The following is a 111,839-nucleotide window of genomic DNA, read 5'->3' as shown; positions in this document are numbered from 1 at the left end:
CTGCGCGATTTCCTCGTGCGCATGGGCTTCGTACAGAGCCCCACGGTGATGGAGCCGGGCGACTATGCGGTGCGCGGGGGGATTATCGACATCTACCCGCCCGGCGATCTTGGCCCCGTGCGGCTCGATCTCTTTGGCGATGTGCTCGACGGCGCGCGGCGCTTTGATCCGGCGACGCAGCGCACCACCGAAAAGCTTGATCTGGTGGAACTGGCCCCGGTCAGCGAAGTGATCTTGGACGAGGCTGCGATCACCCGTTTTCGCCAGAACTACCGGATCGAATTCGGCGCGGCGGGCACCGATGACCCGCTTTACGAGGCGATCAGCGCAGGCCGCAAGCATCAGGGCGCGGAGCATTGGCTGTCGTTCTTTCAGGACGATCTGGAAACACTGTTTGACTACCTGCCGGAGGCCACCGTCACGCTGGATGATCAGCTGACCCCGATGCGGCTGGCGCGGTGGGACACGATTGCCGACCAATATGAAACCCGCCAACTGGCGATGAAGACCCGCTCCAAGATGGACAGCGTCTATAAACCCGCGCCGCCCGAAGGGCTCTATCTGACCGACGACGCTTGGCAGCAGGCGCTGCTGGGCCGCCGGGTGATCCAGTTCAACCCGCTGCCCCAGCCCACCGGGCCGGGGGTGCTGGACGCGGGCGCCCGGATCGGACGCAATTTCGCGCCGGAGCGACAGCAGGAATCTGTCAGCCTTTTCGAGGCTTTGGCGGCGCATATTAAAGCAAAGCTTGAAGTGGGCCCGGTGCTGATTGCCAGCTACTCCGAGGGCGCGCGGGAACGTCTTACGGGGCTGATCGAAGACGAGGGTCTGGCCGAAGCGATCCCGGTGAGGGACGCCACCCGGATCGGCAAACGCGGGCTACACCTTGCTGTCTGGGCGCTGGAGCATGGGTTCGAGGCACCGGGGATGACGGTAATCTCTGAGCAGGACGTGCTGGGCGACCGGTTGATCCGCGCGCCAAAACGCAAGCGCCGGGCGGAGAATTTCCTGACCGAGGCGCAGAGCCTCAGCCCCGGCGATCTGGTGGTGCATGTGGACCACGGCATTGGGCGCTATCACGGCATGGAAGTGGTGACGGCGGCGGGGGCGGCGCATGAATGTCTTGTGCTGGAATATGCCGAACAGTCAAAGCTTTACCTCCCGGTCGAGAATATCGAACTGCTCTCGCGCTACGGCCATGAGGAAGGGCTGCTCGACAAGCTTGGCGGCGGTGCCTGGCAGTCGAAAAAGGCCAAGCTGAAAGAACGCATTCGCGAAATGGCGGATAAGCTCATCCGCATCGCCGCCGAACGCGCCCTGCGCAAGGCCCCCGTGCTCGACCCGCCCGAGGGCATGTGGGACGCTTTCTCGGCGCGGTTCCCCTATAGCGAGACCGACGACCAGCTGCGTGCCATTGGCGATGTGATTGATGATTTGACCAGCGGCAACCCGATGGACCGGCTGGTCTGCGGGGATGTGGGCTTTGGCAAGACCGAAGTCGCCATGCGCGCGGCCTTTGTCGCGGCGATGTCCGGGGTGCAGGTCGCCGTGATCGCGCCGACGACGCTGCTGGCACGACAGCATTACAAGAGCTTCGCCGAACGCTTCCGCGGCTTCCCGGTCGAGGTGCGCCAACTAAGCCGCTTCGTCTCTTCCAAGGAGGCGGCGGCAACGCGGGAAGGGATGGCGAAGGGCACCGTCGATATCGTCATCGGCACCCATGCGCTGCTGGCCAAGGGCATCCGGTTCAAAGACCTCGGCCTGCTGGTCATTGACGAAGAACAGCATTTTGGTGTGGGTCACAAGGAGCGCCTCAAGGCGTTGCGCACCGATATTCACGTGCTGACGCTGACGGCGACACCCATCCCGCGCACGTTGCAACTGTCACTCACCGGGGTGCGCGATCTGTCGGTCATCGGCACGCCGCCCGTGGACCGTCTGTCGATCCGCACCTATGTGAGCGAGTTTGACGCGGTGACAATCCGCGAGGCGCTGCTGCGCGAGCATTACCGCGGCGGGCAGAGCTTCTATGTGGTGCCGCGCCTCAGTGATCTGCGCGAGATCGAAGAGTTCTTACAGGCGCAACTGCCGGAGCTGACCTATGTGGTCGCCCATGGGCAGATGGCACCGGGCGAGTTGGATGACCGGATGAATGCCTTCTACGATGGCAAGTTCGACATTCTGCTGGCGACCACGATTGTCGAATCCGGGCTCGACATTCCCACCGCCAATACGATGGTGGTGCACCGGGCGGATATGTTTGGTCTGGCGCAGCTCTACCAAATCCGGGGCCGGGTGGGGCGCTCGAAGACGCGGGCCTATGCCTATCTGACCACGAAACCCCGCGCCAAGCTGACCGATACGGCGCAGAAGCGTCTGCGAGTCTTGGGTAGTCTCGACACGCTCGGCGCGGGCTTTACGCTGGCGTCCCAAGACCTCGACATTCGCGGCGCCGGCAACCTGCTGGGCGAAGAGCAATCCGGCCAGATGCGCGATGTAGGCTTTGAGCTTTACCAGTCGATGCTGGAGGAGGCGATTGCCAAGATCCGCGCCGGCGAGATGGAGGGGTTGAGCGAGGCCGATGAGCAATGGGCACCGCAGATCAACCTCGGCGTGCCGGTGCTGATCCCCGAAGATTACGTGCCAGACCTCGACGTGCGTTTGGGCCTCTACCGCCGCCTCAGTGAGCTGTCGACCAAAGTCGAGCTTGAGGGCTTTGCCGCCGAGCTCATTGACCGTTTCGGCAAGCTGCCGAAAGAGGTCAACACGCTGATGCTGGTGGTGCGGATCAAGGCGATGTGCAAACGCGCCGGGATTGCCAAGCTCGACGGCGGGCCAAAGGGCGCGACGATCCAGTTCCACAACGACAAATTCGCCTCCCCCGAGGGGCTGGTGAAGTTCATTCAGGACCAGCGCGGCCTGGCCAAGGTCAAGGACAACAAGATCGTCGTGCGCCGCGACTGGAAGACGGATGCCGATAAGATCAAAGGCGCCTTTGCCATTGCCCGCGATCTGGCGGAACATGTGGTGGCCAAGCAGAAGAAGGCGAAGAAAGCCAAAAAGGCGAAGGCCGAGGGCTAGGCCCGGCGCCCGCGGTGGTTATTCCGCCGCCGCCGCCAGCCGGTTTTCGACCTGGCCCATATAGAGCATCAGCGCAAAGCCAGCCGCCGCCATGACCAGCATCGCCAGCGCCAGCGGTTTGGTGGTGCCATCGAACATCAGCCCCACGGGCGAGGCGATCAGCGCGGCCAGCACCGTCGAAATCGCCCCGACAACAGAGGCCGCCATGCCCGCGATATGGCCCATCGGCTCCATCGCGATGGCATTGAGATTGCCCAGCGTCAGACCGGCTTGGAAGAACAGGCAGGTCTGGAAGAACACGAAGGCGGCAAAGCCGTAGGGGTCGGGCAGCGCGCCGAGATTGAACGCATACATCGCGCCCGAGAGGAAAATCTGCGCCCCGAGAGCGATGGTCACCAGTCGCCGCATGCCGTAGCGGACCACCAGCAGGGCGTTGATCAGGCTGGCGCTGGCGGCGACCACCGCGATGCCACCGAACCACAGCGGAAAGCTGTCGCCCCGGCCATAAACGCTGTCATAGATCGGCTGGACGAGCATCAGCATGGAGAACAGCATTGCCATCGCCAGCGACTGCACGAGGATCGACAGGCGGACCGAGGGGTGCATCAGCAATTCGCGCACCGCGCCCATGATCAGCCGCGCGCGCAGCGGGCGGCGGTTCTCGGCGGGGTGGGTTTCGGGCAGGCGCAGCCCCATCCAGATTACCGTCAGCAGCGAGAAGGCGACGAAGGCCACGAAGATCGCGCGCCAACCGGCGGCAAGGATAATGCCGGCGCCCAGCATCGGCGCCAGCGCGGGCACCAACGCAAAGACCATCATCACCACCGACATGATCCGCGCCATCTCGCGCCCGGCATAGAGGTCACGAATGATCGCCACCGCCACCACGCGCGGCCCCGAGGCGCCGAGCCCCTGAAACAGCCGGGCGACCAGCATGACTTCCAGCGAATTGCTCATCCAGGCGACAAAGGCCGAGAGCGCATAGAGCGCCGCGCCACCAAAGACCACATTGCGCCGCCCGTAAGCATCCGACAGCGGCCCGCTAAAGAATGTCCCCAGCCCCATGCCCAGCACAAAGGCCGTCAGGATCAGCGGCGCGCGATGGGCCATCTCGGGCGAGAGTTCGGCGGCGATCTCGGGCAGGGCGGGCAGCATGGCGTCGATCGAAAAGGCGATCGTGGCGAACATCATCGCGATGAGGCCGATAAACTCGATCCGGCCCATCTTGAATTCAGGAATCTGATTGGTCATGCCGCGCTCCGACAGTGCTCCGCACGGAAAAACCGCAGGGGAAAGGCTTCAGTAGTAACTATTGAGTGCCCTCTCGATAATCGAGGGCGCTTAACTTGGCAAGGATCGCGGCGCTGTTTAGCTCTGTTGCGCGGCCAGATCGGCTATAACCTGCGCCCATAGCTCGGGCGGCTGCGCCCCGGGAACCGCATGGGCATTGGCGATGATAAAGGTCGGCACCGAGTTCACGCCCATCTTGCGGCTATGCGCATCGCGGTCGCGGATGTCTTGGGCGTCGACATCTGACTTGAGCAGCCGCGTCACGACGGCGGCGTCCATCTCGATACTGTCGGCGATATCGGCCAGCACTTCTGCATCGCCAATGTCGCGGGCCTCGACGAAATAGGCATTGAAGAGGGCTGAGACCGCAGCTGTCTGGCGGCCTTCGATCCCGGCCCAATGGATCAGACGGTGGGCGTCCAGCGTATTGGGGGTGCGCTGCATGGCTTCAAAGTTGATCTTCAGCCCGGCTTTCTCGGCATGTTCCACCACCGGGGCATAGGCTTTCACCGCAGCTTCCTTGCCGCCGAACTTGGCCTCAAGATAGGCGCGGCGGTCCATCCCGTCGCGCGGCATCTCGGGGTTGAGCTGGAAGGGGTGCCATTCGATGGCGAAAGGATGATTAGGGTGATCTTGCAGGGCGCGGTCGAGATGCGCCTTGCCGATGTAGCACCAGGGGCAGATCGGGTCTGACATGATATCGAGTTTGATCGCTTCGGCCATGTCGTCCTCATCCATTGGGCTGCGCGTTTGGGCATAACGCCCCTGCGGGCGCACCGCAAGCCGGGGGGCGCTGCATGGGCGGGGGCGTTGCATGGGCGGGGGCGTTGCATGGGGCTAAGGGCAGGGCTATAGCACATCCATGACAGATAAAGCGCCCCGTTCCCTGATCCAGATTGCCCGTGAGAGCGGCGCGAGCGAGATCGCGCCGCCGGTCGATCTGGGCGCGCGGGTGCGCGAGTTGCGCAAGGCCCGCAACTGGACGCTGGAACAGGCGGCAAGGCAGGCGGGGCTGGCACGCTCCACCCTGAGCAAGATCGAGAACGGGCTGATGTCGCCCACCTATGACGCGCTAAAGAAACTCGCCGTGGGGCTGGAGATCACCGTGCCGCAGCTTTTCACCCCGCCGGCGGGGGAGAAGATCACCGGCCGTATGGCCGTGACCCGCGCCGACGAAGGGGCGGCCAAGGCCACTGGCACCTACGAACACGTCCTGCTGGCCGATGCGCTGCGCAAGAAACAGATGCTGCCCTACCGCGCCCGCATCCGCGCGCGCCGGATGGAGGAGTTCGACGGTTGGGTGCGCCATGACGGGGAAGAGTTTCTCTATGTGCTGACCGGCATGGTGCGGCTTTTTACCGAGTTCTATGAGCCGGTCGACATGCGCCGGGGCGACAGCGCCTATTACGACGCGACCATGGGGCACAATGTGGTCTCGCTCAGCGATGAGGATGCGACGATCCTTTGGGTCACATCGCTGACCTGAGGCTCAGCTTGCCGGGTCGTCCAGCAGCGCTTTCAGCGCGACATGAGCAATCAGCACCGCCGCCAATTGCGCGAGGACAAAGGCCGGGATATGCGCCGGGCTGATGCCCGCGAATGTGTCGGAAAACCCGCGTGCGATGGTCACCGCCGGATTGGCAAAGCTGGTCGAGGCGGTGAACCAATAGGCGCCGGTGATATAGAGCGCGACCAAGGTCGGCACCGCTTCTGCCCGTGCCCGCAGCCCGCCGAAGATCACCAAGAGCAGACCAAAGGTCGCGACCATTTCGGAGAACCACTGCGCGCCGCCGGTGCGATGAAGCGTCGTGGACCATTGCCAGAGCGGCAGGTCGAACATCAGATGCGTGGCCCAGACCCCCAGCAGCCCGCCCAAGACCTGCGCGGTGACATAGCCGGGCAGGTCAGACCACGGCAGCGCGCCGCGCAGGGCGAAGGCAAGGCTCACCGCCGGATTGAAATGCGCGCCCGAGATCGGGCCAAGCACGGTGATGATGACATAGAGCATACAGCCCGTGGCAATCGCATTGGCCAGCAGCGTGATGGCGACATTGCCCTGCGCCAGCGCCGCCCCCATGACGCCGGAGCCGATGACCGAGACCAGCAGAAGACCGGTGCCAAGGGCTTCGGCGGCGAGACGGCGGCTCATGCGAGCATTCCGATCTGGCTGAGATGCGCTTGCAGGGCAGCGCGGTCCATCTCGGTGACAGGGGCGGCGACGAAGGCTTCGGCGCGGCGGCGCAGGATGGCGTAGGCATCTGCAAAGGCGGTGGCCTGCGTTTCTGGCGATGCGGCGGCGGGGTCTTCGACACCCCAATGGCCGCGCAGAGGCGTGCCGGGCCAGAGCGGACAGGTCTCGGCCGCCGCGGAGCCGCAGACGGTGATGACCAGATCCATCCGGGGGGCCTCGGGGGCGGCGAATTCATCCCAGCTTTTGGAGCGGAAGCCGTGGGTGTCATGCCCGTGCTCGGCCAAGATCCTCAGCGCGCCCGGGTGCACTTGCCCGGCTGGCTGGCTGCCGGCGGAGAATACGGTCAGCCGGCCCGCGCCCAGATCGCGCAGCAGCGCCTCGAGCAGGATGGAGCGGGCAGAATTGCCGGTGCAGAGGACGAGGATATTCATGGGGCTGGCTTTCAGATATTGCGCGGGCAGGGATAGAAAGCGCCCCGCCCGACGACAAGTGAAAGTTTTATGACAGTTGGCGTCTGCCTACTCGGCGGGCTGCCACCACCAGACCTCGGGCATGAAATTCGGCCCGTCGCCATAGAGCGGGATTTTGTCGGGATAGGCCATGCGCGCGTCATGGGCGATCAGCCCCTCGTCGAATTGCCAAAACGGCACGACATAGCGCCCGGCTGTGAGGATACGGTCCAGCGCGCGGGTGGCGGCGACGAACTCAGAGGTCTCCCGGGCCTGCAGCATGCGGTCGATCATCGCGTCCACCGCAGGGGATTTGACGCCCATCAGGTTGCGCGTGCCGGGCAGGTCGGCGGCCTCGGACCCCCAGTAGAACCGCTGTTCGGTGCCGGGGCTGAGCGACAGGGCGCGGCGGAAATAGGTCATGTCGAAATCATAGGCATTCTGCCGCGCGACGAATTGCGCGTCATCCACCGTTTCGATCAGCGCCGTGATCCCCAGCCGCTTTAAAGCTTGGCTATAAAGCTCTGCAATCGCGAGGTTTTCCCGGCTGCCCTTGGACAGCAGAATGGTAAAGGTGAGCGGTTCGCCATTCGCCCGCCGCATGATGCCGCCGTCGGCTTCATAGCCCGCGGCCTCAAGCTGCTGCAATGCGGCGCGGATGCCCGCGCGGTTGCGGGCCGAGCCATCGGCCACCGGCAGCGCATAGCCATCAATCGTGCCGGGGGGCAGCGTGTCGGCATAGTCGCTCAGCAGATCAAACACCTGACCCGAGGCCGGGCCATCGCGCATCGCAAGGTCGGAGTTCGAAAAATATGAGGTGATGCGGGGCAAGGCGCCGCCGGTCAGCGTCTCATTAATATATTCAAAGTTGAACGCCGAGATCATCGCGTCCCGCACCCGCCAATCGTCGAAAGGCGCGCGGCGGGTGTTCATCACGAAACCGGTCATGCCGGATGGTTTGCTATGGGGGAAGGTCGATTTGACGATCTCGCCCCGGGCGATGGCGGGAAAGTCGTACTGCGTGGCCCAGGTCTCGGCGTTGAACTCGCGCACGGCGGAAATCTGGCCCGCCTTGAAAGCCTCGAACAGCACATTGGCGTCGCCGTAGAAGTCGATCTTGATCTCCTCGTAATTATGCGTGCCTTGGCGAAACGGCACCTCGGCCCCCCAATAGTCCGGATTGCGCGTCAGGGTGACATAGCGGCCCGCCTGATAGTCGCTGATCACATAGGGGCCACTGCCCAGCGGAATCTCAGCCAAGGGCGCATTGGCGAAATCTGCGCCCTCCCATTGCGCGCGGCTCAGGATCGGGCGCATCCCGGCCAGAAGCGCCAGTTCGCGGTTGTCGCTGTTAAACGTCATGCGCAGGCTGCGCGGGCCGGTCTGTTCGATGCTCTCGATCTGTTTGCGCAACCCGTGGTAGCGCGGGTGGCCTTCCGAGCCCAGCAGATCGAAGGAGAAGATCACATCATCGACCGTGACCGGGCTGCCATCGGAAAACCGCGCCTCTTCCCGCAGGGTGAATTCGACCCAGGACCGGTCTTCGGGCACCTCGATCGATTCGGCCAACAGCCCATAGAGCGCGAAAGGTTCGTCCCAGGACCTTCCCATCAGGGTTTCATGGGTGAAATGCGGCAGCTGCCAAGGCGCGGTGCCCTTGCGCACAAAGGGGTTCAGACTGTCGAATCCCCCGGTATTGCCCAGAACGATCTCGCCGCCCTTGGGGGCCTCGGGGTTCACATAGGGCAGAGCGGTGAAATCGGGCGGCAATTGGGGCGCGCCATACATGGCGATTCCATGCTGCGGCTCGGCAAAAGCGGCGCTGGCGGTCAGAATCAGTGAAGAAAGCGCCGCAACGCCCCGTGCTTTCGAGAAAAAATCCCAGCTCATTTTCGCAACAATCCCGTTCTGCCCTTATTTTCTTGATTTTATGCTTACCTGCGGATTCTCGCCTTATCAAACTTTTAGCTTGGATTGTGACGGTAGATTGCGTATACAGAGGTCACTGCTCGATAGGTTTCTTGCCTGTATGAAACCTGCCTCAATAACTTACGCCCGCTTCGCGCGGGCGTTTTTTTTGGCCGGTGATCCGCATTACGGCCCTTTGTAGCCCTTTCCCTTTGTCTCCACCGCGGTACATGATGCAATCGCAGCATGAACAAGGAGACGCGCCATGGCTTTCACCATCGATCTGTCCGGCAAGACCGCCGTCATCACGGGATCAAACTCAGGAATCGGTCTGGGAATCGCCTGGGAATTGGCGCGGGCCGGGGCCGATATTGTGCTGAACTCATTCACCGATGATGACGCCGACCATGCGCTGGCCCGGCAGATGGCGGAGAAATGCAATGTAAACGCCCGCTACATCAAGGCCGATATGTCGAAAGGGGCCGAGTGTCGGCGCTTGATTGCCGATGCGGGCAAGTGTGACATTCTGGTGAACAATGCGGGCATTCAGCATGTGGCGCCGATCCCGGAATTTCCGGCGGAGAAATGGGATGCCATCATCGCGATCAACCTGTCCTCGGCCTTTCACACCACGGCCGAAGCCCTGCCGATGATGCGCCAAGCGGGCTGGGGCCGGGTGATCAACATCGCCTCTGCCCATGGTCTGACCGCCTCGCCCTATAAATCTGCCTATATCGCCGCGAAACATGGGATTGTGGGCCTCAGCAAGACCACGGCGTTGGAGACGGCGAAGGAGCCGATCACCTGCAACGCCATCTGCCCTGGCTATGTGCTGACGCCGATTGTCGAAAAGCAGATCCCCGACACGATGAAAGAATATGACATGTCCCGCGAAGAGGTGATCGAGCAGGTCATGCTGACCCGCCAGCCGAGCCGCGAATTTGCCACTGTCGAGCAGATGGGCGGCACCGCGACCTTCCTTTGTTCAGAGGCTGCGGCGCAGATCACCGGCACCACGATCAGCGTCGATGGCGGCTGGACCGCGTTGTAAATGGCCGCGCGCAAACGCATCAACCTCGCACTTCAGGGCGGCGGCGCGCATGGCGCTTTCACTTGGGGTGTGCTGGACCGGCTGCTCCAGCAGGATGATCTGGAAATCTGTGGCATATCAGGGACTTCGGCGGGAGCTTTAAACGGGGCCGCGCTGAAGTCCGGCCTGATCGCCGGCGGGCGCGCGGGCGCGCGGGAGAACCTTGCCTGGCTTTGGGGTCAGGTCTCGGGCATCTCGGACCTGCGCCTGTCGCATTGGCTGGCGCCCTTCGGGTTGGACAAGCTGAGTCAGGCGATGGAATATTCCTTGCCCGTCGCGATCTCGGATTCAATGACGCGGGTGGTCTCGCCCTATGCCTATGGGCCGTTCTACCGCAACCCGCTGGAGGAGGTGGTGAAACGTTTCGACTATGGCAAGGTCGGGGCGAATAAGCCGCCCTTTTTCTTTGTCTGCGCGACGCGGGTGCGCAATGGCAAGATCCGGGTGTTTCAGGGGGAGGAGATCGGCCCCGATGCGCTTCTGGCCTCGGCCTGTCTGCCAACGCTCTTCAAAGCGGTGGAAATTGACGACGCCCAGACCGGCCAGCGCGAAGCCTTTTGGGACGGGGGCTATACCGGCAACCCGGCGCTTTTCCCGCTGTTCCGCGCGGATCTGCCAGAGGATATCGTGGTGGTGAACATCAACCCGCTGGAACGGCCAGACCTGCCAAAGACACCGCAGCAGATTCAGAACCGGATCAATGAGATCAGCTTTAATTCCAGCCTGTTACGAGAGATGCGCGCGATTGACTTCGTGCAACGTCTGATCGCCGACGGCACGTTGCCAGAGGGGCGGATGAAGCGGGTCCATATGCATATGATCGCCGATGACGCCTTGATGGCGCAGCTGTCGGTGGCGACGAAGCTGATGCCCAATCCGGCGGTGATCAAAGCGCTGCGCGAGGCGGGCGCTGCGGCGGCGGAACGCTTTCTGACGGATCATTTCGATGACCTCAACCAGCGCAGCAGCGTCGATCTGCCCGAGATGTTTGGCTGATCACTCGGGTTCCGACAATTCCAGCACCTCGGGCAGGTCAGCGCCGGGCCGGGGCGGATAGACAAGACCGGCAGAGATCACCAGTTTCGCGGCATCCTCGACGCTCATGTCCAGCTCGATCACATCCTCGCGCGGGACAAAGAGCAGGAACCCCGAAGTCGGGTTCGGCGTGGTGGGCAGAAAGACCGACATCATCTCGCCATTGCCGCCGGTCCGGGCCAGCACCTCGCCCTTGGCCTCGGTCGAGATGAAGCCAAGCGCCCAGATGCCGCGCCGGGGGTATTCGATCAGGCAAGCGGTCTCGAAACTGCGTTCGGATTGCGCGAAGATCGTTTCGGAAATCTGTTTGATGCCGGAATAGATCGTTCGCACCACGGGGGTGCGTTCCACCAGACTTTCGGCAAAGCGGATCAGCGAGCGGCCGATCAGCCCTTTCGCCATCCAGCCCACCATGGTGGTGAAGATCAGAAAGATCACCACGCCCAGACCGCGCACGTTGAACTGCATCGACGGGTCAAGGCCGAGGAAGTCCTGAAGCAGGCGGTCAGGGTGATAGGCTTTGGGGACCAGAGGCAGCACGAAACCGTCGATCCAGCCGATCACGCTCCAGATCAGCCAGATGGTCAGCCCGACCGGTGCGATCACCACCAACCCGGTCAGGAAGGACGCGCGCAGCCGGGCCACAAGGCTGCGGCGGACCTGCAGAGGGTCGGGGTCGAAAGGTGTGTTCATCAGGTCGTTTCCGCCGCGTTATTCGTCCCATAGCTAAGACGAATACCCCCCTCCGGCAATGGCGCGACCGTGTTTTTCACCAATCAGCGCGGCAGTTTGGACAGCTGCGTTGCAATTTGTGCACCGAGCCGCGCGTTGTGGCGCACCAATGCGATATTGGCAGTGAGCGAGCGGCCTTCGGTCAGTTCAAAAATGCGCTGCAAGAGAAAGGGGGTCACGCCCTTGCCATGCACGCCCTGCGCATCGGCTTCGCTTTGTGCCTGCGCGATGATGGGGGCCAGTTCGTCAGCCGGGATCTCTTCGTCTGCCGGGATCGGGTTGGCGACCAATTGCCCGCCGGGCAGGCCCATCGCGACGCGGGTGCGCTGTGCTTTGGCGATCAGGGCCGGGTCATCCAGCCGCAGCGGCGATTGCAGCGGCGAGCCTGCGCTCCAGAAGGCCGGGAAGCTGTCTTGGCCCAGGGTGATGACCGGCACGCCTTGGGTTTCCAGCACCTCCAGCGTTTTCGGCACATCAAGGATCGCTTTCGCGCCCGCTGCGATGACGGTGACGGGGGTCTGCGAAAGCTCCATCAGGTCGGCGGAGATGTCAAAGCTGTCTTCCGCGCCTTTGTGGACGCCGCCGATGCCGCCGGTGGCGAAAACTTCGATGCCCGCCAGATGGGCCGCGATCATGGTCGCCGCCACGGTGGTGGCCCCGGTGCCGCCCGAGGCGATGCAGACCGCCATATCCGCGCGCGAGAGTTTCGCCACGTCCTTGGCCTGCGCCAAGTCGCTCAGCGTATCATCGTCGAGACCGATGTGCAGCGCGCCATCGATCACCGCGATGGTGGCCGGCACGGCGCCCGCCTCCCGAATGTCCTGCTCGACCTGCCGCGCGACCTCAAGGTTCTGCGGATAGGGCATGCCATGGGTGATGATGGTGCTTTCCAGCGCCACGATCGGCGCCCCGCTGTCGCGGGCTTTGGCGACTTCGGCGCTAAAGGTCAGGGGCAGGGCGGGGGATGCGGATGTCATATCTTGGTCTCTCCTGAAACATAGAGTGCGGCCGCGTCGAGCGCGGCCTTGAGGGCGGGTTGGGCCTTTGCGCCGCCGAGTTCGGCGGCCACATGGGCCGCCATGAAAGTGTCGCCCGCCCCGGTGACCCGCGCCACATGGACTTTGGGCGGGGTCAGGGTGGTGATCTCATCGCCCTCGCCGACCGTGGCCGGGTTGCCGCCATCGGTCACCACGGCCCGCAGGGCACCCCGCGCCAAAAGCGCGCGGGCGGCGGTTGGGGAATCGTCAAAGCTGGTCTGGCAAAGTAACCCGGCTTCTTCGAGGTTCACATAGAAGGTGCCCCGCCCGGCCTTCAAGAAAGGGGCCAGCCGCAGCGCTTTGCCCGGCGAGGCGGGGGCCAGCCGCAGATCGGCCTCGGCCAGAAGCGGGCTTTGCGCCATACGCGCCAGCAGTTCGACGGTAAGGTTCCCATCCAGCGCCACGGCGCCGCGGTAGGGGGCGGGCAGGCTGCCATCTTCCAGCGGTCGCAGGATTTTATCGCCCGCGGCCTCCAGCGAATGGGCATCGGCAATCGCGGCGATCAGCCCGTTGGAGCCTTCGACGGCCATGTAACGGTCGGTCGGCAGATCATCGGAGCGGTAAACGTAATCGGTGATCAACCCGCGCAGCGCGCAGGCGGCGATCAACTCGTCGCCCTCCGCATCGCGCCCCACGGCCGAAAGCAGCGCCGGGGTCAGGCCAAAGCGCGCCAGCGCCATGCCGATATTAAGCGCCACACCGCCCGGCAGGCGGGTAATGCGCCCCGGCATGTCAGAGCCTTGACGCATGGCGTTCTCGGAGCGGCCGATCACGTCCCAAAGGACGGAACCGATGCAAAGGATGTTTGCTGTGTTCTTCATCCCGCGCTTCTAGCCGCCAAGCCTTACCGCACGCAAGCCGCCTATTGCGGCACGCGGAAAGTCAGCGCGGCCCAGAGCGTTTCCCAGACGGGGTTATTCGCATCGACCGCCGCGCCCGTGCCAGCACCGGGGGCAGGGCGCAGCACCACCGCGTCGAAGAGATAGGCATGGCCCGGCGTCACCGGAACCGAGGCTTGGCCCGCGTCGTCGGTGCGGTGCATGGTGATCGTGACCTCCCCCCCGGGTGCGCGGTCAAAGACTTCGATCTGAGCATCGGCGCGCGGCTGGCCTTGGTAAAGCAGGGTCACCTCCATCTGCCCCCCGAAATCGGCGCTATAGGGATTGCTGCGCGCGACAAATTCGGTCGCCATGCCGGTCGGCTGATCTTGCCCCGCGCCACTCCCCACGGCGATCAGGGTCTTGGCGTGGCGGGTGTAGCTTTCCTTGAACCGGTCCTGTGGCCAGCGGTTGGCGATATGATCGGCCTCGGCCTGCGGGAAATCCTTATGCGCGGCGAAGGCGAGGAACTTTTCCCAATCCTTATAGGTCACCGTCGAAGCCGCGGCCTCCATGATCGCGACCAGCAGCACGTCCTGCGCGGGCGGCTCCAGTTGCAAAGCCGGCAGGTCGCCGGCGCGGGCCGCAACGGGCTGGGCAACGCCATTCACGAAAACCTCAAAGCGCGAGACGCGGTTGGGCAGGTAGGAATAGGGCGCGCCCTTGAATTCCTCGCCATTGCGAAAATCGGCCTCGATCTTTTCACCATTTTCAACTTGATAGTTCCGCGGCGACAGCCAGTATTCATGCCCAAGCACCGGGCCAAGCGGCAGGGCGCAGAAGAAAAGCAAACTCAGGCGGGACAAAGACATGCGGGCAACTTTCCTATTGGTCAGCGCAAAGCTGACGCATCTCTTGGCCTTGTCAATGCTTTTGCTGCTACTGACCCCCGGCCTGCGCGCGCATGAGGTGCAGCCGACGGTGGCCGATCTGGCGGTGGTGGAGGGTCAGCTTGTGCTTGATCTGCGCGTCAATCTTGAGGCGCTGCTCGCCGGGATTGACCTTGATAGTGTTGCGGATACCGACAACGCCGAGAATGCCGGGGATTACGACGATCTGCGCAGCCTGCCCGCCGCGCGGATTGCCGACCGGGCGCCGGAACTTCTGGCCGGTTGGAACGCTCTGCCCTTGCTCAGCGTCGATGGGGCGGCTGTGGCGCTGGACAGTGCTGCGATCACGGTGCCAAAGGATGTCGACCCCGAACTGCCCCGCGCCAGCGCCTGGCGTCTGGTGGCGGACCTGCCGGGACGGGCGTCGCAGGTGCAGGTGACATGGCCCGAAGGGGCAGGCGCTTTGGTGCTGCGGCAGCAAGGCGTGGCCGAGCCCTATACCGGCTATCTGGCTGGCGGGGGAACCAGCCCCGAGATCACGGTCTCGGGCGGGGATGCGCAGAATGGTTTGGCGACCTTCGTGGGCTATGTGCCGGTGGGCTTCGATCACATTCTGCCCAAGGGGCTGGATCACATCCTCTTTGTGCTGGGGCTGTTCTTTCTTTCGACCCGGCTGCGCCCGCTGGTCTGGCAGGTGTCGGCTTTCACGCTGGCCCATACGGTGACATTGGCGCTTGGCGCTCTGGGCTGGGTCAATGTGCCGGGCGCGATTGTCGAGCCGCTGATCGCGGCCTCGATCGTCTATGTCGCGGTTGAGAATATCTTTCATTCCGGGCTGAACCGCTGGCGGCCTTTGGTGATCTTTGGCTTCGGTCTGCTGCACGGTTTGGGCTTTGCCTCGGTGCTGGGGGAGTTCGGCCTGCCTGCAGGGCAGTTCGTACCGGCGTTGATCGGTTTCAACATCGGGGTGGAACTGGGCCAGCTCACGGTGATCGCCATTGCCTTTGTGCTGGTCGGTTGGGTGATGAAGCGCGACTGGTATCGGCGCGCCATCGCCGTGCCGGCGTCCTGCGTGATCGCGGCGGTCGGCGCCTATTGGTTTGTCGAACGGGTGTTTTTGTAAGGCAGCCCAGTTTCGGGCTGCCCGACCGCTGTCTTAGCCCTGCATCGCGGCAATCAAGCTTGCCAGTTCCGCGACCGGGTCATCCTTGTCCCAGATCTCGGTGCCGATGCCGAAGAAATCGGTCGAGGGCGCCAGCGTTCGGATCATATTGATGTCGAGCGCGCCTTCGGCAACCACGGGCACTTCGATCACCTCGGACCACCATTGGAACAGATCGGCCTCGGCAAAGCTGCCATCGCCAAGTGCGCTCGCCTGCGTGGGGCCAAAGCTGATGTAATCCGCGCCGGCTTCGCCTGCGGCCATGCCTTCGTGGCGCGAGGTGCCGCAGAAACTGCCGACGATCGCGTCCTCGCCCAGTTCTTTGCGCGCATGGCGCACGCTGCGGGCGGCGTCGCTGAGGTGCACCCCGTCGAGGCCGAGTTTTTCCACCATCAGCAGATGATCCGAGATCACCAGCGCCACGTCCCGGGCATGGGTCACTTCGCGCAGCGCATCGCCCGCGCGGGAAAGCCGGTCTTCGTCCCGGGTCGACAGTGCCAGACGGACGCAGGCCACCGGATGCGCGTCGAGCACGGCGGCGAGCTGCGCCGGGAAACGGCTGAGTTCAACTTCGGGCGGGGTGATAAGGTAAATCTGCGGCTGTTCTGGCGCGTCCATGGTCACTGTCCTTGCTCGGGTCTGGGGGTCTGACTAGCGCAAGGCGTTGCAAAAGAAAACGCATATGCGCCTGTCGCGCGGGCTTTCTTGCGGTGCTGCGGCGCAGGGTCTATGAGGCGCGCATGACAGAGACATCCTCCTCCCCCGTTCTTTCGGCCCCGATTCCGGCCATCGTGCTCGTGCGCCCCCAGATGGGCGAGAATATCGGCGCCGCGGCGCGGGCGATGTGGAATTTCGGCCTCGATCACATGCGGGTCGTGGCACCGCGCGATGGCTGGCCAAGCCAGTCCGCGGTGGCGATGGCCTCGGGCGCCGGGCGGCTTTTGGATGAGGCGCAGCATTGCGCTGATCTGCCCGGCGCGCTTGCCGATTGCGATTTCACCTTTGCCACCACGGCGCGGGGGCGGGATTTGACCAAACCGGTCTATAGTCCCGAGGCCGCGATGCGGCTGGCGGCGGAAAAGATCGCCGCGGGGCAACGGGTTGCGGTCTTGTTCGGGCCAGAGCGGGCCGGGCTGGAGAATGAGGATATCGCGCAGGCCAATGCGATTGTGTCGGTGCCGGTGAACCCGAAGTTTGCCTCGCTGAACCTCGCGCAATGTGTGCTGCTGATGTCCTACGAATGGATGCGGGCGCAGGGCGAGGTGACCCATGAGGTGACCGAGATGGCCGGGACCGATTGGGCCAAAGGGGCCGAGGTCGACCATCTGGCGCGGCATTATGAGGAGCGGCTGGAGGAGGCGGGGTTCTTCTTTCCCGAGCATAAGACCGCCTCGATGAAGCTGAACCTGCGCAACATGTGGTCGCGGATGCCGCTAACCCGGGCGGATGTGCAGATGCTGCATGGCATCCTGCGGCAAATGGTCCGCTGGAAAGAGAAGGGCTGAAAGAGCCAGAGGGCCAGCGCCTGCCCGTGGGGTGGCGATCTTCGGGCTGTTCATGCCACTTTATGGTGCCGCGTCAATATGTTGTCGCGAAGTCGCGCCCAGCTTCGCCAAATCGCCTCCCCGTGGGGCGGGCAGGCGATGGCCCGGCGCCTGCGGCTTGATTCCGGGCCGGCATGCCTCTGCGGCCAAGGGAACATAACGCCCCGGCTAGACCTTTCCCCCCCCATGTCATACCACGCTCTCTAAACGGAAAAAGAGGCGCGCCATGGCGGAGAAACGCAAACTTTTCGAAGAGGTCGGCACCGACCAACCCACCCGTGCGCCGGTGCAGACCGGCGGGATCGACAAAGGCCGGGGCGGTGCGCGTGGCGCGATCCGCATCTGGCTGATGATCCTCTTTGCACTGGTCTTTATCATGATCGCCGTGGGCGGTCTCACCCGGCTCACCGACAGCGGGCTCAGCATCACCGAATGGCGCCCCGTCACCGGGGCCATCCCGCCAATGACCGACGCCGACTGGCAGTCGGAATTCGATAAATACAAACAGATTGACGAGTTTCTGGTTCAGAACAAATGGATGGAACTGTCTGATTTTAAACGCATCTACTGGTGGGAATGGGGCCACCGTCAGCTGGGTCGGGTGATCGGTCTGGTCTGGGCCTTGGGCTTTCTCTACTTCCTCATCCGGCGGCAGATTCCGGTGGGCTGGACCAAACGTCTGCTCTTTGTCGGCGCGCTTGGCGGGGCGCAGGGGGCGATTGGCTGGTGGATGGTCGCCTCGGGCGTGACCAGCGGGCAGGGGGTCGTTGATGTGGCCTCCTACCGGCTGGCCACCCATCTGGGGCTCGCCTTTGTCATCCTCGGGGTCATCACATGGGATGTGCTTTTGCTGGGACGCAGTGAGAGAGACCTCATTCAGGCCCGCCGCGCCAAGGAAGCAAAGCAATTCGGCATGGCCACGGGGCTGTTGCATTTCGCCGCGCTGCAAATCCTGCTTGGCGCTTTGGTGGCGGGGATCGACGCGGGCCGTTACTTTATCGACTGGCCCTTGATGCAGGGGCAGTTCTTCCCGCCCGATGCCTTCGACATCACCCCCGTCTGGCGCAACTTTTTCGAAAACCCCGGGCTGGTGCAATTCATGCACCGGATGGCGGGCTATCTGCTCTTTGCCTTCGGCATCGTCGTCTGGCTGCGCGGACGCCGTTCGGCCCATGCGCGCACGCGTTTTGCCTTTAACGCCGTGATGGCCGCGCTGGCGCTGCAAGTCGTGCTGGGCATCGTCACGGTGCTTTATGCCGCGCCGGTGCATCTGGCCCTTGCGCATCAGGCGCTGGCCCTGGTGCTTTGGGTGCTGATCCTGCGGGCGCGCTTTCTTGCGGCCTATCCCATCCCCACATCTCTGAGAGGCTGAACCATGACTGCATATGACGAATTGATGGCCTTTCAGCGCGAGACCGAAGCGCTGGCGCAGGTGGCGGGCCGTTTGGGCTGGGATCAGGAAACCGTGATGCCGCGCGGCGCCGGGCCGCAGCGGGGCGAGGAGATGGCCGCGATGGAGGGGGTGTTACACGCCCGCCGCGTCGATCCGCGCATTGGCACCTGGTTGTCTGAGATTGATCAGACGACACTGAACGAGGTCGGCCAAGCCAATCTGCGCCATATCAAACGCGACTATGACCGCGCGGCCCGGGTGCCAGCCGATCTGGCCGCAAGGATCGCCCGCGTCACCTCTGCCGCGCAGGGCATCTGGGCCGAGGCCCGCGCCGCCGATGATTTTGCCGCCTTCGCCCCGACGCTGGAGGAGGTCATCGCGCTTAAACGCGAAGAGGGCGCGGCACTGGCCGAGGGGCGCGGCATCGGCATCTATGACGCCATGCTGGAAGACTATGAGCCCGGCACCACGGCGGCGGATCTTGAGGCGATGTTCGGTGCGCTCCGGCCCAAATTGACCGAGCTTCGCGCCGCCGTGCGCGCGGCCGAAGCGCCGCCGATCCTGGAGGGTGTTTTTGACGAGACCGCCCAGATGGCGCTGACGGAAAAACTCGCGCGTCACTTTGGCTATGACCTTTCCACCGGGCGGATCGACAAGGCGGTGCATCCGTTCTCCTCCGGCTCGGGTCTGGACGTGAGAATCACCACGCGCACCAATGCGCTTGATCCGTTCAACTGTTTCTATTCCACCGTGCATGAGGTTGGTCACGCCGCCTATGAGCAGGGGATCGACAGCGCTTATCTGCTGACCCCGCTGGGGCGCGGCGTCTCCATGGGGGTGCATGAAAGCCAAAGCCGGATTTACGAAAATCAGATCGGCCGCAGCCGCGCTTTCACGGGTTGGCTGTTTGGCGAGATGAAGGATGCATTCGGTGACTTTGGCGTCGCGGATGCCGAGATGTTCTACCGTATCGTGAACCGGGTTTCAGACGGTTTCATCCGCACCGAGGCGGATGAGCTGCAATATAATCTTCATGTGCTCTTGCGCTTCGATCTCGAAAGAGCGCTGATCTCGGGCGATCTTCAGGTTGCCGATCTGGAAGCCGCTTGGAACGATCGGTTCGAGGCGGATTTCGGCTATCAGGTCGACCGGCCCTCCCACGGTGTGCTGCAGGATGTTCACTGGTCGGTCGGTCTGCTGGGCTATTTCCCGACCTATACGCTGGGCAATGTCTATGCGGGCTGCCTGCATGAAGCGATGCGCGACTCACTGCCCGATCTGGATGCAGAGCTCGCGCGGGGGGATACCACGGCGGCAACCGCATGGCTTCGGACCAATGTTCAGACCCATGGCGGGCTCTATGCGCCGCGCGATGTCATTGCAAAAGCCGCCGGCAAAGCCCCCAGCGAAGCGCCCCTGCTGGCCTATCTGGAGGAAAAGTTTACGCAAATTTACGACCTATAAGTCGCATGGGGTCGGAACCGGTTGAAAACTCAGGCGTTTGCATCCGGAGCGATTTGCCATCGGCGTAATTAACTATGGGTTAACAATTCGACTTTGCGCTAGTTAGTGATATGTGCAATGATGCGGTCAACACGAAATTTGCATTTACCATAGGAGTACCTTCGAGATGAAAATGTTTGCGACAGTGACAGCAGCGGCGATCGCACTTGCGGGTGCTTCTTTTGCCCAGACAACGACCCAAGCCGCCGTGCTGGGCGCGTCGGGCGATGCGGAATATGAGCTTCAGGTTCAAGGTGCCAATGGCGTCATCTATAACTGCAAACCCCAGCCGGTAACTGTGGATGGCGAGACCGCCCGGGTCTGCGTCCGCGCGGATGGCGCTGGTCTTTTCGCTGCGGGTGCCGGCATTGGCAACGGCGCAGCCGCGGCGGGTGCTCTGGTTGTTCTGGTCGCGCTGGCGGCGAACTCCTCGTCCTCCACAACAACAACGTCCACAACAGATTGAGTCGACTAAGGCTTTTAGATCGACCTATGTAAAACAAAACCCCCGCATCGGTGATGCGGGGGTTTTTTGTATTGGGGGGCGTTGAAGCGGCCGCGTCCGGCCCATGCTGCCCCGATCTAAGGGCAGCATGAGACCTCGGGTGATTACTCGGTGCTATCCTCTGACGCGTCCAGCGCCGCGCCGTCTTCTTCGCCCTGATCCGCGATCCAGGCCACGCTGACGACTTCTTCGTTCTTGCCGGTGCTGAAGACCTTGACCCCGCCGGCGCTGCGCGAGCGGAAGGAGATGCCTTCGACCGGCACGCGGATCGACTGGCCTTTCGATGTCGCCAACATCACCTGATCAGACATCTCGACCGGGAAACAGGCGACGATCGGGCCATGCGCCATGGCTTTGGACCAGGCTGTCACGCCCATGCCACCGCGGCCCCGCACCGGATAGTCATGCGCCGAAGAGACTTTGCCCGCGCCCTTGGCGGTGATGGTGAGGATCAGATCCTCCGCCGCCGACATTTCCGCATAGCGCTCAGTGCTGAGTTGCCCGGCCTGAACCTGCTCTTCCTCGTCATCGCTGCTGTCGTCATCGGTCAGCCCGGCCATCAGGCGGCGCTGTTTGAGATAGGCGACACGCTCTTCCGAGCTGGCCTCGAAATGGCGGATCACGGACATGGAAACCAGTTTGTCCCCTTTGCCCAGACGGATGCCGCGCACCCCGACCGAATTGCGCGAGTTGAAGACCCGCACGTCGGTGGCCGGGAAGCGGATCGCGCGGCCCGCGTCGGTCACCAGCATCACGTCATCGTCGTTCGAGGCGATGCGCGCGTTGATCAGCGTGGTGCCCTCATGCTCGCCCTCGAACTTCATGGCGATCTTGCCGTTGGACTTCACATTGGTGAAATCCGACAGTTTGTTGCGCCGCACGGTCCCGGCGGAGGTGGCAAAGATCACCTGCAGGTCGTCCCAATCCTTCTCATCCCGATCGACGGGCATGATCGCGGCGATGGAAACGCCGTTGGGGATCGGGAGGATGTTCACGATGGCCTTGCCCTTGGCGGTGCGCGCGCCCTGCGGCAGGCGCCAGGTCTTCAGCTTGTAAACCATGCCATCGGTGGTGAAGAACAAAAGCTGCGTATGGGTATTGGCGACGAAGAGGTTGGTGACGACATCCTCTTCCTTGGTCTGCATGCCCGAGACCCCCTTGCCTCCGCGACGCTGCGCGCGGAAATCGGCCAAGGGCGTGCGTTTGATATAGCCGCCCGAGGTGATGGTCACGACCATATCCTCACGGGCGATCAGGTCTTCGTCGTCCATGTCACCGGACCAGTCGACAATCTCGGTGCGGCGCGGCACGGCGAAGAGCTCGCGCACCTCGCGCAGCTCCTCCGAGATGATGCTGAGGATGCGCTCGCGGCTGCCCAGAATCTCAAGATATTCCTTGATCTTACGTGCCAGTTCTTCGAGCTCGTCGGTGACTTCCTTGACGCCGATCTGCGTCAGGCGCTGCAGGCGCAGTTCCAGAATGGCGCGGGCTTGCGCCTCGGAGAGGTTATAGGTGCCATCCTCATTCGCGGTATGGGTCGGATCGTCGATGAGCGCGATATAGGGCAGGATCTCTTCAGCGGGCCAGCGGCGGGTCATCAGTTTCTCGCGCGCCTCGGCGGCATCGGCGGAGGACCGGATGGTGGCGACGACTTCGTCGATATTGGTGACGGCGACGGCGAGACCGCAGAGGATATGGCTCCGCTCGCGCGCCTTGCGCAGCAGATAGGCGGTGCGGCGCGCCACGACATCCTCGCGGAAGTCGATGAAATAGCTGAGGAACTTGCGCAGGGTGAGCTGCTCGGGGCGGCCACCGTTCAGCGCCAGCATGTTGCAGCCGAAATAGGTCTGCATCGGCGTGAAACGGTAAAGCTGGTTCATCACCACCTCGGCCGTGGCGTCGCGCTTCAGCTCGACCACCACGCGCACGCCATTGCGGTCGCTTTCGTCCTGAACATGGGCAATGCCCTCGATCTTCTTGTCGCGGACCTGTTCGGCGATCTTTTCGATCATCGTGGCCTTGTTGACCTGATAGGGGATCTCATCGATCACGATGGCCCAACGGTCCTTGCGAATTTCCTCCACCCGCGTCTTGGCGCGGATCACGACGCTGCCGCGGCCCTCAAGGTAGGCTTTGCGCGCGCCGGAACGGCCCAGCATGATGCCCCCCGTCGGGAAGTCGGGGCCGGGGACATAGTCGATCAGCTGCTCAGAGGTCAGGTCCGGATCGTCGATCAGCGCGAGGCAGGCATCGACGACTTCGCCCAGGTTATGCGGCGGGATATTGGTCGCCATGCCGACAGCAATACCGCCCGCGCCATTGACCAGCATGTTGGGGAAACGCGCCGGCAGAACCGTGGGCTCTTTCTGCTTACCGTCGTAGTTGTCCTGGAAATCAACGGTTTCCTTGTCGATATCCGCTAGCAGATAGGCGGCGGGCTTGTCCATGCGCACTTCGGTATAGCGCATCGCCGCCGGGTTATCGCCATCCATCGAACCAAAGTTGCCCTGACCGTCAAGCAGGGGCAGGGACATGGAGAAATCCTGCGCCATACGCACCAATGCGTCATAGATCGCGCTATCACCATGCGGGTGGTATTGGCCCATCACATCGCCGACCGGGCGGGCGGATTTGCGGTAGGATTTGTCGTGGGTATTGCCGGTCTCATGCATCGCATAGAGGATGCGGCGGTGCACCGGTTTCAGACCGTCGCGCAGATCGGGAATCGCGCGGCTGACGATCACGCTCATCGCATAGTCCAGATAGGACGTGCGCATCTCGTGTTCGATGGTCACCGACGGCCCGTGAAAGATGGGTTTTTCGTCTGTGTTTTCAGGGGTATCCGGCGTATCGGTCACGTATCTTGCCCACCATTTTTATGGTTCTATATCTTGCGGTTTTCTATAGCAGACGGGGCATATCAGGTGCAATGGCTGTGGCCAAAAGGCACTGGCAGCACTCGGGGTGAAGTGCCAACATACTGTTTTCATTGAAAAGTAAAAACTATCTGCCAAGCTGGTCTTACTCAGGCAGTTAAGGAGGCGCAATATGCCCCGATGTGAAACAGAACTTATGCTTAAAGGCTATGGTCTGACCACGGCCGAATTCTTTTACCATATGCCCGACTATAGCCATGTGCTCAACAGCTATATCTGGCAGGAGTATGATATCGCGCCGGACCATCCGCGCTTGTTTGAATTTGTCGAATTCTGGCGCGCCGAACTGGATGGGCCGCTGCACTCGGTGCGTTTCACGCATCGCAAGATGATCAGCCCCGGTGAGTGGCAAAATCAGGTCGGCGAATTCACGCTCCACTAATGCGGGGCAGGGGCGTCAGGCGGAACAGCTTGCCCCGCCCAAGACGCAGAACTTTGCGCAATGCGGATGGTTCAGCGCCACGTCCCGCTCGGCTTCGGCGAGCGTCGTGCCCAGTTCGAACTCAGGGTCATAGGGCAGCAGGGTGCAGGCCAGTACGGCGGGTTTCTCGGCGCCCTTGCGTTTGACCACCATGCGCGAGGAGGCGCACATCACCGTGTCGGGGGATTTGTTCAGGATGTCCCAGCAGGCGGTGGTAATTTCGGGCACTTCGACAGCCTCGTCCATCTCGGGGAAAAGCACGGTCACGCCGGGGTCATGGGCGTCGATGTCAAAGCCGTGATCGGCATAGAACGCCGCATAGCCCGCCCGGCTCTCGGCATCGCTGTCGGCAAAGACCGAGCGCCCCGCCACGGCCATGCGAAAGCCGTTGTCGCGCAGCCATTCCATGCCCAGAAGCGTCTTGTCAAAAGCGCCTTCGCCCCGTTCCGCGTCATGCAGATCACGGCGGTAATGATCGACGGAGATGCGCAGGGTCATCTTGCCCGGATAGGCCGCGCCGAGGCGCAGCAGCCCGTTCTGCACCGATTGGCGCATCATCGGGCGCATCGCATTGGTCAGGATCAGCACCTCATAGCCGCGTTCAAGGGCGGCTTCGGTGATCTCGATCATCTGCGGGTTCATGAAAGGCTCGCCGCCGGTGAAGGCAATCTCGCGCACCGGCCAGTTTAGCTCTTCGATCTGGTCAAGGTAATCGCGCACTTCCTCAGCCGTGATATAGACCAGCGCATCATTGCTGGGGCTGGAGGCGATATAGCAGTTCACACATTCGATGTTGCACAGGGTGCCGGTGTTGAACCAAAGCGTCTCGGCCCCGCGCAGGGCGACGGTGGCGCGCGGCGCGCCCTTGGCGGTCACTTTCGGGTCTTGGAACTTGCCCTCGTTTGCCTGCGCCATATCTTTCATTTTTCGTCCTTGCGTGATCCGATGTGTTCGCGTCCTGTGGTGCTAAGCTATTGCGGCCCTGCCCAAAAGTCCAAGCACTGGGGTGCACAGTCTTGTGAAGAAGGTGAGAATAGGTATGTTTGCGCTGACCCAACCATGTTGCACGGGCAAGGATTAAACTATGGTTTCGCGTGTCATTCCGGTCGATCCTTTCGATCTGGTTATCTTTGGCGGCACGGGCGATCTGGCCCGGCGCAAGATTCTGCCGGGTCTCTATCGTCGGTTCTGTGCGGGCCAGATGCCGGAGGGCGCGCGGGTAGTCGGCGCTGCCCGGACCGAGATGGATGCCGCCGGCTACCGCGAGATGGTGGCCGAGGCGATCAGGGAGTTCGGCGGCGACGAAACCTGTGACGATCTCGAAGAATTCCTCGAAAAGCTCGATTACGTCGCCATTGACGCGCGCGGCGAGGCCGGGTGGTCCGAGCTGCACAGCCTTATGGCCAGCCGAGACCAGATCGAGGTCTATTATTTCTCTGTCGGGCCGTCCCTGTTCGGGGATTTGGCGGAGCGTTTGCAGCAATGGGGCTTGGCCGGCCCGGACAGCCGGATCGTCGTCGAAAAACCCTTTGGCCGTGATCTGGAAAGCGCGCAGGCGCTGAACGCCACTTTGGCGCGCTATTTCGACGAACAGCAGATTTACCGGATCGACCATTATCTGGGCAAGGAGACGGTGCAGAACCTGATGGCCGTGCGTTTCGGCAATGTGCTTTTTGAGCCGTTGTGGAACCGGCAATATGTGGATCATATCCAGATCACCGTGGCCGAGACGGTGGGTGTCGGCGGGCGCGGGGAATATTACGATAAATCCGGTGCCATGCGCGACATGGTGCAAAACCACCTGATGCAGCTTTTGTGCCTCATCGCGATGGAGCCGCCGGCGCGCTTTGATCCCGATGCGGTGCGCGATGAGAAACTCAAGGTGATCCGCGCGCTAGATCCGGTCTTGCCGCACCATCTGATCCGGGGGCAATATCTCGCCGAGCCGGGGCAGGAGAGCCGCTACCCGAGTTACCGCGAAGCGGTGGGCGACCCGCGCTCGCGGACTGAAAGCTTCATCGCGCTTAAGGCACATATCAGCAATTGGCGCTGGCATGGCACGCCCTTCTATCTGCGCACCGGCAAACGTATGATTGCCCGCTCCAGCGAGATCACGGTGGTGTTCAAAGACACCCCGCATTCGATTTTCACCGAAGACGCGGGCCGTCACCGCAATGTGCTTTCGATCCGGCTGCAACCGAATGAGGGCATCACCCTGGGCGTGACGATCAAGGAACCGGGGCCGGGGGGCATGCGTCTTGTCGATGTGCCGCTTGATATGACCTTTGCCGAAGCGCTTGGCCCTGAGGGGGGCGCGCAGGTGGATGCCTATGAGCGGCTGATCATGGACGTGATCCGGGGCAACCAGACATTGTTCATGCGCGACGACGAGGTCGAGGCCGCCTGGGCCTGGACCGATCCGATCATTCAGGGGTGGGAAGCGCGCCATGACGTGCCCAAACCCTATGACAGCGGCTCGACCGGGCCGACAGATGCACTCGAACTCATGCGGCGCGATGGCCGTGAATGGCGAAAGGTATCCCCATGAACATCATCGAATATGCAGACCGCGAAATGTTGGTGATGAATGTCGCCAATAAACTGGCGGGCAAGTTGAAATCGGCCCTGTCCGGCAATGAGCGGGCCAGCTTGGCGGTCCCCGGCGGCTCGACCCCCGGTCCGATTTTCGAAATGCTCTCGGCCACGGATATTGATTGGGCGCGGGTCGATGTCCTGCTGACAGACGAACGCTGGGTAAGCGAAGCTGACGAGCGCTCCAACGCGCAGCTGGTGAAAGAACATCTGCTGACCGGCCATGCCGCAGCAGCGCGTTTCGTGCCTTTCTACCGCGAGGGGCTGTCGCCCGGCGAAGGGGCCGAGGAGGTCGCGCCGACGCTTGCGCCTTATCTGCCGCTTTCGGTGGCCTTAATGGGGATGGGCGACGACATGCATACCGCGTCGCTTTTCCCCGGTGACCCGAGCCTGCCCGCAGCGCTGGCAAGCGATGCGCCGCTGCTCTGCCCGGTCTACCCCGAAAGCCAGTCGACCGCCCGCGTGACATTGCCCGCGCATGTGCTGAACGGCGCCTTGAACAAACATCTGGTGATTTTCGGCACGGAAAAACGCGCGGCCCTGAAACGGGCTGAAAACTTACCCCCCGAAGAGGCGCCGATCGCGGCGCTGCTCGACGAATTGGAGGTCTATTGGGCCGAATGACCGATCACTGGCAAGACTTAGACCGGCTGCATGCCGCCGCCGCAGAGCGTTCGATCCTGACCCTCTTTGACGATCCGGATCGTGCAGATGAGTTCTCGCTGCGCACGCAGCATATGCTGTTCGACTACGCAAAGACCAACATCGACAGGCAGACGCGCGGCGCGCTGCTGGGGCTGGTTGAACAGGCCAATGTCACCGCCCACCGCGATGCGATGTTCGCGGGCGAGGCGATTAACGAGACCGAGAACCGCGCTGTTCTTCATACCGCCCTGCGCAATCTGGATGGCGGCGCGGTCATGGTTGAGGGTCAGGACGTGATGCCTGAGGTCTTGGACACCCTGCAGCGGATGCGCGGCTTTGCAGATGAGGTTCGCGGCAGCAAGATCACCGATGTGGTCAATATCGGGATCGGCGGGTCGGACCTTGGCCCGGCCATGGCCGTGCGCGCGCTCTCGCCCTATCACGACGGCCCGCGCTGCCATTTCGTGTCCAATGTCGATGGCGCGCATATTGCCGATACGCTGCGCGGTCTGGACGCCAAGACCACGCTGGTGATCGTCGCCTCCAAGACATTCACCACCATTGAGACCATGACCAATGCCCGCACCGCGCGGGCCTGGATGCGCGATCACGGGGGCGATCCGTCGCAGCAATTCGCGGCGCTCAGCAGCGCGTTGGACAAGACGGCGGAATTTGGCATCGACCCGGCGCGGGTCTTTGGTTTCGAAGATTGGGTCGGGGGGCGCTATTCCCTCTGGGGGCCGATTGGCCTGTCGCTGATGATCGCCATTGGCCCCGAAGCCTTCGACAGTTTCCTGCGCGGCGGGCAAGAGATGGACCGCCATTTCTGCGCGGCGGAACCTGCGGAGAACATGCCGATCCTGCTGGCGCTGGTGGGGATCTGGCACAATCAGATCTGCGGCCACACCACCCGCGCGGTGCTGCCCTATGACCAGCGCCTGGCCCTGTTGCCCTCCTATCTGCAACAGCTTGAGATGGAATCGAACGGCAAGAGCGTGTTGATGAGCGGCGACGACAGCCCGCGTCACACCGGCCCCATCGTCTGGGGCGCGGCGGGCACCAACGGCCAGCACGCGTTTTACCAGTTGATCCACCAAGGCAGCCGGGTGGTGCCCTGCGAGTTTCTGGTCGCGGCCAATGGTCATGAGCCGGAGCTGAAACATCATCACGATCTGCTGCTGACCAATTGCCTTGCCCAATCTGAGGCGCTGATGCTGGGCCGCTCGCTTGAGGAAGCGCGCGGGTTGATGCGCCGGAAAGGGCTTGAGGGGGCCGAGCTTGAACGGCAAGCGCGGCACCGTGTCTTTCCCGGCAACCGCCCCTCCACAACGCTGATCTACCCCCGGCTTGACCCGTTCACGCTGGGGCAGATCATCGCGCTTTATGAGCATCGCGTCTTTGTCGAGGGGGTGATCCTTGGCATCAACTCCTTCGATCAATGGGGGGTGGAACTGGGCAAGGAATTGGCCACCGCGCTGCAACCGCTCGTCGAAGGCGCGGTCTCTCCCGAGGGCAAAGACGGCTCGACCGCCGGGCTGATCGATTTCATCCAGCGTCATCGCGACTGACCGCGAGCAGATCCCCCCGTTCGCCGAAGCGGGCGGGGGGCGCCTGCCTTGTTACGCAGCGTTATGGGCGGGCGCAGCCTGCTCGCGCGGGCGGGGAGGTCTTGCAGTCACCGCAGCCTTTGGTCAGTCTGATCGCAAACCAGATAAGGAGCCCCGCCATGCTTGGCCAGATGATGACGCAGCCGCTACTGATCTCCAGCCTGATCGCCCATTCCGAGCGCTATCATCCTGACAGCGAGATCGTCTCGGTCAATACGACCGGCGGGGTCGAGACAACCACCTGGGGCGGGGTGGCGCAGAATGCCCGGCGGCTCGGCTCGGCGCTGACCAATCTGGGGCTGGCCCCGCAGGCGCGCTGTGGCACGATTGCCTGGAACAACCGGCGGCATCTGGAGATCTATTTCGGCACCTCGGGCGCGGGCTTTGTCTGCCACACGATCAATCCGCGGCTCTTTCCCGAACAGCTGGTCTATATCCTGAACCACGCCGCCGATGAGGTACTCTTCATCGACAAGACCTTCGTGCCGCTGGTGGCGGCGATCCGCGACAAGCTGGAACACCTCAAACATCTGGTGCTCATGTCCGGCCCCGACGCGGAAGCCGCCGAAGCGCTGCCGGGTCTGATCTTCTACGATGACTTCGTGGCTTCGGGCGATGCCGGATTTGACTGGCCCGAGCTTGATGAGAACACCGCATCGAGCCTTTGCTACACCTCTGGCACCACGGGCAACCCCAAGGGCGTGCTCTATTCGCACCGCTCCACCGTGCTGCATTCCTTTGGCATCAACATCGCCGACAGCATTGCCATCTCGGCCCGCGATATCGTCATGGCCGTGGTGCCGATGTTCCACGTCAACGCCTGGGGCAGCCCCTATGCCAGCGCCATGACCGGCGCGCGGATGGTGCTGCCGGGGCCGAACCTTGATGGCGCCTCGCTGGTGGGGTTGATCGACGACTACCGTGTCTCTCTGGCGCTTGGCGTGCCGACGATCTGGCTGGGGCTTCTGGGCGCGGCCAAACAATCGGGCAGCAAGCTGGAAAGCCTTGAACGCACCGTGGTTGGCGGCTCGGCCTGTCCGCCGTCGATGATCCAGACCTTCCGCGAGGATTTCGGCGTCGAGACGATCCACGCCTGGGGCATGACCGAGATGTCGCCCGTGGGCAGTGTGAACAAGCCGCTGGCCAAACATGCGGAACTGTCGGACGCCGAGCAGCATAGGCTGCGCGAAAACCAAGGCCGCCCGGTCTTTGGGGTGGAGCTTGAGATCTGGGATGACGCGGGTCAACCGCTGCCCCATGACGGCGAGACCCAGGGCGCGCTGGTGACCCGGGGGCATTGGATCTTGGACGCCTATTACCGCTCGGACCGGGACAGCACCCTGCGCGACGGCTGGTTTGACACCGGCGATATCGCGACGATGGATGCGGACGGCTATATCACGATCCGCGACCGCGCGAAGGACATCATTAAATCCGGTGGCGAATGGATCAGTTCGGTGGAGCTCGAAAACATCGCCATCGCCCATCCCGATCTGGCGGATGCGGCGGTGATCGGCGCGACGCATCCAAAATGGGACGAACGCCCGGTGCTGGTGGCGGTCAAGGCCGAAGGGGCGGACCCCACCGAGGCCGATGTGCTCAAGGTTTTCGAAGACCAGATCGCGAAATGGCAGGTGCCGGATCGGGTGGTCTTTACCGAGGCGCTGCCGCGCAATGCGACGGGCAAAGTGCTCAAGCGCGATCTGCGCGATCAGTTCGGGGACGTGCTGATGGACGGCGCAGAGTAAGCCCAGCTCAAAACGAAAGCGCCGCCTCTGGACCGTCAGGGGCGGCGCTTTATCATCATGGCGCTGGCCGCGCGTCAGGCCGAGCGGGGCAGGGCGCAGGCGCGCGCGGGCCGGGGCAGGGTCAGGCGGAAGGTGCTGCCGATGCCCAGCTCGCTCTCCAACGCCAAACCGCCGCCATGCAGCGTGGCCAGTTGCTCTGCAATCGCCAGCCCAAGCCCCAGACCGCCGTTTTCGCGCGACATGGAGCCGTCGACCTGCTGGAAGCGCAGGAACACGCGGTCGAGGTTGTCCGGCGAGATGCCGCAGCCGGTGTCGGTGACGCTAAAGGTAATCTCATCAGCGGCCTGCAGCATCGACAGGTGAATGCTGCCGTTCTTGGTGAATTTGATCGCATTGGAAATCAGGTTGTAGAGGATCTGGCGCAGGCGCACCGGGTCGGCGTTGACCATGGCGGTGCCATTGGCGTCATAGGTCAGGCTCAGCCCCTTGGCCTCGGCATCGGGGCGCAGATCTTCGGCAACGGAGCGGGCGATGTCGCTGGCCTCGATCTCTTGCAGGTCCAACTCCATTTTGCCGCGCGCGACTTTGGTCCAGTCGAGCAGGTCTTCGACCAGTCGCAGCATATGTCTGGCCGATCCCGCGATGCCGCCGGCCTGTTCCGAGATAAAGCTCTGATAGGCCTCCGCAGCCCCGCGAAGCTCGGGCGCGGGGCTGCTGCTGACCAGCGCGGTCTGCAACCGGCGGGCCTGTGGCAGACGCTCGGCATGTTGCAAGAAGCTCGCCCGGCCCGAGATCACCGTGAGCGGTGTGCGCAATTCATGGCTGACATTGTTCAGAAACTCGGTCTTTTCGCGGTCGGCGGCTTCGGCCGCGTCGATGGCGCGTTTCTCGGCGGTGATGTCGGTCCAGATCCCGACGGTATAGCCATGCGGGGTTTTGGCCTCATTGACCTTGACCCAGGAGTCCCTGCTCACCTCAAGCAGAAATGGCCCGGTCGGATTGCGGAACCGCGCCATGCGTTTGGCGATCCACTCTTCGCGTTCGCTTTCCTCGACGGGGAATTGGTTCTTCTCGACCCAAAGCCGCAGCAGCTCTTCCATGGTACGACCAAGGCGTATGTCATGGGCCACCTTAGGGTGATAGTCCAAGAACTTCTGGTTCACAGAGACCAGTCGTTCCTTCTCATCAAAGGCAATAAAACCTTCTTGGATGGTGCTGATGGCCTCGGCCAAAAGGATATGCGCCTCTTGCTTTTTCAAGGCGACCCGCCGGAAGGCCCAGAGCCCGGCCAAGAGCGCCACGGTGGCCAAAAGTGCGAAGGCCACGAGATAGGGGCTTTGCGGCGAATAGGGCGGCAGACCATGGGTCAGCCGGGCGCTGGCTTCCCAAAGCTTGCCATGCAGCTCGAACCGGCTGCGCGCGATAAGCTCGCCCGAACCAGTGCCCCGGGGCGGCGTGAGGCTGCTGCCCGCGGGGAGGGGGGCGAGGCCAAAGCTGTATTCCCCGGCGAGGTGAGGGTTGTTCTCTTGTAGGCCAAAGAGGGTTTCACAGTCAAATACAATGGAGATGACCCCCCAGAACCGCGGCGCGCCCAGGCCTTGGGGGCGTTCAAACACCGGGTAATGCATGATAAAACCCTTGCCGCCCTGAACGAGCGGCAGCGGGCCTTCGATGGTGGGGGTCTGGCGGCGATAGGCATTGGCAACCCCCGACAACTGCGCCGGGATGTTTCTATACTCAAGGCCGACAATGCTGCTGTCCGCCGTTTCGGGAAAACTGCGCGCGATCTTCAGATCGGGCGCCAGCGCATAGGTGGTGATGCCGGGGTTTTCCTGCAGCAGCTCGCGCACCAGCAGTTCGATCTTCTTTTCCTTGAAGGCTTCGGAAGACAGCAGAATGTTCTCGATGTTCTTGGTGACCAGAACGGTTTCCTGGAACTGATGCTGTACCTGGTTGGACACCTCATGCAGCGCCTGCCGGGCGTCTTGGCTGAGGCTCGCGATATGTTGATCGTGGTCCAGTTTGATAATCGAATAGGTGATCCCCGCCGCGCAGCACAGAACGACCAGGTTCAATAGGATATAGGCCTTGGACCGGACGGTTTCGCGAAACGTGTTTGCCACGTTCTCATCCCTTTTTTCTCGGCATCCCATCGGACCGGTGAGGGATGCGCGGCTGAAGTTTCTGCTCTCGCCTTACCTTTGGGGGCAAAAGCGGCAGAAATCAGACGAGAACAAGCTCTTCGCGGGGCGCGCCGCGGGTGATTTGACGAAAACATGGAGAAAACTGAGCCGATCCCGGAGGAAGGGGGAGCGCGATGGAGCGGGTAACGAGAATCGAACTCGTAACTAAAGCTTGGGAAGCTGCCGTGATACCTTTTCACCATACCCGCGCGCTGAGGGTGAGATAAATCGCGACGCCGGAAAGGTCAAGTCAGGCTTTGACGGCAGTGACGAAATTGATCTCAGCGGGCAGCTGGACGGCGCCATCCTGAACATAGTCTTGCAACGCCTCCGCGATGGCCTGCTGCAATTTCTCGATCTGCGCGGGCTTGGGTTGGAAATAGGTGATCGCACCGCCGGCGGGGCCAATCTCGCACATCTGCTCGGCCAAAGCCTCGGGGCCGCCCTCGGGCGTCAGGGTCAGGGTCTTGACCGCGCAGTCCACAGAGGCCCATCCTGCGCTTTGCAGTATCTCAATCACCCGGTCGGGGTCGCGCATGGCAAAGGGGCCGGGGGCGTCGGGGTCGCTTTTGGGCATGGTGCCCAAAGTGGTGCGGGCGGCGCGGGCTGGCAGGGTAAAGAAAGGGTTCTCGGGGATCTGCCCCTAGGTCGCCACGCTGAGCCGCCCGCCGGGGGTGATTTGCCGGGCCATCTGGGCAAAGCCTGCGACCGGATCGGCGAAGAACATGACGCCAAAACGCGAGATCAGCCGGTCGAAGGGGCGGTCGAGCTGCAATGTCGCGGCATCGCCGTGGTGGAACGCCACATGCGGCAGGTCGCGGGCGCGTCTGCGGGCGAGGTCCAGCAGAGGCGGCGAGACATCGACCCCCAGCACCGCGCCGCCGCGCCCCACACGTTCGGCCGCCGCAAGGCTTGCCGCGCCCGCGCCACAGCCGATGTCGAGCACCCGGTCGCCGGTGCGCAGCTCTGCCCGCGCGAGGGTGCCGTCGAGCACCGGCTGCATCAGCCCGTCCAACTCGGCCTGACGGCGGGCCCATTTCTCGCCCACATGGCTGCTCCAGAATTGGACCTGATCGCTGTTGTCCTGGCTCATGTGCTGGCCCTTCTTCTGCGCCGCCGCCCGCCGCCTTCACCCCCCGGGGTGCCAGAGCCGCCGGTGTTAAAGGTGATATCGGGAAGTGCGACGAGACTGTTGAGGATCGGGAAAGGCTCAACCGCATTGGGGATCGCCGAGGCATTGACGAAATGCTCCTGAAAGCGCGGCTCGACAGCGGTTTCGATCTTGTGGATCGCATGGACCGTCTTTTCGATCTCGGCGCGGGCATCGGTGTTCAAAAGCGCAATCCGCGCCCCGGTGCCGGCGGCATTGCCCGCGCTCGAGACCTTATCAAGCGGCGCGTCGGGGATCATGCCGAGGATCATCGCATGGCGCGGGCTGATATGCGCGCCAAAGGCGCCTGCGAGCACCACGCGGTCGACCTTATCGACGCCGAATTTATCCATCAGCAGCCGCGCCCCGGAATAGAGCGCCGCCTTGGCCATCTGGATTTCGCGGATGTCGCGGTTGGTCACGGTGATCTTGGGGCCGCCCTTGGCGCTGCCGTCATAGACCAGATAGCTGTTGGTGCGCCCGTCCTGGAAAACCGAGGCCGAGCCGGTTTGCTCTGCCGTGCCGATCAAGCCGGGCGCGTCAACGATGCCGTGAATCCGCATCTCGGCCACCATCTCGATGATGCCAGAGCCGCAGATGCCGGTGATGCCCGTCGCGGCGACGGCTTCCTCGAAGCCTTCGTCGTCGGACCAGATGTCACAGCCGATCACCTTGAAGCGCGCGACTTTGGTTTCGGGATCGATCTCAACCCGTTCAATCGCCCCGGGCGCGGCGCGCTGGCCGGAACTGATCTGCGCCCCTTCAAAGGCCGGGCCGGTGGGCGAGGAACAGGCCAGCACCTTGTCGCGGTTGCCCAGAAGGATTTCCGCATTGGTGCCCACGTCGACGACCAGCATCAGATCATCGGATTTCTGCGGCGCCTCGGACAGCGCCACCGCGGCGGCATCCGCGCCCACATGGCCCGCGATACAGGGCAGCAGATAGACCCGCGCCGAGGGGTGGATGTTGAGGTCCAGATCCCCCGCCCGCAGGTGCAACGCGCCCGAGGTGGCGAGCGCGAAGGGGGCCTGGCCCAGCTCAAAGGGATCAATGCCCAAGAGCAGGTGGTGCATCACCGGGTTGCAGACGAAGACCGCATCGACAATGAGCTTTTGATCGATCCCGGCTTCCGCCGCGATCTGGGTGAAGAGCCCGCACATGCCTTCGCGCACCGCATGGGTCATTTCCTCGGCGCCCTCGGGGTTCATCATCGAATAGCTGACCCGGCTCATCAGATCTTCGCCAAAGCGGATCTGCGGGTTCATCACCCCCGAAGAGGCCACGACCTCTCCGGTTTTGAGATCGCAGAGATGGCCCGCGATGGTGGTGGAGCCCAGATCAACGGCGAGCCCATAGATGGTGCCGTCGTAGTCACCGGGCCAGATCTGCATGATCCGGGGCGGGGTCTCCTCATTGCCCAGATGCACCGCCACGGTCACTTTCCACGCGCCTTTGCGCAGAATGGGCTGCATGATCTGTAGGATGTGCAGATCGGCATGGACCTCTTCCAGACCGCATTGCGCATGCAGCGCCGCGCGCAGCCGCTCCAGATCGCCCGAAGGCTCATGCATGTCCGGCTCATCCACCGCAACGGCATAAAGCTTGACCGCCGGGTTCAGCGCGATCTCCCGCGCCTCGGCGCGTTTGCGCACCACCTGCTTATGCACCTGGCTTTCGGGGGGCACGTCGATCACCACATCGCCCTGCACGGTGGCCTGACAGCCCAGACGGCGGCCCTCTTTCAGACCGCGCTTTTCGTCGTAGCGCTCTTCCACCGCGTTCCAGGGGCTCAGCGCATCGGGAGCGACCGTGACCCCATGTTTCGAAAAAGTGCCATAGCCCGGCGAGACCTGACATTTCGAACAGATGCCCCGCCCGCCGCAGACCGAATCCAGATCAACACCCAACTGCCGCGCGGCGGTCAGCACCGGGGTGCCTTTGGGAAAGCGCCCTCGCTTGCCGGAGGGGGTGAAAATCACGAGGGGATCGCTGCTCATTGGGTCCGTCCTTGACTGCTTTGCGCCACCATAGCGTTCCGCGCGGCGGGGGAAAGGCGATGCGCGGCAAATTATACCCGAGCGGCGTCATCTCGGCCATGCGGTTGACGCCGGGGAATAGGTCTTTCCAAAGCGGGCCATCCGTGAAATAGGAAACCGCCAAATGAACCCATCCAGACCGAGGTGTTAAATGGAGATTCGTGAGGCCCTGACCTTTGACGATGTATTGCTTGTTCCCGCGGCGTCATCGGTGCTGCCATCCACAGCAGACACAAGAACCCGCGTCACACAGAGCATCGCGCTCAATATCCCGCTGCTCAGCTCGGCCATGGATACGGTGACCGAAAGCCGCATGGCGATTGCCTTGGCGCAGGCGGGCGGCATGGGGGTCGTGCACCGTAACCTCTCGATTGACGAACAGGCGCGCGAAGTCAGCCGGGTCAAGCGGTTCGAGAGCGGCATCGTCTACAACCCGATCACCCTGCGGCCAGAGCAGACCTTGGCGGATGCGAAAGAATTGCAAGAGCGCTACCGCGTGACGGGCTTCCCGGTAGTGGACGATCAGGGCCGGGTGCTGGGCATCGTCACCAACCGCGACATGCGTTTCGCCAGCGACGACCGCACGCCGGTCTCCGTCATGATGACCTCGGACCGTCTGGCGATCCTGCAGGAGCCGGCGGACCGGGACGAGGCGATCAGCCTGATGAAATCGCGGCGGATCGAAAAGCTGCTGGTCACGGATGCCGAGGGCAAGCTCACCGGCCTGCTGACCCTGCGGGACACCGAACAGGCGGTGTTGAACCCCACCGCATGCAAAGACGATCTGGGCCGTCTGCGCGTCGCCGCGGCGACCACCGTGGGTGATGCGGGTTTCGAACGGTCAGAGGCGCTGGTGGATGCGGGCGTCGATATGATCGTGATCGACACCGCGCATGGCCATTCCGAAGGCGTGGCCCATGCGGTGGCCCGGGCCAAGAAGCATTTTGGCGATGTGCAGGTCGTGGCGGGGAATGTGGCCACCGCCGCTGCCACCCGCGCGCTGATCGACGCCGGCGCCGATGCCGTCAAAGTGGGCATTGGCCCCGGCTCGATCTGCACCACGCGCATGGTGGCGGGCGTCGGCGTGCCACAGTTGACCGCCGTGATGGACTGCGCCGCCGCTGCCGGTGACGTGCCGATCATCGCGGATGGCGGCATCAAGTTCTCCGGCGATTTCGCCAAGGCGATTGCGGCCGGCGCCTCCTGCGCCATGGTCGGCAGCATGATCGCGGGCACCGACGAAAGCCCCGGTGAAGTCGTGCTATATCAGGGCCGCAGCTACAAGAGCTACCGGGGCATGGGCAGCATGGGCGCCATGGCGCGCGGCTCCGCCGACCGCTACTTTCAGAAAGACGCGGCGAGCGACAAGCTGGTGCCGGAAGGCATCGAAGGGCAGGTGCCTTACAAGGGCAGCGCGGGCAATGTCTTGCACCAATTGGTCGGCGGGCTTCGGGCCGCGATGGGCTATACCGGCTGCGCCACGGTCGAAGAAATGCGCCGCGATTGTACCTTCGTAAAGATCACCGGCGCGGGGCTGAAAGAGAGCCATGTTCATGACGTGCAGATCACGCGTGAGTCTCCGAACTATAGAATTGGCTAAGCTTCTGATTTGAAATCGGAGTTTATGTTTTCTGGCGCGTTGCTTTGCGCCAGAACATAGCTGAAACAAGTCAGAACATACCCAGAACTGGACAGTGCATCAGCTGATCTACTGATGCAAAAAAGGATAGTATCTAAGTTTAGCTGATGCACTTTGTCTAAATGAGGGCCGCGGACAGAGGCATGTGCCTCAATGCTTCGCCGAGGGCTCTGAGCAGTTTTCTTGCTAAAGAACATTGAAGACTTAGCTCTGGCGGTAGGGGCCCAAGAAACAGGCCGCAACTTTCAGAACGCAAACGAAAAAGCGCCTTCGACCGCAGTATGACTCCGCGTGTGAAAGTGAATGTGCCACGTATGTGACAACTTCAGCAAGTGTTTTGTGACAGGTTTGAATCGTATATATCGGCCGTCTTCCCCTGGGGCCGATAAGGCCCGCGTCGCCTCACCTGGCGACGCGGGTGCGCAGATCAGGTCTGGTCGCGGCGAAGGTCCGCCGCAATCTGCTCCGCTTTCAGCATGTTCTGGATTCCAGCCAACTGTTCTGCGAGATTTCGCAGAAGGCTCCGGAGGTCGATTGCCGCGAGACCATAGCGCTCCACAACCTTCTCTTCGCTCGGTGGATTGATGTCCCATTCCTCGGCTGAGATGTAATGAACAGTTGTCGCTGCGAGGATAACAGGTTCAAGGCGATCAGCCACTCTCATTACGGCAAGGTGTTCGTCGGTCGCAAAGATGGCAAGTCCATCGATCCGTTCTTTCAAATTGAGCACATTGTCGAGTAGCGCCCCCTCAAGTGCCTCCGTTTCCACTGCGAAAGCGATAGCTTGCAGCGTCTTGTCTGACGTCGCTAAGGCAGATTCGATTTGAGATTGGAGCCTGTCTCCCGAAATGACGGTATCATTCATATTTGCGCTCCTCCTCTTCGCAGTCGAGACCCTTGTAGTAGCAAGCCTCTTCGAAAGCCTGACGGAGCTGGTAAGCCAGAAAGGAGATTTCCTCGAGATGAGGCGACATAGGGTCAATTGCTTTGAAGTATGCCGCTTCGGGACGGGACGGATCATTCACGTAAACGAGAGTTAGTAGACGATGAAGTGCGTTGATTTCACGGCAGACACGGCCGTGAAGGAAATTTTCGGTCCAGAGCGTCTCGAATAGGTTTTGAACTCGCTTGAGCCAGCGGGGACCGCCCAGTAGCAGCGCCGCATTCTGCAGCGCCTCCGTGTTTTCTTGAAATAGGTAATGAACGCGCGTTGGCGCGGTGGGGATATCGAACATGATGTTCTCCCAGGCAATGCCCTCGGCAGACTGCCTCGGGTGACAAGAGCCGTAGCTTCCGGAATGGAAAGAAGCCTTCGACTGCCTACCGGCTCCATGGATCATCAGGAGAATTCGCCTGTCGATCCCTACATTGCGGTGTTGGCAAAATAGACATTGGCCAATTCTGCTGAATCCGAAGGGCGAAATCGAAAAAATTTCTAACTAACTGATTAAAAATGTATATCTTGTCGTGACCTTTCATCGCGAGCAAATGCCCCGAGTCAAGGCTTGCCCGCTTCGCCTCGGAGACTATCAGAGGTTGCATGCAACGGGCCTCATACGGCAGAGTAGTTCAAACCGAATTTTTCTACGGTATTTTACAATGAATATTACTTCGATCCTCGATTACATCGACAATGGGCATATGGCTCTTCCCGAATTCCAGCGCGGATATGTCTGGGGACGAGAGCAGGTTCGAGGTTTATTCCACTCCCTCTATCGCGGTCATCCAGTCGGCAGCCTTCTGGTCTGGGCGACAAGTGCTTCGACTGCGGCCCACAGAGGCGACGGGGAGCTTGCGCCAGGCGTGGTCAAGTTACTGCTTGATGGCCAGCAACGGATTACCTCCCTTTATGGCGTGATACGGGGCGAGCCGCCGAAGTTCTTCGATGGGAATGCGAAGTCCTTTACCGAGCTTAGGTTCAATCTCGCGACAGAAGAATTCGAGTTTTACCAACCCATCAAAATGCGCGACGATCCTCTTTGGATCGATGTCACCGAGCTCATGAAAAGTGGCAACGCAGGCGTCGGGAACTTCATTAACGAACTTAACAGCAATCCAGGGCATACGGTTCGGTTGGGCGAGTATGTTGGCCGCCTGAATCAGTTGCTCAGCATCCGCGACAAGAACTTCCACATTGAGGAGGTGACGGGATCGGACAAAACTCTTGATGTAGTCGTCGACATATTTAACCGCGTGAACAGCGGCGGCACCAAGCTTTCCAAGGGTGATCTGGCGCTTGCAAAAATCTGTGCCGACTGGCCGGAGGCTCGCGACACCATGAAGTCGAGCCTCGCTCGCTGGAAAGACGCAGGTTACGACTTTACCCTCGATTGGTTGCTCCGGTCCGTAAATACAGTGCTGACCGGGGAGGCCAAATTCCTCTATCTTCATGATCGTTCCGCCGAAGAAATTGCCGATGCTTTGGCGCGCGCTGTTCGGCATACTGATACTGCTCTGAACATGATGGCAGGCAGACTTGGCCTCGATCACAACCGGGTGCTTTTTGCCCGGTTTGCCGTCCCCGTCATGGTTCGATTTCTCGAAATGCAGGGGGGGCGTCTTGATGAACGCACTCGAGACAAATTGCTGTTCTGGTATGTGCAAAGCGGTATGTGGGGGCGGTTCTCGGCATCTACCGAAAGCGTGATTGATAAAGATCTTGGAATTCTTGAACAAAGCGGCGGCAATCTCGACAAATTGCTCGATGAGCTGCGCTTGACGCAAGGTGGACTTCGCGTTGAACCAGGTCACTTCCACAGCTGGAGTGTGGGGTCCCGTTTCTATCCTATTCTCTACATGCTGACCAGGATGACTGAGGCACGCGATTGGGGAACGGGCCTCCCGCTCAAAAGAGAACTACTTGGCAAGATGAGCTCATTGGAAGTTCATCATATCTTTCCGAGGGCTCAGCTATATAAGGCGGGCTACAGCCGATCCGAGGTCAACGCTTTGGGGAACTTCTGCTTTCTGACTAAGGACACGAACCTTGTTATCAGCGACAGACGCCCGGAGGAATATTTTGAGGAGATCGAGGCGGCCCATCCCGGCGCTTTGCGCTCTCAGTGGGTGCCAGAAGATCGCCAGCTCTGGCGATTGGAGAATTTCAGGGATTTTCTCGAAGCCAGGAAAGAGCTGCTCGCTGAGGCGGCGAACACCTGTTTGAGATCACTGCTGCATGACGATGCCGACGTGCTGGAAGCATCAGCCTCGGCAAGGGTGAGTGACAGCGTTCTTCTCGGCGGCATCGCCAACGAGGATGAGGCACGAGAGCTGGAAGAGCTGAACGCGTGGATGGAAAGCCAGGGGTATCCGAAAGGTGAGATAGCCTGGGACTTGGTGGACGACAGAACTGGAGAGCAGAAGGCCGTTCTCGATCTGGTCTGGCCGGACGGCATCCAGACAGAGCTCTCCGAACCGGTCGCGGTGCTCCTTGGCGAAGGGCCCGAGCTTTTAGCTATGGCAAATGAAGCGGGCTTCCGATGCTTCACATCTGTGAAGGCTGCCAAGGCGTATGTGGCGAAGCTCGAGAGTGCGCCCCATGCGACAGCGGCTGAATAATCTGGCTGCATATCCGATCGAGAGTTACCCCTCAGCCTGGATGATAGTAGCCATGTGCAACGTTTCGTGTTCAAAAAACTCCCCTGCCGGGGGGCGGCTTCGCCACCGCGCCCCGCACCCAGCGGGCAACAACAACGAGTAGAAGAGCAGTTCAAATATGTCGGCACTTGATGATCTCTTGAAGTCCTACCGCGACGCTGCGGTCACAGAACGGGAAAAAGGCACCTACCTCGAGCGTCTGGCATGCGTCTACATGACCGCTGACCCGGTTCAGGCTGAGGAATACGCGGAAGTCTGGTCATGGTCGGATTGTGTGAATCGGCGTGCGAAATTGACCCACTTGGGTGGGTTATGAGCGTGCAAAATTGACCCACCTGCCACGTTAGCATCCGCGCTGAATAGCGCGGAGGAATGAGCAGGTGATATTGATGGAAAGTGTATCGAAGATCCGTCGTTGGATATTGGTTGAGGGTCGCAGCATCCGATCTGTGGCGCGGGCAACCGGTTTGTCGCGGAACACGGTGAAGAAGTATCTGAAGGACGACAGTCCACCGAGCTATCAACGGCAAGCGCCACCGACCCGGCATAAGCTGTGCGATGGATTTGACGCGCGGCTGCAAGAGCTTTTCGAGCAGGATCACAAGCGCCCGCGCCGGGAGCGGCGGACGGCCACGAAGCTTTACGAACAGCTCGTCTCGGAAGGGTATACTGGGTCCTATTCTCCGGTTCAGCGATTTATCCGAGACCTCAAACGTGCCGATGCTGGATCGGGAGAGGCGTTTATCCCCCTGCATTTTGCTGCCGGTGATGCGCTCCAGTTTGACTGGAGCGAAGAGCGCGTTATTCTCGGTGGTGTCGAGCAGAAGGTAAAGGTTGCTCACTTCCGCCTGTGCCATAGTCGCAAACCTCTTATCGTAGCCTATCCCGGCGAGAGCCAAGAGATGGTGTTGGATGCTTTTGTACGGGCGCTGTCCTTCTACGGCGGGGTTCCGCGACGGGTGATCATCGACAATCCCAAAACGATGGTGACCTATGTCTCCCGCTCGAAGGACCGGGTGTTCCATCCGCGGTTCTTGGCGTTGATGAACCATTATGTGATGGAGCCGGTTGCCTGCACCCCCGCGTCGGGTTGGGAGAAAGGTCAGGTGGAGAACCAGGTCCATTTTTTACGAGGCCGATTGTTTGTTCCCATGCCAGCTTTTGATGATCTGGATGGGCTGAACAACTGGTTGCGTCTGCGCTGCGAGGAATTGGCAAGCCGCGCCCATCCTGATCAATCGTCCCGCACGATTGCGGAGGTTTTTGAAGATGAGCGCGCCGAGCTGCGCCCCCTGGGGCGGGCTTTTGATGGTTATGTGGAAAAGACGGTGCGGGTCCGTTCCACCTGCCTGGTTCAATATGCCAGCAATCGCTATAGCGTGCCTTCCCGGTTTGCAGGCCAGCATGTCTCCTTGCGCGCCTATGCGAGCCGGATCGTGCTGGTGTCAGGCCAGGACGTTATTGCCGAGCACAAGCGTCGCTTCACCCGCAACGTCAGCTACTTTGAGCCTTGGCATTATGTTCCTCTACTGGATCGCAAGCCCGGCGCTCTGCGCGACGGCGCCCCTTTTGTGGACTGGCAACTGCCTGAGGCCATGCATCGGATCAGGGAGCATTACATGGCTGGCAAAGGCGGGGACCGGGAGTTCGTCGATCTGCTTCTGCTGGCCCAGGACCACGGAATCGAGGTGGTGGAGACGGCCTGCGAACTGGCAGTTGAACAAAACACGTTGCGCCTTCCTGCCATCACCAATTTGATCAACCAGTTGGTGGAGCCAATCATCACGCCGTTGAATGAGGGTAATGTCTATCCGCAGCTGACCGTGCGGCCCGAGGCCGACTGCAAGCGCTATGAGGCGCTCTGCTCGGCCGAGGAGGCTGCCGCATGAACGCTCTCATCGACCAACTCACCGCCTTGAGGCTGCATGGAATGGCAGCTTGCGCCCATGATTTGCTGTCCGCGCGCAAGCCACCAAGTCTGACCACAGCGATAAAGCAACTGATCGACGCGGAAACTGTAGAGCGGCGAGTGCGTTCCATCCAGTATCAAATGCGCATCGCGAAGTTCCCCCATCATAAGGACTTCGCCACCTTCGATTACGGCGCGGCCGCGGTGAGTAAGGCCCAGATCGAACCCTTCTGCTCGGGTCAGTTCACCGAAGAGGCGCACAACCTCATCCTGGTCGGCGGAACCGGGACAGGCAAAACTCACATCGCCATCGCGCTTGGAACCACATTGATTAACAACGGCAAGAAGGTCCGCTTCTTCAACGCGGTCGATCTGATCAATGCCCTGATCAAGGAACAGGCCGACGGCAATGCCGGGAAGATCATCCGGCAGCTGTCTGCCCTGGATTGCGTCATCATCGACGAGTTAGGCTACATCCCGTTCCCGAAATCCGGCGGCGCGTTGCTGTTCCACCTGATCAGCAAGCTCTACGAGAAAACCAGCGTCATCATCACCACCAACTTGGAGTTCGGGGAATGGGTCGCTGTCTTCGGTGATGCCAAGATGACAACTGCGCTCTTGGATCGCGTCACGCACCACTGTGCCATCATCGAAACGGGCAACACGTCATATCGCTTCGCTCAGAGCAAAAGTCGCAGAGAAAAATAGCCACGTCGCAAGCAAAGCCCCCAGACGGACTCGCTATATGAGGGCGGTCCGCCTGGGGGCTTTGTCACCCAATAGGCGGGTCAAAATTAAACGCTGAAACCGGGTCACTTTTAAACGCTCATTGACACCAGCTTTTGCTCGGCTCCTCATACGTGGAGCACAAGGGGTTGGAGAGCAGGCTGTTACCCGTCGAAGGGCTGGTGCCGCCATCGAGTTCACGCATGATCGAGAATACTTTGGTCAAAGTGCTGCGCCCTGCCGCAGCGCAGATACCGCACAAGTCCTGGATGATGGTGTGGAGGTGAACCGTGAGCCTGTGCAAGAATGACTTCTTGGAGAGCTTTGACGGGCGCTCCGTGGCGAATGCCAGAACGAGCGCCGGTTCCCGACCCTTCACCATACCCGCCAAGTGATTGTAGCAGGGCCCGACCACTACAATCATCATTGCCCGCTGAACTGGCGCACATGCCTCGACGGACTTACTTGCGGGAGTATCACCAACGGCCGGGAGAACACCAAACTCTGAACAGAGCATATCTATAGACGCGGCCTTCGAGGGGAGCCGGTCAAACCCGCAGTTGCAATCAAACCGATTCTGACTTTTTCGCTTCGGTCTGACCTCCTGTTCATGAATGAAGTCATGACAGAACCCGAAGCCGCCCAATACCTGAGGTTGAGCACGAAAACGCTGCAGCGTCGCCGACGCGATGGCCAGATTGCTTACATCCGAGACGGGGGTATCCGTTACTTGATGCCGGACTTGCAGGCTTACCTTGAAGCTCGTCGCACACCGGTGATGACATCTCCGCCGCTGCCGCAGAAATCGAAGTATCGAACAGCTATGTCGCGCGACCATGACGTGGTCGACTTGCTCTTTGGGTGATGTTGTTATTACCCAGTGAGAAAGTCATGGGGTAACTGATGCATGAAAACAATTGAGAAAATCGGTCGGTTCACCATAGCTGAGAACCGGCGCGCACTCTACTTGAGGTGGTGGGATCCTCACGCGAAAAAAATTTGAGCGGAGCACCTGCATGCGGCAACTAAAAGACTGGGCATTACTGAGTCTGAAATCTTCTTGCCTGGATAAGTTACCGAAAGCAGCAGATATCTCTGCCTTCACGATAACGTCTCAGGAGAATGTTTAGTTGCATGAAAGCCGATCACCTTTTCCGGCTATGCCTTTCACCGTCGAGGTTGTATGGCGCATTCGCGATAAATCGACGTAAGCGCTCCGGATCGTGGGGTCGATCTCGGCCGCTCACCCGAGCCAAGTAGGCCATATAGGCGATCGTCACGGCAGCCAGAACGACAGACGAGATCGATACGATGATGTCAAAAGTAGCCATTTCCCCTCCTTTGAGCAGTCGCCCAGGTGCACACTGAACAAGACAGCACATAGCACGGTTCTATCGCAGAACATAACGAACCACGCGTTTTTCCAGGGAGCCCTTTCGATTGTGAAGAAGGCTCGCTGCTACTTAGCGAGTGCCAACGGGAACGGGCAAAGCGTTTGAAAGTGCTTCGCGACCTGCCGCACCTTTTCATGGGGCAGTCCCATCTCTGACACGAAAGACAGCTGAAGTTCCGGGGAGACTTCAGAGAAGAAGGAGAAGGCCGGACCCATGGCAGACTGAGCGGCCTCAATGTCCGAGATTGCGGCGGCAAGCTGACAAGCGGAAAGGTTCGCACCATAGGGTGCGTTCACCGTTCCGAGAATTTTCGATACGACGGGCACCATCCTTTATCTCCTTTCCCAGATCGCATGGTCGGCCTTCTTCCGCACAATGATCTTCTGGGCAACGGCGCTCACCTTCATAAAGTGACACTTCCACATTCCCTCTCCTGTGCGCTACAGCCAATGTAGCACTCATGTCGCAGAAGAGGGCGGGGGCACCCGTTAATCTCGATTTTGGAACCTCTTGATCCACAATCAAGCGCTCCAACCAACTGAGGTAAGGCGGCATTGGGGCGAATTTTGCGCCGGCCGGTTTTAGCGTCAATCTTTTGATAAACTCGGTTCAGCAGAGTAGGAGCACTGGGATGACAGACCCAAACCCGGATGAATCAGACCCCGAGTGGGAGGAATGGTTTATAGAGAAGATGGGCCAGCCTGGGCCCGATGAGGAAGCGTTTTTCGAACGACTGCGGCGCCTTGGGCTTGGAGTTGGCCTCGATGAGGACGGGAACCTTGTCTATGATAAAGACCTTCCCGAAGCCAAGAACGGGCTTGGAGATTAGACCTTGTCCACGGCGCCGTAGTTTTAGTTATCTCTGAAATCCCCTACCCGCAGTGGCGGTGCGGATGCCGACAGCGGCAAGAACTCGTCTATATCTTGCAACGATACGCTGAGCCCCTCGGCCCGCTCCAACCATGTTAGTTGAAGTTCACCGGTTTATCGGGCAAATATGACCTTTAATTGCATTTTATAAGCCATATAAGTCCAGTAATGTCGAATCTTGGCGCTCAGAGGGCTTTGGTAAACCTTGGCCGCAACATCAAACAAGCGCGCCTCACGCGTCGTCTTGCCATGCTCGATCTCGCCGAACGCGCGGGCGTGTCAGAAAAGACGATCCAGCGTCTGGAGCGGGGCGATGCTGGTGTGGGCATCGGGAAACTGGCCGGGGTGCTTGCGGCGCTCGGCGAGCCCGAGGCACTCGCGGAGATCCTGCGAATAGAAGAGGATGCTGTGGGCCTGTCCCTCGCAGTCGACGCAATTCCCAAGCGGGGGATATCCTATGTAAAGCGTGGCGGCGCACGAGCTCCGGATAGCCGCCATGGGGCCGACGGTGATGATGATGAAGGCGTAGGTTTCTGATGGCCGCGGGCGCCCCGGAACAGAAGGTCACCCATATTTGCCTTGGAAGCGCACTCTTGCCAGTCGGTAAGCTGCGGTTCACCCAAAGTTCGCGCCGCCATCATTCCGGATTTCAATATTTCGAAAGCTGGCTTAACGATGCGCGTGCCTTTGCGATCGCACCTCAGCTGCCGCTCGGATTAACGCCCTCCTATGTGTCTAAGGCATCCACAGTCGATCAGCGCGACAGCCTGCCTTCCGTCCTTCAGGATGCGACACCTGATGCGTGGGGGCGTCTCTTGATGGCGCGTGTTCACGGTGCCGATCTCAGCGAATTCGACATGCTTACTCTGTTGGATGATGCCACGCGTCAGGGTGCACTCCGGTTCACTGAAGAAGGTGGCGGAATCATTAGTGGACATCGCACACCGGTGCCGAACCTCAACCAGCTTGACACACTCCGGGAGATTGCGGTCAGGGTCGTGCAGCGACGCGAGGTGTCGAGCGAGGATCTGCGCTTGATCGCAGGCGCTGGCGGCTCGATTGGCAGCGCCCGGCCGAAGGTAAATGTGCAAGACCGCGACGCGCTCTGGATTGCTAAGTTCTCATCCTTGAGAGACCAAAGTCCTGTGGAGCGCATCGAGGTCGCGACCCTACAGTTGGCGCGGGAATGCGGCCTGCGCGCGTCAGACGCTCGGTTGATGTTGGAAAACTCGGACCATCCAGTGGCCCTTATCAGACGCTTCGATCGGCGGGCGGGCGGGCGTGTCCCTTATTTTTCTGCGCGCACAGCTCTTAATCGATCCGGTGCGGAGCAGGGCTCTTATACAGAGATCGCAGAGGCGATCCGGATGATCAGTAAGGCTGCGCGGGCAGATCTGCATGAGCTTTGGGCCCGAATGGTCTTCAACGTCCTTGTCACCAACACGGATGATCACCTGAAGAACCACGGGTTCATCTATGCCGACAACGGCCTTTGGCGGCTCTCTCTGCTCTTCGATGTGAACCCACAAGCGGGCGGCCATCGCTACCTTGAGACGGCGATCATAGAAGAAGGGCCATTTAAGGCGTCACTCGACCTTGCGGTTGCCGCTGCGGAGTTTTTCGATCTATCGGAAAACGAGGCGCGCAAGCGCGCGCGTGCAATGGCATCAGTCATCGCCAACCGGTGGAGACCTCTCATGCGGCAATTCGGTATTGGTGGAGAAGATCTGAGGTCTCTCGCAGACGCCTTTGAACACGGCGAGGCAGAGAAGGCTCTTAGCCTCTGATCAACAGCCGTCGATCTCTCGGCGGCTACGCCACGGTTGAGCGTTTCTGAGCCTCGAAGCGCTACGTCCGCTTTGAGCCCTTCTATGCGACTGTGCTCTCTGCTATCTGCTTGGTATGCAACACAATACCCTTTACCGATTTCAGCGTAATCAGAAGAATACCCTGTTCTGGCTCTCGCTGTTGTTTCTCGCGCTTTCTCTCACTTGGTGGGTCGGAGAAATCTTCGGATGGTGGTTTCCTCTTGAGCCACCGGTCGTCTTCGTAGGAGGACTTACAACCCTTGCTGCTATTTACTGGCCTTTCAAAGCTCCAAATGCGGACATGCGTTGCACTGGCCGGAACACGTTCGCATACAAATCAAACGATGGTGTGTTTACTATCGGACAAGGTGAGGTCGAACTAACACTCAAGTTTTCAAATGCTTCGGGTGACTCAATACACGTCTATTCCGATCCTGAGAATGTTCAGCGTGTAGCTTTGGCAAAGGGCGTCGGCCAAATATCGGACATCAAGGACGTGAGTGTTTTCGACTATTCCAGCCGCACAGTAACTCCAAAAGAAGGTCAGATCGTCTGCCTCGAGAACAAGGGCGGAAACTTTGCGTGCATCCATATCCATGATGTTAAGGCTGAATCACATGGTGACCATGTTTCAGAGATAACCTTCTCTTATGCTATCAGTCTCGCAGGTAACACAGACTTCTCTTAGCCGATGTCAGCTTCGTCCGCAGCCCAGACGCCCGCTGCATCTCTCATTCCTGACCTTGTTTGCGTGCGCAGCCGAAGTCCGGTTTGAGCCCTTATTGACCGTCCCAAGCTTAGAGCATTACGTAGTAGCGGCGAAGGTTGCTCTGCAAACGACGACCCTCAGCCGACAATCTTACACGTTACATTATGGGTTTGCATGTCGACCTCGAGAGTCTTGCAGAAGCATTTTGGTGCCGTCAGTTCCCAGCATATAATTACACAAGGTCTGAAACCTTTGCTGTGAAGATGTTTGATCTTACCCTCCCCCTGAGACGCCGAATGTTCCGGTTTTGCCGCACCGAGAAGGGGCAACCAAACAATCTCCGCTTAGCGGACATAATTACGCCAAATTTCTCAGGAATTAAGACCTTAGAAAGAAATTTTACATTTCGGAACATAAGATGCAGCGGCTTTTGCGGGCGCCTACAAAACCCGGAACGACTAAGTTTCAAAGACCCTCCCAATTCTTAAATGATGAAGGTGGTTCTGCAACGATCGAAACCGTGATTTGGCTGCCGATTTTTGGTTTTGCGTTGGCGTTAATTATGAACGTCTCCATGGTCTTTTTCACGGAATCGCAGCTCACACGGATCGTGCAAGACGGCAATCGCGCCTTCTCCCTCGGTCGTCTGGCGGATGGCGCTGCTGTAGAGAATTATATTTTAGGTCAGCTCACGCATCTCGATGCCGATTTATCTGTTGTTACTACCGTCGATAATGGTTTCGTCCGAACTGATCTTGAAGCTTCTGCAGGCGGTCTCATGCCGTTGAACCTGGCCCGAAGCGCGTTTGATTCCGTGAAGATCCGCGTCAGCGCCCAGCATGTTGTGGAGTTCTGAAAAAATGAAAAACTTTTTACAGCCCAATTGGATGCGGGATGAAGAAGGCGCAATAACACTTCTTTCTATCTTCATGTTTCTTATAGCGCTGATCCTTGGCGGCCTTGCTATCGATTCCAACAAAGTGATCGCTGAACGGACTCGGTTGCAGGTAGCAGCAGATAGCGCCGCGCACGCCGCACTTTATACCCGTGAGAAATACGGCGCAGAAGCGGCGGTGAATAAAGCGTTGGAAACCATCACCGACATGCTTCCTGCAAGCAAGTTCGGGACGAATGCTATAATGACCACAGACGTTAACTTTGGCGTGTGGAACAAGGGCGAGATGACGTTCCTGCAAGATGCCGACTCTAAGTCAGCGGTTCAGGTGCAGGCCATGATGAAAGAAGATAGAGGCAATGCATCTCGCAACATTTTGCTGCGGCTTATAGGTCAAGATACTTTCGACATTGCAGTGCAGTCGGTTTATTCGACCTACTTTCCGGGCTGCTTTACCGAAGGGTTCGTCGCTGAGAATGTCGTAGATATCCGATCCAACAATAGTTTCACAAACGGGTTCTGCATCCATTCCAACGAATATGTCAGCATGAACCAGAACAATTTCTTTGAACCCGGGACACTGGTCTCTATGCCAAATATCGGTGATGTCGATATCCCGAAGTCAGGCTTTGAAAAAAACGAAGGCCTCGAAGCAGCGTTGCGGTCCGGCGAGTATCGCCTTCGCATACTCAACCAATTGCCAGACATTATTGATAGCTTTTGGAGCGCAAACGCCGAACACCTTCCGCCTTATGTAGTCGCCAATTACTATCATGACCTTGACCTGAAAGAGTTTCCAGGGTTGCCGCCGGGCATGCCGCGGCCCAATGGGAATACCCATTCTCTGAATCCCTACCACTTTGAGCCTAACGCAGTGAACCGGATGTCTTGCGGGGGCTCTGGCAAAATCACGATGGACGCGGGCCTATATCAGCAGTTTGTCTTTATTTCGGATTGTGAGATAAAATTTTCAAACGGTGCCATCCTCGAAGACGTCGTCATTGCAACAACAAACAAAGACGCAAGCTCGCTCAATTCTCCGCAGGGACTACAGGTTGGACGGATAGACAATTGTGCGCCAGGCGGGGGTGCGACGCTTATGACCCTCGGAGGGTTCAAGGCTGCATCTTCCCTGACCATCCACAATGGGCAAATTTTGGCGATCGGGGATATAAGCTTTGCAGCAAATGCGGGGGGCGTAAACGGGGCATCGCTTGTCTCGAAGGGTCGGATATCCGGGACGAGCAATATGGATATGGGGTTTTGCCGAAACTCCGGCATGGAAAACACCTACCGCGCACCATACTTCCGGATGGTCAATTAGGGCTTTCGACTTCCGTTCGTGCATTGCCGCTACGCCACCTGCAAATTAAACTCTGCTTCCTTTGAGCGGGCTAATACCATGGAAGAGGCGGAGAGGGTCACAAACAACTATGCTGCGAACGTTTGCTATTTAGCGTTCCCCCAGGACGCCTTTTCAACTGCAGGAGAAACTGTGCGTCCGCGGCGAACTCCGCGCAGGAGACCCCAGAGGAAAGTGCGGAGAAAGTCCGGTTTCCGCCATTCATTCCAAAGGCCCTCGCAATCGCGGCGCAAACTGAGCGGCCGCAGCGAACGGCAGGAAAGTCCGCCAAGCCGACCTCCAGCCTTGGTTAGACATAGCGTCGAGTCCACGAGGCCGGTCACGAGTCGCACCACGAAATTTTAAGGGCTGGACCAAGTTGGCGCAGTAGTGAATTGACAACCCTCGTGCCGGTGATCCTTCAGATATTATGGATATCGACCTCGATCGGCATTTCGCACTGTCGGGCATGACAGAGCGTATTAAGCTCGGCATCTTCCTCTTCCTCTTCCTCTTCCTCTTCCTCTTCCTCTTCCTCTTCGTCTTCATCGTCATATCACCACAGGTCAGGCGCTCTCGTCATCTGACGGCTGGGACGCAGCGAGTGCCTGAATGCGCTTTGCTGGGCCTTTGTAACGCGCCCCTCGGACGAAACCGCCGTTAGCGCGCGCCATATCAGCGTGTGAAACCTGACCAGAGCGAAGTAGTTCTTCATCGCGTTCGCGCGCGGCGGCTTTCTCCGCTGCGCGTTCTTTGAATGAAAATCTTGGCACCTTTGGTTTCATGTTGTCTCCCTCACCTAAGCTTATCACATCGATGTCGATTTCTTTCGAGGAAACCGCGACACTTGGGGCCAGCCTGTGCCGCACTTGCAGACAGACCGCCGTTCAAATTCGTGCTGGGTAATGCCCTCGGGCACCTCACTGGGCCTGCGGCTCACCGTGTGACCGCAATCCCAACATCGGATCTCGATGTGGGTAATGTCGGGAGTAAACAGTTCATCCGATATCGTTTTCATCTTCATACTTGGCTGTTTGCCGACTTCGTTTTCGTGCGCACCATAAGACGCCATGGTTACAGCGCCAACATGCTCGCTAAAATGTTGGCCTTGGGGATTTATAGACCTAAACGGAATGTCCTGGTGGTGGGGTAGGGTGGATATTCGTGATGAACGCGCTTGTGCGGTCATACAACTGGAAAACGCGGGCCATGCAACGCATTTCCCCTTGGAGAAACCACTCGGTCTCTTAGCGGTGTGCTACTTGCCAGACCTCTTGCTGCAAAGTGGTTCGGCCGGGAGAACCCCGGCCGAACCAGTTATCTAAGTAATTCGCCGCGCAATATTTCAGCATTTCTAAGGTTTACGACGTGCGAAATGCTGTTTGCCAGTTTAGCTAAAGCACATTGGAGCCGGTAAATTGCGTGACCACGATTGCCAACGTGGGTCTCCTCCCAAGCACCTGACATGCAGCATTCGTCGAAGTGGATTGATGTCTGCGTCTCAGCGGCTATATCAGCCTCCAGAGTTTCAACGAATGCTTGTAAACAATCGATCTTTTGCCTGGTGAAGCTGTCGGCGGACAACTTTCCGCACAAAATGTCACCGATCGGCTGGTGCACCTCCTTATATAGGTTGGCGCTATTATCAATTCGCCTGAAAGCGTCCGCGACATCGCGGGCTCCTACGACAGCTTCGTTTACCGAGAACGAAAGGCAACTGGATTGGGTCACCGCCTCATCCTTCGGTGTTTCTCGCTTGGTGATGGTCTTCGGTGCAGCGCAGTGGCTGGCTTTGGGAACTTCGAACATATTGTTCTCCCTGTTGTGCCTGGGCAGGATTGCCTCAGATCCAAGACGTGCCATTCCTCCTTTCGGGCCCGTTACTGCCAAAACCCAGTGGCCTCCGGGTTGGTGTTAATAAGGGCAGCTTGTTCTCCTGCTGCTCTCAGCGAGAGGAGCAGCAGGAGAACAAGATCGACCTTTCTCATAACAAGCGTTGTCACATCCTCTCGAGCCCGTGACGCAGTGCGTGGAGCTTTGCGTTTCCTCGAGAGGGGCTGATTTCTTCTTTCGTCCCTCCAAGATGTAGTGCTTAGCTGTGCGGCCATTGCCTTGACCACAGACGACATTGGGCTTGCCCTTATCGTATGGGCGGAAACAGGGGAAGAGGACGTGACGTTTCTACTCTGCGTGTCCAATTGGAGCCTGAACGAAAACCAGTTGGAGATCATCAAGGAGGCCTGTGCGAACTCTTACGCTCCAGCGAGCGTCGCCAATGCCATGGGCTGTATTACTGAAGGGAAAGGACTGGTCGCGACTGCCGAAGTTTTGCCAGGTTACTGACGAACTGGCAGAGGACTGTTTGGTATGCCTTGTGCGGTGTTGGCCAAGTCTTAGCCAGAGCTGCCGAACTTGAACAGAGCGCGACTCAGCTGCCTGCCTTCTTGCGAAAGTCAAATTGAGCTGCTTCCCGTTCGGAGGGGACCAAGCGGGCGCTTTGGGCGAGAGGTTTATAGCGTGGGACAGCCGCCGTGTCAGCCGTGATTGTCAATCGGCAGGCAATCTTGACCCCCTATCGGCATCCAAAAATGACCCCCCATCGGAGCGCTCGGGTAGCTGGCCCGATGCGGTGTAGCCTTTATACAGCGCAGCCGTATCGGGCCAGCGGGGTTTAGGTCATTCGCGGGTCTTGAAGCGCCAGCTCTCGTTGCCGGTTTCGACGATGTCGCAGTGGTGTGTAAGGCGATCGAGCAGTGCTGTCGTCATCTTGGCGTCTCCGAAGACTGATGGCCACTCACCGAAGTCGAGGTTGGTCGTTACGATGATGGACGTGCGCTCGTAGAGGCGACTGACGAGGTGGAACAGCAGCTGACCGCCAGTCTGGGCGAAGGGGAGATAGCCGAGCTCGTCGAGGATCAGGAAGTCGAGGCGGCACAAGAGATCCGCAGTGCGCCCCTGGCGATCAGCCCGGGCTTCTGCGTCGAGTTTGTTCACAAGGTCGACGATGTTGAAGAAGCGGCCGCGTTTACCACGGCGGATGCAGGCCCTGGCGATGCTCACGGCAAGATGGGATTTGCCGGTCCCGGTGCCGCCGATCAGCACGACGTTGCGTTGATGTTCAAGGAACTCTCCGGAGGCCAGATCGCGCACCAGCGTCTCGTTGACCGGCGTGTTCTCGAAGCTGAACTCATCGACCTCCTTGGCCAGTGGTAGTTTGGCAATCCTCATCTGGTATCTGATCGAACGCGCCTGCTTTTCGCTGATCTCGGCGTGCAGGAGGTCGCCGACGATCTGTTGCGGTTCGTGCTGACGCTTCACTGCTGTCGTGATGATCTCATCGTAGGCGGCCTTCATGCCGTAGAGCTTCAGCTGGCTCATCGCATCCAGCACTTGTGATCTTTCCATGGTTGGGTCTCCTGAGGCTGTCGTAACGTTGGCAATCGGCCACGGGCTGGCAAGTCAGCCGCAACGCGTCCGGCGTATCGATGGTCAACGGCGGCGGCGGCTCACGATGCCGGGCCAAGATGTTAATGATGACGGAGGCGGCGTGAGCCCCTTCATTCAGGGCTTCGGCACAAGCGGCATCCACGGCATCCAGCCCGTCGGTTGGGATCATGCTCAGGATCTGAACCATCTGGCGGTCGCCGTTCGGCACCTTACCAAGCTTGCGCTGCACACGCCTGATTGCTGGCGGCAGCTCCCAGTCCTTGAAGGGCGCACCATTCCTGAGCGCGCCCGGTTTGCGAGCCAGAACAGGGATGTAGTGCAGCGGGTTGTAAATCGACTTATCGCGGCCGAAGGCTCGGTCGTGCTGCCCCACAATCTTACCGTCCTGCCAGAACTCGACTCGCTCGGCATAAGCACGGATCTCAACTGGGCGTCCGACGGCTCGACCATCCACCGAGTAGCGGTTCTTATCGAACCGAACGAGGCAGGTTTTGGACACCGAGGCAGGCAGCGCGTGGAAGCCATTGAAGGGGCCGACATACGGCACCAAGCTGGCTCGTTCTTGCTTGAACACCTCCCAAGTTGTCCGATCCCGGAGCTCGGGGTGCGGGTTGGACTGAGCCCAGGCAACGCACCGGTCTTCAAGCCAAGCGTTCAGTTCGGCATAGCTTTTAAACTTCGGTCGCGGCACGAAGAACCGCCGCCGGACAACGCCGACCTGGTTCTCGACCTGTCCCTTCTCCCAGCCCGAGGCGGGGGTGCAGGCGACCGGATCGACCAAGTAATGTCCGCACATCTGCTGGAACCGGCGATTATAGGCGCGGTCGCGACCGACAAAGATCGTATCCACCGCCGTCTTCATGTTGTCGTAAATCCCCCGAGCACAGGCTCCGCCGAAGAAGGCAAAAGCTTTGTCGTGGGCGTCAAAGACCATCTCCTGTGACTCGCGCGGGTAGGCTCGTACGAACAGCATTCGGCTATGGCAAAGGCGGACGTGCGCCACCTTCACTGTCGTCGTCGCGCCATCGATCACCACGATCTCATGGCTCCAATCAAACTGATAGGCCTCACCGGGATCGAAGGTCAGCGGCACATAGGCAGCGGCTGATGCCCCCTGTTCCTCCTTGGACCATGAGGCCGCGTAGCGCCGGACAGCATCGTAGCCGCCGTCATATCCGAGGGCTCTGAGTTCTTCGAAGACCCTAATCCGGGTCAGCCTCTCACGCTTGGGCTTGCGCGCGTTCACTGACAGCATCTCGTCGAGCTTGTCTTTCCAGGGCCCAATCTTCGGCTGCGGCTGGACCGTCCGCTCGTAGGTGAGCTCCGTCACACCGGATCGGATTACCTTGCGCACCGTGTTCCGCGATACCCGTAACTCCCGGCAAATCTGCTTAATCGGCTTCTTGTCCTGAAAATACGCCCGCCGGATCTTCGCAATCGTCTCCACAACCAACATCCCACACTGTGCTCCCCGATAGCCTCGGGGGCATTATCCACATCAGTGTAAGGGGGTCATTTTTGGACGCCGATCACCCCTCTACGGGGTCAAAATTGCATGCTTGTTCACAGCCAAGTCGAAGCTAAAGACCCTTACACCTGACGGCAAGCCCAGGCTACATCCCAATACTATTGCTGACATTATTGGCAGCGCAGTAGAGGCCTGCGCACTCGCGAAAAGCGACAGTCTAACGACTCATAATCCGCCCAAGATCCCTTTCATCGCAGGGGTCACAGCACCGGAAGATCGAGATCCGAAAGGCAGATACATCAGCTTCGAGGAACTGGGCCTACTGATCGACGCTTGCAAGCGTCCACACATTCTCGATCTTCTTCTTCTCGATATCGGCTGCGGTGGTCGGATCGGCGCGGTGGCAGACATGACGGGGGCGAAGGTTCGCCTTGATCTTGGTGTTATTGATCTTCTTGGGGAAGGATTTGTCGAAACAAATCGGCTTAAGAAAACTCCAATTATACCGGTTACTGGTCCTATGGAGCGTATTCTGAGCAGGCTCGTTGCGGCAAATCGAGACGGTTTCCTTATTCATGAAACCGGCGGGCCAATCTCAGCAGGCGCTCGCAATTTTACGCAGATTATTCAGAGATTGGTGGCGCGAGCGCATTCGGCCAGAACGCCTGACCAGGTCAAGCGGAAGGTGCTGGAACCAACCGAACAAGGGAATGTAAACTGGTATTCGATTAGGCGCACATTTGCCGATTGGCTTGACGAGAGGGTGAGTGATGCGGCAATCAGCGCAGTTATGGGGCATTTTGAGATTTCCTCTCGGACCAGGCGTCAACTTTTCGAGGCCGGGAGCCCTACCACCGACCTCTACAAACGTCGCAAATTGGGGCCGGTCCTTGAAGTTGCGGCCGTTCTCGATGGGGAATGGTGGCCTTCCATTCAGCCATTCACAACTGTAGACCTGCGGAGAGAGACTTGAAGGCTGAAGCGAGCTGATGCATGGGGTTAGTTAAGGTTATGATATGTAAAGATTTATATGGGTTAGATAACCGCGTTCATGACGTGCAGATTACGCGGGAGTCGCCGAACTACCGGATCGGGTAAAGCGATATCTAAGGCGAGATGATCAAGCCGGGGTGTGAAAATGCCCCGGCTTTTATTTTACGGCGCCACCGGTTCGGCCCGCCAAGATGGTCGTAGCCGCAGACCTCAGGCACCGGTCCCGTGATCGGCAAGACATTCCTCATGGTCGCGCAGCACCTCAAGTATCCGGCAATCGGCCACCCGATCCACAGTGCAAGCCCCGATCATCCGCTGCAACTCGACGCGTAGCGCTTCGAGCCGCACCAGCCGCGCCTCGACTTCGCGAAGTTGCTTCTGCGCGATGGCATCGACCTCGGCGCAGGACCGGTCGGGCGTGTCCGATAGGTCCAGCAACTCGCGGATCGCCTCAAGCGAGAAACCCAGCTGCCGCGCATGGCGGATGAAGGCGAGACGGTCCAGCGCGGCTGCGTCGTAGCGCCGCTGACCACCTTCGGTCCGGCCCGGTTCAGGCATCAGGCCGATCTGTTCGTAATAGCGGATCGTCTGCACTTTGGTCCCGGTGCGCTTTGCAAGTGTGCCGATGGCGAGCATCTCTGCCTCCTCTCAATCTACAGCGACTGTAGGGTTTCGCACGGCGACACGCAAGCCGTGCCGTTGCCGAGATTTCTGCCAGGCGCCCCAGAAAACCCTTGAAGCTACAGTTGCTGTAGGTCGTATCTCTACCTCTGACGGTGAATCAGATTGGAAAGAGACATGGCGGACGACAGCACAGCAGAACGCGAATGGCGCGTCACGGGGATGGACTGCGGCGCCTGCGCGGCCAAGGTGCGCGGCGCGGTCGAGCGTCTGCCGGGGGTCGCGGATGTGGATGTTGCGCTGATGTCCGAACGGCTGCGGCTGACGCTGGATGAGGCCGCGACCTCGCCCGAGCGGATCGAGAAGGCGGTGCGCGGCATCGGTTTTGGCATCGCGCCGAAGGGGGCCAAGGCAGAGAGGCCAAAGGGCGGTTTCATCCTGCCCGATGATGCGGTGATCGGCGGGGCGGGGGCAGCCGCGCCGGAGCCTGCGCCAGAGGAGACAGCGGAGCCTGCGTGGTATCAGACGGCGAAAGGCCGCTTGGTGCTCGGCAGCGGCGCCTTGCTCGCAGCGGCTTGGGCCTCGCGGCTCCTCCTGCCGGCTGAGGTCTCGCACTGGGCCTTTATCCTCGCCACGCTGCTTGGGCTGATCCCCGTCGCCCGCCGCGCCTTTGCCATGGCACGGGTGGGCATGCCCTTTACCATCGAAATGCTGATGACCATCGCCGCCAGCGGGGCGCTGGTGATCGGCGAGCCGGAAGAAGCCGCGCTGGTGGTCTTTCTCTTTGCCGTGGGCGAATTGCTGGAGGGTGTCTCTGCCGGAAAGGCGCGGGGCAGCATCCGGGCGCTGACCCGGCTGGTGCCGAAAACGGCGCGGCTTGAAGTCGACCACAAGACGCGGGAGGTGGCGGCGGAGAGCCTCAGCGTCGGCCAGATGGTGCAAGTGCGCCCCGGGGACCGCGTGCCTTGTGATGGCGAGGTGGTCAGCGGCACCTCGGGCGTCGATGAAAGCCCGGTGACGGGCGAAAGCGTGCCGCGTCTGAAAGAGCCGGGCGCGGAGGTCTTTGCCGGGTCGATCAACACCGAAGCCCTGCTGCGCCTGCGCGTCACCAAACCCGCTGCCGACAACACCATCGCCCGCATCGTGCGGCTGGTGGAAGAGGCCGAAAGCGCCCGCGCGCCGACCGAGCGGTTCATTGATCGGTTCAGCCGCGTCTATATGCCCGCCGTGGTCGGCATGGCCGCTTTGGTGGCCGTGGTCCCGCCGCTCGTCTTCGGGGGCGTTTGGGGGGAATGGGTCTACCGCGCGCTGGCTCTGCTGCTGATCGGCTGCCCCTGCGCGCTGGTGATTTCGGTGCCGGCCTCGATCACCTCGGCGCTCTCCACCGGGGCGCGCAACGGCTTGCTGATGAAAGGCGGCGCGGTGATCGAAGCGGCGGCGCGGGTCACCCATGTGGCTTTCGACAAAACCGGCACGCTGACCCATGGCAAGCCGCGGGTAACTGATGTTCAGATGTTTGCAGGGCATGAGGAAGATCTTCTGGCCCTTGCCGCCGGGGTTGAAAACGGCGCGAGCCACCCGCTTGGCCAAGCGATTTGCAGCGCGGCGGAGGCGCGGGGGATCGACCCCGCCGCCGCGACAGAGTCGCGCGCCTTGCCCGGCAAAGGCGCCGAGGCGGTGATCGCAGGGGCCAGGATCTGCGTTGGCTCGCCCCGTCTGGCGGCAGAGCGTGGGGCGCTCTCTATGCCCATGCGCACCCAAGTCGAAACGCTTGAAGCGCAGGGCAAAACCGTGGTGATCCTGCTGCGCGATGATGTGGCGCAGGGGCTCATCGCCCTGCGCGATGAACCGCGTGCCGATGCGGCAGAGGCGGTGGCGCAGTTGCGCGGCATGGGGATTTCCTCGGTCATGCTCACCGGCGATAACCGCCGCACAGCCTCGGCCATTGCCGAGGGGCTTGGCATCGCGCACCGCGCCGAGTTGATGCCCGAAGACAAGGTCACGGCCATTCAAGACCTCACGGCGGAGGCCAAGGTCATGATGATCGGCGACGGTATCAACGACGCCCCGGCATTGGCCGCAGCAGATGTGGGCGTGGCGATGGGGTCGGGCACCGATGTGGCGCTTGAGACCGCCGATGCCGCGATCCTGCGCGACCGGGTGACGGATGTGCCCGGCCAAATCCGCCTTGCCCGCGCCGCGATGGGCAATATCCGCCAGAACATCGCCATTGCCCTTGGGCTGAAGGCGGTGTTCCTCATCACCACGGTGTTCGGTATCACCGGCCTCTGGATCGCGATCTTGGCGGATACCGGGGCGACGGTGCTGGTAACGCTCAACGCCCTGCGGCTGCTGCTTTTCCGCCCATCCACCGCCGCGCGGTTGGCCGAAGCCCCCCGCCGCGCTACACCCCATGCAACCACAGCCTAAATCCCTGAAAGGACGTAACATGACCCTCACAAGACGCAGCCTGCTGGCCACTTTCGCGGGCTTTGCCGCTGCCGCTCCCTTTGCCGCTTGGGCCGAAGCAAAACCCCCGATCCATGTGATGAAAGACCCCAATTGCGGCTGCTGCACGGCCTGGATCGACATTTTGGAGAAGGAGGGGTTTGCGGTAACGACCGAGAACAGTCTTGGCACGCTCCTGATCCGCTACAAACAAGATAGTGGCATCCCGCAGAACATGGCCTCCTGCCACACGGCCAAGATCGAGGGCTATATGATCGAAGGCCATGTGCCGCCTGCCGACATCCGCAAATTGCTGGCCGAGCGCCCGGATGCCGTCGGCCTCGCGGTGCCGGGGATGCCCTATGGCTCGCCCGGAATGGGGCCCGAGAGTGAGCGCGAGGCCTATGATGTGTTTCTGATCACCCGGGGCGGCAAGGCCGAGGTCTTCACAAGCTACGCGGCCGCATAGCCCCCTGCGCGCGGCGGCAATCGGCCAAGGCTATGGAACCTTCCAGCGCCGGAAGTTGGTTGTACCCGCAGAGTAAGGCGGGAGGCGAAGCATGGAGACGTCCGACAAACCAGTCGTCGTTGTCACCGGGGCAAGCGGATACCTCGGGGCGGCGGTTATCAAACGGTTGCACGAGAAATACCGTATGGTCGGACTGGACCGCAGCTCGCCCCCGCATCCGCCGCATCAGGCGGAAAGTATCTGCTTTGACATCACCGACCAAGCCAGCGTCGACAGCGCCCTTGCCCGGCTGCGGCTGGCCTATGGCGACCGGATCGCGGCCTGCATTCACCTTGCCGCCTTCTTTGATCTGAGCGGCGAGGAAAACCCCGCCTATGACGCGGTGACGGTGGAGGGGAGCAAGCGGCTGCTGAAAGGGCTGCAAGACTTCGAGCTTGAGCAATTCGTCTTTACCTCCACCATGCTGGCCCATGCGCCGACCACGCCCGGTGATCCGATAGACGAAGACGCGCCCTTTGACCCGAAACTGCCCTACCGCGCCTCGAAAGTCCGCACCGAGGCGATGTTGCGCGCGGAAAAGGGCGATGAGAAGCTTGTCCTGCTGCGGCCCGCAGGCATCTACGATGATGCGAGCCATTCGACCTTTCTGGCCCATCAAATCGCGCGCATCTATGAAAAGCGGCTGAGCGGCAAGATCTACCCCGGCGACCTGTCGCGCGGGCAGGCGTTTTTGCATCTGGACGATCTGCTCGATGCCATCGAACGTATCGTCGACCGCCGCCAGACCCTGCCGGATGTCTTCCCCGTGCTGCTGGGCGAGGCCGAACCGATCCCCTTTGGGGATTTACAGCGGTTGATCGGGCGGGAATTGCATGGCGAGGACTGGGTAACATGGAACGTGCCGCCCCGGGCGGCGAAACTGGGGGCCTGGACCGAGAACCGCATCTTTGGCGAAGACGCGTTCATCAAGGCCTGGATGGTCGATATCTCCAGCGATCACTATGAGCTTGATCTGACACAGGCCAAAGAGCATCTGGACTGGTCCCCGAAACACAGCCTGTGGCAGGACATGCCGCTTATGCTGCAAAAGCTGAAGGACGATCCCTATCACTGGTATGAAGACAACGGCTTGAACGCCGCGCGGGTCTCTGGGGCGAAGGTGGCGCAGGCAGCAGAAGACGCCGCCGCCGAGACGAAAGATGCGAGCGCCGCCGAAGAGCAGAGCGCCGCGCGCGAACATGACAAACACATGCGAATGATGCATTTCCAGATGCTCTGGGTTCATTGGCTGGTCGCGGCACTGGGGCTTTGGCTGGCCACCGCGCCTTCGGTCTTTGGCACATTCGATCAGACCGAATTCAGCGCCGCCGTGCAGCGCGTGACCGAAGACCGGGGGCTCTGGGCCGCCTCGATGCGCAGTTGGCTCACGGCGTGGAACAATGTCTTTACCGGGCTCGCGATCACGGCGCTGGCGTTTCTCTCGATGAAGCCGGGCAACGGTTGGGCGCAATGGGCGAATGCGGCGCTTGGGGTCTGGCTGCTGGCGGCCCCCTTGGTGTTCTGGACGCCGGACCCGGCGGTCTATGCCAATGACACCTTGATCGGCGCGCTGGTGATCGCGCTGACGATCCTGATCCCGATGATGCCCGGCATGTCGCGCGAAGGGATGATGGATGACGGGGATATCCCGCCGGGCTGGACCTATTGCCCCTCGACCTATGTCCAACGCCTGCCGATCATCGCACTTGGGGTGATCGGCTTTCTGCTCTCGCGCATCCTGTCGGCCTATCAACTGGGGCATATCGACGGGATCTGGGAGCCGTTCTTTGCCTCGCCCTCGGCCCTGAACGGCAGCGAATATATCGTCACTTCGGATGTGTCGAAAGCCTGGCCAATTGCCGACGGCGGCCTGGGAGCGATGAGCTATATGTTCGAGATCCTCATGGGCGTCATGGGCAGCCGTCTGCGCTGGCGCACGATGCCGTGGATGGTGGCGCTTTTTGGCATTGTGGTGGGGCCGTTGGGGGTGATCAGCATCTATTTCATCATCATCCAGCCGATCGCGATCGGCACCTATTGCACGATCTGCCTGCTCGCCGCCGCGGCGATGCTGGTCATGATCCCGTTTTCCCTGGATGAGATCGTGGCCATGGTGCAATTCCTGATCTGGAACACCCGCCGCGGCCGCCCGTTCTGGCGCGCGTTCTTTCGGGGCGATGCGCTGCCGGGGTCGCAGGCCGGCGGCACGATGCGCTTTGACGCGCCGCCGCGCGAACTTGCCCGGCAAAGCGCGCGCGGGGTCACCCTGCCTTGGACCCTGGGGCTGAGCGCCGCCATCGGGCTGTTCCTGATGCTGTCGCGCGCGATCTTCGGCAATGCCATGCCGCTGGCGGGGAGCGATCATCTGGTCGGCGCCTTGGTCCTCACCACCGCGGTCATCGCCTGGGCCGAGGTCGCCCGTCCGCTGCGGTTTTTGAACATCGGCTTTGGCTTGTGGCTGATCATAGCGCCTTGGCTTCTGGGCGGCGGCGCGATTGCGGGCAGCCTGATCGGCGTGCTGTCAGGTCTGGCTCTGATCGGGCTGAGCCTGCCGCGCGGCAAGCGCAGCGCGGAACATTATGGCAGCTGGGACCGCTATATCGTCTGAGCGCGCCCTTAGCCCATGCGCTTTGAGCTGTAGCTCCCCGGTGAGGCGGGAAAGACGACGGTTTTATTGCCGTTCAGAAAGACCCGGTGATGCGCATGGGCGTGGATCGCCCGCGCCAAGACGCTGGATTCCACATCCCGCCCGAGGGAGACATAGTCCGACGCGTTCTGCGCCTGGGTGATGCGCACGATGTCCTGCTCGATGATCGGCCCTTCGTCGAGATCGGCGGTCACATAATGCGAGGTCGCGCCGATCAGCTTAACACCGCGCTGATAGGCCTGTTTATAGGGGTTCGCGCCTTTGAAGGACGGCAGAAAGGAATGGTGGATATTGATGATCCGGCCACTCATCTTCTGGCACATCGCGTCTGACAGGATCTGCATGTAGCGGGCCAGGACGATCAGCTCGGCGCCGGTGTCTTGCACCACTTCCATGATCCTTGCCTCTGCCTCGGGTTTGTTCTCTTTCGTCACCCGGATGTGGTGGAAGGGAATGTCATGGTTCACCACGACTTTCTGATAATCCATATGGTTGGAGATCACGGCCACGATCTCAATCGGCAGCGCGCCGATGCGCACGCGGTAGAGCAGGTCGTTCAGGCAGTGACCAAAGCGCGAGACCATGACGACGACCTTCATCCTGCTGTCTTGGTCGTGAAATTCGAAGTCCATATCGAAGGGCTCGGCGATCTTTGCAAAGCCTTCGCGCAGGTCCTCAAGCGGCGTGCCAGTTTCCGCATCTGCGCTGACGCGCATGAAGAACTGGCCGTTGTCCGGATCGTCAAACTGGGCGCTGTCGGTGATGTTGCAGCCGGAGTCAGCGATGTATTTTGCGATTGCGGCAACGATCCCGCGGCGGGAGGGACAGGTCACGGTTAGGCAAAACTTGGTCATTGGGTCGTCCTTGATGCAAATGCGCAGCTTGAAAGCCGCATCCTGCGCCCCGATAGCACGCGCCGCGGCGGAATCTAGGGGAAAACTGCAAGCGGGCGGGATCGGCTGCCATGGGGGCTGTCGGTCGGCAGCCCGCGCCGGTTCAGGCCCGCAGGGCGGGCAGCCCCACACCCGTCGCGTCGAACCCGCCGTCTGCCGCAAGGACTTGCCCGGTGACAAAACTCGCGCGTTCGCTGGCAAGAAAACAGATCGCCTCGGCGATTTCCCGTTCCGTGCCATAGCGGTTCAAGGGCAGTGCATCGTGATAGGCGGCCCGGATTTCGGGGGAATGGACGGCGAGCGCCAATTTCGTATCGACAGGGCCGGGGCAGACACAGTTCGCACGAATGCCAACCTCGCCCAATTCGGCTGCCTGTTGCTTGGTCAGATGGATCACGGCGGCTTTCGAGGTGCCATAGGCGATGCGCAGGGTCGAGGCGCGCAGCCCGGAGATTGAGCCGATGTTGACGATGGCACCGCCCCGTATCGACAAGAGCGACAGGCCGGCCTGCGACATCAGGAACACACCGTCGAGGTTGGTCTCCATCACCCGCCGCCAGCGGGCAAAATCGGTCTCCTCCAGCGGGCCAAAATCGGCCACCCCGGCGTTGTTCACCAGAATATCCAGCCGGCCAAAGGTCTGTTCGACCTCGGCCATTGCCTGATCCACCTGCTGGGGGACCGACACATCGCAGGTGATTGCCAATGCGCCGGGCAGGGTCGCGGCGGCGGTCTGAAGCGCATCGCTATCGCGGTCAAGCAGCACGATGCGGCGGCCTTCGCCATGCAGCAGGGTTGCTGTGGCAAGCCCGATGCCACGGGCCGCGCCGGTGATTAAAGCGACGGTATCTTTCATTTGAGCATCTCCGGCAGGAAAAGGGACAGGGCAGGGATCGCCGCCACAAAGGCCAGGCCGATCACACTGATCGCGAGAAACGGCAGCGCCCCACGGGCGATCCGCTCCAGCGGCAGGCGGGTGATATTCGCAGCCACGTAAAGGTTGATCCCCACCGGCGGGGTGATGAGGCCGATGGCAAGGTTGACCATGACCAGCACGCCGAACCACACCGGGTCCCAGCCCAGTTCGCGCACCACCGGCAGGAAGATCGGCAGCGAGATGAACATCACGGTCACCGGGTCCATGAACATGCCCGCAATCAGCAGGATCAGCATGATCACCATCAAGATCACCGCGCTGTTGTCAGACAGGCCGAGCAGTTGCGTGGAGTATTGGCCGACCAGGTCTTCGACGGTGACGACCCAGCCGAACAGGCTTGCATAGGCCACCACCAGCATGACCACGGCCGACGAGGATGCGGCTTCGGCCAATGCGTTGTAAAGCGCCCGGACCGTGAGGGTGCGATAGGCAAAGGCGCCGACGGCGATGGCATAGACCGTCGCGACCAAGGCCGCCTCTGTCGGGGTGAAGATGCCGGAATAGATGCCGCCCAGGATCACCACCGGGGTCATCAGCCCCCAAAAGGAGCCGCGAAAGCTGCGCCCCAGAGCACGCCAATAGCCGTCTTCCACCGGGGCCGGAGAAAGCGCGTCCAGACTGTCGCGCCCGCGTCCCTTGATGAAAGGCAGAACCACCAGCATCAGCAGCCCCATGAAGAGACCGGGCAGGATCGCCGCGATGAAGAGCGCCGAGATCGAGGTTTCGGCAATGACGCCGTAGATCACCAGCCCGATGGAGGGCGGGATCACGATGGAAAAGGCCGCCCCGGTGCAGACCAGAGCCGCAGCCGCCGCACGGGGGTAGCCGTCTTCTTGCATGCCTTTGACGATCATCGGCCCGATGGCCGCGACGGAGGCCGGGCCGGAGCCAGAGACCGCGCCCCAGAACAGGCAGACCACGGTGCCAACCACCCCCATGCCGCCGGGCAGATTGCCGATGAGGATGCGAAAGAAGCGGATCATACGCTCGGCGATGCCCAGCGTCCCCATCAGTGTTCCTGCAAGGATGAAGAAGGGGATCGCCAGCAGGGCATATTTGGCAATACCGGTGGCGATCAGGTCGCCGGCAAGGTCAAAGCCAAAGCCGATGAGCCACATCGCATACATGGCCGAGAGGCCAAGCGCGAAGGCCACGGGCACGCGCAGCGCGATCAGCAAGAAGAAACCGGCGATCATCTGGGTGCCCGCACCCATATTAAAGATATCAAACACTTGGCGTTGCCTGCGGCTCTTGGCGCGGGGTGCGCCATGTTTCAGCGGCATGTTGCAGGTAGCGGATGATGATCAGCGCAAAGCCAAAGGGCAGGCCGATCTGATACCACCAGGCAGGCACACCAAGGGCATAGCTGCGGATGCCGCTGTCGAGCTGGTTCATCAGGGTTGCCCAAGAAAACCAGGCCGAGGCGGCCAGCAGCAGAATGGAGAGGATGACGGAGAGGATAAAGACCGCCTGCGCCGCCCGTCGGGGCAGGGCGTCTTGCACCAGCGTCACGGCCAGATGCTCGCCCCGCCTTGCCGCGATGGCGGCGCCAAAGACGGTGAGCAGCAAAAAGCCATTGGTCAAAAGCTCTTCTGACGCGGCGAATGAATAATGGGTGGCATAGCGCACCACGACATTGACAAAGCCGATCAGCGTCATGCCCAGAAATAAAACGGCGCAGATGATTTTCTCGAATTCTTGCAGCACAAAACGCATGGCTGGTCCTTCCCCGGATCGGCGCGGCCCCCGGGGGGGGGAGGCCGCGCCAAAACCTCAGTTCGCCGGGGCGGCGGCGATGGCGTCTTGGAAGCTGCTCACGATCTCGGTGCCGACTTTTTCGGCCCAAGTGTCAAAGGCAGGTTTGGTGGCCTCGCGGAAGGCGGCAAGCTCTTCTTCGGAAGGCTCGTAGATTTCCATGCCTTTGTCCTGCAAGAAAGCGACCCCGTCGGCGGTGCCTTTGCGGGTGATCTCGCGCTGGTATTCCATCGCCTCGGTCGCGGCGGCGCGCATCTGCTCTTGCTCTTCGGCCTCCAGACCCTCCCAGACTTTGGTGGAGACACCGAGGAAGATCGGATCGTAGGAATAATGCCAGGTGGTCAGGTATTTTTGCACTTCAAACACCTGCTGGGGGATGATCACCGCGCCGATCGGGTTTTCCTGACCGTCAACAACACCCTGTTGCAGCGCGGTCATGGTCTCGCCCCATTGCATCTGTTGGGGGTTGGCGCCAAGGGCGTTCATCACGTCGATATACATCGGCCCGGCGACGCGCATGTTCAGCCCCTTCATGTCCTCGGGGGATTTGATCGGGCGCACGTTGTTCGTGACTTCGCGGAAACCGTTCTCGCCCCAGGCCAGGACTTCGATGCCTTTCTCACGCAGGATATCTTCGAGCACTTTGGCGGGCTCGCCCTGGGTCGTCGCGTCGACCTGTGCATAGCCGCCATAGAGATAGGGCAGCGAGAAGACGGCCATTTCCGGCACCAATGGGGTCACGTTGATCGCCGAGGTGACCACCAGATCGAGCGCGCCGCGGCCCACCATCTCGGCCTGTTTCATCTGGTCGCCGCCGGAAAGCTGGGCATTCGGAAAGACCCGCACGTCATAGGCGCCATCGGTTTTCTCGGCCAAAAGCGCGCCAAATTTCTCGGCCCCCTGGTGCCATGTCGTGCTGTCACCGGTGTTATGCGACAGGCGCAGCGTCTCGGCAGTGGCCGCGCCGGACAGCATGGTGGTGGCGAGCATGGTGGCCAAGGCGGCCTTTGCGATCATCTTCATAGTGGTCTCTCCCTCATTGCGCCACAATGTGGAACAGAAGAATTCCCTTTGAGCAAGATATTTCTTGCATTGCTCGGCAGAATGCGCAGGTCTTTGGGCCATGACCTGTCGATCGAAGTGAATGGTGGTCCATATTGTGAAAGATCCAGGGGGCGCGGCCCCGGCCAGTGGAAGTCAAGCGGTGGACCGCGCCTTGGCGCTGTTGCAGATCACCGGGCGCAGCGCGGCGCGCGGCGTGGCCCTGTCCGAGCTGATCGCGGCATCGGGGCTGGGCAAACCCACGGTGCGGCGGCTGATGTTGGCGCTGATCCGGCGCGGGCTGGTGGAGCAGGACAGCGTGACGCGGCTCTACCATCTGGGGGAGGAAAGCTATCTGCTCGGCACGCTGGCCACCCCGCGCCACGGGCTGCTGGAGATCGCAGCGGATGCGGCGGTGCGTTTGGCGCGGGAAAGCGGCGACACCGCCTTTGTCAACATGCGGCGCGGCGCGGCTGCGATCTGCCTGCACCGGGAGGATGGGGATTACCCCATTCGCACCCATGCGCTGGAAACCGGGGACCAGCACCCTTTGGGGATCGGCGCCGGCTCCTTGGCGATGCTAAGCGCGCTGCCCGATGCAGAGGTCGAGATGGTCCTGGCCGACAACGCCGACAGAATGGCGGCGGATTACCCGGCCTATGACACGGCTCTGCTGCGCAGCGATGTGGCGGCGACACGGGCGCGGGGGTATGCGCTGAACCCCGGTCGGATCGTGCCGGGCAGCTGGGGCGTGGGCGTGGTCCTGCGCCGCCCCGACGGCTCGGTCGCCGGCGCCATGTCCATCGCCGCGATCGAAAGCCGGATGCAGCCGCCGCGCGATGCAGAATTGGCGGATCTGCTCAAGCGCGAGGCGCAGGAAATTGAAACGCGGTTGGCGCGGCGCATGCCGCAGACGACCAAACAGGAGGATGAAAGATGACAGACCCCTATCTCGTTGGCTGGGCCCATAGCGCCTTTGGCCGGTCCGAAGCCCCGGACACTGAAGCGCTGATGGCCGAGGTGACCGGCCCGGCGCTGGACCATGCGGGCGTGGCGGCAGAGGATGTCGACGGCATTTTCGTCGGCGTCTTCAACAACGGTTTTTCGGATCAGGATTTTCAAGGTGCGCTGGTCGGGATGGGCAATGACGCTTTGTCGCGGGTGCCGGCCACCCGCTATGAAAACGCCTGTGCCACCGGCTCTGCCGCGCTGCATGGGGCGATGGATTTCATCGCCAGTGGCCGCGGCAAGATCGCCCTTGTGGTGGGGGCCGAGAAGATGACCGCCACGCCGAGTGTCGAGGTGGGGGACATTCTGCTCGGCGCCTCTTACCGGCGCGAAGAGGCGGATGTGCGCGGCGGTTTTGCCGGGCTCTTTGGCCAGATCGCCGGGACTTACTTTCAGCGCTACGGGGATCAGTCCGAGGCGCTGGCGATGATCGCCGCCAAGAACCACCACAACGGGATGCAGAACCCCTACGCCCATATGCAGCGGGATTTCGACGTGTCCTTTTGCAATGCCGTGTCGGAGAAGAACCCCCTTGTCGCGGGGCCCCTGCGGCGGACGGATTGCTCGCTGGTCTCGGATGGGGCGGCGGCGATGGTGCTGGCCGCGCCGGAGGTGGCGGCAGAGTTGCAGCGCGCGATCCGCTTCCGCGCCCGCAGCCATACGAATGAGCCGCTGGCCCTGTCGCGCCGCGACATCACGCGCTTTGACGGTGCGCGCCGGGCCTGGGCGCAGGCCTTTGCCGCCAGTGGCGTGACGCTGGATGATCTGAGCCTTGTCGAAACCCATGACTGTTTCACCGTCGCGGAACTGCTGGAGTATGAGGCCATGGGTCTGACCGAACCGGGGCAGGGCGGCCGCGCCATTCGCGAAGGCTGGACCGCCAAGGACGGGCGCTTGCCGGTGAACCCCTCGGGCGGGCTCAAGTCCAAGGGCCACCCCATCGGGGCCACCGGCGTGTCGATGCATGTGATGGCAGCGATGCAATTGATGGGTGAGGCGGGCGGCATGCAGATCCCAGACGCGGAACTGGCGGGCGTGTTCAACATGGGCGGGGCGGCGGTGGCCTCCTATGCCTCCATCCTTGAACGGGTGGCATGATGCAGCCGATTTCGACCCGCGTGATGAACCTGTCGCAGTTCCTGACGGATTCGGCACGGCGCTATGGAAGCGATATCGGCCTTGTCTGGGGCGAGGCGACTTGGACATGGGCCGAGCTTGAGGCACGCGCCACCGCCTTTGCCGCCGCGCTGCGCGACCGCTATGGCATGCAAAAGGGCGACCGGCTGCTGGTGCAATCGGCCAATTGCAACCAGATGTTCGAGGCGGCTTTCGCCTGTTGGAAGCTTGGCTGCGTCTGGGTGCCGGCCAACTTTCGCCAAACGCCCGAGGAAGTCGCTTGGCTCGCCGCCTCTTCCGGGGCCAAGGGGCTTCTGGCCGGGGCCGAGTTCGCCGACCATATCGCCGCCTGTGATGCGGTTGCCTTTACCGTGACCATCGGCGGCGCGGGGGCGGCGGATTACGACACGCTGGTCGCGGCCCATGCCGAGGCGACCGTCACCCCCGCCCCGGTGGAGCGCGACGATCCGGCGTGGTTCTTCTTTACCTCCGGCACCACGGGCAAGCCAAAGGCCGCCGTGCTGACCCATGGGCAATTGGCCTTTGTCGTGACCAACCACCTTTGCGATCTGATGCCCGGTACCGGCCCCGAAGATGCCTCTATCGTCGTGGCGCCGCTGTCCCATGGGGCGGGGGTTCACCAATTGGCGCAGGTCGCGCATGGGGTGAAAACCATCCTCCCCGGCGGGGCAAAGTTCGACCCCGCTGAGGTCTGGCGGCTGGTCGAGGCATGGCAGGTCACCAATGCCTTTACCGTGCCGACCATCGTGAAGCTGCTCATCGAACATCCTTCTGTACGAGAGCATGACCATTCCAGCCTGCGCTATGTGATCTATGCCGGCGCGCCGATGTACCGCGCCGATCAAATCCGCGCGCTTGAGACATTGGGCCCGGTGCTGGTGCAATATTTCGGTCTGGGCGAAGTGACCGGCAATATCACCGTGCTGCCGCCCGCGCATCACTCTGCCGATGATACGCAGATGCGCATCGGCACCTGCGGGATCGCCCGGACGGGGATGCAGGTGCAGGTGCAAGATGCTGCGGGCCAAGAGGTCGCGCCGGGCGAGACGGGTGAGGTGGCGGTGATCGGCCCGGCGGTCTTTGCCGGCTATCACGACAACCCCGAAGCCAATGCCAAAGCCTTTCGTGATGGCTGGTTCCTGACGGGTGATCTGGGCCATATGGACGCCGAAGGTTTCCTGTATCTGACCGACCGGGCGTCGGACATGTATATCTCGGGCGGCTCCAACATCTACCCGCGCGAGATTGAAGAGAAGATTCTGCAACATCCGGCAATCAGCGAATGCGCCGTTCTGGGCGTGGCTGATGCGACATGGGGCGAGGTCGGTGTCGCTGTCTGTGTGGCGCGTGACGATGCGCCCGAAGCCGCCGATCTTCTTGCATGGCTGGACGCGAAAGTGCCGCGGTATAAAATGCCGAAGACCGTGGTGTTCTGGGATGAGATGCCAAAGTCGGGCTATGGCAAGATCACCAAGAAGCTGATCCGCGCCGAGCTTCTGGCGCGGGGGGATCTCGCCCGTGCCTGAGACCAAGACGGTGCAGCACCCCGGCCCGGTCGCGGCGGCGCGGGTCAGAACCGTTCCTTGCCGCGCGAGCCATCGCCGGGTGACGCTGACGGCGGGATCGACGCTTTTGCAGGCGATGACGGCGGCCGCAGGCGGCGCGGGGGCTTGGTTTGACCTCAAGGATGTGCCCACAGCGTCGCTCACTTTCGTGCGGCCCGCGCCGGCCTCCGACGACTGCCATGTGGCCTGGTACAGCGCCGAGACGGTCTTGCCCGAAGCCGTGATCCTCCAGGCCGGGGCGCATCTTGGGCGCCGGGAGGGGGCGGCATTTGCCCATGTCCACGGTCTTTGGGCGGCGTCGGACGGCCGCCGATATGCCGGGCATCTCTTGCCCGAGGCCACCGTCTTATCCGCCGATTGCGAAGTCGATGTATGGCTGCTCGAAGGCGCGGTGATGCAGAGTGAACCGGATCGTGAGACGGAGTTTACCCTGTTTCAGCCGACCCAGACCGCCGCCGTGGACCGCCCGAACGCAGCGCTCGCCACCATTCGGCCCAATGAGATTTTGGAAGACGGTCTCGCGAAATGTGCCGTGGCTGCGGGGCTGTCGGGGGAGAGTGTCAAAGGCTTGGGCAGCCTGATCGGCGTAAGATTGACCGATGAGGCAGGGTTGGACGATATCGCCACAGAGGTCTTGCTGACCGAACCGCTTGGGCAAACTGCCATCGCGGTCGGGTTCGACGGGCGCGTGCTCGGCGGCCGTCTGGCCCCGACATCGAACCGGGTCTGCGTGACTTTCGAGGTACTGATGCTCTCGGAGACGGCACCCACATCTGATTGACGGCATGGCCGTGGCGCGGAAAAGCGCGGCGTCAGCCGGCCGCGCCCCCTTGTTATTGCCGTCTCGGACGGGCAAATCAGCCCAAAGCGCCGTTGCTCGCCACCGGATGCACCATTCTTGATCTAAGGAAAATGCCATGACCCCGGGCGCACGCGTATCGGCCGCAATCGAAGTTCTGGATGCCATCGCAGAGGGGCTGGCCGCGGAACAGGCGCTCACCCGATGGGCGCGGCAAAGCCGGTTTGCCGGATCAAAGGACCGTGCCGCGGTGCGCGACCATGTCTTTGACGTGATGCGCCAGCGGCGGACGGCGGCCCATTTTGGTCAGGGCGAAGACGGCCGCGCCTTGATGATCGGCTTGTTGCACGCACAGGGCGCTGACCTGGACAGTCTCTTTACGGGCGAAGGCCATGCGCCGGCGCCCTTGACGGCTGAAGAACAAAGCTTCCCGCCGGCACCAGAGGACCGCGCCGTCCGGCTGAACCTGCCGGACTGGCTGTTGCCTCATTTCGACGCCGCCTTGGGCGAAGGGGCCGAGGCCACCGCGCGCGCGTTGCAGTCGCGCGCCCCGATCTGTTTGCGGGTGAACTCCGCGAAGATTGATGTGGCAAAGGCGCAAGTGATGCTTGCCGAAAGCGGTGTCGAGACGCTGCCGAACAGCCTTGCCGATACCGCGCTCACGGTGACGGAAGGCGCCCGCCGGGTGCGAAACGCCCCGGCCTTTACAGAGGGCTATGTCGAGCTTCAGGACGCGGCCAGCCAGGCGGTCGTGGCGGCGCTGCCGGGGGGCGGGCAGGTGCTGGACTATTGTGCGGGCGGCGGGGGCAAGGCCTTGGCGCTGGCGATGGACCCCGCTCGCCGGATCACCGCCCATGACATCGACCCGCGCCGGATGAGCGATCTGCCCCCCCGCGCCGCCCGCGCGGGGGCCGAGATCACACTTGCCGATACCGCCAGAGCAAAGGCGCAGGCCCCCTATGACCTCGTGCTCTGCGACGCGCCCTGTTCCGGCTCCGGCGCCTGGCGGCGCGCGGCAGAGGGGAAATGGACCCTGACCCAGACGCGTTTGGATGAATTAACCCGGATACAGGACCATATCCTTGACGATGCAGCCGCGCTGGTTGGGCCAAAAGGTGTGCTGGCCTATGCCACCTGTTCCTTGCTACGTGTGGAAAATGAGGACCGGGTCGAGGCGTTCCTTGCCCGCCACCCCGGTTGGCGGGTGGTGGAAATGCAGCGCTTTGACGTGACCGCTGAAGGAGACGGCTTCTTTGCAGCACAGTTGACGCGCGACTGATTTCCGCCATACTCAACTAAAACGTGCAAAGCCGAACAGGGTCAAATGTAGAGCAGGGTTAAAGGCTGCTTAACCCTTATTGCGCGTAATGGTCAGACGATTCGCGGTTATCGGGGGACTTACGTGCAGCAAGGTGTCCAGCATTCCACGACCACGCCGCCCCCGGCTTTGCCAAAGGGGCCGCGGCTGCACGCTGTCTTGTTGCTCGCCGTAATGGCGGGCGGACTGGCGCTGGTCGTGCCGCATCAGACGGCAGCTTTGGCGCTCGGAGCCTCTGCCGCGACCTTGCTGGTTACCGCGTTCGCTGCGATCGGCCTGCGACGGCGAGCGGGAAAGCGGGAAAAACTGGTCTCCGCCGGTGTCGCTGACTTTATCGCCAAGGACAGCACGCCCAGTTTCATTACGACGGGTGATGGCGAGATTATCCGCCAGAACCAAGCGGCCTCCGCGGTCTTTGACAGGTCAGAAAACGCCACGCTGGCCGCCGCACTCAAGGATCGTTTCGCCAATCCGGTGGGCATTCTATACAGGCTTCAATCCCGTGCCACCGCCAGCGGCAGCGCCAGGGAAGAGGTCATTACCCGCAACGGCACTGTGCGGCTCTCGGTGCATGAGTTGTCAACCGACTGTTTTATCTGGAGAATTGAGCTGGTGACGGCCCGTGAAGCGCCGCGTGCGGCGCAGGAGGGGGTGAGCCTGCCGATGCTGATGGCGGGCCGCAGCGGCGCGATCCTCTACATGAACGACGCGGCGCGCGGCCTTGCAGGCGGGCGGGTCAAATCGCTGGATCGGCTGTTCACCGCCATGCCGGTCATCCCCGGCAGCCTCGCGGAAATCACCAGTGCCGAGGGGAATATGCAGGTCTTGGTGGCCGAAGTCTCTGCCGGAGCGGGGCGCCGCGCGCTGTACCTTCTGCCCCCGCCCGAAGGAGCGATGCCCGCCGGGGAACAGGGATGGGAAACGCTGCAAGACCTCCCGGTTCCCCTCATCAAGGTCGGGCCAGACGGCACGGTGCAGACGTTTAACCGTATGGCCGCAAAGCTCATTGGCGTATCGCTGCGGCATGACACGCAGCTCTCTCAGCTTATGGAAGGGCTGGGCCGCTCGATCAGCGATTGGCTGGATGACACTTTGGCGGGGCGGCTGGCGCAGAAGTCCGAATTTCTGCGGCTCACCCGCACGGATCGGGAAGTCTTCGTACAGGTCACCCTAAACCGCGTGACCGAAGAGGGGCAGCCCGCGCTGATTGCAGTCCTGCAAGACGCGACCGAGTTGAAATCACTCGAAGCGCAATTCGTACAAAGCCAGAAAATGCAGGCGATTGGCCAATTGGCCGGGGGCGTGGCGCATGATTTCAACAATCTGCTCACCGCCATCTCAGGTCATTGCGACCTGCTTTTGCTGCGCCACGACCAGGGCGATCCGGACTATAGCGATCTGGTGCAGATAAACCAAAACGCCAACCGCGCCGCCGCTTTGGTGGGGCAATTGCTCGCCTTCTCCCGGAAACAGACGCTGCGGCCGGAAACCCTTGATATGCGTGACACATTGGCAGACCTGACCCATCTGCTGAACCGTCTCGTGGGGGAGAAGGTCACGCTGACACTCAGCCACGACCCGGTGCTCGCGCCGATCCGTGCCGACAAGCGCCAGCTCGAACAGGTGTTGATGAACCTCGTTGTCAACGCGCGCGACGCGATGCCGGCGGGCGGCGAGATCCGTATCGTGACCGAGGTTTGCGAGCTGGAAAAACCGCTGGAACGCGACCGGGTGAGCGTACCGGCCGGCCAATATGTCACGGTACAGGTAAATGACGATGGCACCGGAATTGCACCTGATAAACTGCAAAAGGTGTTTGAGCCCTTTTTCACCACCAAACGCACCGGTGAAGGCACCGGTTTGGGCCTCTCGACCGCCTATGGGATCGTTAAGCAAACTGGCGGCTTCATCTTTGTGGACAGCGTGCCGGGGCAGGGCACCTCTTTCACCCTCTACTTCCCGGTGCTCGAAGTGCAACCCGCACCGAGCCCGCGTGCCTCCGTTTCCAAAGCGCAGAACGGCCCGGCAGAACGGGCCGATGGCGTGATCCTCTTGGTCGAAGACGAAGCGCCCGTGCGCGCCTTTGCCAGCCGCGCGCTGCGGTTGCGGGGATATACCGTGCTCGAAGCCGAATCCGCCGAAGCCGCGCTAAAGACCTTGGAGGATGAAAGCCTCGACATAGATGTTTTTGTCACCGATGTGGTGATGCCGGGCATGGATGGCCCCAGTTGGGTACGCGAGGCCCTGAAAGATCGCCCCGGCGTACGCGTGGTTTTCGTATCCGGCTATGCGGAAGACAACTTTGGCGAAGCGCAGGCAAAAATCCCGAACTCCGTCTTTCTGCCAAAGCCTTTCTCGCTCACCGACCTGACCGATACGGTCCACAACCAACTGCATTAGTAAGCATGGGCTTGAGATAACGCCGGTCAGGCGATGGAGTCGTAAAGTTCAAACTCTGCCGCAAACTTGCGCCGGAAACGTTTTTCCACATTCGGCGACAGACAAAGCGCCATCTGCGGCGAGACATTCTCTTGGCTCAGCGCCAAGGACACGCCAAGTCGCTCTTCCAAAAAACTCTGCAACCGTGGCTGATCCTCATAGCGGAAATAATGGGTGATCCCGGTCCCATTCGGTTGGGTCTCCATGAATTTCAGCTGACTGCCGACATCCGCGAACCCCGGCTTGTCACCTTTCATATAGGCCAAGACAAACTCATCAAAGCTGACGTCGAATGTGTTGTTCGGCTTGCCCTCCATGAAGGGGCGGCGGCGATAACGATACCAGCTGCCCAGCCAGGAAATCGGCTCGCGCATCACCGCCATCAACTCCAGCTCCACGTCGCAAACCTTTGAAAACATTGGACGGATGAAGCGGTTATAGCGATATACTGGCGCGTGCTTCAGCATCGGCGGCTCGGAAATGATCATATCCGCATGGGGCGCGAGCGCTTTTTCATAGGCTGTCGTACCCGTTTTGGGGACTGACAGAAACGCCAGCCGTTGCTTGTAAAAAACGATCACCTGCGGCCAGCCCTTAGAATAAATTGCCTTTGTCTTTCATGGGTAAACTATTTCTTTACCAAGGGGGAGGGAAGATGGTCTGCAAACAAATCGATTGAAATGTTCTCGCTTTTCCCTCATATGGAACATTAGAGGAACATAAGCGGCGTAACGCACAAGGGAAAGCACGGGCGATTGCCGCCGGGGCGCCACTGTGACACTAAGGGATAAACCTAATGGCAACGGCAGATCTTTTGACAATGGACAGCAAGAAAACCGCAGAAAAGCAAAAGGCGCTCGACAGCGCGCTGGCCCAGATCGAACGTCAGTTCGGCAAAGGGTCAATTATGAAACTGGGTGCCGAAGGGGCGATCCAGGATATCAGGGCAAGCTCGACCGGCTCGCTGGGCCTTGATATCGCGCTTGGCATCGGCGGTTTGCCGATGGGGCGGATCATCGAGATTTATGGCCCTGAATCCTCCGGTAAGACGACTTTGACGCTGCATTGTGTGGCGGAACAGCAAAAGGCGGGCGGCGTGTGCGCCTTTGTCGATGCGGAACATGCGCTTGACCCGCAATATGCCAAAAAACTGGGCGTGGACATTGATGAGTTGCTGATCTCCCAGCCTGACACCGGCGAGCAAGCGCTTGAGATTACGGATACTCTCGTGCGCTCCGGTGCCGTGAACATGGTCATTGTCGACTCCGTGGCCGCGCTGACCCCAAAATCCGAACTCGAAGGTGAGATGGGCGACAGCAACGTCGGCGTGCAAGCGCGTCTGATGAGCCAAGCCATGCGCAAACTGACCGGGTCGATCAGCCGTTCGAATTGTATGGTGATTTTCATCAACCAGATCCGGATGAAGATCGGCGTCATGTTCGGCTCGCCGGAAACCACCACCGGCGGCAATGCGCTGAAATTCTACTCTTCGGTGCGTCTCGACATTCGTCGCATCGGCGCGCTGAAGGACCGCGATGAGGTGGTCGGCAATGCCACAAAGGTCAAGATCGTCAAAAACAAGGTCGCACCGCCTTTCAAACAGGTCGAGTTCGACATCATGTATGGCGAAGGCATCTCCAAAATGGGCGAACTGCTCGATCTTGGGGTGAAAGCCGGCGTGGTGGATAAATCCGGCTCGTGGTTCAGCTACGGCGATGAGCGGATCGGGCAGGGGCGTGAGAACGCCAAGAACTTCCTGAAGGAAAACACCGCCATGGCCTCTGAGATTGAAGACAAGATCCGGGCGGCGCATGGCTTGGATTTCGAAGGCACTGGCGGAGATGATGCGGATATTCTCGAAGCCTGATCGCGGGGGTTAACGCGGTTTGGCAAAAGGGGCGTGGCCATCGGCTGCGTCCCTTTTTCCTGCGCGGCGGCGGTGGACAGCGCCGGGGCTGAGAGGTATTTGGGACCGACCCAATCTGCCCCGGAAGGCCTCGCCCATGAAGACGCTGAACGATATTCGCTCCACTTTTCTCAATTATTTCGATGCGCAGGGGCATCAGGTCGTGCCTTCCAGCCCGCTGGTGCCGCGCAATGACCCGACGCTGATGTTCACCGCCGCGGGTATGGTTCAGTTCAAGAACCTCTTTACCGGTGTCGAGACACGCGATTACAGCCGCGCGGCCTCTGCGCAGAAATGTGTGCGGGCGGGCGGCAAGCATAATGACCTCGACAATGTGGGCTATACCGCGCGGCACCACACGTTTTTCGAGATGTTGGGCAACTTCAGTTTTGGCGACTATTTCAAGGCCGAGGCGATCCCCTTTGCCTGGGATCTGCTGACGAAGGAATTCGGCATCGACCCCGACCGGCTTTTGGTCACCGTGTACCACACCGATGAAGAAGCGGTTAACATCTGGAAGGCCCATACCGGCCTGCCTGATGAGCGGATCATCCGCATTGCCACGGATGATAACTTCTGGTCTGCGGGTCCGACCGGGCCCTGCGGCCCTTGTACCGAGATTTTCTACGACCACGGCGATCACATCTGGGGTGGCCCTCCGGGCAGCCCGGAGGAAGATGGCGACCGTTTCGTCGAGATCTGGAACCTCGTTTTCATGCAATATGAGCAGTTTGCCGATGGCACGCGCCAGCCTCTGCCGAACCAGTCGATTGACACCGGCATGGGAATCGAGCGCGTTGCGGCCCTGTTGCAAGGTACGAATGACAATTACGCCACCGACCTGATGCGCAGCCTGATCGAGGCCAGCGCCCATGCCTCTTCGACCGATCCCGACGGGCCGGGCAAGACCCATCACAGGGTGATCGCGGACCATCTGCGCTCGACGTCGTTCTTGATTGCCGATGGGGTGATGCCCTCGAACGAGGGCCGCGGCTATGTGCTGCGCCGCATCATGCGGCGCGCCATGCGCCATGCGCATCTGCTCGGCGTTAAGGACCCGTTAATGCATCAGCTGGTACCCTCGCTGGTGCAGCAGATGGGCGCGGCCTATCCCGAGCTTGGTCAGGCGCAATCGCTGATCCGGGAAACCCTGCTGCTGGAGGAAACCCGTTTCCGCCAGACGCTTGATCGCGGCCTGAAACTGCTCGACGAGGAATTGAGCGGCCTGCCGGAAGGGGCGACCCTGCCGGGCGAAGCGGCGTTCAAGCTTTATGACACCTATGGCTTCCCGCTGGACCTTACGCAGGATGCGCTGCGCGAGAAGGGCCGGGCGGTCGATACCGAAGGGTTCGACACCGCGATGGAAGCGCAGAAGGCCAAGGCCCGCGCGGCCTGGGCCGGCTCAGGCGAAGCGGCGGATGCGACCGTCTGGTTCAATGTGGCGGACGAGCACGGCGTCACGGAGTTCCTTGGCTATGACACTGAAACCGCCGAAGGGCAGATCGTGGCCTTGGTGCAGGGCGGCGATCTGGTCGAGGTCGCGGGCATCAGCAGCGATGTGCAGGTGGCGCTGAACCAAACGCCATTCTACGCCGAAAGCGGCGGGCAGGTGGGCGACACGGGCGTGATCCGCACGGCGACGGGGCGCGTCAACGTGACGGACACGCGCAAGTCCGCGGGCGTCTTTGTGCATTTCGGCCATGTGGTCGAGGGCGAGATCAAACCCGGTCAAACGGCTGTTTTGGAAGTGGATTCCGCCCGGCGCACGGCGATCCGGGCCAATCACTCCGCGACCCATTTGCTGCATGAGGCGCTGCGCAATGCGCTTGGCGAACATGTCTCTCAGCGCGGCTCGCTCAACGCGCATGACCGTCTGCGCTTCGACTTCTCTCATGCCAAGGGGCTGACGCAGGAGGAGCTCAGCCAGGTTGAGCGCGAGGTCAACGACTATATCCGCCAGAACAGCCCGGTCGAGACCCGGATCATGACGCCGGACGACGCCCGCGGCATGGGCGCGCAGGCGCTTTTCGGTGAGAAATACGGCGACGAGGTGCGGGTCGTGTCGATGGGCCAGCTCGAAGGCTCGGGCAAGGGCAGCGATAAATCGACCTATTCGCTGGAGCTTTGCGGCGGCACCCATGTGCGGCAAACCGGGGATATCGGCGCCTTCGTTCTGCTCGGTGACAGCGCCAGCAGTGCCGGCGTGCGGCGGATCGAAGCCTTGACCGGAACCGAGGCGTTGAACTGGCTGCGCGAACAGGAAGCGGCGCTGAGCCGGGTCGCGGCAGAGCTCAAGACCTCGACCAGCGATGTGCCGGAGCGGGTGTGCGCCTTGCTTGAGGAGCGCCGGAACCTGGCCAACGAAGTCGCCCAGTTGCGCCGCGAATTGGCGATGGCCGGGGGCGGCGCCGCGGCGCCAGAAGCGCGTGCGGTGAATGGCGTCAACTTCGTGGGCCAAGTGCTCAACGGCGTGACGGGCAAAGACCTGCCGGCGCTGGTGGATCAGCATAAGGCCAAGCTCGGCTCGGGCGCGGTGCTGTTGATCGCCGACACCGGGGGCAAGGCGGCGGTCGCCGGCGGCGTTACCAAGGATTTGACAGAGCGTCTATCGGCGGTTGACATGGTGAAAGCGGCGGTGGCCGAACTGGGCGGCAAGGGCGGCGGTGGTCGGCCTGACATGGCGCAGGGTGGCGGTGCTTCGGCAGAGAATGCCCAGGCGGCGATTGCCGCGGCGGAAAACATTTTGAAAGGATAAGGCCCATGGGCGCACTTTGGATTGCACATGTCACCGTCACCGACGAAGAGGCCTATAAGAAATACGCCGCCGGGGCGACCGAGGCGATTGCCGCTCATGGCGGCAAGTTCATCGCCCGCGGCGGGCGGTTTGTGCAGCTTGAGGGCAAGGAGCGCCCGCGCAATGTGGTGGCCCGTTTTCCAGATGTTGAAACGGCGGAAAAATGTTACCACTCAGACGCTTACCAAGCGGCCTTAAACCATGCGCGCGGGGCGTCGGAACGGGAATTGATGATCGTCGAAACCGATGAGTGAACCCAGCAGCCCCGCCTGAGCGAAAGACGGGGCGCTTTGCTTTTGCCAGCGGGAACCTTCCCGCGACGCTAAGGTTGAGCCATATGAACCTCGACCGCATATCCGCCTTTGCCCGCTGGTGCCGCCGCCATGTGGAAGTGACGACGCTCGCCTTGATGGGGCTATCGATCATCGCAGTCTGGACTTTGGCGGAACTGACCGAAGAGGTCGTCGCGGGCAGCACCAGCAGCCTTGACCGTGACATTCTGCTTTTCCTGCGCACGCCGGGCGATCTTTCGGACCCGATCGGCCCATGGTGGGTCGAGGAGATCGGCCGGGATCTGACGGCCTTGGGCGGGGTCGCGGTGTTGGTGCTGACCACGGTGGTGGTCTCGCTCTTTTTCCTGCTGCAACGGCGCTGGTCCACCGCGCTTTATATTCTTGCGACCGTTGGCGGGGGCATTGTGCTGAGCAGCATTGCCAAGGAGTTCTTTGACCGTCCGCGCCCGGACCTCGTTCCGCATGGGTCGCTGGTGCATACGGCGAGCTTTCCCTCGGGGCATTCGATGATGGCGGCGGTAGCCTATCTCACGCTTGGCGCCCTGGTGGCGCGGGCGCAGAACCGCTGGGCGCTCAAGGTCTATACGCTGGCCGTGGCCGTGTTGCTGACGCTTCTTGTGGGGGTCAGCCGGGTCTATATGGGCGTGCATTGGCCGACCGATGTGGCGGCGGGCTGGTTGGCCGGGGGCGCTTGGGCGGTGCTTTGTCTGGTGGCGGCCCGCAGCCTGGCCAAACGCGGGCATATTGACCAAGAGCCAAGCGATACCTGAGAGCAGGGCCCCGTGTCAGACATGAAAACGGCAGCGCATCCTTTGGACGCGCTGCCGTTTTTGTCGTTAGCGCGGTTGTTTAGCCCGCTTTGGCCATGCGCTTGCGCTCATGCGGATCAAGGAAACGCTTGCGCAGACGGATCGCGTTGGGGGTCACTTCGACCAGCTCATCATCGTCGATATAGGCAATCGCTTCTTCAAGGCTCAGCGTCATCGGCGTGGTCAGCCGCACTGCTTCGTCGGTGCCGGAGGCGCGAACGTTGGTGAGCTTCTTGCCCTTCAGCGGGTTCACTTCGAGGTCGTTCTCGCGGGAATGCTCGCCGATGATCATGCCTGTATAGACGTCAGCCTGCGCACCGATCATCATCTTGCCACGCTCTTCGAGGTTCCACAGGGCGAATGCCACCGAACTGCCGTTTTCCATGGAGATCAGAACGCCCGCGCGGCGGCCCGGAATCGGCCCTTTGTGCGGCGCCCAGGAATGGAAGACCCGGTTGATAACGCCGGTGCCGCGGGTGTCGGTCAGGAATTCGCCGTGATAGCCGATCAGCCCGCGCGACGGCACATGGGCGATGATCCGGGTCTTGCCGGCACCGGCGGGTTTCATCTCGACCAGCTCGCCCTTGCGGGTGCCGGTGATTTTCTCGATCACCGCGCCGGAGTATTCGTCGTCCACGTCAATGGTGGCCTCTTCGATGGGCTCGTGGCGCACGCCGTCGATATCCTGAAACAGCACCTGCGGGCGGGAGATCGATAGTTCGAACCCTTCGCGGCGCATGTTTTCGATCAGAACGCCCATCTGCAATTCGCCACGGCCAGCGACTTCAAAGGCCTCACCGCCCGGCGTGTCGGAGATTTTGATCGCGACGTTGGATTCGGCTTCTTTCATCAAACGTTCACGGATCACGCGGGACTGCACTTTCTTACCGTCCCGGCCCGCCAGCGGGCTGTCGTTGATGCCAAAGGTCACGGTGATGGTGGGCGGGTCGATCGGCTGGGCCGGGATCGCCTCATTGACGGAAGGATCGGCCAGCGTGTCGGCCACGGTTGCCTTGGTCATGCCCGCGATGGAGACGATGTCACCGGCTTCGGCCAGATCAATGGCGGTCTGCTCCAGCCCGCGGAAGGCGAGGATCTTGGTGCAGCGGAAGTTTTCGATCTGCGTGCCGTCGCGCGACATTGCCTTGACCGTCTGGCCCGCTTTCAGCGTGCCGGTTTCCACACGACCGGTCAGCAGGCGGCCCAAGAACGGGTCACCGCCCAAGGTGGTGGCCAGCATGGTGAACGGCTTATCGGCGTTTTCGATCTGCTTGGGCGCGGGCACATGTTCAAGGATCAGGTCGAACAGAGCGTCAAGACCGTCGCGCTTGCCATCGAGCGTGTGGTCGGCCCAGCCGGAGCGGCCCGAGGCATACATGGCGGGGAAATCAAGCTGTTCTTCGCTGGCATCGAGGCTGGCGAAAAGGTCGAAACATTCATCAAGCGCGCGGTCCGGCTCGCCATCGGGCTTGTCGACCTTGTTGACGACAACGATTGGGCGCAGGCCTAGTTTCAGCGCCTTGGACGTCACGAATTTGGTCTGGGGCATCGGGCCTTCGGCCGCGTCCACCAGAAGGACCACACCGTCGACCATCGACAGGATGCGCTCCACCTCGCCGCCAAAGTCGGCGTGGCCGGGGGTGTCGACGATGTTGATACGGGTATCTTTCCACACAACCGATGTCGGCTTGGCAAAGATGGTGATCCCGCGCTCGCGCTCCAGATCGTTGCTGTCCATGGCACGCTCAGTCGTGGCCTGGTTCTCACGGTAGGTGCCGGATTGCTTTAGAAGCTCGTCTACCAGCGTGGTTTTGCCGTGGTCAACGTGGGCGATAATTGCGATGTTGCGCAGATCCATTAAGTAAGCCTTTGGATTGGGGAGTGGCGCGCAGGCCAAGGGCCGCACGAGAGATTGCGCCGCCAATAACGCGCCGCGGCGTTAATTGCTAGCCCTAATGAAAACTGCGCCCTGTCAGCGCCCGCCATCGGCGCACAACTGCCGGTTTAATGCGGGCTGGTTTTGGAAAACAGATGGATGATCAGGATGCCGCAGATGATAAAGGCGATCCCCAAAAGCGCCGGCGCGTCGAGCCTCTGGCCAAAGAGCAGAAAGCCGATCACCGCGATAAAGACGATGCCGAGCCCGGCCCAAAGCGCATAGACCACCCCCACCGGCATGACCCGGAGCGTCAGCGACATGCAGTAGAAAGAGATCACATAGAAAACCAGCACCGCCACGGAGGGCCAGAGCCGGGTGAACTGCTGTGAGGCCTGAACAGCGGTCGTGCCAAGGGTTTCCGCGATCACTGCGATGAACAGCCACAGGTAATGCATGGGGTGACGCCTTTTTCAGAGGGGCAGTTGCGTGGTTTCCTTGATCTCTTCCATCACAAAACTGGCCGAGACATCCGAGAGCGGCACTTTGCGAATGAGATCCTGATACAATTGATCGTAGCCCGCCATATCCGCAACCCGCGCGCGGATCAAATAGTCCAGATCGCCGGTCATCCGGTAGACGCCAAGGATTTCCGGCATGGCGGCGGTGGCTTTGGAGAATTTTTCGAGCCAGTCGGGGGCATGGGCATTGGTGCGCACTTGGATAAAGACACTGAGGCCGAGGCCCAGTTTGGCGGCGTCCAGCAGGGTGACCCGGCCTTTGATGATGCCCGCCGTCTCCAGCGCGCGGATGCGCCGCCAGCAGGCGTTGCGCGACAGGTTCACCGCCGCACCGAGCGCTTCGAGCGATTGCCCGGCGTCGCGTTGCAGTTCCACCAGAATGCGGCGGTCAATCTCATCAAGCGTTGTCATTCGCGCAATTTGGCGGGAAGATTTCCCAAGAGCAAGTGAAACCGCGCAAGGATTTGAGAAAACGTCACAGGGCGCATGCGATAGGCTGATGCAAAGCAAATCACAGGAGTTCTCTATGATCGCGCGCATCTTTCTCGACCATCCGGCCAAGGTCGATGAGTCGTTTTTTCAGCATATGGGTTTTGCACTGAAGTTTTCCGGCCTGCTCTTTGCTGCGGCGGGGGCGGCGCTGGTGCATGCGCTGATCCCATGTTTGTTCGAGAAGACCGCGAGCGGGATTATCGCCAAGCTTTACGCGCGGACGCACAATCGGGGCCAGTAAGCTACGAGGGCCAACGCCTCCCCGTGGGGACGGGTAGGCGATGGCCCGGCGCCTGCGGCTTGATTCCGGGCTGGGATGGTAATCGAGACCGCAAAAGGGGCCGCATTCAAAGCGGCCCGCGTGGATCGAGTTGTTGAGCTTTAGCCCTGAAGCGCCTTGCTCAGGTTTTCATCAACCTTCTCAAGGAAGCCCATCGTCGTCAGCCAGCCCTGATCCGGGCCGACCAGGAGCGCGAGGTCTTTGGTCATATAACCCGCCTCCACGGTTTCCACGACAACCTTCTCCAAGGTCTCGGCGAAGTTCACCAATGCGCTGTTCTCATCCAGCTTGCCCCGGTGCTTCAGCCCGCCGGTCCAAGCATAGATCGAGGCGATCGAGTTGGTCGAGGTTTCCTCGCCCTTCTGATGTTGCCGGTAGTGGCGCGTCACGGTGCCATGGGCGGCTTCTGCCTCCACGGTCTTGCCATCGGGGGTCATCAGCAGGCTGGTCATCAAGCCCAGCGAGCCAAAGCCCTGCGCCACCGTGTCGGACTGCACATCGCCATCGTAGTTCTTGCAGGCCCAGACATAGCCGCCCGACCATTTCATCGCCGAGGCGACCATGTCGTCGATCAGCCGGTGCTCATACCAGATGTCCTTTTTCTTGAAGGCATCGGCGAACTCGGCGTCATAGACCTCTTGGAAGATGTCTTTGAAGCGCCCATCATAGGCTTTCAGGATGGTGTTCTTGGTCGAAAGATAGACCGGCCAGCCGCGCATCAGCCCGTAGTTGAACGACGCCCGGGCGAAATCGCGGATCGAATCGTCAAGGTTATACATCGCCATGGTGACACCGGCAGAAGGGGCGTCGAACACCTCTTTCTCGATGGTCTCGCCGTCTTCGCCGACAAATTTGATCGTCAGCTTGCCCTTGCCCGGAAAACGGAAATCGGTGGCGCGGTATTGGTCGCCAAAGGCATGGCGCCCCACAACGATGGGCTGGGTCCAGCCGGGCACGAGGCGCGGCACGTTTTTGCAGATGATCGGCTCGCGGAAGATCACGCCGCCCAGGATGTTGCGGATCGTGCCATTGGGGCTGCGGTACATCCGCTTGAGGCCGAACTCTTCGACCCGCGCCTCATCCGGCGTGATGGTCGCGCATTTGACGCCGACGCCATATTTCTTGATCGCTTCGGCCGCATCGACGGTGATCTGGTCATCGGTCTCGTCGCGGGCTTCGATGCCAAGGTCGTAGTATTTCAGGTCCAGATCAAGATAGGGGGTGATCAGCTTTTTCTTGATGAAATCCCAGATGATCCGGGTCATTTCATCGCCGTCAAGTTCGACGATGGGGTTTTCTACCTTAATCTTCGACATGGCGAGGTCCTTTGGCTGAGGCTGCGTTTGGCCGGGCTTTAGCCTATTTCGGGCTAAAGGGGAAGATCGTATACAATGGTATGCCGAAATCTGCCCTCAGGCGGCCCCGGCGAAAAAGGCGCTGATCCGGGCGCGGGCATAGGCCCAGAGGGCCGGGGCGCCGAGGGCGATCTTGCGGCCGACCTTCTCTTCGATCTGCGCCTCTGACACGTTGTAATCGGTCCAGCTGCCACCGCCCGAGGCAAGGTTCTGCATCGGCGGCTGGAACCGGTCGAGCGATTTGGCAAAGCGGGCCGAGGGGCTTTCGGCGGCCTCGAATTCTTCCCAGATGCCGCGCAGCTCATCGCGCAGATCGGCGGGCAGCAGGCCAAAGATCCGGTCGGCGGCCAGCTGTTCCTGTGCTTCCATTGCGGCGGCATCATAGTCGCCAAAGATCGGATTGTCGCCCGCATCGATCTCGACAAGATCATGCAGGATCAACATCTTGATGACGCGGTTGATCTCCACCTCCGGCCCGGCCTGATCGGCCAGCACCAGCGCATAGAGCGTCAGATGCCAGGAATGTTCGGCGGAGTTCTCGGCCCGGCTGGCGTCGCAAAGCGTGGTGCCGCGCAGCACGGACTTGAGCTTATCGGCCTCATTGAGAAAGGCGATCTGCTGGTCGAGCCGCGCGGTCATGCGCCGCCCTTGGCGCGGTGCTCTCTGACTTTGGCAGCCAGAAAGGCCCGGGCCTTGTCATTGGCCATACGGGTGCGGATCGCGGTCAAAAAGGCTTCTTCAAGGGTCTGCGACGAGGCGCCGAGCACCTCGCCAACCTGCACAAACAGCCGGTCGTCCCCGGTCTCGGCCTGAACGGCGAGACAGTCTTCGGCCAGTTTATTGGCCAGTTCGGTGACGACCTGATCCGCCATTAGCGGGTGGATTCCGTCAGGCGCCGCTTCACATAGTCCGTGGTGGAGGAAATCAGCGTGTCCATATGCGGCTCTTCAAAGAAGTGGCCCGCGCCCTCGACTTCCTTATGGGTGATGGTGATGCCCTTTTGCTCATGCAGCTTGCCGACCAGATTGGTGGTATCGGCAGGGGGCGCCACACGGTCCGCGGTGCCGTTGATCACCAGACCGGAAGCCGGGCAGGGCGCGAGGAAGGAGAAGTCATACATATTCGCCGGCGGCGAGACCGAGATGAAGCCGGTGATCTCGGGCCGGCGCATCAGCAATTGCATGCCGATCCAGGCGCCAAAGGAGAAACCCGCAACCCAGCAATGTTTGGAGTTGTTGTTCATCGATTGCAGGTAATCGAGCGCGGAGGCCGCATCGGAGAGCTCGCCGATGCCCTGATCATACTCGCCCTGGCTACGGCCCACGCCGCGGAAGTTAAAGCGCAACACGGTGAAACCCATGTTGTAGAAGGCATAATGCAGGTTATAGACGACCTTGTGATTCATCGTCCCGCCGAACTGCGGGTGCGGATGCAGCACGATGGCAATCGGCGCGTCGCGTTCTTTTTGAGGGTGGTAGCGGCCTTCAAGGCGGCCTTCTGGTCCGGGAAAAATAACCTCGGGCATGGGTGTCCCTGTCTGGGGGTTCAAAGATCGCCGCGAATAGTTGACGAATTCGCTAGGCCACCTTAGAACGGTTCTAAATCTGGTTCCGCACGCTTCCGTGGGGATCAGTCTTTGGACTTATGCATTTAAGCCGCCCGCGTCAATCAAATGGCGTGGCGGTGAGGGGTAGGACGATGAAGCTGTCAACCAAAGGGCGCTATGCGATGGTCGCTTTGGCCGATATTGCCTTACAGCCCGAAGGCGCGCTGGTGTCGCTGGGCGATATCGCGGAGCGGCAGTCGGTGTCCTTGCCCTATCTGGAGCAGCTCTTTGTCAAACTGCGCCGGGCCGAGCTGGTGCGTTCCGTGCGGGGGCCGGGCGGCGGCTACCGTCTGGCGCGGCCTGCGACCGACATTCGCGTCGTGGATGTCCTGGCCGCCGTGGATGAAACGGTGGATGCGATGCACAAGGGCGCGGGCGCCTCGGGTGGGCTCTCGGGCAGCCGTGCGCAGTCGCTGACCAACCGGCTGTGGCAGGGGCTGAGCGCGCATGTCTATGTGTTCCTGCACCAGACCCGCCTGTCGGATGTGGTCGAGAATGAGTTGGCCCCCTGTCCGGCGGTGCCGAACCTCTTTGCCGTGGTGGACGAGCCGTGAGAACCTATCTCGATCATAACGCCACGACCCCGCTCCGGGCCGAGGCCCGCGAGGCGATGATCGCGGCGATGGACCTGCCGGGCAACCCGTCTTCGGTGCATGGCGAGGGCCGCGCGGCGAAGGCTGTGGTGGAACGCGCGCGGGGGCAGGTGGCGGCTTTGGCGGGCTGCGATCCGGTGGATGTGATCTTTACCTCTGGCGCTACCGAAGCGGCAGCGCTGGCGGCATCGATGGGCGCGCGGGTTGTCACCTCGGCTGTCGAGCATGACGCGGTGTTGTCATGGGGGCAGGCGGATCGCTTGGGTGTCGATGCCAATGGCCTTTGGGACGGTGATCTGAGGGCCGCGCAGGGCGCCGATGTAGTGGCCTTGCAGGCGGCCAATAGCGAGACCGGCGTATTGCAACAGACCATGCCGCTGGCGCAGCAGTGCTGGGCAATGGAGACTTCGCCTTACGTGCTGGTCGACGCGGTGCAGGCGCTTGGCAAGACCAAGTTCAAGATGGCCACCTCGGGCGCGGATTTCATTCTTGTCTCTGCCCATAAACTAGGCGGGCCGAAAGGCATCGGCGCGCTGGTCGTCAAACGCGGCATCGATGTGCAAGCGCTGCTGCGCGGCGGCGGGCAGGAGATGGGGCGGCGCTCTGGCACTGAGAATATCCCCGGCATCGCGGGTTTCGGCGCGGCGGCAGAATCCGCGGCGGCGGATGTGGCTGCGGGCCGTTGGGAAGAAGTCGCCGAGCACCGTGATTTACTGGAAACAGCCCTTGCGGATGCGGCAAAGCTGACTATTTTTGTAGGGAAAGCTGCACCGCGCTTGCCGAATACCTCTTGCATCATCGCGCCGGGCTGGAAGGGCGAGACCCAAGTGATGCAGATGGACCTTGCCGGCTTTGCGATTTCAGCCGGTTCCGCCTGCTCCAGCGGCAAGGTGCGCGCCAGTGCTGTGTTGCGCGCCATGGGCTTTGATGAAACACAGGCCGCCAGCGCGATCCGGGTGTCGCTGGGCCTGAACACCACCCGGGATGATGTCTTGCGGTTCGCGACGAACTGGACCGCAAAAATGAAAAAGCACGAAACGCGGGCTGCCTAAGCGCCCCCACGGAAAGGAACGAGACCTTGGATAATGTGACCCTGAAAGAGAATGATGGCGTCAAGGAAGGCGTCGATCAGGAGACCGTGGATGCCGTGCGCGAAGTCGGCGGCAAATACAAATACGGTTGGTCCACCGACATCGAGATGGAATATGCCCCGAAAGGGCTGACGCCGGACATCGTGCGTCTGATCTCGGAAAAGAACGAAGAGCCGGAGTGGATGACCGAATGGCGTCTTGCCGCCTATGATCGTTGGTTGACCAAGAAAGAGCCCGACTGGGCCATGGTCGACTATCCTGAGATTGATTTTCAGGACCAGTATTACTACGCCCGCCCCAAGAGCATGGTGGAAAAGCCCAAATCGCTCGATGAGGTGGACCCGAAGCTGCTGGCCACCTACGAAAAGCTCGGTATCCCGCTGAAAGAGCAGATGGTTCTCGCCGGTGTCGAAGGCGCGGAAGACATTCCTGCCGAGGGCCGGAAAGTGGCCGTCGACGCGGTCTTCGATTCCGTTTCTGTTGGCACGACCTTCCAGGAAGAGCTGAAGAAAGCCGGCGTGATCTTCTGTTCGATCTCCGAGGCGATCCGCGAGTATCCCGAACTGGTGCGCAAATACCTCGGGACCGTGGTGCCGGTGTCGGATAACTTCTATGCCACGCTGAACTCCGCTGTCTTCTCCGATGGCTCCTTCGTCTATGTGCCGCCGGGTGTGCGCTGCCCGATGGAACTCTCGACCTATTTCCGCATCAACGCGGAGAACACCGGCCAGTTCGAGCGCACGCTGATCATCGCCGACAAAGGCTCCTACGTCAGCTACCTCGAAGGCTGCACCGCGCCGCAGCGCGACGAGAGCCAGCTGCACGCCGCGGTGGTCGAAATCATCGTCGAGGAAGACGCCGAGGTGAAATATTCCACCGTTCAGAACTGGTATCCCGGGGATGAAGACGGCAAGGGCGGCATCTATAACTTCGTGACCAAACGGGCCGACTGCCGGGGCGACCGGGCCAAAGTGATGTGGACACAGGTCGAGACCGGCTCTGCCGTGACCTGGAAATACCCGTCTTGCATCCTGCGCGGCGACGACAGCCAGGGCGAGTTCTACTCCATCGCCATCGCCAACAACATGCAGCAGGCCGACACCGGCACCAAGATGGTCCATTTGGGCAAGCGCACCAAGTCGCGCATCGTGTCCAAAGGCATCTCCGCCGGTAAGGCGCAGAACACCTATCGCGGTCTGGTGTCGATGCACCCCAAGGCCAAGGAATCGCGCAACTATACCCAGTGCGACAGCCTGTTGATCGGCTCGGAATGCGGGGCGCATACGGTGCCTTACATCGAGGTCAAGAACAACTCGAGCCGGGTGGAGCATGAGGCGACCACCTCCAAGGTGGATGACGATCAGATGTTCTACTGCCGCTCGCGCGGGATGGATGAGGAAGAGGCCGTGGCGCTGGTTGTGAACGGTTTCTGTAAAGACGTTCTGCAAGCGCTGCCGATGGAATTCGCCATGGAAGCGCAGGCGCTTGTGGCGATCTCGCTGGAAGGCTCCGTCGGGTGATCGACCGGGCGCAAATCGCGCCCGTCCACGCCTGAGATGACTTTAACAACGCAGGGCAAGTCCCTGACGGAAAACCAAATAACGCTATTGCGGCGCGAACGCGCGCCAGAAGGAGACCGAAATGCTGAGCATCAAGAACCTGCATGTGAAACTGGAAGAAGAGGACAAGCAGATCCTCAAAGGCGTCGATCTGGAAGTCGAAGCCGGTAAGGTCCATGCGATCATGGGGCCGAACGGCTCGGGCAAATCCACGCTGAGCTATGTGCTCTCGGGTAAAGATGGCTATGAAGTCACCGATGGCTCCGCCACGCTCGAAGGCGAAGACATCCTTGAACTGGAGCCGGAAGAGCGCGCCGCGGCGGGCCTTTTCCTTGCCTTCCAATATCCGGTGGAAATCCCCGGGGTCGGCAATATGACCTTCCTGCGCACCGCGGTGAACGCACAGCGCAAGGCGCGCGGCGAAGAGGAAATGTCGGCCTCTGACTTCCTCAAGGAAATCCGTGCCAAGGCGAAAGACCTCAAGATCGACGCCGAAATGCTGAAACGCCCGGTCAACATGGGCTTCTCCGGCGGTGAGAAAAAGCGCAACGAAATCCTGCAGATGGCCATGCTGGAGCCAAAGATGTGCATCTTGGACGAGACCGACTCGGGTCTTGATGTCGATGCGATGAAACTGGTCGCCGAAGGTGTGAACGCGCTGCGCAGCGAGGGCCGGGGTTTCCTTGTGATCACCCACTACCAGCGTCTGCTCGACCACATCAAACCGGATGTTGTGCATATCATGTCCGACGGCCGCATCATCAAGACCGGCGGCCCAGAGCTGGCGCTGGAAGTCGAACATAACGGTTACGCTGATATTCTCGCCGAGGTGGCGTAATGGCCCAGGCAAACCTCCAAGAAACCGCAACCGAGGCGATGATCTCTGGCCTGAGCATGCCGCAGGGGGGCTGGACACAGGCCGCCCGCGAGGATGCGCTGGCGCGGGTCCGCGCGATGGGCCTGCCGCAGCGCCGGGATGAATACTGGAAGTTCACCCGCCCCGACACGCTGACACAGGCCGAGCCGGTGCCGGCTGCGATTTTTGAACATGGCGATGCGCCGATGTTCGATGGGATCGACCGTCTGCGCATCGTCTTTGTCGACGGTGAATTCGACGCGGAAGCCTCGGATGATCTGTCGCTCGAAGGTGTGAAGATTGAGCGGCTCGCCGCGGCGCAGAGCGATCTGCACTGGGCGCGTGATCTCTATGGCGCGCTTGAAAAGAAGGGCCAAACGCCGGTGCAACGCCCGCTCGCGGCCTTGAACACCGCCTTTGCCACGGATGGTGTCTTGATCCATGTCACAGGCCGTCCGAGCAAGCCGGTCAATCTGATTTACAAACATAAATCAGAGACTTCTGACGCGATGTTGCACCATATCGTCAAGCTGGACGCGGACGCCGAAATCACCCTGCTGGAGAACGGCCCGGCGGCGGCGCGCTTTAACACGGTCATGGAAGTCGATGTGGCCGACACAGCGCGGTTCCACCACGTCCGCGCTCAGGGCCGGGATCACGAGCGCCGGGCGGCGACGCATCTCTTCACCCGTTTGGGCACGGAGTCGCTGCTGAAAAGCTTCACCGTCACCGTAAACGGCGCGATGACACGCAACGAATGTGTGATCGAGCTGACGGGCGATGATGCCTCGGCCCATGTGGCAGGGGCCTCGGTCGGCGATGGTGATTTCCATCATGACGACACGGTTTTCATCACCCATGACGCGGTGAATTGCGAAAGCCGGCAGGTCTATAAGAAGGTGCTGCGCAACGGGGCAACCGGCGTGTTTCAGGGCAAGATCCTTGTCAAAGAGGGCGCCCAGAAGACTGACGGCTATCAGATCAGCCAATCGCTGCTGCTGGATGGCGACAGCCAGTTCCTCGCCAAGCCCGAGCTTGAGATCTACGCCGATGACGTGGCCTGTTCGCATGGCTCGACCTCTGGCGCGATCGACGAAGAGGCGCTGTTCTACCTGCGCGCGCGCGGGGTGTCCCATGCCGAGGCGACCGATCTGCTGACGCTTGCCTTCCTCGCCGAAGCTGTGGAGGAAATCGAGTCCGGGAGCCTGCGCGAAGAGATCATCGGGCGTCTCAGCTCTTGGCTGGAGCGTCGTAGCGCCTGATGGCTGTCACCAGCGATATTGTGGCGACCTATCGTGGCCCCGGCAAAGTCATGTCGGGGCTGCTTGCCCAGGGCCGCAACGAAGTGCGTGTACTGATGTTCGCGTTGATGGCGGGGCTGCTGATCTTTGTGGCGCTCTCGCCCTATCAGGCGCGCGCGGCGCATTTTGATCCGGACGGACCCTTGTCTGTGCGGCAGTATTGGTCGGCGTTTTTCTGGATATTCGTCATGCCAATGCTGCTCTATGCCCTTGCCGCCATGGTCTGGGGCGTGAGCCGTGTCTCAGGACAGCGGATCAGCGGCTATGCGGTGCGGTTGACGCTGGTTTGGTCCCTCTTGGCCTCTTCGCCGCTGCTTTTGCTCTTGGGGCTCGCGCTTGGCTTTATCGGGCCGGGGCTGCAGGCCCAGATTGTCGGTGCCGTCTGGCTGGCGGTGTTTTTCTGGTTTTGGCTGTCTGGCCTTTACGCGGCGCTGAGGGCTTAGCGGATGCTAAATTCCCTCATGCCGCTCGCACAGACGACCCTGCGCAACCCCCGCGCGGCGGCGGCGATGATCGCCGGAATGCCGCTTGAGCGGAATGTGCTGTGGATGGGCGTGGCGCTGATTGCGGCCCTGAATGCGCTCGTCATATCGGCGACCTTTGTACTGGCGCCGCCGGCGATGGCCTTGCCGGGCTATTTTCAGATGCCGCTGGCGCTTTTTGTTCTGCTGGCGGGGCTCATGGTTCTCTATGTTCACGCGCTTTACTGGGTGGGCCGCGCCATGGGCGGGCAGGGTCGGGTCGCCCCTTTGCTGGCCTCTGTGGTCTGGCTGCAATTCCTGCGGCTGGTGGCCCAGATCGGCGTGCTTGTTCTGACCTTTGTCCTGCCGCCTCTGGCGCTGCTGGCCTCATTGGTCGTGACCCTTTGGGGGCTGTGGATATTGCTGAACTTCGTGGCTGAAATCCTCGCTCTGCCGGGGCTGTTTCATGCGGCGGCGGTGCTCGCCGGGGCGGCGCTTGGGGTTGTGCTGGGCCTTGGTTTCCTGCTGTCATTGATCGGGCTGACCGCCCAAGGAGTTTAAGTCATGTTTGACGTCGAAGCCGTCCGCGCTCAGTTTCCGATCCTCGCGCGAGAGGTGAATGGCAAGCCGCTGGTCTATCTCGACAACGGGGCCTCGGCGCAGAAGCCTCAGGTCGTTATTGACGCGGTGACACAGGGCTATGCATCTGAATATGCGAATGTTCACAGGGGTTTACACTACCTTTCTAATCTAGCGACGGATAAGTATGAATCCGTTCGCGGCACGGTTGCCCGGTTTCTGAACGCCGGGTCGGAGGATGAAATCGTCCTCAACACCGGTGCCACTATGGGGATCAATACGGTCGCCTATGGCTGGGCGATGCCCCGTATGGAGGCCGGAGATGAGATCATCCTCTCGGTCATGGAACATCACGCCAATATCGTGCCCTGGCATTTCCTGCGCGAGCGCCAGGGTGTCGTGCTGAAATGGGTCGATGTGGATGAGGCGGGCGCGCTTGACCCTCAGGCGGTGATTGATGCCATCGGGCCAAAGACCAAGCTTGTGGCAATCTCTCATCTTTCCAATGTCTTGGGGACGAAAGTTGATGTAAAATCCATCACCCGTGCCGCGCATGAGCGCGGCGTGCCGGTGCTCGTCGACGGATCGCAGGCCGCCGTGCATATGCCGGTGGATGTGCAGGATCTCGGCTGCGACTTCTATGCGGTCACCGGGCATAAGCTCTACGGTCCCTCCGGTTCCGGCGCGATCTATATCAAATCCGAGCGGATGGCCGAGATGCGCCCCTTTATCGGGGGCGGCGATATGATTCGCGAGGTCACCAAAGAGGGCATCACCTACAACGATCCGCCGATGATGTTCGAAGCGGGCACGCCCGGCATTGTCGCGACAATCGGGCTTGGGGTGGCGCTGGAATATATGATGGAGCTCGGTCTGGCCAATATTGCCGCCCATGAGGACGATCTGCGCGACTATGCGGTCTCCCGTCTGGGCGGGTTGAACTGGCTGAACCTTCAGGGGACGACGCCTGACAAAGCAGCGATCTTTAGCTTCACCCTTGATGGCGCCGCCCATCCCCATGACATCTCCACCATCCTTGATAAAAAGGGCGTGGCGGTGCGGGCAGGGCATCACTGCGCGGGGCCGCTGATGGACCGGCTTGGGGTTTCTGCCACCTGCCGAGCGTCATTTGGCATGTATAACACCCGCGCCGAGGTGGACGTGTTGGTCGACGCGTTGGAACTGGCCCATGATCTTTTCGCCTGATCCGATTTTCGCGCCGCGCGCCGCTTGATTTCCCATTGCAGGCCGCGCGCGGGCTGTTTATACCGCCCCTCAGTGGACCCTTAGCTCAGCTGGATAGAGCGCTGCCCTCCGAAGGCAGAGGCCAGAGGTTCGAATCCTCTAGGGTCCGCCATTTCTCTTTTTTCTGCTGACGTAAGCCCAGGATGAGACATGGCCGCGTGGGACATCGTTGCATCGCCATGCGGGGCGCCAAAGCGTGATGGGGCTGTCGCGTCGCGGCGCTGATGGGATAACCCCCTGCACCATAGCAAAAGACCCCGCAAGCGGCTGCTGCGGGGTCTTCCATTAACGCATGATCAATCGGTTAGCGGCGGCGGCGCCCGCCGCTGCGGCCTGCGCGGCCTCGGCCTTCTTGGCCTGCTTTGGGCGCGACCTTGTTGAACTTGATCCATTCGGTGCCATGCGGGTCGCGGTCAAAGAGGAAATTGGCGGCGCGGATCGCCTCCATCTCCTTGCCGGGACGGGGTTTGGTCGAGCCCATGCCAAAGAGCTGCACGAAAGTCTCGTCGTCCATGTCTTCGGGCAGCACCAGCCCAAGCGCGGCCACTTCGGTCTTTTTCTCGGCAATCTTGGTCTGGCTTACCGGGACCGCCACCGGGTTCATGATCGCGCTGGTCATGCCCGCGCCCATTGCCATCGGCAGGAAGGCGTTGTTGATGCCGTGCCGGTTGGGCAGGCCAAAGGAGATGTTCGACGCGCCGCAGGTGGTGTTCACCCCCAGTTCCTCGCGCAGACGGCGCACGAGGGTAAAGACCTGATGCCCCGCCGTTGCCATGGCGCCAATCGGCATGACCAGCGGATCGACCACGATGTCATGGGCCGGAATGCCAAAGTCAGCGGCGCGTTCGACGATCTTTTTCGCCACGGCAAAGCGCACATCCGGGTCTTCGGAAATGCCGGTATCGTCGTTGGAGATCGCCACGACCGGCACATTGTATTTCTTGACCAGCGGCAGCACGACTTCGAGCCGTTCCTCTTCGCCGGTGACCGAGTTCAGGAGCGGGCGGCCTTCACAGGCTTGCAGACCCGCTTCCAGCGCGCCGGGGACCGAACTGTCGATACAGATCGGCACGTCAACGGCGTTTTGCACCACTTTGATCAGCTCCGGCATCAACATTGGCTCGACAAAGTTATTGTCGGCATAGCGCGGATCTTCGGCCATTTTATTGGAGAACACCGCGCCCGAGTTCACATCCAGCACCGTGGCCCCGGCGGCGACCTGCGCGATGGCGTCGGCCTCCACGCGGGAGAAATCGCCTTGCTCCAATTCCTGGCTCAGGATCTTGCGGCCCGTGGGGTTGATCCGCTCACCGATGACGCAGAAGGGCTCTTCAAAGCCGATCACGGCGGTCTTGGTCTTGGATTCGATGACGGTTCTGGTCATGTAGTTTGGTCCTTTAGGCTGCGTCGGCGGGCACCCCAGAGGCGCCGCCGTTCTCTTGGACCCATGTGGCACTGGTCTTGATCCCGCCCAGCGGGAAGACATGCACATGGGTGATGTTGAAATCGGGGTGCGCCGCTTTATGCGCGGCCAGATCGGTGATCACGTCTGCGGGCTCATAGGGCAACAGCAGCTTGGTCACATCCATCGCGCGCTTTTGCAGCACTTTGAGCGAGGGGCCGACACCGCAGGCGATGGCGAATTTGATCAGCGTCTGCAGCTTCGCAGGGCCGGCAATGCCGATGTGAATGGGCAGGGTGATGCCCGCGGCCTTGAGACTGTCGGCCCATTCGATGATCGGCTGCGCCTCAAAGGCAAATTGCGTGGCAATGGCCATCTGCGCATCGGTGCGGCTTTGGAAATCATTCTTCCATTTGAGCGCGGCGTCGACCTTGAGCCGTCCGCCATCGACGTCAATATCGCGGTTGCCCTCGGGGTGGCCGGCAACATGCAACCGTGTAAATCCGGCCTGATCGAAGAGCCCGGTTTCCATCAGCTGCATGCTGTCGCTGAAATCCCCGACCGGGGTGGTCACACCGCCCGCCAGCAGCAGGGCTTGCCGCACATCAGCCTCGCCCTGATAGCGCGCGATCCAATCGGCCAGCGTGGCGCGGTCTTTGATGATGCGGGCGGGGAAATGCGGCATGACCTCAAAGCCATCGGCATTCAGCCGAGCGGCGGTGGCGACCATCTCCTCGATCGGGGTGCCATCAATATGGGCAATATAGACGCGGGTGCCTTCGGGCAACAAGGCGCGGAAATCTTCCACCTTCTCGGCGGTGCGGGGCATCACCTCGATGGAGTAATCCTTCAACAGGGCTTCGACCTCAGCCGAGGGGGCCGCCGGGGCGGGGATGTCTTTCTTGCGGAAGTTCAACAGGGCCATAAGCGTGTCCTTGATCATGGGCGTTGCAGACAGAACGGCAGGCTAAGCCCAGCCATTGTTACCAATCAGTTGCTTGAGGCGCTCGCGGTCATATTCCGCGTCGATGCGCGCCACTTCGGCATCCGCGACGGCCTCAGGCGCGCCGTCGATCTCGACCGGATCGGCCTTGCGCCATTCGGCAAGGTAGTCATCCGTGCCCGCCGCCCCGGTTTTCATCGCCGCGCGGTCGATCGCCTGTTCGAACCGCTCCGGCAGGGGGCGTTTGGTGCCGCGACGGCCTTTGCCGACGATCACCTGCGCGGGGATATCACGCCAATAAACGATGGTGACTGCGGGCATGGGCTGATTCCTCTGGTCCGATTTCATTCTGTCTAGCTTCCGCCGCGGTCAGGACAGGGCCGTTTTTCGACAGAACACGACCCATCCGCGACTTGAGGCCGGTGATAGCGCATTGCCGGTGCCAGAACGAGGGCAGGGCGGCCTCATTATTCTCAAGATCATTGTGAGCGCGGGCGGAGAAACGCCACTACACCGTCGCGCAGTCACCGCGACCACTTGCACAGGGGACCCTCAGCGCATACCCTTAATGCAACTCGATATGAAAGGCGCGAACCATGGCGCCACAGCGTCCCAGAGGTGCGGGCGCGCTCGACAAGGACATACCGGCTCTGAGCCCCGCGCCAGTTCCGCCCAGATCGAATGAGCTATATGCGGCCCTTGATCTGGGTACAAATAGCTGCCGCATGTTGATCGCCCAGCCTCGTGGCAGCGGTTTCCATGTGGTGGACAGTTTTTCGAAATCGGTGCAATTGGGCGCCGGTTTGGAAAAGACCGGGCGGCTCTCGCGCGGATCGATGGCGCGTACCATACAGGCACTGCGCATCTGCCAGCAGAAATTGCGCCGCAACAAGGTCCGCAACATGCGTCTGGTCGCGACCGAGGCCTGCCGCCGGGCGCAGAACGGTGCGGAGTTCATGCGCCGGATCCATCGCGAAACCGGTCTGAAGCTCGACATCATCCGCCCCGAGGAAGAAGCGCAGCTTGCCGTGATCTCCTGCGCGCCGCTGGTCAGCCGCAAGACCGAGAACCTGCTGGTGGTCGACATCGGCGGCGGCTCGACCGAACTGGTCTGGATCGACATTTCCAAAGTGCCGAAAGCCGACCGCGCCCGCTCGATCATGCGCCTGCAGGATGGGTTCAACCAGGCCAAGACCGATGTGCCCGCCGCGCGGGTGGTGGATTGGATCAGCGTGCCTCTGGGTGTGGCCACGCTGCGCGACCAGTTCTCGGATGTCGAAGACGACGCGGCGCGTTTCGCGCTGATGTCGTGGTTCTTTGAGGAAAACTTGACGGATTTCACCCCCTATCAGTCGATCCAGTCGCAAAAGCGGTTCCAGATCGTTGGGACCTCGGGGACGGTGACAACCGTGGCGGCGAGCCACCTGAACCTGAAACGCTATGACCGGACCAAGGTCGATGGCCTCAGCATGACCTCCGCTCAGATTGACAAGGTGATCCACTCCTATATCGCCATGGGGCCGGGCGGGCGCCGCGCCGATCCGCGCATCGGGCAGGACCGGGCGGCGCTGATCATGTCGGGGGCCGCGATCCTGCAAGCCTTGATGCGCTGTTGGCCGACCGACAGGCTGTCAGTTGCGGATCGCGGTCTGCGCGAGGGCCTGCTATATGCACAGATGAGCGCCGATGGCGTATTAGAAGAAGGGGTCTTTTGATGGCCAAGACACCGGATGGAAAGAACACCTCGGGGCGCGGGCAGCGTGACCTGAAGGTCAAAGTGAAATCGGCGCGCGGGCGCAAGCTGAGCTCAACCCGCTGGTTGCAGCGGCAGTTGAATGATCCCTATGTCAAACGCGCGCAGGCCGAAGGCTATCGCGGGCGGGCGGCCTATAAGATCATGGAGTTGGACGATAAATACCGTTTCCTCGTCCCCGGTGCGCGGATCGTCGATCTCGGCGCGGCCCCCGGCGGCTGGTGTCAGGTGGCGGTCAAACGCTGCAATGTGCTGGGCGAGAAAAAGGGCAAGGCGCAGGGCACCATTCTGGGCATCGACCTTCAAGAGATGGAGCCGATTGCGGGCTGCGAGCTGCATCAGCTTGATTTCATGGAAGACGATGCCGATCTGAAGGTCAAAGAATGGCTCGGCGGCAAGGCGGATGTCGTGATGTCCGATATGGCGGCCTCGGCCTCGGGTCATAAACAGACCGATCACCTGCGCATCATCGCGCTTTGCGAGGCGGCCGCCTATTTCGCTTTTGATGTCTTGGAAGAGGGCGGCACCTTTGTCGCCAAAGTGCTGGCTGGCGGCGCGGAGGGCGAGTTGCAAAAGCTGCTCAAGCAGCGTTTTGCCAAAGTCGCCAATATCAAACCCCCGGCAAGCCGCGCGGATTCATCTGAAAAATTCGTCGTGGCGACGGGTTTCAAGGGTGCGGCCGACTGACGCCGTTAACCGGGTGTAAACCCGCATGCTCTAGGCCAGAGAGAGGCGGCCAGCGGGCCGCGCTCTTGGCGAGGGGCTGCAATGGTGAAATCTCTGACGGCACTCCTGTCTAGGCTGGCGATGGCTGCCGCCCTCGCTGCCACGTTCCTTTCGCCCCGCGCCGTGCAGGCGGCTGACGTTCCCTGGCTGCTCAGGGATTACATCGACCGGGATCTGCTCAGCTGGGTCAACGCCGCACCGATAGTGGAGGCGATTGAGGCGCAGAACCTCCGACACCACGGGCAGGCACCCCCCGTGATCGGGGCGCGTCGGGCGGGGCTGGCGTCGTTGAGCCTGCCGCTGTCTGACTACCTCCACGCGCAGGTGGCCCGCTCAGGGGGGCGGATAACCAAAGTGACTTTGATCGATGCGCAGGGGCTGGCCGTGGCGGCGGGCGTGCTATCGTCGGCGCAGGCGCCGGGCGATGCGGTCGCGTTTCCCCAAAGCCTTACCGCCGCGCCCGGCGCGATCCTTGTGGATAGGGTGAGCTTTGACGACAGCACACAGTCCTATCGGGGGCAGGTCACCATCGCCGTGGTGAACCCCGCGACCGGCGTGGCCATCGGCGCGATCACCGTGGGGCTACAGGCCGTCGCCTTCTTCTAACGCGGTTTGAACAACCTGCGCAGATAGGTCGCCACGGTCCTTGGCGGCGGCGTCTGCTGGCGCAGGGATGCATGGGCCCGCTGTTGCAGCTTCCGCGCCATGTCTTCGGTCAGCGTAGGATGCTGAGGTTGCGCGATGCGCTTGGCCGTCTGCGCCCCGCGCTCCGCGTCGCGCAGCAGGTCAAAAATCTGTCGGTGCCGGTCTATCTCTTCCGGCGGGGAATTTTCTTTCTGGCTCATATCACGCTTTCTGGCAGGAAATGCGTCTAAGGCAGGTCGGAAACGGCGAGGTATCGCGAGAACTGCGGGGCTCGGGTCAAAGCCCCGCTACGACATACTATCAAATTTAGCGGAACAATCCTTTCACGATATATCCCTTGGCCAAAAGCGGCCGTGCGGCAATTCTGTCGGCAACCGCAATGGAGATATCACATGACCACGCCAAGCTATTTCGCGCCCACTGGCGGCCATCCCGATCAGAAAACCCTGCTCAGCGACCGCGCCGTCTTCACCGATGCCTATGCCGTTCTGCCGCGCGGCACCATGCGCGATATCGTAACCTCTTTCCTGCCGTTCTGGGAAGACACGCGGCTTTGGGTCATCGCCCGCCCCCTGAGCGGATTTGCCGAGACCTTCTCGCAGTATATCATGGAAGTGCAGCCTGGCGGCGGATCAGAGCGGCCCGAGTTGGACAGCCAAGCACAGGGCGTGCTCTTTGTCGTTGAGGGCGGGTTTTCGCTGACGATTGAGGGCGATACCCATCAGATGCGCGAAGGCAGCTATGCCTATATCCCGGCAGGGGCGGTGTGGACGCTAAAGAACGACAGCGGCGCTGTCACCCGCTTTCACTGGGTCCGCAAGGCCTATGAGGCGGTGGAGGGCTTGGATTACCCCGATCCCTTGGTGCTGAATGAACAGGACATCGCGCCCAATGTCATGCCCGACACCAAGGGTGTTTGGGCCACCACACGTTTCGTCGATCCGAATGACCTGCGCCATGATATGCATGTCACCATCGTCACGCTGCAACCCGGGGGGGTGATCCCGTTTTGCGAGACCCATGTCATGGAACATGGTCTCTATGTGTTGGAGGGCAAGGCGGTGTACCGGCTCAATCAGGATTGGGTTGAGGTCGAAGCGGGTGATTTCATGTGGCTGCGCGCCTTCTGCCCGCAGGCCTGCTATGCGGGCGGGCCGGGGCCGTTTCGCTATCTGCTCTATAAGGATGTGAACCGGCACATGAAATTGCGCTGAAGGCCCGTGCCCCTCAGAAACAAGGGCGCCCCAGTGGGGCGCCCTTTTGCATCAGACCCGCTTTTCCAGCGATCCTTTGCCATGGCCTGACAAGCCGCCTGACACTTCCTCGGTTGCCTCATCCGACAGTTGTTCGGGCAGCAAGAGGTTCAGGACGATGGCAATCAGCGCCGCGGGCAGCAGCCCGCTTGTCATTAGCACGCGCAGCGTATCAGGCAGATATTGCACCGCCTTAGGGTCCAGTTGCAGACCCAGACCAACCGACAGCGAAATCGCGAAGATCACCATATTCCGCCGGTTCCAGTTCACATCCGAGAGCATCGAGATGCCCGCCGCGACGACCATGCCGAACATCACGATCACGCCGCCGCCCAGCACTTCGATCGGAATGGTGCGGATCACCGCGCCGACCTTGGGAACGAAACCGCAGAGGATCAGGAACAGCGCGCCGATGGTCACCACATGGCGGCTCATCACCCCGGTCATGGCGATCAGCCCGACGTTCTGGCTGAACGACGTGTTGGGAAAGCCGCCAAAGACGCCGGCGACGGCGCTGCCCAGACCGTCGGCATAGGTGGCGCCGGTGATCTCGGCATCTGTCGCCTCACGCCCCGCGCCGCCCTTGGTGATGCCCGACACATCGCCCACTGTTTCCACCGCCGAGACAAAGGCCATGAGGCAGAAACCGACGATGGCGGCAAAGCTGAACTCGAACCCATAGGCAAAGGGGATCGGCAAAGCGAGCGTCGCCGCCCGGTCCCAGCTTGTGGCGATGCCATCGACCGTCACCATGCCCATGGCCAGCGCATAGAGATAGCCCACGATAATGCCGATCACCACGGCAGAGACCGACAGCATGCCGCGGGCAAAGAACTTGAGCCCCAGCGTCGCCGCGATCACCACCAGCGCCGCAGACCAGTTCAGCAGGCTGCCGTATTCCGGCTTGTCAATCGCAGGCACACCCCCGGCGGCATATTGAATCCCCACTTTGACCAGCGCGAGGCCGATCATGGTCACCACCAGCCCGGTCACCAGCGGCGGCAGCGCAAAGCGGATGCGGCCGATGAAAGTGCCCAGCACCATATGAAACAGACCGCCGGCCAGCACCCCGCCAAAAAGTGCGGGCAGCGCCTCGACGCCCTTGCCCGCCACCAGCGGGATCATGATCGGCAGAAAGGCAAAGCTGGTGCCCTGCACGATCGGCAGGCGCGCCCCAACCGGGCCCATGCCGATGGTCTGAAACAGCGTCGCGATCCCGGCAAAGAGCATCGACATCTGGATCAGATAGGTCATGTCGGGAAAGCCCTCTGCGCCTGCGTCCGAGCCAAAGCCGAACCCCGCAGCCCCCGCCACGATGATCGCAGGCGTCACGTTCGACACGAACATCGCCAGCACATGCTGAATGCCCAGAGGCACCGCTTTGGACAGCGCGGGGGTGTAGTTCGGGTCACGCAATTGCGCGGGCGTGCCCAGTGAAGCGTCAGTCATATCTCTCTCCCTATTGACCGATCTCGCCTGCCGCTTCTGCTGAGGGCATGGCGCTTATGTTGCGGCTTCGACGACCTCCCACGGCCTGTCGAACCAATGTTCCTCCAGATTGTCCCCGGCGCCGATGCGGTCCACCACGGCAAAGAGCCCCGGTGCCGACAGCGGACAGCAAACGGCGTGCCAGATGTTGCGGCGGTAGTTCACGCCCTGGCCGGGGCCGGCCAGAAAGGCCAGCGGCTGGCCGGGCGCCCCTGCGTCATCCGGGGCGACGACCACCAGATAGGGGTTTTGATGCATCGGGATGAAAGCCTGCGCGCCCTCGGGGTGCCGCTCCAGCAGGTCGAGCGTGAAGGGCAGGGCGCGCGGCGTGGCATTGAAGATGCTGATGCCCGCGCGGCCCGTGCCAAAGTCGAGATCGGCGAGATCGTGATGCCGCCCGCAGAGCTCCTGGTTGATGATCTTATCGGGCGCGCCGCGGGCTTCCAGCACCTCACCGAAGGGCGCGAATGCCTCGGCGGTGAGGGGCTGCAAGACGAGTTGGCGGCTCATGGCAGCATGTCCTTGAGCCGCAGCTGCGCGATGCGTTCGACCTGACGGCAGGCTTCGGCAAATTCGGTGTTGCGGTCATTCTCCAGACGGCGGGTGAAGGCTTTGAGGATGCCGGCCTTGTCATGATCCCGCACGGCGATGATGAAGGGAAAGCCGTGTTTCTCGACATAGCTGTTGTTGAGCCGGGTAAAGGTCTCGCGCTCTTCATCCGTCAGCGCGTCCAGCCCTGCTGCAGCTTGTTCGGAGGTGCTCTCTGCCGTCAGCCGCTTGGCCTGAGCGAGCTTGCCCGCGAGATCGGGGTGGGCCTGCAAAACGCCGAGACGCTGTTCATCCGAAGCCGAGCGGAAAATCCGGGCTAGTGCACTGTGCAGCCCGATGGCCGTGTCATGGCCTGCGCCCAGTTCCAGCGCATGGGCGCCTTCGGCGATCCAAGGCGAATGTTCAAAGATGCTGCCGTATTTGGCAACAAAGGCATCCCGCTCCATCTGGCTGGGGCGTTCGCGGCGCACATGCGGATGGGTCGCGGCCCAATGGTCTGCGATCTGCTCGCGGGTGGCGAACCAGACGCCTTCATGGCTCTGCGCATATTCAATGAACTGGCGCAGCGCTTCAATACGGCCGGGGCGGCCAATCAGGCGGCAATGCAGCCCGACGGAGAGCATCTTTGGCGCGCCCTCGGCCCCTTCGCGGTAGAGCGCGTCGAAACTGGCCTTGAGATAGTCAAAGAACTGTCCGCCTGCGTTGAACCCCTGCGGCGTGGCAAAGCGCATGTCGTTGCAATCGAGCGTATAGGGCACGATCAACTGGTCCCGCGCCCCGAACTCCATCCAATAGGGCAGGTCATCGGCATAGGCGTCGGCGACATAGGCGAACTGTTCGGTCTCGGCGGCCAGACGGATGGTATTCTCGGACGAACGCCCACAGTAAAAGCCGCGCGGGGCTTGGCCCGTCACCTCGGTATGCAGACGGATCGCCTCAGCAATCGCCGCGCGCTCGACGTCTTCGGGCATGTCTTTGTGTTCGATCCATTTCAGCCCATGTGTCGCCATCTCCCAGCCTGCGTCGATCATCGCCGCGACCTGCACCGGCGCGCGGGCCAGAGCGGTGGCGACACCGTAGACGGTGATCGGCAGGTCTTTCAGCAGACGGTACAGCCGCCAGAACCCGGCGCGGGCGCCGTATTCATAGATCGATTCCATATTGGCATGACGCTGCCCCGGCCATTGCGCGGCGCCCACGATCTCGGAGAGGAACGCTTCCGAGGCCGCATCGCCATGCAGGATGTTGTTCTCCCCGCCTTCTTCGTAGTTCAGCACCAATTGTACGGCGATCTTGGCCCCACCCGGCCACTGGGCATCCGGGGGCGTGGGGCCGTAACCCTGCATGTCGCGGGGGTAGCGTGTCATCAATCTCTCCTTATGTCACTCTCTGTCTAAGCCGTAAGGCTGTGCATTGCTTTCAATTTATTTCTGAAAGACTATCCTGAAAAGGCGACTTTCACCCGCATGGCTGCCCTGCGACTTTGGGGAAAGCACGGAGGATGTAATGACAGGCTATCTTACAACACATGTATTGGATACGGCCCGCGGCTGTCCGGCGCAGGGGCTGAAAATCGAACTCTACCGGCTGGAGGGGGAGACGCGGACCCATCTGCGGACGCTGACGACCAATTCAGACGGGCGCACGGATGAGCAGATTTTGCCTGCCGAGGAATTTCAGACCGGCAGCTATGAGCTGCTGTTCCACTGTGGCGATTACCTCGATGCCAATGGCACCCCGGCGGAAGAGCCGCGTTTTCTCGATGTGGTGCCGCTACGGTTTGGCATGTCCGAGGCCGCGCATTACCATGTGCCGCTGCTCTTGTCGCCCTTTGGCTATTCGACCTATCGCGGCAGCTGACCGCGCGGGCGTGAGGCAGCGCCCCCCACCGGGGACGCTGCGCAATCTTCACTCAAATTCCATCTGCTCAAAGACCCGCCCGGCGTTTTTGGTGGCCAGTTCCTCAAAGGTATCCAGCCCCTTATAGGGCGATTGGTCCACATAATAGGCCTCTGCCAAGCCGCCCCCGGCGTCGAGATGCGCACCGACTTTCTCGCGCAGGTAGACAAGATAGTCACGTGTGTAGCGGCGCACCTGATCCATATTGGTCGGATGGCCATGCCCGGGAATGACATAGGTCGCCTCCAGCGGTTCGAAAGCGGTCTCCCAGGTCTCAATCCACTCGGCGGTGGCGGTATGGGGAAAGACCGGCAGCATGCGTTCGTGAAAGGCCATGTCGCCCGCGATCACGAGGCTTTGCTTGGGCAGCCAGACGACGATATCGCCGGGGCTATGGGCGGGGCCAAGGTAGCGCGCCTCGATGCGGAAATCGCCCATCTCGACGATATATTCATCGGCGAATGTCTCGGTCGGGAGTTGGATTTCCGTCCCCTCGGCCTGCTCTTTGTTGTAGCGTTTCATGCCGTCGAGAATGCTGCCGCCATATTGCTCGATCTCATGCGCCGCATCTTCATGGGCCACGATCGGCACGCCCTGTTCGGCCCAATAATTGTTGCCCAGCACCGCATGGCCCTGACCGTTTTCATTGAACACCAGTTTCACCGGCTGGTCGGTGACCTGCTTGATCTCCTCGTGCAGCGCTTTGGCCAGCCCATAGGCCGCGCCGCCGTTGATCACAACCACGCCTTCACCGGTGACGATAAAGCTCAGGTTGTTGTTATGGCCCGCGTTTTCATAGGTCGGCGGGGCCGTGGCCCCGATGGCCGAGAACACGCCGGGGATGAACTCGACCGGTTTGTTGTAAAGCAGCGACCCGGGGTATTTATCCGCGATGGTCTCGCTGGCCCCAGAGGCTGTGGCGGTGAGGGCGAGCAGCGCCGCCGTTTGCAATATGGTCTTCATTGTTCATCTCCAACAAAACGATAGCTGTCCCCGTCCCGCGCGACCCGGCCGAGCCCGCCGTTGGGCAGGTGGAACCCCAGCAGCGGGATCTGTTCCTGCGCCAGTTTATCGAGCAGACGCGCGCGGGTTTTGGCGCCCATGTCGGCATCCTGATCCGCGCCATTGGGCCACGTGGGCCGGGCAAAGGCGACATGGTGGTTGCCAATCGCATCACCGCCAATCAGCACCGCCTCCCTATCTTGGCGCACCTCGAAAGACATATGCCCCGGCGTATGTCCGAAGCTTGCATGGGCCATGACACCGGGGAGGATTTCCTGCCCGTCCTTGATCTCTTCCATCCGGTCCTCAATCGCCTCCAGACGCCGCGCGGCCCCGACGGCAAAGGACGCGCGCGCCTCGCCAATGGTGTCAACCGTGTCCGGATCGCGCCAGTAGTTCCATTCCTTGCTGCCCATCAGATAGGTCGCATTGGGAAAGACCAGATCGTCAAAATCATCCAGCACACCCCAGAGGTGATCGGGATGGGCATGGGTAAAGACCACATGGGTGACCTCGTCAGCAGAGACCCCGGCGGCGTCCAGACTGTCCTGCAACAGGCCCGCACTGGGCATGAAAGCAGGCCCGGCGCCCGCGTCGAACAGGACGACACGGTCCGCTTGCCGCAGCAGGGTGACGTTGCAGGGCGGGGTCAGTTGATCGGCGGGGAGGTCATAGGGCGCCAGAACCTTGGACAGTTCGTCCTGCGGCAAGCCTTCGAAAAAGAAGGCGCGGGGCAGAACGAGGTTCCCGTCGCTCAGGCTGATGATCTCATAAGTCCCGATTTCGGCCGAGACCGCGGCCAGAGCGCGGAGCGGCGACTGCGCGACGGCCATGCCGCCCATCCCGGCCAATAATGTTCTTCTGGTAAACTGCATCGGAATGCCCTCCCACCTATTCTAATATGCGAATATATTGAGGCCCCTGTGAAGGCGACACAAGGGGAAAGCTGGGCATCGGATGAATGGGCCTGCGCTGCGGGGTGCAAGCCCCTGACTGCGCATGAAAAACCGGAGCGGATCCTGCCGCTCCGGTCCGTTTCAGATCGCCGGTCAGTTTAAGAGGTCAGCGGCTGATAGAGAACCACCCGCGTGTCGATCGGCACCTTGTTGTAAAGCTCGACCATCTGGTCGTTCACCAGCCGCGCGCAGCCATTGGAGACGCGGCGCCCCAGAGTGCTGGGATCGTCGGTGCCGTGAATGCGCAGGAATGTATCGCCCCTTTCGGGGGTAAACAGATAGAGCGCCCGCGAGCCGAGCGGGTTGTTCAGCCCGCCGGGCATCCCATCACGGTATTTGCCGTATTTCTCGGGCTCCCGTTCCAGCATGCCGGGTGTCGGCGTCCAGCTCGGCCATTCCTTCTTTGCGCCGACAAAGAACTCGCCCGCCTCGTAAAGCCCGGGGCGGCCCACGCCGACGGTATAGCGCATCGCCATATTATCGGGCAGGGTCCAATAGAGCGCAAAGTTGTCGGGATCGACGTGAACCTCATAAGGGGCGGCGCCGGCGGCGATCGGCACCAACTTGGGCATCATATCCTCGGGCACGTCATAGCTCGGCATTTCCTTGGGCGGATGTGCAAGCGCAGGCGTGGCAAGCCCGCTGGTCAACGCGGCGCTGCCGGCTGCGATACCAGAGATAAAATGTCTTCGTTTCATGTTGGTTCCCCACTTGTCCAATTCGGTATTGTTAATTGAACCCATATGGGCCGCAGCCGTTCCAAAGCGGCAGCGGGATCACGATCTGTTGTATGATTCACACGCGCCTGTGGGGCGGCGGCGGGTCAAACGGTCGACCACCCCTTCGGCCCAGCGGTCAGCCGATTGGCCAAAGCAATCATGCAATGAATCGACCGCCGTCACACTGCCGAGCGCCAGACGTCCCAAGAGGCACAGGCCGGGCGCGAGATTGCCCTGCGCATCATAGAGGCGTCCATCCGGGGCGGTGGCGGCGCCGAGGTCGGGCAGAAGCGCGGTCAGATGGCCGCGCGCTTTCAAACCGGGCAGCAACGTGTCGGCGAGCTGCGCGAGGTTCGGCGTGGGCAGAACGGCGTCGATCATCACCGAGACATCCAGGGTGCTGCCCGCGCTCTCCAGCCGCCACCCTTCCGGTACCGAGGTGATATGAGGGTCGCTGGCGCAGGAGAGATCGACCACGCCCGCCGCTACCAAGGCGCGCAGTTCCTTGGCGGATGTGAGCGGCGGGCCGTAGGAATAGCGTTTCAACCCCTCGTCAAAGCCCACCAGTTGTTTCGCCGTGGCGGGGCTGGCCTGGCCGGGGTTGAACGCCTTGCGCCACGGGTCCTGCCATTTGCGCCAGACCTGCCCAAGCGCATAGCCGATGCTCGGTGGCGCTGCACCGCGCGCCATCTCGATCCCTTCTGTCAGCGCGTCCAAAGGCGTCGCATCTTCCTGACTGCCCGGCGCCTCCCATTCCTGCGCCAGCCAGGCGCGGACTGCCAAGGCGGGAATGTTCTGCGCGGTCAGGATGCGGGCCACGGGGGCGACAAGCGCCTCCGAGAGCAAGGCAGATGCGGCGTCGGGATCGGCGGCGACGGCTTTGGTCGCGGCCTCCGTAAAGGTAATCGTCTCAGCCTCGGTCGGAGAGAATGCAGCGTCCAGCGCTTGGGTTTCCGGTTTGGGGAACGGCGGATGCCCATTGAGCGAGAAGGGCAGAATGCGTTCCGGCTCGCGGCCCGAGGGGTTGTAGTGGCCGCTTGCAAACACACCGCCCTGTGCGAGGGTCAGCCCGCGCAGAACGTCATAGGTCGAAAGACCCAAGCCGCGAATGGCCACCCGTTTGCCCTGCCAAGCCGCGGCCGCATCGCAAAGGGCGCGGGCGGGGTAGGCTGGCATCAGAGCGGCCTTGCTCTTGGCCGCGTGATCCTGCCACTGGGCAAGTTGCTCATCCGGATGGACCGGGGGCTGCCCAAGCGTTAAAAGCACCTCGTCATAAAGGCCATGGTCCTTTGCCGCGCTATGCAGACGCCAGGCGTCACCGTCGCGGGTGATCTGCTGAACCGGCGCGCGCAGAAACTGAATGGCGGGTTCAGGGCTGGCGAACCCATAGCGCAGCAGATCCGCAAGACGCGCTTCAAGGTAGCGCCCAAGCGCGGCCCGTGGCGGAAAGTGATCCGGGTCGGGATGCCCCTCTTGCCACTCGGCAAAACTGCCGATGGAGGCCTCTTTGGGCGGGCGGATGGCAATGACGCGGTAGGGGGTGTTGAGCAGACAATAGCGGGGCTCGGCAGGATTGAAATTTGGCCCGGCACCGGGGCTCGGGGCCGGGTCAAAAATGTCGATCTGGAGCCTTGGTGTCTTTGGCCCGAAGCGTTCTGCCAAGGCTTCCAATGCCCCAAGCCCGCGCGGCCCCATGCCGACGATGGCAATCCGCGCTGTCCTATTGATATCTGCCAATGGCCTCTTCCCGTTCGATTGCCCGCAACCTTAGATTGGGGCCGTTCCCGCGAAAAGGCGAAAGGGCAGGGAAGGGGCAATCGCCTCAGGGCAATGAAATACCCGGCAAGGCGCCACCGAAGCACCAAAAAAGGCACCCGAAGGTGCCTTGCTCAAATCACAGTATGTTGGCGGGATTAACCGCCCCAGCTGCGCACGGCGCCGCAATCCATATGGGTGAAGTTGGAGCCGGAGTAGCGCCCAACGCCGCCGCCGCCACAGGCCATCGCCGCCTTGGCGACCTGATTGACCGAGCGCGAGGAAAGACGCAGGTCCGCGGCCTGACCCTTGAGGTGCAAGGAGCGTTTCGCAACACCGCCGGAGCGCGAGCGCAGCATGGCGTTGGTCTTGGGGCTGCGGTAGCCGGAAATCAGCATGTAAGGTTCGCTCACATCGAGCAGATTATGCGAGGCGGCCATGATGTCCACGGTGCGCAGGTCCATGTTCATGACCTCATCCGTGCGCCAGTCCCGCATGAAATGGTTGATCTCTTTGAAGGCGTCCTTGATGTAATGGCCTTCGATCCAATAGATCATATCGAGCCGTTCACCGGTGCGGCCGGAATACATGCGAATGCGGCGAATGTCGCCTGCGCCTCGTAGAAATCCTGCTGCGTTTGCGAATGTCGGTGCTGCCGTAACTGTGGTAGCTGCGAATGCGCCGAGAAGGGCGCGTCGGGTCATCCCCGATTGGCGAGTGCCTGTCATATGTCTGTCCCGTCTTCTGCCTGTTATGCCCAAGATGTTACATGGACCATTCAACTCATCCCCAGATGCAACGTTGTTATTGCATAGCGGGAAAAACTGACCAAGGGCGGAATCGAAAAGGTTCCATCCGATCGCGAATTTAGGCAGTTTTTTGCGCAGGGCCTGAATTTTATCGAATGATTACAAGGTTTGGCCGTGGTGGCGGCGCACCGGATTTTTCCAAATTCTCTTGCGAACGGAAAATTGAATAGACTTGTCTATGCAGGTGTTGGCAAACCGGACAAATACTTTAGGTCCAAGACCGACTAACATTACCGCATGGGGAAAGAAATGGCATTCAGCGCGACAGTTCCACGGCATCTGCCCAATTTGATTGCGGGTTTCGCCCTGATGATCGCAGCGCTGGTCGGTTCTGGCCCGGTGGCGGCACAGGTCACGGCGTTCAAACAGGCGGTGGCCGAAGCGGCGGCGCAGGATGAAGACATCGCCAGCTTTTACCGCGAGAATGACTATACGGCGCTTTGGACCGGGGCCGAGGAGACACA

General features: G+C 61.3%; 104 protein-coding genes and 2 tRNA genes (2 of these 106 cut by a window edge). 57 read left to right on the top strand and 49 right to left on the bottom strand.

Going from position 1 to position 111,839, the window contains the following annotated elements:
- Window positions 1-3,081, top strand: partial view of a transcription-repair coupling factor gene (mfd, locus tag AB4M76_RS10625; protein WP_368441815.1) — the 3' portion only. 399 nt of this gene lie to the left of the window's left edge; only the last 3,081 of its 3,480 coding nucleotides appear in the window; its start codon lies beyond the left edge, outside the window; it ends in the stop codon at window positions 3,079-3,081.
- Window positions 3,082-3,099: 18 nt separating this feature from the next.
- On the opposite strand, the gene AB4M76_RS10620 is transcribed toward mfd, so the two are convergent.
- Together AB4M76_RS10620 and AB4M76_RS10615 are read right to left on the bottom strand one after the other, a co-directional pair.
- A complete protein-coding gene (locus AB4M76_RS10620) occupies window positions 3,100-4,332 on the bottom strand; it encodes a multidrug effflux MFS transporter (protein WP_368441814.1) in 1,233 nt (410 codons plus the stop codon).
- A gap of 117 nt (window positions 4,333-4,449) precedes the next feature.
- The gene (locus tag AB4M76_RS10615; RefSeq protein ID WP_368442422.1) at window positions 4,450-5,094 is read right to left on the bottom strand and encodes a DsbA family protein; all 645 of its coding nucleotides are present in this window, start codon (window positions 5,092-5,094) and stop codon (window positions 4,450-4,452) included.
- Between the two features lie 139 nt (window positions 5,095-5,233).
- On the opposite strand from AB4M76_RS10615, the gene AB4M76_RS10610 reads away from it, so the two are divergent.
- The gene (locus tag AB4M76_RS10610) at window positions 5,234-5,857 is read left to right on the top strand and encodes a helix-turn-helix domain-containing protein (protein ID WP_368441813.1); all 624 of its coding nucleotides are present in this window, start codon (window positions 5,234-5,236) and stop codon (window positions 5,855-5,857) included.
- Window positions 5,858-5,860: 3 nt separating this feature from the next.
- Here AB4M76_RS10610 and AB4M76_RS10605 read toward each other — a convergent pair whose 3' ends face one another.
- From AB4M76_RS10605 to AB4M76_RS10595, 3 genes are all read right to left on the bottom strand, one after another.
- Window positions 5,861-6,520, bottom strand: a complete 660-nt coding sequence (locus tag AB4M76_RS10605) for an aquaporin (RefSeq protein ID WP_368441812.1) — start codon at window positions 6,518-6,520, stop codon at window positions 5,861-5,863.
- Window positions 6,517-6,993: an arsenate reductase ArsC gene (locus tag AB4M76_RS10600; protein WP_368441810.1), complete on the bottom strand. Its 477-nt coding sequence runs from the start codon at window positions 6,991-6,993 to the stop codon at window positions 6,517-6,519. The genes AB4M76_RS10605 and AB4M76_RS10600 overlap by 4 nt, the downstream gene beginning before the upstream one ends.
- Before the next feature lie 87 nt (window positions 6,994-7,080).
- Window positions 7,081-8,799 carry an extracellular solute-binding protein gene (locus AB4M76_RS10595; RefSeq protein ID WP_368442421.1) on the bottom strand — a complete coding sequence of 573 codons (1,719 nt, stop codon included), beginning with the start codon at window positions 8,797-8,799 and terminating at the stop codon, window positions 7,081-7,083.
- A gap of 385 nt (window positions 8,800-9,184) precedes the next feature.
- Here AB4M76_RS10595 and AB4M76_RS10590 point away from each other — a divergent pair, with 385 nt between their 5' ends.
- Window positions 9,185-9,970, top strand: a complete 786-nt coding sequence (locus AB4M76_RS10590) for a 3-hydroxybutyrate dehydrogenase (RefSeq protein ID WP_368441809.1) — start codon at window positions 9,185-9,187, stop codon at window positions 9,968-9,970.
- The gene (locus AB4M76_RS10585; RefSeq protein WP_368441808.1) at window positions 9,971-11,005 is read left to right on the top strand and encodes a patatin-like phospholipase family protein; all 1,035 of its coding nucleotides are present in this window, start codon (window positions 9,971-9,973) and stop codon (window positions 11,003-11,005) included.
- Here the strand turns inward: AB4M76_RS10585 and AB4M76_RS10580 are convergent, their stop codons facing one another.
- The 4 genes from AB4M76_RS10580 to AB4M76_RS10565 all read right to left on the bottom strand — a co-directional run bounded on the left by AB4M76_RS10580 (window position 11,006) and on the right by AB4M76_RS10565 (window position 14,503).
- On the bottom strand, window positions 11,006-11,737 hold the full coding sequence (locus AB4M76_RS10580; RefSeq protein WP_368441807.1) for a DUF502 domain-containing protein: 732 nt from the start codon (window positions 11,735-11,737) through the stop codon (window positions 11,006-11,008).
- Between the two features lie 83 nt (window positions 11,738-11,820).
- Window positions 11,821-12,753: a pseudouridine-5'-phosphate glycosidase gene (locus tag AB4M76_RS10575; RefSeq protein WP_368441806.1), complete on the bottom strand. Its 933-nt coding sequence runs from the start codon at window positions 12,751-12,753 to the stop codon at window positions 11,821-11,823.
- Window positions 12,750-13,634: a PfkB family carbohydrate kinase gene (locus AB4M76_RS10570; protein WP_368441805.1), complete on the bottom strand. Its 885-nt coding sequence runs from the start codon at window positions 13,632-13,634 to the stop codon at window positions 12,750-12,752. Before AB4M76_RS10570 ends, AB4M76_RS10575 begins: the two co-directional genes overlap by 4 nt.
- Before the next feature lie 41 nt (window positions 13,635-13,675).
- Entirely contained in the window at window positions 13,676-14,503 is an 828-nt protein-coding gene (locus AB4M76_RS10565; RefSeq protein WP_368441804.1) for a DUF4198 domain-containing protein, read from the bottom strand.
- On the opposite strand from AB4M76_RS10565, the gene AB4M76_RS10560 reads away from it, so the two are divergent.
- Window positions 14,502-15,644, top strand: coding sequence for a HupE/UreJ family protein (locus AB4M76_RS10560; protein WP_368441803.1), 1,143 nt, complete (start codon window positions 14,502-14,504; stop codon window positions 15,642-15,644). The two genes, AB4M76_RS10565 and AB4M76_RS10560, sit on opposite strands and share 2 nt — an antisense overlap.
- Before the next feature lie 33 nt (window positions 15,645-15,677).
- Here the strand turns inward: AB4M76_RS10560 and AB4M76_RS10555 are convergent, their stop codons facing one another.
- On the bottom strand, window positions 15,678-16,301 hold the full coding sequence (locus AB4M76_RS10555) for a thiamine phosphate synthase (protein ID WP_368441802.1): 624 nt from the start codon (window positions 16,299-16,301) through the stop codon (window positions 15,678-15,680).
- A 122-nt stretch (window positions 16,302-16,423) separates the two neighbouring features.
- On the opposite strand from AB4M76_RS10555, the gene AB4M76_RS10550 reads away from it, so the two are divergent.
- The 4 genes from AB4M76_RS10550 (at window position 16,424) to AB4M76_RS10535 (ending at window position 20,589) form a co-directional block, all read left to right on the top strand.
- Window positions 16,424-17,188 carry an RNA methyltransferase gene (locus tag AB4M76_RS10550; RefSeq protein WP_368441801.1) on the top strand — a complete coding sequence of 255 codons (765 nt, stop codon included), beginning with the start codon at window positions 16,424-16,426 and terminating at the stop codon, window positions 17,186-17,188.
- Between the two features lie 265 nt (window positions 17,189-17,453).
- The gene (gene ctaA, locus AB4M76_RS10545) at window positions 17,454-18,599 is read left to right on the top strand and encodes a heme A synthase (RefSeq protein WP_368441800.1); all 1,146 of its coding nucleotides are present in this window, start codon (window positions 17,454-17,456) and stop codon (window positions 18,597-18,599) included.
- Between the two features lie 3 nt (window positions 18,600-18,602).
- On the top strand, window positions 18,603-20,084 hold the full coding sequence (locus AB4M76_RS10540; RefSeq protein WP_368441799.1) for a carboxypeptidase M32: 1,482 nt from the start codon (window positions 18,603-18,605) through the stop codon (window positions 20,082-20,084).
- A gap of 166 nt (window positions 20,085-20,250) precedes the next feature.
- Window positions 20,251-20,589, top strand: a complete 339-nt coding sequence (locus AB4M76_RS10535) for a hypothetical protein (protein ID WP_368441798.1) — start codon at window positions 20,251-20,253, stop codon at window positions 20,587-20,589.
- 143 nt (window positions 20,590-20,732) lie between these two features.
- Here AB4M76_RS10535 and gyrA read toward each other — a convergent pair whose 3' ends face one another.
- Window positions 20,733-23,486: a DNA gyrase subunit A gene (gene gyrA / locus AB4M76_RS10530; RefSeq protein ID WP_368441797.1), complete on the bottom strand. Its 2,754-nt coding sequence runs from the start codon at window positions 23,484-23,486 to the stop codon at window positions 20,733-20,735.
- Window positions 23,487-23,676: 190 nt separating this feature from the next.
- Here gyrA and AB4M76_RS10525 point away from each other — a divergent pair, with 190 nt between their 5' ends.
- Complete coding sequence (locus AB4M76_RS10525) at window positions 23,677-23,946, top strand: usg protein (protein ID WP_368441796.1); 270 nt, start codon at window positions 23,677-23,679, stop codon at window positions 23,944-23,946.
- A gap of 15 nt (window positions 23,947-23,961) precedes the next feature.
- Here AB4M76_RS10525 and AB4M76_RS10520 read toward each other — a convergent pair whose 3' ends face one another.
- Window positions 23,962-24,909, bottom strand: coding sequence for a radical SAM protein (locus AB4M76_RS10520; protein ID WP_368441795.1), 948 nt, complete (start codon window positions 24,907-24,909; stop codon window positions 23,962-23,964).
- A 160-nt stretch (window positions 24,910-25,069) separates the two neighbouring features.
- Here AB4M76_RS10520 and zwf point away from each other — a divergent pair, with 160 nt between their 5' ends.
- From zwf to AB4M76_RS10500, 4 genes are all read left to right on the top strand, one after another.
- Entirely contained in the window at window positions 25,070-26,533 is a 1,464-nt protein-coding gene (gene zwf, locus AB4M76_RS10515) for a glucose-6-phosphate dehydrogenase (RefSeq protein ID WP_368441794.1), read from the top strand.
- Window positions 26,530-27,201 carry a 6-phosphogluconolactonase gene (pgl, locus tag AB4M76_RS10510; protein ID WP_368441793.1) on the top strand — a complete coding sequence of 224 codons (672 nt, stop codon included), beginning with the start codon at window positions 26,530-26,532 and terminating at the stop codon, window positions 27,199-27,201. The genes zwf and pgl overlap by 4 nt, the downstream gene beginning before the upstream one ends.
- A complete protein-coding gene (gene pgi, locus AB4M76_RS10505) occupies window positions 27,198-28,790 on the top strand; it encodes a glucose-6-phosphate isomerase (RefSeq protein ID WP_368441792.1) in 1,593 nt (530 codons plus the stop codon). The genes pgl and pgi overlap by 4 nt, the downstream gene beginning before the upstream one ends.
- 158 nt (window positions 28,791-28,948) lie before the next feature.
- Window positions 28,949-30,577 (top strand): long-chain-fatty-acid--CoA ligase, encoded by a 1,629-nt coding sequence (locus AB4M76_RS10500; RefSeq protein ID WP_368441790.1) that lies wholly within the window; start codon window positions 28,949-28,951, stop codon window positions 30,575-30,577.
- A 74-nt stretch (window positions 30,578-30,651) separates the two neighbouring features.
- On the opposite strand, the gene AB4M76_RS10495 is transcribed toward AB4M76_RS10500, so the two are convergent.
- The 5 genes from AB4M76_RS10495 to AB4M76_RS10475 form a co-directional block, all read right to left on the bottom strand.
- A complete protein-coding gene (locus AB4M76_RS10495; RefSeq protein ID WP_368441789.1) occupies window positions 30,652-32,700 on the bottom strand; it encodes an ATP-binding protein in 2,049 nt (682 codons plus the stop codon).
- 195 nt (window positions 32,701-32,895) lie between these two features.
- A tRNA-Gly gene (locus tag AB4M76_RS10490) sits at window positions 32,896-32,969 on the bottom strand.
- Window positions 32,970-33,010: 41 nt separating this feature from the next.
- Window positions 33,011-33,337 (bottom strand): hypothetical protein, encoded by a 327-nt coding sequence (locus AB4M76_RS10485; RefSeq protein ID WP_368441788.1) that lies wholly within the window; start codon window positions 33,335-33,337, stop codon window positions 33,011-33,013.
- A gap of 66 nt (window positions 33,338-33,403) precedes the next feature.
- Window positions 33,404-33,853 (bottom strand): class I SAM-dependent methyltransferase, encoded by a 450-nt coding sequence (locus AB4M76_RS10480; protein WP_368441787.1) that lies wholly within the window; start codon window positions 33,851-33,853, stop codon window positions 33,404-33,406.
- Window positions 33,850-35,907: an ASKHA domain-containing protein gene (locus AB4M76_RS10475; RefSeq protein WP_368441786.1), complete on the bottom strand. Its 2,058-nt coding sequence runs from the start codon at window positions 35,905-35,907 to the stop codon at window positions 33,850-33,852. The genes AB4M76_RS10480 and AB4M76_RS10475 overlap by 4 nt, the downstream gene beginning before the upstream one ends.
- A 190-nt stretch (window positions 35,908-36,097) precedes the next feature.
- On the opposite strand from AB4M76_RS10475, the gene guaB reads away from it, so the two are divergent.
- Window positions 36,098-37,546 (top strand): IMP dehydrogenase, encoded by a 1,449-nt coding sequence (gene guaB, locus AB4M76_RS10470; protein ID WP_368441784.1) that lies wholly within the window; start codon window positions 36,098-36,100, stop codon window positions 37,544-37,546.
- 466 nt (window positions 37,547-38,012) lie between these two features.
- Here the strand turns inward: guaB and AB4M76_RS10465 are convergent, their stop codons facing one another.
- Both AB4M76_RS10465 and AB4M76_RS10460 read right to left on the bottom strand, forming a co-directional pair.
- The gene (locus tag AB4M76_RS10465) at window positions 38,013-38,450 is read right to left on the bottom strand and encodes a hypothetical protein (protein WP_368441783.1); all 438 of its coding nucleotides are present in this window, start codon (window positions 38,448-38,450) and stop codon (window positions 38,013-38,015) included.
- On the bottom strand, window positions 38,443-38,820 hold the full coding sequence (locus AB4M76_RS10460) for a hypothetical protein (protein WP_368441781.1): 378 nt from the start codon (window positions 38,818-38,820) through the stop codon (window positions 38,443-38,445). Before AB4M76_RS10460 ends, AB4M76_RS10465 begins: the two co-directional genes overlap by 8 nt.
- Before the next feature lie 364 nt (window positions 38,821-39,184).
- On the opposite strand from AB4M76_RS10460, the gene AB4M76_RS10455 reads away from it, so the two are divergent.
- From AB4M76_RS10455 to AB4M76_RS10440, 4 genes are all read left to right on the top strand, one after another.
- Window positions 39,185-41,143 carry a DUF262 domain-containing protein gene (locus tag AB4M76_RS10455; RefSeq protein WP_368441780.1) on the top strand — a complete coding sequence of 653 codons (1,959 nt, stop codon included), beginning with the start codon at window positions 39,185-39,187 and terminating at the stop codon, window positions 41,141-41,143.
- Window positions 41,144-41,571: 428 nt separating this feature from the next.
- Window positions 41,572-43,071 carry an IS21 family transposase gene (gene istA / locus AB4M76_RS10450; RefSeq protein ID WP_368440290.1) on the top strand — a complete coding sequence of 500 codons (1,500 nt, stop codon included), beginning with the start codon at window positions 41,572-41,574 and terminating at the stop codon, window positions 43,069-43,071.
- Window positions 43,068-43,799 carry an IS21-like element helper ATPase IstB gene (gene istB, locus AB4M76_RS10445; RefSeq protein ID WP_108485421.1) on the top strand — a complete coding sequence of 244 codons (732 nt, stop codon included), beginning with the start codon at window positions 43,068-43,070 and terminating at the stop codon, window positions 43,797-43,799. Before istA (AB4M76_RS10450) ends, istB (AB4M76_RS10445) begins: the two co-directional genes overlap by 4 nt.
- Window positions 43,800-44,439: 640 nt before the next feature.
- Window positions 44,440-44,682 (top strand): helix-turn-helix domain-containing protein, encoded by a 243-nt coding sequence (locus AB4M76_RS10440; protein ID WP_368441779.1) that lies wholly within the window; start codon window positions 44,440-44,442, stop codon window positions 44,680-44,682.
- Between the two features lie 594 nt (window positions 44,683-45,276).
- Here the strand turns inward: AB4M76_RS10440 and AB4M76_RS10435 are convergent.
- Window positions 45,277-45,540, bottom strand: a complete 264-nt coding sequence (locus AB4M76_RS10435) for a hypothetical protein (RefSeq protein WP_368441778.1) — start codon at window positions 45,538-45,540, stop codon at window positions 45,277-45,279.
- A 302-nt stretch (window positions 45,541-45,842) separates the two neighbouring features.
- Here AB4M76_RS10435 and AB4M76_RS10430 point away from each other — a divergent pair, with 302 nt between their 5' ends.
- The 7 genes from AB4M76_RS10430 (at window position 45,843) to AB4M76_RS10400 (ending at window position 51,499) form a co-directional block, all read left to right on the top strand.
- On the top strand, window positions 45,843-46,040 hold the full coding sequence (locus tag AB4M76_RS10430; RefSeq protein WP_368441777.1) for a hypothetical protein: 198 nt from the start codon (window positions 45,843-45,845) through the stop codon (window positions 46,038-46,040).
- Window positions 46,041-46,249: 209 nt separating this feature from the next.
- Entirely contained in the window at window positions 46,250-46,618 is a 369-nt protein-coding gene (locus tag AB4M76_RS10425) for a helix-turn-helix domain-containing protein (protein WP_368441776.1), read from the top strand.
- Window positions 46,618-47,868 (top strand): type II toxin-antitoxin system HipA family toxin, encoded by a 1,251-nt coding sequence (locus AB4M76_RS10420; RefSeq protein WP_368441775.1) that lies wholly within the window; start codon window positions 46,618-46,620, stop codon window positions 47,866-47,868. The genes AB4M76_RS10425 and AB4M76_RS10420 overlap by 1 nt, the downstream gene beginning before the upstream one ends.
- Window positions 47,869-47,983: 115 nt before the next feature.
- Entirely contained in the window at window positions 47,984-48,577 is a 594-nt protein-coding gene (locus AB4M76_RS10415; RefSeq protein ID WP_368441773.1) for a hypothetical protein, read from the top strand.
- Between the two features lie 439 nt (window positions 48,578-49,016).
- The gene (locus tag AB4M76_RS10410) at window positions 49,017-49,454 is read left to right on the top strand and encodes a TadE/TadG family type IV pilus assembly protein (protein ID WP_368441772.1); all 438 of its coding nucleotides are present in this window, start codon (window positions 49,017-49,019) and stop codon (window positions 49,452-49,454) included.
- A 4-nt stretch (window positions 49,455-49,458) separates the two neighbouring features.
- A complete protein-coding gene (locus AB4M76_RS10405) occupies window positions 49,459-50,817 on the top strand; it encodes a Tad domain-containing protein (protein ID WP_368441771.1) in 1,359 nt (452 codons plus the stop codon).
- A gap of 448 nt (window positions 50,818-51,265) precedes the next feature.
- Window positions 51,266-51,499: a hypothetical protein gene (locus AB4M76_RS10400; protein ID WP_368441770.1), complete on the top strand. Its 234-nt coding sequence runs from the start codon at window positions 51,266-51,268 to the stop codon at window positions 51,497-51,499.
- Between the two features lie 653 nt (window positions 51,500-52,152).
- On the opposite strand, the gene AB4M76_RS10395 is transcribed toward AB4M76_RS10400, so the two are convergent.
- Entirely contained in the window at window positions 52,153-52,644 is a 492-nt protein-coding gene (locus tag AB4M76_RS10395; protein WP_368441769.1) for a hypothetical protein, read from the bottom strand.
- A gap of 303 nt (window positions 52,645-52,947) precedes the next feature.
- Here AB4M76_RS10395 and AB4M76_RS10390 point away from each other — a divergent pair, with 303 nt between their 5' ends.
- Complete coding sequence (locus AB4M76_RS10390; RefSeq protein WP_368441768.1) at window positions 52,948-53,178, top strand: hypothetical protein; 231 nt, start codon at window positions 52,948-52,950, stop codon at window positions 53,176-53,178.
- A gap of 333 nt (window positions 53,179-53,511) precedes the next feature.
- On the opposite strand, the gene istB (AB4M76_RS10385) is transcribed toward AB4M76_RS10390, so the two are convergent.
- Both istB (AB4M76_RS10385) and istA (AB4M76_RS10380) read right to left on the bottom strand, forming a co-directional pair.
- Window positions 53,512-54,240: an IS21-like element ISPkr1 family helper ATPase IstB gene (istB, locus tag AB4M76_RS10385; protein WP_317388941.1), complete on the bottom strand. Its 729-nt coding sequence runs from the start codon at window positions 54,238-54,240 to the stop codon at window positions 53,512-53,514.
- Window positions 54,170-55,738 carry an IS21 family transposase gene (gene istA / locus AB4M76_RS10380; RefSeq protein ID WP_368440053.1) on the bottom strand — a complete coding sequence of 523 codons (1,569 nt, stop codon included), beginning with the start codon at window positions 55,736-55,738 and terminating at the stop codon, window positions 54,170-54,172. Before istA (AB4M76_RS10380) ends, istB (AB4M76_RS10385) begins: the two co-directional genes overlap by 71 nt.
- Window positions 55,739-55,841: 103 nt before the next feature.
- On the opposite strand from istA (AB4M76_RS10380), the gene AB4M76_RS10375 reads away from it, so the two are divergent.
- Window positions 55,842-56,723 carry a hypothetical protein gene (locus AB4M76_RS10375; protein WP_368441767.1) on the top strand — a complete coding sequence of 294 codons (882 nt, stop codon included), beginning with the start codon at window positions 55,842-55,844 and terminating at the stop codon, window positions 56,721-56,723.
- Between the two features lie 230 nt (window positions 56,724-56,953).
- Here AB4M76_RS10375 and AB4M76_RS10370 read toward each other — a convergent pair whose 3' ends face one another.
- Window positions 56,954-57,379 (bottom strand): helix-turn-helix domain-containing protein, encoded by a 426-nt coding sequence (locus AB4M76_RS10370; RefSeq protein ID WP_368441766.1) that lies wholly within the window; start codon window positions 57,377-57,379, stop codon window positions 56,954-56,956.
- A 162-nt stretch (window positions 57,380-57,541) separates the two neighbouring features.
- Here AB4M76_RS10370 and AB4M76_RS10365 point away from each other — a divergent pair, with 162 nt between their 5' ends.
- The 3 genes from AB4M76_RS10365 to AB4M76_RS10355 all read left to right on the top strand — a co-directional run bounded on the left by AB4M76_RS10365 (window position 57,542) and on the right by AB4M76_RS10355 (window position 62,928).
- Entirely contained in the window at window positions 57,542-59,794 is a 2,253-nt protein-coding gene (locus AB4M76_RS10365) for a heavy metal translocating P-type ATPase (RefSeq protein ID WP_368441765.1), read from the top strand.
- 19 nt (window positions 59,795-59,813) lie between these two features.
- Window positions 59,814-60,281 carry a DUF411 domain-containing protein gene (locus tag AB4M76_RS10360; protein WP_368441764.1) on the top strand — a complete coding sequence of 156 codons (468 nt, stop codon included), beginning with the start codon at window positions 59,814-59,816 and terminating at the stop codon, window positions 60,279-60,281.
- 91 nt (window positions 60,282-60,372) lie between these two features.
- A complete protein-coding gene (locus tag AB4M76_RS10355) occupies window positions 60,373-62,928 on the top strand; it encodes an NAD-dependent epimerase/dehydratase family protein (RefSeq protein ID WP_368441763.1) in 2,556 nt (851 codons plus the stop codon).
- Between the two features lie 8 nt (window positions 62,929-62,936).
- Here the strand turns inward: AB4M76_RS10355 and purU are convergent, their stop codons facing one another.
- The 5 genes from purU to AB4M76_RS10330 form a co-directional block, all read right to left on the bottom strand.
- On the bottom strand, window positions 62,937-63,821 hold the full coding sequence (gene purU, locus AB4M76_RS10350) for a formyltetrahydrofolate deformylase (protein ID WP_368441762.1): 885 nt from the start codon (window positions 63,819-63,821) through the stop codon (window positions 62,937-62,939).
- A gap of 142 nt (window positions 63,822-63,963) precedes the next feature.
- A complete protein-coding gene (locus AB4M76_RS10345) occupies window positions 63,964-64,716 on the bottom strand; it encodes an SDR family NAD(P)-dependent oxidoreductase (RefSeq protein WP_368441761.1) in 753 nt (250 codons plus the stop codon).
- Complete coding sequence (locus AB4M76_RS10340; protein WP_368441760.1) at window positions 64,713-66,029, bottom strand: TRAP transporter large permease; 1,317 nt, start codon at window positions 66,027-66,029, stop codon at window positions 64,713-64,715. The genes AB4M76_RS10345 and AB4M76_RS10340 overlap by 4 nt, the downstream gene beginning before the upstream one ends.
- Window positions 66,022-66,513: a TRAP transporter small permease gene (locus tag AB4M76_RS10335; RefSeq protein ID WP_368441759.1), complete on the bottom strand. Its 492-nt coding sequence runs from the start codon at window positions 66,511-66,513 to the stop codon at window positions 66,022-66,024. The genes AB4M76_RS10340 and AB4M76_RS10335 overlap by 8 nt, the downstream gene beginning before the upstream one ends.
- Window positions 66,514-66,570: 57 nt before the next feature.
- Entirely contained in the window at window positions 66,571-67,575 is a 1,005-nt protein-coding gene (locus AB4M76_RS10330; protein WP_368441758.1) for a DctP family TRAP transporter solute-binding subunit, read from the bottom strand.
- Window positions 67,576-67,696: 121 nt separating this feature from the next.
- Between AB4M76_RS10330 and AB4M76_RS10325 the strand changes: the two genes are divergently transcribed.
- From AB4M76_RS10325 to AB4M76_RS10300, 6 genes are all read left to right on the top strand, one after another.
- The gene (locus AB4M76_RS10325; protein WP_368441757.1) at window positions 67,697-68,533 is read left to right on the top strand and encodes an IclR family transcriptional regulator; all 837 of its coding nucleotides are present in this window, start codon (window positions 67,697-67,699) and stop codon (window positions 68,531-68,533) included.
- Complete coding sequence (locus tag AB4M76_RS10320) at window positions 68,530-69,699, top strand: acetyl-CoA acetyltransferase (protein WP_368441756.1); 1,170 nt, start codon at window positions 68,530-68,532, stop codon at window positions 69,697-69,699. The genes AB4M76_RS10325 and AB4M76_RS10320 overlap by 4 nt, the downstream gene beginning before the upstream one ends.
- Window positions 69,696-71,264 carry an acyl-CoA synthetase gene (locus AB4M76_RS10315; RefSeq protein ID WP_368441754.1) on the top strand — a complete coding sequence of 523 codons (1,569 nt, stop codon included), beginning with the start codon at window positions 69,696-69,698 and terminating at the stop codon, window positions 71,262-71,264. Before AB4M76_RS10320 ends, AB4M76_RS10315 begins: the two co-directional genes overlap by 4 nt.
- Complete coding sequence (locus AB4M76_RS10310) at window positions 71,257-72,084, top strand: hypothetical protein (RefSeq protein ID WP_368441753.1); 828 nt, start codon at window positions 71,257-71,259, stop codon at window positions 72,082-72,084. The genes AB4M76_RS10315 and AB4M76_RS10310 overlap by 8 nt, the downstream gene beginning before the upstream one ends.
- 136 nt (window positions 72,085-72,220) lie before the next feature.
- The gene (locus AB4M76_RS10305; RefSeq protein WP_368441752.1) at window positions 72,221-73,381 is read left to right on the top strand and encodes an RsmB/NOP family class I SAM-dependent RNA methyltransferase; all 1,161 of its coding nucleotides are present in this window, start codon (window positions 72,221-72,223) and stop codon (window positions 73,379-73,381) included.
- A gap of 213 nt (window positions 73,382-73,594) precedes the next feature.
- Window positions 73,595-75,820, top strand: coding sequence for an ATP-binding protein (locus AB4M76_RS10300; protein WP_368442420.1), 2,226 nt, complete (start codon window positions 73,595-73,597; stop codon window positions 75,818-75,820).
- 26 nt (window positions 75,821-75,846) lie between these two features.
- Here the strand turns inward: AB4M76_RS10300 and AB4M76_RS10295 are convergent, their stop codons facing one another.
- Complete coding sequence (locus AB4M76_RS10295) at window positions 75,847-76,440, bottom strand: gamma-glutamyl kinase (protein WP_368441751.1); 594 nt, start codon at window positions 76,438-76,440, stop codon at window positions 75,847-75,849.
- A gap of 215 nt (window positions 76,441-76,655) precedes the next feature.
- Here AB4M76_RS10295 and recA point away from each other — a divergent pair, with 215 nt between their 5' ends.
- From recA to AB4M76_RS10275, 4 genes are all read left to right on the top strand, one after another.
- Window positions 76,656-77,726 (top strand): recombinase RecA, encoded by a 1,071-nt coding sequence (recA, locus tag AB4M76_RS10290; RefSeq protein ID WP_368441750.1) that lies wholly within the window; start codon window positions 76,656-76,658, stop codon window positions 77,724-77,726.
- A 136-nt stretch (window positions 77,727-77,862) separates the two neighbouring features.
- A complete protein-coding gene (gene alaS, locus AB4M76_RS10285) occupies window positions 77,863-80,520 on the top strand; it encodes an alanine--tRNA ligase (protein ID WP_368441749.1) in 2,658 nt (885 codons plus the stop codon).
- Window positions 80,521-80,525: 5 nt separating this feature from the next.
- Entirely contained in the window at window positions 80,526-80,813 is a 288-nt protein-coding gene (locus AB4M76_RS10280; RefSeq protein ID WP_368441748.1) for a DUF1330 domain-containing protein, read from the top strand.
- An 83-nt stretch (window positions 80,814-80,896) separates the two neighbouring features.
- Window positions 80,897-81,622, top strand: a complete 726-nt coding sequence (locus AB4M76_RS10275; RefSeq protein ID WP_368441747.1) for a phosphatase PAP2 family protein — start codon at window positions 80,897-80,899, stop codon at window positions 81,620-81,622.
- A gap of 79 nt (window positions 81,623-81,701) precedes the next feature.
- On the opposite strand, the gene typA is transcribed toward AB4M76_RS10275, so the two are convergent.
- From typA to AB4M76_RS10260, 3 genes are all read right to left on the bottom strand, one after another.
- Window positions 81,702-83,519: a translational GTPase TypA gene (gene typA / locus AB4M76_RS10270; protein ID WP_368441746.1), complete on the bottom strand. Its 1,818-nt coding sequence runs from the start codon at window positions 83,517-83,519 to the stop codon at window positions 81,702-81,704.
- Between the two features lie 146 nt (window positions 83,520-83,665).
- Entirely contained in the window at window positions 83,666-83,995 is a 330-nt protein-coding gene (locus AB4M76_RS10265) for a multidrug efflux SMR transporter (RefSeq protein WP_368441745.1), read from the bottom strand.
- Between the two features lie 15 nt (window positions 83,996-84,010).
- The gene (locus AB4M76_RS10260) at window positions 84,011-84,469 is read right to left on the bottom strand and encodes an Lrp/AsnC family transcriptional regulator (protein ID WP_368441744.1); all 459 of its coding nucleotides are present in this window, start codon (window positions 84,467-84,469) and stop codon (window positions 84,011-84,013) included.
- Window positions 84,470-84,584: 115 nt separating this feature from the next.
- Here AB4M76_RS10260 and AB4M76_RS10255 point away from each other — a divergent pair, with 115 nt between their 5' ends.
- A complete protein-coding gene (locus AB4M76_RS10255) occupies window positions 84,585-84,791 on the top strand; it encodes a DUF6356 family protein (protein ID WP_368441743.1) in 207 nt (68 codons plus the stop codon).
- 140 nt (window positions 84,792-84,931) lie between these two features.
- Here the strand turns inward: AB4M76_RS10255 and AB4M76_RS10250 are convergent, their stop codons facing one another.
- The 4 genes from AB4M76_RS10250 to AB4M76_RS10235 all read right to left on the bottom strand — a co-directional run bounded on the left by AB4M76_RS10250 (window position 84,932) and on the right by AB4M76_RS10235 (window position 87,710).
- Window positions 84,932-86,146 carry an NADP-dependent isocitrate dehydrogenase gene (locus AB4M76_RS10250; protein ID WP_368441742.1) on the bottom strand — a complete coding sequence of 405 codons (1,215 nt, stop codon included), beginning with the start codon at window positions 86,144-86,146 and terminating at the stop codon, window positions 84,932-84,934.
- A 96-nt stretch (window positions 86,147-86,242) separates the two neighbouring features.
- Complete coding sequence (locus AB4M76_RS10245) at window positions 86,243-86,824, bottom strand: HD family hydrolase (protein ID WP_368441740.1); 582 nt, start codon at window positions 86,822-86,824, stop codon at window positions 86,243-86,245.
- Complete coding sequence (locus AB4M76_RS10240; protein WP_368441739.1) at window positions 86,821-87,057, bottom strand: hypothetical protein; 237 nt, start codon at window positions 87,055-87,057, stop codon at window positions 86,821-86,823. Before AB4M76_RS10240 ends, AB4M76_RS10245 begins: the two co-directional genes overlap by 4 nt.
- Window positions 87,057-87,710 (bottom strand): alpha/beta hydrolase, encoded by a 654-nt coding sequence (locus AB4M76_RS10235; protein WP_368441737.1) that lies wholly within the window; start codon window positions 87,708-87,710, stop codon window positions 87,057-87,059. Before AB4M76_RS10235 ends, AB4M76_RS10240 begins: the two co-directional genes overlap by 1 nt.
- 173 nt (window positions 87,711-87,883) lie before the next feature.
- Between AB4M76_RS10235 and AB4M76_RS10230 the strand changes: the two genes are divergently transcribed.
- The 9 genes from AB4M76_RS10230 (at window position 87,884) to AB4M76_RS10190 (ending at window position 95,588) form a co-directional block, all read left to right on the top strand.
- Window positions 87,884-88,345, top strand: coding sequence for an Rrf2 family transcriptional regulator (locus AB4M76_RS10230; protein WP_368441736.1), 462 nt, complete (start codon window positions 87,884-87,886; stop codon window positions 88,343-88,345).
- Complete coding sequence (locus AB4M76_RS10225) at window positions 88,342-89,436, top strand: cysteine desulfurase family protein (RefSeq protein ID WP_368441735.1); 1,095 nt, start codon at window positions 88,342-88,344, stop codon at window positions 89,434-89,436. Before AB4M76_RS10230 ends, AB4M76_RS10225 begins: the two co-directional genes overlap by 4 nt.
- 35 nt (window positions 89,437-89,471) lie before the next feature.
- Window positions 89,472-90,995, top strand: a complete 1,524-nt coding sequence (gene sufB / locus AB4M76_RS10220) for a Fe-S cluster assembly protein SufB (RefSeq protein ID WP_368442419.1) — start codon at window positions 89,472-89,474, stop codon at window positions 90,993-90,995.
- A 121-nt stretch (window positions 90,996-91,116) separates the two neighbouring features.
- Entirely contained in the window at window positions 91,117-91,872 is a 756-nt protein-coding gene (gene sufC / locus AB4M76_RS10215; RefSeq protein WP_368441734.1) for a Fe-S cluster assembly ATPase SufC, read from the top strand.
- A complete protein-coding gene (locus AB4M76_RS10210) occupies window positions 91,872-93,152 on the top strand; it encodes a SufD family Fe-S cluster assembly protein (RefSeq protein ID WP_368441733.1) in 1,281 nt (426 codons plus the stop codon). Before sufC ends, AB4M76_RS10210 begins: the two co-directional genes overlap by 1 nt.
- Window positions 93,152-93,634, top strand: coding sequence for a YIP1 family protein (locus tag AB4M76_RS10205; protein ID WP_368441732.1), 483 nt, complete (start codon window positions 93,152-93,154; stop codon window positions 93,632-93,634). Before AB4M76_RS10210 ends, AB4M76_RS10205 begins: the two co-directional genes overlap by 1 nt.
- Before the next feature lie 3 nt (window positions 93,635-93,637).
- A complete protein-coding gene (locus AB4M76_RS10200; protein ID WP_368441731.1) occupies window positions 93,638-94,213 on the top strand; it encodes a YIP1 family protein in 576 nt (191 codons plus the stop codon).
- 3 nt (window positions 94,214-94,216) lie between these two features.
- Window positions 94,217-95,437, top strand: coding sequence for a cysteine desulfurase (locus AB4M76_RS10195; protein WP_368441730.1), 1,221 nt, complete (start codon window positions 94,217-94,219; stop codon window positions 95,435-95,437).
- A 74-nt stretch (window positions 95,438-95,511) separates the two neighbouring features.
- A tRNA-Arg gene (locus AB4M76_RS10190) sits at window positions 95,512-95,588 on the top strand.
- 192 nt (window positions 95,589-95,780) lie between these two features.
- On the opposite strand, the gene AB4M76_RS10185 is transcribed toward AB4M76_RS10190, so the two are convergent.
- Genes AB4M76_RS10185 through AB4M76_RS10175 form a run of 3 tightly spaced genes read right to left on the bottom strand, consistent with a single transcriptional unit; the run spans window position 95,781 to window position 98,142 of the window.
- The gene (locus tag AB4M76_RS10185; protein WP_368441729.1) at window positions 95,781-96,860 is read right to left on the bottom strand and encodes a methyltetrahydrofolate cobalamin methyltransferase; all 1,080 of its coding nucleotides are present in this window, start codon (window positions 96,858-96,860) and stop codon (window positions 95,781-95,783) included.
- Between the two features lie 13 nt (window positions 96,861-96,873).
- Window positions 96,874-97,803 carry a methylenetetrahydrofolate reductase gene (locus AB4M76_RS10180; RefSeq protein ID WP_368441728.1) on the bottom strand — a complete coding sequence of 310 codons (930 nt, stop codon included), beginning with the start codon at window positions 97,801-97,803 and terminating at the stop codon, window positions 96,874-96,876.
- 42 nt (window positions 97,804-97,845) lie between these two features.
- Complete coding sequence (locus AB4M76_RS10175) at window positions 97,846-98,142, bottom strand: virulence factor (protein ID WP_368441727.1); 297 nt, start codon at window positions 98,140-98,142, stop codon at window positions 97,846-97,848.
- A 275-nt stretch (window positions 98,143-98,417) separates the two neighbouring features.
- On the opposite strand from AB4M76_RS10175, the gene AB4M76_RS10170 reads away from it, so the two are divergent.
- From AB4M76_RS10170 to AB4M76_RS10160, 3 genes are all read left to right on the top strand, one after another.
- Window positions 98,418-99,536, top strand: a complete 1,119-nt coding sequence (locus AB4M76_RS10170; RefSeq protein ID WP_368441726.1) for a Ppx/GppA phosphatase family protein — start codon at window positions 98,418-98,420, stop codon at window positions 99,534-99,536.
- Window positions 99,536-100,261 carry an RlmE family RNA methyltransferase gene (locus tag AB4M76_RS10165; protein ID WP_368441724.1) on the top strand — a complete coding sequence of 242 codons (726 nt, stop codon included), beginning with the start codon at window positions 99,536-99,538 and terminating at the stop codon, window positions 100,259-100,261. Before AB4M76_RS10170 ends, AB4M76_RS10165 begins: the two co-directional genes overlap by 1 nt.
- Before the next feature lie 120 nt (window positions 100,262-100,381).
- Window positions 100,382-100,906 carry a hypothetical protein gene (locus tag AB4M76_RS10160; RefSeq protein WP_368441723.1) on the top strand — a complete coding sequence of 175 codons (525 nt, stop codon included), beginning with the start codon at window positions 100,382-100,384 and terminating at the stop codon, window positions 100,904-100,906.
- Here the strand turns inward: AB4M76_RS10160 and AB4M76_RS10155 are convergent.
- Window positions 100,903-101,145 carry a hypothetical protein gene (locus AB4M76_RS10155; RefSeq protein ID WP_368441722.1) on the bottom strand — a complete coding sequence of 81 codons (243 nt, stop codon included), beginning with the start codon at window positions 101,143-101,145 and terminating at the stop codon, window positions 100,903-100,905. The genes AB4M76_RS10160 and AB4M76_RS10155 overlap by 4 nt on opposite strands.
- Window positions 101,146-101,337: 192 nt before the next feature.
- Here AB4M76_RS10155 and AB4M76_RS10150 point away from each other — a divergent pair, with 192 nt between their 5' ends.
- Window positions 101,338-102,159, top strand: a complete 822-nt coding sequence (locus AB4M76_RS10150; RefSeq protein ID WP_368441721.1) for a bifunctional allantoicase/(S)-ureidoglycine aminohydrolase — start codon at window positions 101,338-101,340, stop codon at window positions 102,157-102,159.
- Between the two features lie 51 nt (window positions 102,160-102,210).
- Here AB4M76_RS10150 and AB4M76_RS10145 read toward each other — a convergent pair whose 3' ends face one another.
- The 3 genes from AB4M76_RS10145 to puuE are packed head-to-tail and all read right to left on the bottom strand — an operon-like array spanning window position 102,211 to window position 105,602.
- Window positions 102,211-103,647 carry a nucleobase:cation symporter-2 family protein gene (locus AB4M76_RS10145; RefSeq protein WP_368441720.1) on the bottom strand — a complete coding sequence of 479 codons (1,437 nt, stop codon included), beginning with the start codon at window positions 103,645-103,647 and terminating at the stop codon, window positions 102,211-102,213.
- Window positions 103,648-103,701: 54 nt separating this feature from the next.
- Window positions 103,702-104,196, bottom strand: coding sequence for an ureidoglycolate lyase (locus AB4M76_RS10140; protein WP_368441719.1), 495 nt, complete (start codon window positions 104,194-104,196; stop codon window positions 103,702-103,704).
- A complete protein-coding gene (gene puuE / locus AB4M76_RS10135; RefSeq protein ID WP_368441718.1) occupies window positions 104,193-105,602 on the bottom strand; it encodes an allantoinase PuuE in 1,410 nt (469 codons plus the stop codon). The genes AB4M76_RS10140 and puuE overlap by 4 nt, the downstream gene beginning before the upstream one ends.
- A 139-nt stretch (window positions 105,603-105,741) precedes the next feature.
- Between puuE and uraH the strand changes: the two genes are divergently transcribed.
- On the top strand, window positions 105,742-106,095 hold the full coding sequence (uraH, locus tag AB4M76_RS10130; protein ID WP_368441717.1) for a hydroxyisourate hydrolase: 354 nt from the start codon (window positions 105,742-105,744) through the stop codon (window positions 106,093-106,095).
- Window positions 106,096-106,143: 48 nt separating this feature from the next.
- Here uraH and AB4M76_RS10125 read toward each other — a convergent pair whose 3' ends face one another.
- The 5 genes from AB4M76_RS10125 to AB4M76_RS10105 all read right to left on the bottom strand — a co-directional run bounded on the left by AB4M76_RS10125 (window position 106,144) and on the right by AB4M76_RS10105 (window position 111,294).
- The gene (locus AB4M76_RS10125) at window positions 106,144-107,097 is read right to left on the bottom strand and encodes an MBL fold metallo-hydrolase (RefSeq protein WP_368441716.1); all 954 of its coding nucleotides are present in this window, start codon (window positions 107,095-107,097) and stop codon (window positions 106,144-106,146) included.
- A complete protein-coding gene (locus tag AB4M76_RS10120) occupies window positions 107,094-108,011 on the bottom strand; it encodes an MBL fold metallo-hydrolase (RefSeq protein WP_368441714.1) in 918 nt (305 codons plus the stop codon). Before AB4M76_RS10120 ends, AB4M76_RS10125 begins: the two co-directional genes overlap by 4 nt.
- A gap of 179 nt (window positions 108,012-108,190) precedes the next feature.
- Window positions 108,191-108,790: a L,D-transpeptidase gene (locus AB4M76_RS10115; protein WP_368441713.1), complete on the bottom strand. Its 600-nt coding sequence runs from the start codon at window positions 108,788-108,790 to the stop codon at window positions 108,191-108,193.
- A gap of 78 nt (window positions 108,791-108,868) precedes the next feature.
- Window positions 108,869-110,548 (bottom strand): FAD/NAD(P)-binding protein, encoded by a 1,680-nt coding sequence (locus AB4M76_RS10110; RefSeq protein ID WP_368441712.1) that lies wholly within the window; start codon window positions 110,546-110,548, stop codon window positions 108,869-108,871.
- A 176-nt stretch (window positions 110,549-110,724) separates the two neighbouring features.
- Window positions 110,725-111,294, bottom strand: a complete 570-nt coding sequence (locus tag AB4M76_RS10105; RefSeq protein ID WP_368441710.1) for a YcbK family protein — start codon at window positions 111,292-111,294, stop codon at window positions 110,725-110,727.
- A gap of 390 nt (window positions 111,295-111,684) precedes the next feature.
- Here AB4M76_RS10105 and AB4M76_RS10100 point away from each other — a divergent pair, with 390 nt between their 5' ends.
- Window positions 111,685-111,839: the start of a murein L,D-transpeptidase gene (locus AB4M76_RS10100; RefSeq protein ID WP_368442418.1), read on the top strand. 1,402 nt of this gene lie beyond the right edge of the window; the window shows 155 of its 1,557 coding nt (coding positions 1-155); it begins with the start codon at window positions 111,685-111,687; the stop codon falls past the right edge of the window.

Origin of the sequence: Sulfitobacter sp. PS-8MA, from assembly GCF_040933935.1 — a bacterium.
GTDB lineage: Bacteria > Pseudomonadota > Alphaproteobacteria > Rhodobacterales > Rhodobacteraceae > Sulfitobacter.
This window is presented reverse-complemented; position numbering and strand designations above follow the sequence as displayed.

What these genes read in the sequence shown, in the direction of transcription:
- AB4M76_RS10465 (WP_368441783.1), bottom strand. Translation starts at nt 38,450, where the DNA reads ATGAATGATACCGTCATTTCGGGAGACAGGCTCCAATCTCAAATCGAA.
- AB4M76_RS10175 (WP_368441727.1), bottom strand. Translation starts at nt 98,142, where the DNA reads ATGCCCGCAGTCACCATCGTTTATTGGCGTGATATCCCCGCGCAGGTG.
- AB4M76_RS10300 (WP_368442420.1), top strand. Translation starts at nt 73,595, where the DNA reads ATGGCGGGCGGACTGGCGCTGGTCGTGCCGCATCAGACGGCAGCTTTG.
- AB4M76_RS10210 (WP_368441733.1), top strand. Translation starts at nt 91,872, where the DNA reads ATGGCCCAGGCAAACCTCCAAGAAACCGCAACCGAGGCGATGATCTCT.
- AB4M76_RS10320 (WP_368441756.1), top strand. Translation starts at nt 68,530, where the DNA reads ATGACAGACCCCTATCTCGTTGGCTGGGCCCATAGCGCCTTTGGCCGG.
- AB4M76_RS10180 (WP_368441728.1), bottom strand. Translation starts at nt 97,803, where the DNA reads ATGGCCCTGTTGAACTTCCGCAAGAAAGACATCCCCGCCCCGGCGGCC.
- recA (WP_368441750.1), top strand. Translation starts at nt 76,656, where the DNA reads ATGGCAACGGCAGATCTTTTGACAATGGACAGCAAGAAAACCGCAGAA.
- AB4M76_RS10355 (WP_368441763.1), top strand. Translation starts at nt 60,373, where the DNA reads ATGGAGACGTCCGACAAACCAGTCGTCGTTGTCACCGGGGCAAGCGGA.
- AB4M76_RS10560 (WP_368441803.1), top strand. Translation starts at nt 14,502, where the DNA reads ATGCGGGCAACTTTCCTATTGGTCAGCGCAAAGCTGACGCATCTCTTG.
- AB4M76_RS10315 (WP_368441754.1), top strand. Translation starts at nt 69,696, where the DNA reads ATGATGCAGCCGATTTCGACCCGCGTGATGAACCTGTCGCAGTTCCTG.
- AB4M76_RS10535 (WP_368441798.1), top strand. Translation starts at nt 20,251, where the DNA reads ATGAAAATGTTTGCGACAGTGACAGCAGCGGCGATCGCACTTGCGGGT.
- zwf (WP_368441794.1), top strand. Translation starts at nt 25,070, where the DNA reads ATGGTTTCGCGTGTCATTCCGGTCGATCCTTTCGATCTGGTTATCTTT.
- AB4M76_RS10305 (WP_368441752.1), top strand. Translation starts at nt 72,221, where the DNA reads ATGACCCCGGGCGCACGCGTATCGGCCGCAATCGAAGTTCTGGATGCC.
- AB4M76_RS10205 (WP_368441732.1), top strand. Translation starts at nt 93,152, where the DNA reads ATGGCTGTCACCAGCGATATTGTGGCGACCTATCGTGGCCCCGGCAAA.
- AB4M76_RS10160 (WP_368441723.1), top strand. Translation starts at nt 100,382, where the DNA reads ATGGCTGCCGCCCTCGCTGCCACGTTCCTTTCGCCCCGCGCCGTGCAG.
- uraH (WP_368441717.1), top strand. Translation starts at nt 105,742, where the DNA reads ATGACAGGCTATCTTACAACACATGTATTGGATACGGCCCGCGGCTGT.
- sufC (WP_368441734.1), top strand. Translation starts at nt 91,117, where the DNA reads ATGCTGAGCATCAAGAACCTGCATGTGAAACTGGAAGAAGAGGACAAG.
- AB4M76_RS10105 (WP_368441710.1), bottom strand. Translation starts at nt 111,294, where the DNA reads ATGACAGGCACTCGCCAATCGGGGATGACCCGACGCGCCCTTCTCGGC.
- AB4M76_RS10410 (WP_368441772.1), top strand. Translation starts at nt 49,017, where the DNA reads ATGCAGCGGCTTTTGCGGGCGCCTACAAAACCCGGAACGACTAAGTTT.
- AB4M76_RS10565 (WP_368441804.1), bottom strand. Translation starts at nt 14,503, where the DNA reads ATGTCTTTGTCCCGCCTGAGTTTGCTTTTCTTCTGCGCCCTGCCGCTT.
- AB4M76_RS10235 (WP_368441737.1), bottom strand. Translation starts at nt 87,710, where the DNA reads ATGCCCGAGGTTATTTTTCCCGGACCAGAAGGCCGCCTTGAAGGCCGC.
- AB4M76_RS10250 (WP_368441742.1), bottom strand. Translation starts at nt 86,146, where the DNA reads ATGTCGAAGATTAAGGTAGAAAACCCCATCGTCGAACTTGACGGCGAT.
- AB4M76_RS10585 (WP_368441808.1), top strand. Translation starts at nt 9,971, where the DNA reads ATGGCCGCGCGCAAACGCATCAACCTCGCACTTCAGGGCGGCGGCGCG.
- purU (WP_368441762.1), bottom strand. Translation starts at nt 63,821, where the DNA reads ATGACCAAGTTTTGCCTAACCGTGACCTGTCCCTCCCGCCGCGGGATC.
- AB4M76_RS10480 (WP_368441787.1), bottom strand. Translation starts at nt 33,853, where the DNA reads ATGAGCCAGGACAACAGCGATCAGGTCCAATTCTGGAGCAGCCATGTG.
- AB4M76_RS10485 (WP_368441788.1), bottom strand. Translation starts at nt 33,337, where the DNA reads ATGCCCAAAAGCGACCCCGACGCCCCCGGCCCCTTTGCCATGCGCGAC.
- istA (WP_368440053.1), bottom strand. Translation starts at nt 55,738, where the DNA reads ATGTTGGTTGTGGAGACGATTGCGAAGATCCGGCGGGCGTATTTTCAG.
- AB4M76_RS10455 (WP_368441780.1), top strand. Translation starts at nt 39,185, where the DNA reads ATGAATATTACTTCGATCCTCGATTACATCGACAATGGGCATATGGCT.
- AB4M76_RS10335 (WP_368441759.1), bottom strand. Translation starts at nt 66,513, where the DNA reads ATGCGTTTTGTGCTGCAAGAATTCGAGAAAATCATCTGCGCCGTTTTA.
- guaB (WP_368441784.1), top strand. Translation starts at nt 36,098, where the DNA reads ATGGAGATTCGTGAGGCCCTGACCTTTGACGATGTATTGCTTGTTCCC.
- AB4M76_RS10405 (WP_368441771.1), top strand. Translation starts at nt 49,459, where the DNA reads ATGAAAAACTTTTTACAGCCCAATTGGATGCGGGATGAAGAAGGCGCA.
- AB4M76_RS10240 (WP_368441739.1), bottom strand. Translation starts at nt 87,057, where the DNA reads ATGGCGGATCAGGTCGTCACCGAACTGGCCAATAAACTGGCCGAAGAC.
- AB4M76_RS10620 (WP_368441814.1), bottom strand. Translation starts at nt 4,332, where the DNA reads ATGACCAATCAGATTCCTGAATTCAAGATGGGCCGGATCGAGTTTATC.
- AB4M76_RS10370 (WP_368441766.1), bottom strand. Translation starts at nt 57,379, where the DNA reads ATGCTCGCCATCGGCACACTTGCAAAGCGCACCGGGACCAAAGTGCAG.
- AB4M76_RS10395 (WP_368441769.1), bottom strand. Translation starts at nt 52,644, where the DNA reads ATGTTCGAAGTTCCCAAAGCCAGCCACTGCGCTGCACCGAAGACCATC.
- AB4M76_RS10115 (WP_368441713.1), bottom strand. Translation starts at nt 108,790, where the DNA reads ATGAAACGAAGACATTTTATCTCTGGTATCGCAGCCGGCAGCGCCGCG.
- AB4M76_RS10615 (WP_368442422.1), bottom strand. Translation starts at nt 5,094, where the DNA reads ATGGCCGAAGCGATCAAACTCGATATCATGTCAGACCCGATCTGCCCC.
- AB4M76_RS10280 (WP_368441748.1), top strand. Translation starts at nt 80,526, where the DNA reads ATGGGCGCACTTTGGATTGCACATGTCACCGTCACCGACGAAGAGGCC.
- AB4M76_RS10200 (WP_368441731.1), top strand. Translation starts at nt 93,638, where the DNA reads ATGCTAAATTCCCTCATGCCGCTCGCACAGACGACCCTGCGCAACCCC.
- AB4M76_RS10165 (WP_368441724.1), top strand. Translation starts at nt 99,536, where the DNA reads ATGGCCAAGACACCGGATGGAAAGAACACCTCGGGGCGCGGGCAGCGT.
- AB4M76_RS10605 (WP_368441812.1), bottom strand. Translation starts at nt 6,520, where the DNA reads ATGAGCCGCCGTCTCGCCGCCGAAGCCCTTGGCACCGGTCTTCTGCTG.
- AB4M76_RS10185 (WP_368441729.1), bottom strand. Translation starts at nt 96,860, where the DNA reads ATGACCAGAACCGTCATCGAATCCAAGACCAAGACCGCCGTGATCGGC.
- AB4M76_RS10475 (WP_368441786.1), bottom strand. Translation starts at nt 35,907, where the DNA reads ATGAGCAGCGATCCCCTCGTGATTTTCACCCCCTCCGGCAAGCGAGGG.
- AB4M76_RS10255 (WP_368441743.1), top strand. Translation starts at nt 84,585, where the DNA reads ATGATCGCGCGCATCTTTCTCGACCATCCGGCCAAGGTCGATGAGTCG.
- AB4M76_RS10260 (WP_368441744.1), bottom strand. Translation starts at nt 84,469, where the DNA reads ATGACAACGCTTGATGAGATTGACCGCCGCATTCTGGTGGAACTGCAA.
- AB4M76_RS10555 (WP_368441802.1), bottom strand. Translation starts at nt 16,301, where the DNA reads ATGGACGCGCCAGAACAGCCGCAGATTTACCTTATCACCCCGCCCGAA.
- AB4M76_RS10365 (WP_368441765.1), top strand. Translation starts at nt 57,542, where the DNA reads ATGGCGGACGACAGCACAGCAGAACGCGAATGGCGCGTCACGGGGATG.
- AB4M76_RS10570 (WP_368441805.1), bottom strand. Translation starts at nt 13,634, where the DNA reads ATGAAGAACACAGCAAACATCCTTTGCATCGGTTCCGTCCTTTGGGAC.
- AB4M76_RS10170 (WP_368441726.1), top strand. Translation starts at nt 98,418, where the DNA reads ATGGCGCCACAGCGTCCCAGAGGTGCGGGCGCGCTCGACAAGGACATA.
- AB4M76_RS10330 (WP_368441758.1), bottom strand. Translation starts at nt 67,575, where the DNA reads ATGAAGATGATCGCAAAGGCCGCCTTGGCCACCATGCTCGCCACCACC.
- typA (WP_368441746.1), bottom strand. Translation starts at nt 83,519, where the DNA reads ATGGATCTGCGCAACATCGCAATTATCGCCCACGTTGACCACGGCAAA.
- AB4M76_RS10550 (WP_368441801.1), top strand. Translation starts at nt 16,424, where the DNA reads ATGACAGAGACATCCTCCTCCCCCGTTCTTTCGGCCCCGATTCCGGCC.
- istA (WP_368440290.1), top strand. Translation starts at nt 41,572, where the DNA reads ATGGAAAGTGTATCGAAGATCCGTCGTTGGATATTGGTTGAGGGTCGC.
- AB4M76_RS10540 (WP_368441799.1), top strand. Translation starts at nt 18,603, where the DNA reads ATGACTGCATATGACGAATTGATGGCCTTTCAGCGCGAGACCGAAGCG.
- pgl (WP_368441793.1), top strand. Translation starts at nt 26,530, where the DNA reads ATGAACATCATCGAATATGCAGACCGCGAAATGTTGGTGATGAATGTC.
- AB4M76_RS10575 (WP_368441806.1), bottom strand. Translation starts at nt 12,753, where the DNA reads ATGACATCCGCATCCCCCGCCCTGCCCCTGACCTTTAGCGCCGAAGTC.
- AB4M76_RS10440 (WP_368441779.1), top strand. Translation starts at nt 44,440, where the DNA reads ATGACAGAACCCGAAGCCGCCCAATACCTGAGGTTGAGCACGAAAACG.
- AB4M76_RS10580 (WP_368441807.1), bottom strand. Translation starts at nt 11,737, where the DNA reads ATGAACACACCTTTCGACCCCGACCCTCTGCAGGTCCGCCGCAGCCTT.
- AB4M76_RS10155 (WP_368441722.1), bottom strand. Translation starts at nt 101,145, where the DNA reads ATGAGCCAGAAAGAAAATTCCCCGCCGGAAGAGATAGACCGGCACCGA.
- AB4M76_RS10520 (WP_368441795.1), bottom strand. Translation starts at nt 24,909, where the DNA reads ATGAAAGATATGGCGCAGGCAAACGAGGGCAAGTTCCAAGACCCGAAA.
- AB4M76_RS10195 (WP_368441730.1), top strand. Translation starts at nt 94,217, where the DNA reads ATGTTTGACGTCGAAGCCGTCCGCGCTCAGTTTCCGATCCTCGCGCGA.
- AB4M76_RS10145 (WP_368441720.1), bottom strand. Translation starts at nt 103,647, where the DNA reads ATGACTGACGCTTCACTGGGCACGCCCGCGCAATTGCGTGACCCGAAC.
- AB4M76_RS10150 (WP_368441721.1), top strand. Translation starts at nt 101,338, where the DNA reads ATGACCACGCCAAGCTATTTCGCGCCCACTGGCGGCCATCCCGATCAG.
- AB4M76_RS10360 (WP_368441764.1), top strand. Translation starts at nt 59,814, where the DNA reads ATGACCCTCACAAGACGCAGCCTGCTGGCCACTTTCGCGGGCTTTGCC.
- AB4M76_RS10275 (WP_368441747.1), top strand. Translation starts at nt 80,897, where the DNA reads ATGAACCTCGACCGCATATCCGCCTTTGCCCGCTGGTGCCGCCGCCAT.
- AB4M76_RS10345 (WP_368441761.1), bottom strand. Translation starts at nt 64,716, where the DNA reads ATGAAAGATACCGTCGCTTTAATCACCGGCGCGGCCCGTGGCATCGGG.
- AB4M76_RS10595 (WP_368442421.1), bottom strand. Translation starts at nt 8,799, where the DNA reads ATGTATGGCGCGCCCCAATTGCCGCCCGATTTCACCGCTCTGCCCTAT.
- AB4M76_RS10435 (WP_368441778.1), bottom strand. Translation starts at nt 45,540, where the DNA reads ATGGTGCCCGTCGTATCGAAAATTCTCGGAACGGTGAACGCACCCTAT.
- AB4M76_RS10125 (WP_368441716.1), bottom strand. Translation starts at nt 107,097, where the DNA reads ATGAAGACCATATTGCAAACGGCGGCGCTGCTCGCCCTCACCGCCACA.
- AB4M76_RS10265 (WP_368441745.1), bottom strand. Translation starts at nt 83,995, where the DNA reads ATGCATTACCTGTGGCTGTTCATCGCAGTGATCGCGGAAACCCTTGGC.
- AB4M76_RS10590 (WP_368441809.1), top strand. Translation starts at nt 9,185, where the DNA reads ATGGCTTTCACCATCGATCTGTCCGGCAAGACCGCCGTCATCACGGGA.
- istB (WP_317388941.1), bottom strand. Translation starts at nt 54,240, where the DNA reads ATGGAAAGATCACAAGTGCTGGATGCGATGAGCCAGCTGAAGCTCTAC.
- AB4M76_RS10245 (WP_368441740.1), bottom strand. Translation starts at nt 86,824, where the DNA reads ATGACCGCGCGGCTCGACCAGCAGATCGCCTTTCTCAATGAGGCCGAT.
- ctaA (WP_368441800.1), top strand. Translation starts at nt 17,454, where the DNA reads ATGGCGGAGAAACGCAAACTTTTCGAAGAGGTCGGCACCGACCAACCC.
- AB4M76_RS10230 (WP_368441736.1), top strand. Translation starts at nt 87,884, where the DNA reads ATGAAGCTGTCAACCAAAGGGCGCTATGCGATGGTCGCTTTGGCCGAT.
- pgi (WP_368441792.1), top strand. Translation starts at nt 27,198, where the DNA reads ATGACCGATCACTGGCAAGACTTAGACCGGCTGCATGCCGCCGCCGCA.
- AB4M76_RS10120 (WP_368441714.1), bottom strand. Translation starts at nt 108,011, where the DNA reads ATGCAGTTTACCAGAAGAACATTATTGGCCGGGATGGGCGGCATGGCC.
- AB4M76_RS10415 (WP_368441773.1), top strand. Translation starts at nt 47,984, where the DNA reads ATGCAACACAATACCCTTTACCGATTTCAGCGTAATCAGAAGAATACC.
- AB4M76_RS10425 (WP_368441776.1), top strand. Translation starts at nt 46,250, where the DNA reads ATGTCGAATCTTGGCGCTCAGAGGGCTTTGGTAAACCTTGGCCGCAAC.
- AB4M76_RS10420 (WP_368441775.1), top strand. Translation starts at nt 46,618, where the DNA reads ATGGCCGCGGGCGCCCCGGAACAGAAGGTCACCCATATTTGCCTTGGA.
- AB4M76_RS10610 (WP_368441813.1), top strand. Translation starts at nt 5,234, where the DNA reads ATGACAGATAAAGCGCCCCGTTCCCTGATCCAGATTGCCCGTGAGAGC.
- AB4M76_RS10460 (WP_368441781.1), bottom strand. Translation starts at nt 38,820, where the DNA reads ATGTTCGATATCCCCACCGCGCCAACGCGCGTTCATTACCTATTTCAA.
- AB4M76_RS10140 (WP_368441719.1), bottom strand. Translation starts at nt 104,196, where the DNA reads ATGAGCCGCCAACTCGTCTTGCAGCCCCTCACCGCCGAGGCATTCGCG.
- istB (WP_108485421.1), top strand. Translation starts at nt 43,068, where the DNA reads ATGAACGCTCTCATCGACCAACTCACCGCCTTGAGGCTGCATGGAATG.
- AB4M76_RS10500 (WP_368441790.1), top strand. Translation starts at nt 28,949, where the DNA reads ATGCTTGGCCAGATGATGACGCAGCCGCTACTGATCTCCAGCCTGATC.
- AB4M76_RS10600 (WP_368441810.1), bottom strand. Translation starts at nt 6,993, where the DNA reads ATGAATATCCTCGTCCTCTGCACCGGCAATTCTGCCCGCTCCATCCTG.
- AB4M76_RS10525 (WP_368441796.1), top strand. Translation starts at nt 23,677, where the DNA reads ATGCCCCGATGTGAAACAGAACTTATGCTTAAAGGCTATGGTCTGACC.
- alaS (WP_368441749.1), top strand. Translation starts at nt 77,863, where the DNA reads ATGAAGACGCTGAACGATATTCGCTCCACTTTTCTCAATTATTTCGAT.
- puuE (WP_368441718.1), bottom strand. Translation starts at nt 105,602, where the DNA reads ATGACACGCTACCCCCGCGACATGCAGGGTTACGGCCCCACGCCCCCG.
- AB4M76_RS10430 (WP_368441777.1), top strand. Translation starts at nt 45,843, where the DNA reads ATGACAGACCCAAACCCGGATGAATCAGACCCCGAGTGGGAGGAATGG.
- AB4M76_RS10400 (WP_368441770.1), top strand. Translation starts at nt 51,266, where the DNA reads ATGGATATCGACCTCGATCGGCATTTCGCACTGTCGGGCATGACAGAG.
- AB4M76_RS10325 (WP_368441757.1), top strand. Translation starts at nt 67,697, where the DNA reads ATGGTGGTCCATATTGTGAAAGATCCAGGGGGCGCGGCCCCGGCCAGT.